Raw genomic sequence first — 115,343 nt, 5'->3', positions numbered from 1 at the left:
ATTTATTCTCTCAGGCTTTCTGCAATGGACGCCAGAGCAGATGACAAACGGATTTCTTTACTACATTCCAGGAGGAATTCTTCTTATCTTTATAGTGTTAAAGGGGTATCCTCTCCTGATCCGGTACAGAAAGATGCTGGCAATCATTATATGCCTTCTGTATCTGGCTCAAATAGTAATATTTATCCTGACATTTTATAGCGGAGTACGATACGGTATGGCCAGCACTACATATTTTGCCACATTGCTGTTCGCCCCTGTGATTACGGTTCTGCTGTATTGTTCCCGCCTGAACAGAAAAAAATTTCTGACAGCCTCTTTGGGAGGTGTCGTGGTATGGATGTTTTTTATGTATTCAGCATGCCTGTTCCTCGGAGATACTGCAGAAGTTATATTTCTTCTGAGTACATTCGGAACTGTTTGCTTCATGATTCACCGAGGAATACTTCCCGGCAGGAAGAAATATCTTTATCCCATTGCGCTGGCTTTTCTGGTCTTTCTCGGAAGTCCTCTTTTTCTCACAGCTTCCGGCCGCGGTAAAATGAAAGATTTTCTGTTTCCACAGTCTTCTGTACACAGTACCTGGGACGATACATACAATGGGATACTGATTCAGGAGCTGCTTTCAAGAACCCCGCTTACACACGGCCTGGAATTGACACCAGAGGAAATGATGGATTACGGCACCGGTGCATGGTATTTTGCCTCCCGTGATCCACAGAAGATTGGCATAGATGCCAGAATTCAGACCCCCAAACAACAGCAGGAATTTGAAGAAAAAGTGGATGCCCTCCGGGATCAGGGATATTTGCCTCGATATATCAATTACCGGGCGGATGATGTGACCATTTGGGACATTCTTCCTCAGCACTATCATAATAATTACCTGATTGCCGTATGTATCTTCTTGTTCGGATGGATTCCGGGGCTGATGCTGATCGGGGCCTTGGGCCTGTTTTACCTGCTTATTATTTCTTATACCACCGGTCGGATCCACGGGCACCTGGCCTCAGCCCTGGCCTTTAGCTGCAGCCAATGCCTGCTCTGGCAGGGTATCCTTTACATATTGGGAAATTTCGGCCATCAATATGCATCCTTTCCCAATCTTCCTTTGATTTCAGAGGGACGGATAAGTATTACCTGTAATATGTTGCTTCTTGGTCTGATTTTCTCGGCCTATCGTTACGACCATGTAATTGAAGAGCCCGTAAACTACAGGCCTGTTATTCCTGGCTGAAGGATTTAATTGAAACATCAGCACATATTTGTTTAAAAACTTAATGCTATAGGAAAGATAACAGTACTGGTAACCCGCTGCGGCTGCAGTGAACAGCCCTGCGATAGTATCACGATCTCCCAATTATCATCCCGCAAGAAGATACAGCGGCATAAATGAGGGCAATCCCCGGCTGATTGCCCTCATCCCAGTCCTTGGCAATGGTTCCCATTTCTGGGCCCGCTTAATCGGAATTGATGGTGCTAATAATCAGAAATTAAAGGGACTTGACAAAAGAGTATAGCAACCATATACTAATGGCATGGATAAAGAAATTAATAACAAACATAAAATTGCATACGATATTCTGCATTTAGCGCTTTCCTTGGTTGATCTGGATAAAAAAACTCGTTACTACGGGACAGATGTGCCGATTTTTTACTCTGAAATACACGTAATAATGGCTATAGCCGAGCATCCTGGTATTCATGTAGGTGGTCTAGCCGATATTCTAGGAGTAACAAAAGGGGCTGTTTCCGAAATTCTAAAAAAACTAGAGCGAAAGGCTCTGGTTATAAAGGAAATTGATGATCTTAATTTATCGAGATATTCATTGGATTTAACGGAAAAAGGTAAAAAAGCTCATAGTCGCCATATGTATTATCATACTATTTTAAACAATATGGTTGCAGCCGAGCTACAAGATGCCTCCGAACATGAATTAGAATTTTTGTCAAATTTTTTATCATCACTGAAGGATAAGGTTAAAACTTCCAATGATATTTTTGATGAATAAAAATTTCACCCAAGCGTATGGTTGCTATACACATTTTTTTACCATGGAGTTAGGGGGTGCTAACATTAAAAAGAAGAACAAATCATCACAGTCATATCTGGCTTCTGAAGATAAAGAGGTGAGTAAACAGAAGTATAAACATAAAATATCTAAAGCTGATGAAAGGAGTTTATGGGCTATTTATAATTATTACGCCTCATGTATTTCCTTTTCTCTTTATCCATATAATTATTCAATATTTCCGCAAATTACTTTTGAAAATAAGTTGGAGAATAATACAATTAATAAACACCTAAAAAAGGAAGACGAATAAATAATTATAGCAAAGAGTATAGCAGCCATACGCATTTTGTCTATATTCGCATGAGGAGGGTCAATAACGGTGAATCAAAATATGTGTTATCATTCGGGAAAAAAACTTAGTACCTCAAAGGAGGAATATTTAAAAGCTATATATAAATTATCTAAAAAAACACAAGCCGTACGCTCAATAGATCTTGCTGTTTATTTAGGAGTTTCAAAGCCAAGTGTTAATAATGCAGTGACTATATTGCAAGAGGAGGGATTCGTTGTTAAACCTTTACGCGGCGAAATCCACCTTACTGATGAAGGGTATAAACAAGGGCAAATCATTACAGCTAAGTTTCAGATTATAAAACAATTACTAATTACCTGTTGCAATGTTAATGAACGGACAGCAAGTAAAGATGCTTGTAAAATGGAGCATCTTATCAGTGATGAAACTGCTATTGCACTAAAAAAATATATGATCAAGTGTAAAGAGATGTTCCTTGAGCAATAAAAAATGGGAAAGATAAGTCTCCATTCCCTTTTCACTGGCGGTGGCGGTCTGGTATTTCTACAAATAGTAAAAATATCAATATTCATAAATAAAATCAAAACAGATAAACGTCAATACCTTACAGTAAATGATGTTTATCTGTTCTTAACGGCTATAAAATTTTCTGCAAATTATCCGTATCCCGCATGAAAGCCAATCTGTAAATACCTTTCAGACTGTCAACAAAGCTACTATCCCCGTCGATTAATTTGGATAAATCCATAGCATATGCTAATTGTTTACTATCTCCGTTCATATCAAAGACCGCATTTGCTATCCTTCGTCCTTTTGCGGCCTGATAAAAATCCTTTCCAAATGACAGCTGTGAATCATATAACTGATTTAAAGCAGCTATGATATTTGTATGCTTATCTACGGACAAAGCAACCCGATAATTCTCTGGCAGCCATTCTAAGCTTCCCCATACTTCACAGCCATAGAATCGATGTGGCCTTGCGGCCTCCGGCAGTCTCCGAACCGCTTCCATAACTCTGACTGACGCTGCGGCATGGGTAAGATGCCGATCTAAAAAGCTATGGCAGTATATCACCTCTGGCTTCACATACGAAATGATTTTCATCAGCTTAGCAACAATATCATCCTGTCCTGGTGCCTTAATTTCCTGACTTTTGCAGTTCATGAAGATGTGGGCCGAATATTCCCCGACCATGGCAGCCATTTCCTGTTCTTTCCGCCTAATGCTGCACATTTTAGCCTCAGAATAAGGTGTATAGATACCACCCCGGCAGCTTCCGGCACCATCGGTTAAGGTGATGCCGCCGAACCAGCTTTGCTCCTGATGAAAGCAAGCAGCAATCCCATCGGCTGCCATCAGCTCAATATCATCCTGATGCGCACCGATTGCCAGATGTGTGATTCTTTTTAAAGCCTTGGAAACCTCCTCACTATCAGGAATATAGACATCTTCTTCATTCAAGCCAAGCTCGGATAACAGTTTACCAGCCATATTTTGATGCTCCCCATTCCCGACGTTCGATTTCCTGCTTCACAATAATTACGGAATTTGATGCCACATCATGGTCTGCTATAAATCCTGGTCCAAGTGCGCAATTGGAACCGATTTTAATACCTGGCAAAAACACATTACATATTCCGGTCCGGGTATAGTCACCAATAAATACACCATTGCTGAAGCGGCTATGGTAACGCTTGTCGCCTGCTTTCTGCCAGCTTTCTGCGTCATTGAACTTCACAATACCGGTCTGGCAGTTGGCGGCGATATCGACATTAGTGCCAATCACACCATAAAGCTCGCAGTTGTGAACTGCTGCGACCCGGTCAAAGGTAACCCCAGTCACCTCTGCCAGATATCCGATTTTATTATTATTGCCGATAACCGTATGATCGGATATTTTACAATAATGCTGCACAAGACAGTTGTTACCTATAACTACATTTTTACCAATAATGGCACCATTTTCGATTACAGTATCATTGCCGATCTGACAATTGCCTTCGATAATTACACGATCACCGATACGGCTATTTTCCCCTAATGAAATTTTTCCCTTAATTACTGCCATACTGCTGATTTCGGAACCTTTGGCAAGCTTGTCTTCACGCATGCTGCCAACTATATGTTGGCAGTAAAGGTGATTGGCTTCCATAATGTCCCAAGGAAGATCGATGTCTGTAAATACCTCGGAAACATAAACTGCGGCAATCTCAATTCCATCTTCAAGTGCTGTCTGCAGACACTGTTCCAGGTAAAAGCCATCCGGCGACATCCCACCCACAGGCATATTTAAAAAGCGGCCTGGCGCATTCCTGATATATTCAGTCATCTGGCCTTCAAGGGCAAATACTCCGCCACTTCTAGCGTTAACATAATGTGGCCGTGGGTGTCCATAATATGCCTGAACCATCTCATTCGCTGCAGCACAAATATAGTTTGTCGCATCAAAGTTTCCCACCTGACGCTCCAGTAAAACACTCGTCCCGCGCTCCTGATAAACCTCGAGTAAATGGTTTAAGTCAGCATCTTCCAAGTAAATATCACCATAGTAGAGAAGTGTCCCATCGTCTTCTGACATCTGTCCTGCGATTACTTCATTCATATTAGCATCTGTTGCAGACAGAAAGTGCAGACCCGGATACTGCCGCAGCAAATATTTAACCTGTTTTTCCTGATATCCTGTTATCAAGGTTATTTCCTCGAATTCGGCCCTCTTTAATTGTCTGACGATTCTCTCAACATTGGGAACACCGCCTACTGGTAAACATGACTTTTGATTCTTGTCATTAAAAGGCCAGATCTTCTTTCCGCTTCCGCCACATAGAATCATTGCTTTCATGATAATACCCCTATTTGAAATATCCATAATACTGATCAAAAAGCTGATCATTATATTCATCAGCACCGTCAAGATTAGAGCTTTTAAAGACTGGCGGAACACAGCCGGACTGAACCAGATTCTCAATTGTCTTAACAATAATCGATTGGGCAATGGCGGTACCGGTAGTATCGGAGGTCGGCCCGGTCGGCACTTCAAAGCCCGGAATGTAATACGCTGCATCGCCCTTATCGGCATGATTGTCGATAACTACGTCAGCTATCTCATGAATCCGCTTGCCGCTTTTATGCCTTGAGGTTTGCTGTTTGGCATGCTGCAAAGAGGTAATCGCAATTACTCTTGCACCGATTTTTTTTGCTTCCAGGCACATCTCCACCGGAACACTATTTCTTCCTGAATTAGAAATCACCATCAAAGTGTCATCTGGTCCGACTTTATAGAGGCGAAGCATAGATTCGGCATATCCCTCCAAACGTTCCAAATATGTACTTTTATTAGGCATTTCATGCAGCATCAATTCTGGCAGAAGGATTGCCTTTACATAAGCCAGTCCGCCGGCTCTGATATAGATATCTTCTGCAACCATATGGCTGTGCCCGCTGCCAAAGACATAAAAACGACCATTCTTCTTGCAAGTTTCCGCAACATATGCGGCGGCTTGCTCAATATTTTCAGCTTCCTGTTGTTTCACATCCTGCAATTTCTGAATTGTAAAATCCAAATAATCCTTAATTATATTCATAATATTTCCTCCAAACTAATTATTCGATTGCTAACCTAAAATACCGAAATAATTGCCGATAATACCAATAAAGAACAGGATAAAGATAATAACTATCGGACTTATTTTCTTATTCAGTAATTTCATACATGCAAATGTCAGCCCTAACGCCAAAATCCCTGGTACTAACTCATCCAAAACATTCTGTACGGTCGTAACCACTTCCTTGCCTTCAACCATGAGCCGGGTTATAACAAGCGGTACATTGATTGAAGTCCATTGATTCACCAATGCTCCCATGATAAACAGGCCCAGAACGGAAGCGCCTTCGGTTAATTTTTTCAAAGCATTGCCAGATATATCCGCCAGTAGTGATAGTCCTTTTTGATATCCAAAATCCAGGCTGTACCACATAAAACCAAGTCGAATCACGTTAAATAGTAAGAAAAATAAAAGCGGTCCTAAGAAATTACCCTGTAAAGCAAAGCTTGCTCCAAGTGCTGCCAGTAATGGGCGTAACGTTCCCAGGAAAACCGGATCACCTACACCAGCCAGCGGTCCCATCAGACCGATTTTGACCGCGTTAACCGCCCCATCATCAATATCTCCTCCTAAGGCGATTTTCTCTTCCAGTGCGATATTTACACCAAGAATAGGATTTGCCATAAACTGATGCGTGTTAAAATATTCCAGATGCCGCTTATAAGCCTCGATTCGATCTCCCTTTTTGTCATAAATCTTATTCAAAACAGGAATCAGATCAAAACAATATCCTAAAGCTTGCATTCTTTCATAATTCCATGATCCCTGATGAAAAAATGTCCTTACATATACTTTTAATAAATCCTTTTTTTGTATTTTATTTGTTTCCATTTTTGCTACCTCCCCTAATCCAAATCATCACCCACTGCTAACGGCACACGGTTACCATATTCCGGATTCAGTTTCAGATAAATAAGAGCGATACAGGTTCCAATCACACCAAAGGCAATCAGGTTGTAGTTGCTAAAGGCAGCGATGATAAATCCAAGAAAGAAGAATGGCATCAGATATCTGGCTTTCATCATATTAATAACCATTGCATAGCCCACAACTACGATAAAACCACTAGCTACTGTAAGACCATCGGTGATAAACGCAGGAATTGCATTTAAAGCAGACTGAACCATTTCGCCATTAATAAAGACACACACCAGCAGTGCCGGAATAATGATTCTCAGAGCATGTAGCAGCATCGGAATGATATGACAAATCTCGATGCCTCTCCAATTACCTTGCTCCGCATATTTATCAGCCTTATGGATGAAATAGACAGCAATTGTCCGAATAAAAGTATTTAAAATCTGACCTGTCATTGCAATCGGAATAGCTACCCCTATTCCGGAAGCAATACTCTGCTTTCCTAAAATTACAAGAATCGTTGATATTACTCCCGCCAATGCAACATCGGGCGGCAGCGCCGCACCAATATTCATCCAGCCTAAACTCATCATCTCCAAGGTACCGCCCAGGATAATACCCGACTTGACATCACCCAGAATCAATCCTAAAAGGGTACAAACAATCAGGGGTCTTTCAAATTGAGAATTTTCCAGCACACTCTCAACACCTGCCAGGCCACCAACGAAAAGAACAAGAATAATCTGTATGCCATTCATCTCCCCATTACCTCCATTAAATCAATCTGGTTATCGGATGACAGCATCCGAATTTCCAGTCTGACACCAGCTTCATGAATCTGAATTAAATTAGCTTTGTCATTTTCATCAATAAAAACCGCTGTTGCCAACTGCTTCTTACCATTTTTAAAGCTCATTCCCCCAACATTAATGGATTTCAGTTGAACACCGTTTTGCAATAAAGCCAAAACATCCATAGGATTAGCAAAAATTAACATCGCCTTCAGATCCTGATGCTTTGGATTATGATATACTTCCGCCGCTTTCTTTATTGTTAGCACATTAAGTTTTATACCCGGAGGAATTGAAGCTGCAAGCAGTCTTTTTCGAATTTCATCTCCGGCCACCTGGTCATTGACTATAATGATACGTTCACATTTGGTATATTTCACCCAATCCGTAACAACTTGTCCATGCACCAGCCTGTCGTCAATTCTTGCCAGAACAATATTCATTCCAATTCCTCCAAAATCTCTTGCTGCTCTCCCAGCCGGCCAGACAGCAATACAATTGTATCTGCCTTAATATTCATGATTCGCTCTGTCAGCGTCTGTAATGACAGCATTTCTCTTATCTGCAGTACTTCCAGTAACAACGGCAGGTTAACCCCAGCCACCACTTCTACATGCGGCTGGCTTAAAGCTATCTGCGCTGCTACATTATATGGACTTCCTCCTAATATATCCGTTAGAATAAGATAACCATCCGGATTACAGGAATCTAACACTTGTTCCATCTGCTGAGTAAACTGACTGATGTTTTCGCCAGGATAAAACCCCAGAGCAAATACCTGTTCTTGCCTTCCAAAGAGCAGCGCCGATGTCTTCAAAAATGCATCTGCCAATTCCCCATGGGATGCAACGATAACAGTTACCATCGTAACATACCTCCCCTAAACTAATTATTAATAATCACATCAATTGAGTACTTGTAGCCATTATACAAAGCAATTTCATACTCGATTGGTTTTGAGTTCTTATCATAGCCAATCGAAAATGACCTTAGTGCAACGCCCTGGTCTTTTTGGAATAATATCTGTGCCTGTTCACCAGTTACTTCGACCGTATTTATCGTCTGTACAGCGCGCTCAATTCTGAGTCCATATTCTCTCTCCATTGTTTCATATAGAGAGCATGTTGAAAATTCATACTTTTCTAAGTCAGGAAGTTCGATAGCTGGAAGATAGACCTGTTCAATGGATAAGGCGACGCCCGAAGCTTTACGAATCCGTGCCAGACTATAAACCATATCCCCTTCAATGATTCGTAGTTTCCTGGCAATTTCATCAGATGCAGGTACCTGCTCAAAGGATAACACTTCACTGCTGGCTTCATATCCCTGTTCTTTCATAATCTGTGTAAATCCCTTTAAGGAATATAACCGGTCATATTCAATCGTAGACACGAAAGCCCCTTTTCCCTGCGCCTTAAATAAAATTCCGGTTGAAACTAATTCATCCAATGCTTTTCTTACCGTCATGCGGCTGCATTGAAACATCTCGCATAATTCCTGTTCGCTTGGTATTGCCCCACCTCTGATATAAACTCCGTTTTTAATACATTTTTCTATGTAGTCAATTATCTTTTTGTAAATAGGCATCTGGCTACTTCCTTCCATCTTCTTTATTTATCACACCTTTCATTATAACATACTTTCTGTTTCTCAGATCTTTAAATCAAGGCCTTGGTCGAACATTGTATATATACAACTTATATATACAAGTTGTATATATACATTAACACGAACGCTCTGCTCTGTCAATAAAAAATTACATAGATTTAAAAAAACAGCTATGAATACGAAGTAATCAAGGAAAACAAAGTCCATCAAAAAGAAGGGAAGCGTTTTATACTATTAACAACGAATGCAAAAATCATTTTAGAAAAAATCAAAGAACTTAATCCTAAGAGTGATTATCTATTCATGCGTAATGGTACGCCATTATCCACCTGCACATTTAACCTCCATATTTGGCGTTGCTGTGAAGATTTGGGGATGAATACCGTTCTTCCCATAAGGTACGTTTTTCAACCGCTTCTATTATGTACAAAAATTGGGTTGTTACACCTGAATTCCAAAAAATGTTAGGACATACCACGCTTGCAATGACAGCTCACTATCTGCGCTCTGTAACGTCGGAAGAGGATACCTTACAAAATTATATGATTTTTAGGTTAAAAGGACCCTGCACCAATTTGAACCAATTATATATAAAATCAAAAATGCTTCAAACCATTGTTAAATGTAAATGGTAAATAACTCGTCTACTTACGGGTTCCTCGCAAAATGATAATGGTGTAAAGTTGAAAAAGTTTCTAACAAACTTTTCACACAGAACTCAAGGAGTTACGTGTAAATCGTTCCGGCGAAAGATTACTGGGAAGGGCTCGTTTGATTTCCGGTTCAAGGGCCTTAACCATATCAACGATTGTCATATTTTTTGTCAGCTTAACCGAATGACTTTTGCCTCCACCGCCTGCTGCCCTCTTCTCTAATTCCTGTTTTACATCTGACAATTTCTCATTCCTTTCATTTTAATTTATTTAATTAATTAAAAAGGACCATCCTGCATCCAGCAAGACGGTCTCTCTCATCAATAATCAAAATATTATATTAGAATAATCACGTCTGGAATCAACGACTGCATATATAAATACCGTTTGATCCCGCTCTCTAACCTTAAAAAAAGCCAGATGATTTTCCACAGGTACAATTCTGAATTTCATTTTCTTTAAGCTATTGTCCGATTCTTTTGTCGAATAGTCATACTTAGAGTATCCGAGCTCTGTATCCAGTTCCGCCTCCAACATACCTTGCAAAGTATCACCAAGCAGGTTTCACCGCACTCGCGAGTTCCATAGAAAACTTGACTGCGTGTTCCTCGTTCCTGCTCAATTAATCACTTCCTTGTAGAAATCTCAGTTTTGTTTACTGTGCTACTTTTTTAATGGAATTACTGAAGCTGTCAAAATAGAACTTTTTACCAATTAGTTTTATGTTAAACTCTCCTTCTCCCGGTACTCAAGGAAATTTCAATTCCGCCTTTAAAATACATCCATCTACCTTGCTTGTATGATACAATTGGAATACCATCTTTAAATTTCCCAAAGGAGACCTTAATGTGAAGAAAAAAGTTAAGAGACAGAAGCGCATAGTTAATATAACAATAATCGTGTCCATATTAATCCTTACCATTTTAGGCTCGGTTTTTAAAAACATTCCATATAAAGCCTTAGTGCTGGCTAATTGGATTATTGTCTCTGTAATATCCCATAAAGTTGATCGTTGCCCATATTGCAAGAAATACTTGGGTTTTAGACACTCTTTTAGTTGCCCTCACTGCAGAAAAACATTTAGTACCACTTACATTAGATAAATCTTAATTCTCTGACCGAAACCAGAAGCCCCGGCTAACCAAAATTTAAAACCATTCTATCGTCCATTACTTGAAAAGCTTCTGGAACGCATGAGCTGAACAGAACTGCGTCAAACTCATGTTTTAGAGAATGAACGAATGCATAATCAAGAATAACCTGATCTGCTCTTTGGCCATCCAAGTACCGTTCTTCTGGACGAACCACAATATACTCCGTTCCGCCTTGTGTTCGTATCATATTTTTTTCCTGGTCACAATAGGTTCCATCTCTTTTCTATGTACCGCATCAAGAACTCTCATACCTCTTTGCATATTCTCAGGAATGATTAGTATTTTCAGCATTTCACGCCTCCTCAAGTTCTAATCTCCTGGCCGGAATACGCAGATCTGGAACTGGACATAATCCTGTATATGTATAGGCCGGCGCCTGAGCAGAAAAGGTCATAACCGGTGGTGCTTTTATCGACTCATCCGCTTCAGCCTGCAATCTGCGATTTACACTGTTCTTCTGTGCCCGGCAGTCTTTTGATGATTTTGTATTATATCTCTATTTTTCTCATTAATTATGTAACACCAATATAAACAACTAATATAATACTAGTAAAACAAGTGCTTAAAAAATAGTTGATTTTATAAGGAGTCAAAATTATGAATATAAAATCTGTAATTGCTTATCGTATTGATGACATTATTAACGTTTTAGTTTTAGCTGACCTGCCGCGTCCGTGTGATTATGCCAGAATTTATGGTACATATCCGGGAAATATATATCATGTTGCGGATCCTGGCAAAGCAGAAGTATATATTGAATTTTATGAGAGCCCTGAAACATGTTCTACAGTTATTCAACCATGGTTATCAAGTGTACATATAAAAGACACTGCTTATAACGAAGTGGATGTCTTTGTTGATGGTGGAAGCGTAGTATCTGTTCCAATATTTAATTATTCTATGCCCCAACCCACAACTTTCTATCTAAGATAAGTTTATTGATCAAAATTCATCCACAACGTTTCCGCCCTCGGAAGACTGTTCTGCGCTCTGGCCGGAATCTGCAGCTTACGCCAGCCTTTCAAATACTTCTCATACAGCTCACAATCATATCCGGAAAGCATTGTCTTAGCTTTGCTGTGAATACTTGTATCTAACAACTCCTCATGATCCTGGTCAGACATTTCATACCGGCATTGCTTCCGGCCTCGTGCAGACCATACATAAGGCGGATCCAAGTAGATCAACACATTCTCATGATCGAAGGCTTTGATCAGCTCCAGCGCCGGCTTATTCTCAATCTGCACACCTTTTAGCCTGATCGCCATCTCCACCAGTGCTTCCGGAAGTAGATTCCAATACCGAACCGCATAAGCTGCTTCCCTGCCGTAAACATCTTTCTTCCAACCACAATCTCCATTCAGTCTAAATCCGTGACTCTGCATGGATTTAACCGCAAAGGACCCGACCTGCTCCACAGGTGACTGAGTCTCTCTTGTAAAAGATTCCTCATAGATCTGCATGGAATACGACGTATATATAAGCCACTCCTGCAACTCCTGACAGCTTTCCGGATTCTGAATCACCCGAAAGAAGTTCACCACATCGTCGTCAAGATCGTTTACCGTCTCAATCCTGGAAGGAGGCTTCTCAAAGAGGACAGCCCCTCCTCCAAAGTATGGATCCAGATAGCTGTGATGCACTGGTATATTTCCGATTATTTAGGAGGCAAATTCAGCCAGCATACAGCACGCCTTAGGTATTCCGGATGCATACATCATGAGCCGTGGCGGTTGGGGGAATGATGGAGTATTAAAAAATGTATATCGTCATGCCATGACAGGAAAAGCACAAGAAATGAACCAGATTGCAAACACTGATATGCAACACGAAAAGAAAAATCCCTAGTATTTACTAGGGATTTAGAGAGGCGACAACCAGATTTGAACGGATTGTATCGCTGAAGACACTTGTAGAAAGGAGCTTTCTGCAATCCCTCTCTTGATTTGCATACATTTTGCATACACTGTATAATCATCATCATTTAAAGGAGACTTTAAAAGAAGTGACAACCAGATTTCCTACAAATACATATTAAGGCTAAACTATTTTTGCGAGATAGGAATTGAAACCGCTCTTCATACAAAGCATAATAAATATAAGAGGTTGAGAGTTGTCTTCTATACTCTAATCCCATATATTTACTTTTAAGAATAGTGTTGATAATTTAGATATTAAAAAGGGAAACCCTTCTCAAATTTTCCCACAACTCACATATGCTGGTATATTCATTAGATGAAAATCACTTTATACATCTTGATTTCCACAAGGTTCATTATGCTGCCACCATATTTACTTTTTTAACTTCCAAAATTTTATATTTAACTTAAAATATTGGATTGAACCATATTTATTCTAGGTCCCTCTTCTCCATAAGAAATAAACCTATATTCAATAAAACTATAATTCCGCAACTTTATTTTTAATAGTTTACTAAAATTATGGTCATGTGTACTAATAATATAATTCTTATTTACATGTTTCGAGCGAATCAATGCACGTAGTAAGTCAATAAAAGATACTACATTAATATCGTCAAGGCTTTGTACTGGGTCATCTAAAAAAATCTGTTGAAACTCATAATTATTTATAGATAGAATCAAACCAAGAAAAATACTTAAGGATAGCACATTCATCTGTGCCTCACTGAAAATATGGTCTAAATAAACATCATTATCCTCTGCCGATAAAATGCTAGTTTCATCTTTGACAATTTTTAAGCTTAACTCTCGGAAATACGGGTGAGGATTGATCTTACCATAAATCCAGTTTATCAATTCATTATTTTCAACCAATGTCTCTATAAGATTGTTTTCCATAACTTTGCTATTATTATTAATAATAGAACGAAAATTGATCGCTTCCTCCAATAATGATACCTTAGATTCTAATTTACTACTACATTGGCACTTTTCCTCATATTGTCTTAATATATTTCGATTCTCTGTTCCTATATCAAAATCAAGAATTTCATCAACATATTTTGTTACCTTTGTTATTAAGTTTCTTCTTTTAAAAAGTGGTAATATTGATGCAACATTCATTTTTTCCGCTTCTTTGGAGAAGTTTTCGAAATCATACATGTGAAATCTTATACGTAAAGATTCCTCTATTATACTTTTATGCTCTTTTTTCTTTCGTATAATATCTTCAATCTCAAAAATATTTAATTGATATTTTTCTTTGAATTCATTGATTTGATTGATTCTAGTCAATACTATTGACAATCTTACTCCTAAATTACTAAATGATAACTCATTGCATTTGATTCTCAAATCACATGCTTCAACAATAGAGTCTTTTATCCTATTTATTTCAACATTTAATTCATTAAGGTTTGTCTGATATTTGATTCTAATAATCTTTTTTATTTTTTCATGGCAATCGCTAAGACGTTCCTCTATTTTAACTAAATTATCATTTCTTTCCTTTAGATTAAGATTCCCCTCTGCTATCCTTGTACTAATTACCTCAAGCAATTCTTGCTTTCCATTCTGATTTTCTTTTATAAATTCCGTTCCTCCGCAAACCGGGCAACTGTTAATTTCATTCTGCCCATTTACATAGCCCTGAACCTGTATCAATAATTCTTTTTGTTCTGTAAGTATTCCTTCCACTTCTATAAAATGCGTTTTTTGTTGTGAGACAATATTCTCAAGGCTTTTTAGAAAACCCACATATTTTTCACTCTTTCGAAACTCCCTTTCAATGTTATAAGCATCAAGCTTGTAATTTCCAGAAATCGAAAAATTCATCCCAACACTTTGTAAATCTTTGTAAACGTTTAAACAGATCTCATAGTATTCCTTTTCAGTTTTTGTTATACCTATGGATGTATCATTTTTAACAGGGGTAGGCATAACAACATCTAATAGAATTTTTTGCTTCATTTGGTTTAATTCATTTAAACTTTCACTATAAATTTCCCTCAATCTGATAAAGCGAGACTTTTCCCCTTCTAACTCTGTTAGATTTGATTCTTTAAACAATAAAGCACTATTTAAGAAATGCTGTATCCGATTCCACTCATACTGTAATCTATGTTTTGTTGCTTCTGCAATCTGCCTATCATCCATAGCTATCTGTTTTTCTAATGTATCCTTAAGTATTCTAATCTTTTCAAAAGAATTTAATAAGTCATTCAAAGTATCATATGATAGCAAAGAATCCTGGCATATTCCAATTTTCATCATCTTGCCTTGATAAGAATTAATATTCTCTAACAGCATTCTTATATTTTTACTATATTCCTCAATTGATCCCCATTTATTACTTTTAAAAATTTCATCAATCCTTTTTACTTCCATAATCACATTACTATATTCTGTTTTTGCCTTTTCATAATTACTATTTAACTTTCTTCTTTTTTTAGGATCAGATTCTGTAACAATATCATCTAGGAGCTTCAGACCCATAAATTCAAGCAACGAACCCGTTCTATCCTTAGCTTTTGTTGATTTCACGAAGTCTGTATTTCTATTTTGACCATTAAAACTTAATTTAAAAATTTGATCCGGCAGCTGTCCAGTCCATTGCTTTATTTTTTCATCAATAAATTGTTGTTTTATATCTTGTTCATTTAAATCTGTGAGATTATCATAATAACCATTCTCTTCTAGAGCATTACATTTTGTTCTCCTTGTAACACCCCAACCATTGTCAAAAATAATACGGACAACTACTTCCCTTTCTCTCTTTTCCTTTCTACTCTGAAATTTTAGATATGAACTTTTTTTCATGGTATTTTTAGCATAAATATCTGTTTCCTGTAATCCTTTTATTTTCCCCGTAATACACCATTCAATAGCCTCAAAAAAACCCGTTTTTCCAAATCCATTATAACCGGAAAAAATTACGAAGTCGGCGTCGTTTAGATGCTCAAACAAGTACATTTCATCAGTCGTATTATTTTCTCCATAGCCTCTAAAATTTTTTATATATACTTTAGCAATTCTCATCTACAATCTCTCCATATTCATCCGCATTTACTTTATTTAAAAAATTTAGGATATCCTGACAAGACTTTACATTAAATTTTTTTACATATTCCTTGCCTGTCTGTTCCGCATCACAAATATTATTACAATTATCTGCATCTGAATATTCGTATCGTATCTTTCTCACAACACTATCAATGTATTGCTCCGGTCTCAATATATTTAGAATTATATTCGATAATTCATCTATGTTATTTCCTTGAATCAAATACTTTTTAGAATACTTTTTATCTCTCTGTAACATAAAAATTTGCTCTTCACTAGCATACTTTTCTTTATTAGTCAGAACAAATAGAATATACACATCCCACAAAATTTGTCGTATAGAAAAATTATCGTATTTTTCTAGTTTTTCCTCTTCAGCTTCGATCTGCAATTGACGAACCTTTTCCATAACTTCATTATTTATTCTATCTGTTTCTGTTATAGAATAATCATTTAGAAATGCAATTACAATGATACGATCACTATCATATATTTTCATCTTTTCCTCATCCCACACCTCTATATCGAATCCGTTTCTTTTCAATTCATTTTTTAAATCCTCTTGCATAAATTTCCTCCCCCATTCTTAAACTTGTTATAATCTACTTCATCATTAATATCCAAACATTTTGTGCATTTATAATTCATACAGCAAAACATTAGAAAATCATTATAATTTTCATCAGATTGAGTTATATCATATACTTCTGGCCTTAGATTTATATTATCACATGGTTTCTCATTATTTTTATAATCGGCATCTATAATAAAGATCTGATTTTCATTTATACTTGATTCTTGTTGATATTTACTGATCAATTCTCCAACTATATCTTCCATTCTACGATACGCGCTGCTGAAAGACTTTTTATATGAACACTCTATAAAATTTTGTAGCTTTATATTATTTATACCTTGTTGAAAAATAATCTCGATATCTGCTATTTTTATATGCTCCTTTGTCATCATAATTGATAAAATATATATTATTTTGATTAATATTTCAGATACACCGGAACTTCCATTTGTCTTTAATTTAAAAGTGTGAGCAAAAGATTCGTATCCGTCTGAGTCTGCAATCTTACTAAGTATCATTTGTTGTACACACTTATAATTTTCTTCAAGTATATCTATTTCTTTTGTTAATGCCCTATTCCTAATATCTTTTAATATATCTTCTTCCTCTTCTTGCATAGATTGTATACAAGAAAAAATTTGATATTTTGAAATATGTTTATCTTCTATTGTTTGATAGTTTTGTATTATTTTTATATACTCTTTGCTTTTAACTCTAAGGTTACTTTTATTTTGGCTATTTAATAATATCACTTCTAAAAAACAATCTATCATTTTGTTAATTATAAGATCATATTCATCTGCTTCTAATGGCTTCATGCTTAGCTTAAGAATTGTTGTTTCTATGTTTTTTTTAATCTTGTTTCGAATTTCTGATATCAAGTCCTGTTTTTTCATACTTTCAAAAGAAAATTTCAGTAACCCGATAAAATCCTTATATTCAATATTAGGATTTATTACTGCGTAATCATCATACTTATATTTACCAGCCATATCTAAAGTTTCTTCTATTAATAAATCAATATTTTTTTTACCATCAATCTTTGCTCTACTTTTAATCAATGGGTCATTGCAAAACTCTTCAAACTCTTTTTTACATTTTCCTTCCACACTTTTTCGTAAAATACATTCCTTAATATATCTTTCCTCGTTTCCATTATTACCCCAATTATTAAAAAAGTCTTTGCATTCTCTTGTTGGTGACGTATTTGTCGTAAAAATGAGTTTTTTAATATCTTTGTTATATGCTGTATAAAAGTTATAAATAGTTTTTACAATATCTTCTGCCTCCTTACCAAAATTACCTTGATGCAATTTTGCTTCAATATTTACAATATCTTTTGATATGGAAACAACATTGACATCTGCTCCCGTTTCCACGCCTACTTCTTCTACCTCACCATATCGTGAAATTTCTTTACAAGCCAAGAGTATTTGATAATAATATCCTGCAATTGATCCAGGAACATCTGTATTACGTTTTTTATCTAATTCTGCCATTATACACCTACTTTTTCAAAATTTAATAATTATAATTTTTTATATTTTTATTAATAAATTTATTTAAACAACCCAACATTTAAAGGATAACTTAGCATAGCATATGTGTGTGGCATTTCGTGTTTATAAAATATTTTAAATATTTGAATTAATCTAATATGTATAAATTCATTTGCAAAATATTAACCAAACATATACCTTTACTATATTCCAAACTCGTTTGATAATTTTCTAAGTATTTACTTTTATTTTTAATTTAAGTAATTTATAAGTATTTTATCACACTAATAAATAAACATCTATATTGTTATAAGAATTTACATGATTATTTATAAAAAAGAAGCCGTAAAAATAAATCCTTAATATTTAAAATAAGGTACTTCTAACTTTATAAGTTAGCAGCACCTTATGAAATCCAAAATTATATTTTTTATTAATTAAGCGATGTATTTTAACACCTCTATAAAATAAATCTAACTTTTATTTTTATATATCTGTTTATTTACTATCATCTCATTTTAATTCCTGTATCTTTAATTATTTTGAGTACATTCAAGTGAGTCTAAAGTTAAGCAACTCTAAAATTTGAGCATAATATTTATTTACTTTCAAAATAAAAATGCCTATCTCTTCCTTTATCATCAGTTTGATTAAAGATACCATAAGTGTAGCCACATATAATAGTAATATCTCCTGGAGAGGAATATCCTCTCCCTGAATAATCCTCACCTGCATCAATAAAAATACTAAGATAATTTTGATTAGAATTAAGTTTCCCCTTATTATTATTTTCTTTAATTGGGTCTTTTAAAACCTGTACGGTATAAATCATTTCTGGAAATGATTCATCAGCTTCCCCATATAAAATTTCAGCTTCCATATATGGAGTATTCTTATTATTCTCAAAGTAATGTAAACCCCAATCTTTACTGATTTCGATACGTGAATTATGTTTGGCATCCCAATAAATACCCGGTGTCAATCCTCGCCACTTAGTATTTCCTTCAACATCTCTTCGTTGACTTATTGTCTGCACTTCATTATCCACTATCCACATGCCATCTCCATTAACCTTCTTACCATCTATTATAGTATTTGTTGCAAGCCAACCTCCATCAAAATAATATCGATTTAAAATCCCATCTTTTATACCATTTTTATCTTCATCAATCCATATCCAACCTTGAGCATATACATATCCCGTACTATTAGCGTTATTTCCTGCATAGTAAAGATACCACCAACTATTATCATACTCTCTATTCATATTATCCGGCTTACTAACCTCTCCAGTCTCATATATTCCTGTTAAATCTGCATCTATCCCTAAGTACCATTTACCCCCTATAGGGGAATCATTCACTAATGTTCCATCTTCACCTACTTGCTTTCCATCAGGAGTAGTAGCATTTCTGTACATCTTACCATCTTCTCCTACATAGTACTTGCCATTAATCCATCCATTAGCAGCCATCTTACCACTTGAATAACAGTAATACCAATCACCGTTATCTTGTAGCCAGCCAGTAGACACATACCCATTATTATCAAAATGATACCACTTGCTATCAATGTTTTTCCATGTATTAATCGGATAGGTTCCATCTTCTTCTTGATACCACACCTGATACCGCCCATTAGTATTGGCGACTTTCCATGTTCCCGCATAAGTTGGCCTTGAAATGAGTACAACTAATACAAGCATTCCAGCTGAAAATAATATTGATTTCGAAAGTTTCATTTTTATTTTCTCCTAATCTAAAATTTATTTTTACACCACCCATTTTTGTCTAATTTATTATATTAATGGCATAAATGAAATGATTGAAAATAATACAGACTCATCAGTTTTGAAATCCCAATGTCGTGAGCCATTCTAATATGAATTTCTTTTAACCTCTAAGGCATTAACGCAATATAATCTATTTACTAATTAAGAGGCTCTCAACATCAAGTTTTTTGTAAGTTTCAGTGGAAGTAAATTTATAACTTTTCCTAATTGTATCATAATATCTTTTCTCTATTTTTATTTCATCTTTTCCCTTATATATGGTATATGTTCCCCAATAGTTTCCATTTAAACCTATTACCCAATAGTCATAGCTATTTTTATCTACCCCACTTTCACTAATTTTATGATTCGTTCTATTCTGGCCGGATTCTATATATAAATTGTTTTCCAAATCTCTATTAAGAGTTTTTTCTGTCACCAAAGAGTTATGAGCTAAATAGTAACTTCCATCTGGCAAAATTTGCTTTTCTTTCACTTCGTACTCTTCTTCTACAAATTCAAATGATATGATTGGATTGTACTCATAGGCCTGATTATAGGGATTATAATTTTCCACATATGTAAACTTTTCATTATCGTATTGCAACTTAGGCACAGTCTTTTCTTCAATAGTTCTATCACTATGATTAATTGTATTTTTTAAATAATAAAGACTATTTGTATCCATTCCTTGATTTTGTAAATAATTTTCAATCTCTTCTCTCGATAGCACTAACCTTTTGTCTTCTAAAACCTCTTGATAGCCATCTAATGTGGTAGAGTTTCTTAACTTTTCATTTTCTACAATTAACTTTATATTTTCTAATTCAACTACATTAAGCATACCGTTACTTTTTGCCTCAAATTCTGCTGCTTCATACTTTGGCTTGTACCAGATTTTCTCCGAAAAGTAACTTTGCAAATCCTCTGATGAAAATTTTCTACCATGCTTTGCATAAATTTCATTTCTAGCTAAACGTAACTCTTTCGAAGATAATGAATTTAATTCCTCTGCCGAATATATCTTGCTATCACTTTCTGGAAGAATATAATCGTCTGGAGATATTCCTACTGACTTTTCTTCAATACTAGTGTCCTCGAATAGACCCGGGAGTTTTTCATTGTTCACTTCATCTCCATTTTTTGCTTCCTCAATGCCTTTTACTGCAATTGTCTTAGAAACAAATGCCTCTGAATTTTTATTTGAAGTATGCAGTAAAATAATTAGAATTATAATTATTGTAAGCATCACCAACAAACAAACTTTTATAAATAAATTTTTTCTTGCTTTATTTGTTTCAATATTAGAATTTTCCTTTACTAAACTCTCTTCTTTATTCGTTAGTGAGCAACCACAATTATAACAAAATCTAGCAGCATTATTATTTTCTTCTCCGCAATTAGGACAAAACAATATTTTCACCTTCTTTATTTTTTTTAATTATAATTCTTATATAATCTCCTGCATAATAATTATCGTAATTAGAATATAAGGTTATCTTATCAATTCCATTGAAAGTTGTCAATATCACCAGGATCTATTAAATCATGCCCTCTCGGTATTATTGTAATTTTATGATTATCATAACTAAAATGTCCCCAGAGCTGAAAACTTCTGTAATCAGTATTAGTCTCAATCTGCATGACATTATTTTCTCCATCTAAATTCTTCTCTACAAAAGTTAATATTACTTCATCATCATCATTATTTTGAAATCTATAGCTTCCATAAATAGAACTTTCTTTTATATATTCTCCGCCACCTCCTACCTTATATCCATCAGGAGTTATTGTATTAACATACATAGCGCCATCATTGCCAACATAATATTTTCCTGTAATCCAACAATTTGTTGCTAATTCTCCATTTAAATAACAATAATACCACTTCTTTTCGTACTGTATCCAGGCAGTCTCCATATATCCATTTTCATTAAAATAGTACCATTTACTATCTATTCTCTTCCAGGTCCCTCTTGGACTATTGCCATCATCACTTTGATATGACCACCCATTAGAATCATGCGACCATGTTCCTGCATAGATCGGAAAGCATATAAACGCCCCCATTGTTGATAAAGATACTGCAACTAATATCTTTTGTAGTTTTTTCATCATACTTCTCCTTAAAAATTTTCCATATGTCCTGTTATAGGACAAACATTCTTGTTTTTTACATTATCATATATTTTGTCTTATTACAAGACATTGTGAAAGGAAATATTATGGCAAGAATAATTGATGGCAATAAAATGAATATGGTGGGAGAAAAAGTAAAACAAATTCGTAAAAACCAAGAAATGAGTCAACAGCAACTATCGGATAAATTAGAAACATTAGCAATCTATATATGCAGAGGTTCAATATCTAGAATAGAAGATGGCTCCCGCACAGTTACTGATATTGAACTTTTTGGATTATCAAAAATCTTAAACGTACCTATTCAATTTCTCTTTGATGAATAGAAAATTAGTAACAATCCCATATATTTATAATAAAGGGACAAAGTATTTTTATTCTTTACTCTGTCCCTTATATAACGTTTTATAAATATTTTATTTTAACGTCAAGTTTTTCTAACTTAGCATTACATTCATCATCAAATCCGAATCTATCTATAAAATCATCAACTTCTTCTGGATAATATTGATTAATAACCAATATTTTTTTTAGCATTTCTTTTTTTATATCTTCGTTCATATATTCACTATACGTTTCCCAATCACATTCAATTCCATTATAACTATATTTTTCATTTGTTGAAAATACTTCATAAATAGTTTTTTCTAAAGAGTTTCCATCTGACAGCTCTAATTCATCATGAATTTTTTCATACCTTTCTCTTCTTTTTTCAATTTCCTTTTTAGAAGTGCGTCCTTTATAAATCTTATCTTTATTTAGATGGTATCGATAAGATGCCACAACTTCTAATAAACTTTCGTTGTCATTATCTATTTCTAAAATATTACATAAATCTTCAACTAACTGTGCATTAGGCTTTTTTGATTCTAATCGCTTTCTTATATCATCAGGCACATATTTTTCATATTTATCGTGATTGAATTTTAACAATTTATCTAATAGATAAACATTACTTAACCCTTTATTTTCTTTTTCCATTATGATCCTAAATGATAAATTATCTTTTGCCCTTTCCATATCATTAAATATCTCAAGTATTTCGCTAAGTTCCATTTTCATCATCTTAAAAGTTGTTTTCATGTCGTCTCCTAATAAAAGTCAAATTTAAAATATTTTTTTACTAAAAAAAGATAAAGCACATGAGGTTACTTTTGACCCTCCCATCTATATAATATAACCATGGTCGACCAAAAAATAAAGCCTGTACATTGAAAATAGAATAACACATTTCATGTGTAAACAAAAGAATTAAATTATAAGTTGCAATAAATAGATATTCTCAAAATAAAGTAACCTTAAAAATTTATGAATTCCATTTTTGCAGTTATAATTTAAAGTTAAAATTATAATAAAAACTATTTGCCAAAGAAAGGACGGTAATTGTAAATTATGAAAATATCTACTCTTATCAATTATATGACAAGCATTCCCAAAAATTCTTTCTCACGTTTTCAAAACGGAGAAATACAAGCTTACTCCGGTGAACCCTTACGTGGTAACCTTTATCTGAATAATAATCCTGCATTGAACTACTACATCTTTAAACCAGATCAAATAGAACTATGCTTTGTTTTAAATGATAATAGCATTATTGGTTACGAAAGATTTGTATTTAATGCAACGGAGAATTTAGATCGAATTTCAGAAGTCGGAAAAGAATATTCTATTTCTCAAGATATTGTATTATATTTCAAAAGTCTATTAGAACACAAAGGACTAAAGGAGGAAGTTAAATGAGACCATCAGACATTATTATTAAGAGGTTTTCTGATTTAGCCAACAGTGAACAGGCTATGTGTGTAGGAGTTCGCCCTAGAAAGGCTTATCACGATGGAATCGCAGGAGAAATAATTGGATTTACTTATGATATCGTCCTCCCATCAAGAAAGTACGAGCGCATTTCTTTAATTATTGAAGGAGATGCCATTATCGACCCCGAATTATTTAAAACGGAAAATATATCTGTGCCGATAGAGAATATCAAAAATTTTGAAGGAAAATGGTACAAAAACCAGCAGATGGCTGATTATGGCTTATCTTGTAAAGCTACAGGTTTTGTTATTTGTAAGGAGGTTAAACTGTAAATGAAAAATTGGTTTTCTAACTTCGATCAATTTTCAGAAAACCTTTTGGAGGGGCTAAAAAATGCCCCTCTGAAAGTCAAAGAAAATAAACGGCTAATTTTTAAATTTTCTATTTTCATCATTGGATTGCTTTTTTGTTTATATTTATTAATTCTGCTATTCATTACATTGATAGCAAATGCTGTTTATTTTGTACTAAAAAACAAAGAAGTGATTATTATAAGCTTCATTGTCATTTGTATGATATTTAGCTCGATAAGTTCCAAAAGAGATAAGGCTAAGCAAGAACAGCTGCGCAATAATTTAGAAGAACAGAACCGACAAGAAAAGCAAGCCATGGCAAGATATACTTATCTTCGTATGTTTTTATTCAAAATATTAGATGATCGCCTATGTAATTTAACAGAGATAGTAAAACCAGTGACCCCTAACTTACTTAACGCCCTAACTCCTATAACGGTAGATGATTCGAGATCAATTATATACTATAACTTTCAGGTTCATAAAATAAAGACCTTACCATTTTCGCAAGGAGCCGATTACGTCCAGAATCTTCTATCATCTCATGTGATGGCTAAAATGCAAATAGAAGGAATTGAAGGAATTACAGCACCAATTAATGATAATCTTTTATATCCCCTCTACGTTGATGAAATTAAGGATCTTGGTTCAATGGCTATTATTGTTTTAGTAATGGACTGCGAAGCTTACAGAGCCTTAAAAGAAAGCCAAGGAGCCCTTCAATCCAGGAAATTAATCGAGCATATCTAAGGAGCCATTTATGAAATTAGGTTACAATTTAACAGATTGGGAAAAGTATGGAATCAAGACCCCTGTTAATACTGATTTAATTAAAAACCCCCACTGTTTGATTACAGGAAAATCAGGATCCGGCAAATCCCAAACTTTTCTTTGGTATATGTATGAAGTCCTGAAAAATAGAGAAAGCCTTATGTATTTAGCGGATTTTAAAGCCGGAAAAGAATATGCTGGTTTAAGAACTTGTTTTCCCTATTCTTATGCAGATAACGCCATTCAAATGATACTGAATTACTATGATTTATACTGCCATATGAGAAAAGAAGATTGCATGAATACACCTCATATAACGCTAGCTATCGAAGAATGGTTCGGCCTTCTATCGTACATAGAGAGCTTTGACAAAAAATTAAAAACAGAAATCATGAATAAGGTAGGTGAAATTCTCGCTTTAGGTCGTGGTATTGGCAACGGTATCGGTATCATACTTTTAATCCAGCGTGCAGATAGCAGTAATTTTACTTCTGGAAGTCGTGAACAATTTCAGAATATTTGTTGTCTTGGCCGCATTTCAAAGGAGCAAAAAACTATGCTATTTTCAGGAGAAGATATTGACCTAAATAAAAATTATTCTGCCGGACAAGGACTTACTTTGATAGATGGTCAAGGCACTATTCAAGAAATCATCATTCCTTGGATACCTGAACAGAGCAAATTATTATCTGAAATTCGTTTTTATTTGGACAAGCAATCCACGCTTCAGGAATTAATTGCTCAATATCTGCCAACGGACTGCGGTGCGTAGCACAAGCAGAAAGTTGGCTGGGGCAGTCATATAATGACTGCCCTACATCGAAGTTGCTTAGTATTACCACAACTTCGGTGTCAGTGTCAAAAATGCATTAAAACCTTTTAAAATCAATGATTCCGGCATATTTCCGAGTGTGTCAGCTCTGTGCTGGAATATAGAAAGGAAATATTATGACAACCAAAAAGAAAGATACTAATAGTAACCGGCGTAGCCGAAAGTATCAATTAACATTTAATAACCCGGAAAAACATAAAAACTGTTCCCATCAAGCAATTAAAGAGCAATTGTTAAACTGGGAGAATATTATTTATTACTGCATGTGTGACGAAATTGCAAAATCAGCACATACACATCTATTTATACAATTCAAGAATCCCGTTTACTTTTCCAGTGTAAAAAAATCCTTTCCTACCGCCCATATCGAGGAGGCCCAAGGGTCAGCGGAGGAAAACCGGGCATATCTCCGTAAAGAGGGAAAATGGGTGAATACAGAGAAAGAAACCACCAATTTGAAAGAAGCCTTTGAAGAGTGGGGAACTATGCCTCAAACAGGGCAAGGACGAAGAAGTGATTTGGCTAACCTTTACCAGATGATTAAAGATGGTTATTCTAACGTGGAGATTCTGGAAATTAACCCCGATAATCTTTTAAACCTACAGCACATTGATAAAGCCAGATTAGAGATACTCTCTAACCGATACAAGGCGGAACGGCGTACCAATTTGGTAGTAACTTATGTAAGTGGTGCAACTGGATATGGAAAATCAAGAAATATTCTTGATAATCATGGCGATTCAAATGTATACCGGATAACAGACTATAAACACCCCTTTGATACATATTCGGGGGAAGATGTGCTTGTATTTGAAGAGTTTAGAAGTGATTTGCCTATTGGCAATATGCTAAACTATCTGGACATATATCCCCTACAACTTCCTGCCCGGTACAATAACCGCCAGGCGTGTTATAACTTCGTCTACATCGTATCGAATTGGATACTGGAAGATCAATATCATAATATCCGCTTGGAACAGCCTGAAACATACAAGGCATTAATGCGAAGAATCCATAAAGTAAGAGTATATGAGAGTCCCGGCAAATGGAAGGAATGCGATACAGAAAGTTATCTGCATGGCTTCCAATACACTGATCAGAAAGATACTCCCTTTAGTCGGACATAAGGACTCTAGAACATATAACATAATACATGGTGTAATGGTTCAACTTTACCAAAAACAAAACCAGATAAACAAACTCATTCTAACTAAATATAAGTAACGCTTACAAAATATAAAATAATTTAAATCTATTCTGAATAGTCATAAAAATTCCAATATAAAATTAGAACCCTTACACCACCTAATAGGTGGCGTAAATGAAAAGTAAGTCTAAAAATGAATTGATTTATCCCCCTACGCATGATACATTATCGCTAGAGGGAATTGCAGAATTATATAAATTCATGCAAAAAGAAAAACAATTAAAAGAAGTCTGTAACTTGGAACTCATTAAGGTACGCCCTAATGATAGCAGAAATTATATTTACATCAACCGGAAACAATTCATTGGAAGTGACAGGGCAGACTTAATCAACAAACTATATGACCATTTCTATGGAACCTCTTTAGAGGGACTATACCCGAACTGGCTCAGATGGAGGAGGGATTGTACTCACGTAAGTAATAAGACCATTAAAGAAAATATTTTCTTATGGAATGCTTATTTTAAAGACAAGTCCATCGTTAAAATACCAATTAAGGACTTGAAAGCTACGGATTTTATAAAATTCTTCCGTGCTATGTTGAAAGCAGAGTCTATGACTAGAAAACGTTTTAATGACGCAAAGAGCGTTCTAAATGGATTGTTTTACTACGCTATTGAAATCGAAACGGTGACTCATAATCCCATCAAAGAAATAAACTTTCGCCAGTTCCAATTTAAGCCTGTTAATGGAAAGAAAGAGATTTTCACCCTGGCTGAAAGGCAATTACTACTGGATTATCTGGAACCTATAAACGATATATTTAGTCTTGCTGTTCAACTAGATTTTTATCTAATATGCCGTAGTGCTGAACTTCGTGCCTTACGTTGGACAGATATAGAGGGCGATATTATTAAAATCCAAACGCAACTTTTAGATGACCAAACAATGAATGATGACCTCACCTTTAACCCCCGCACATACGAAAATGTCACTCATATAAAAGGGAATACTGATTATGGCTATCGTTATATGCCACTGACAGACGGGGCAAAACAAGTGCTGAAACGTATTAAGGATATAAACCCAGACGATGAATTTATTTTAATGAATGAGGGTAAACAGCTAACCACAATTACGTTTAACAGGCATTTAAAGGCTTATTGTGAAGCAGTTGGCATTGAACCTCGAACCAGTCATAAAATCCGCTTTACAGTGGCTTCTCTGCTTTATAAGAATGGCGTTCCGGCAACTACCCTACAACGCTTGTTAGGACATTCCACTTTAGCAATGACACTTCACTATCTTAGAGATATCACCCCAGAGGAAGATACCTTTAATGCCATGAAAGCTGTTTTAGGATAGTAGAAAATACCTTGCATACATCTGCATACTAAAAACCAAAAACAAAAAATGCTTCAAACCCTTGTAAAATAAGGATTTGAAGCACTTCTTAGAAGAGGCGACAACCAGATTTGAACTGGTGATCAGGGTGTTGCAGACCCACGCCTTACCACTTGGCTATGTCGCCATAAAATTAATTTTAACTAACAAACTCCAGTGACCCCAACGAGATTCGAACTCGTGTTACCGCCGTGAAAGGGCGATGTCTTAACCGCTTGACCATGGGGCCGCACTTACATTTCGTTCTCCTCATAGTCTTTGCTTGAGTATCACGAACTCCCCGAGTAGGACTTGAACCTACGACCCAACGGTTAACAGCCGTTTGCTCTACCGACTGAGCTATCGAGGAATATTGAGGCATATACCCTCAAAACCACACATTGTTACATATCTGTTTTCATCCGTTCTTTCCTCTTACCTAAACCAACCTGGTTAAGCCCTCGACCTATTAGTGACAGTCAGCTCCACATGTTGCCATGCTTCCACCTCTGCCCTATCTACCTCGTCGTCTTCAAGGGGTCTTACTCTTGCGATGGGATATCTCATCTTGAGGGGGGCTTCACGCTTAGATGCCTTCAGCGTTTATCCCTTCCCGACTTGGCTACTCTGCCATGGTGTTGATCACCAACAGATACACCAGAGGTCAGTCCATCCCGGTCCTCTCGTACTAAGGACAGCTCCTCTCAAATATCCTACGCCCACGCCGGATAGGGACCGAACTGTCTCACGACGTTCTGAACCCAGCTCGCGTACCGCTTTAATGGGCGAACAGCCCAACCCTTGGGACCTACTACAGCCCCAGGATGCGATGAGCCGACATCGAGGTGCCAAACCACTCCGTCGATGTGAACTCTTGGGAGTGATAAGCCTGTTATCCCCAGGGTAGCTTTTATCCGTTGAGCGATGGCAATCCCACTTTATACCACCGGATCACTAAGTCCTAGTTTCCTACCTGCTCCACCCGTCGGTGTCGCAGTCAAGCTCCCTTATGCCTTTGCACTCTTCGAATGGTTTCCGTCCATTCTGAGGGAACCTTTGAGCGCCTCCGATACCCTTTCGGAGGCGACCGCCCCAGTCAAACTCCCCGCCTGACATTGTCCCCCAGCCAGGTCATGGCTGCAGGTTAGAAACCCAATACCGCAAGGGTGGTATCCCAACATCGGCTCCACAAAGACTGGCGTCCTTGCTTCTATGCCTCCCACCTATCCTGTACATGCAGTACCGAATCCCAGTATCAAGCTGGAGTAAAGCTCCATGGGGTCTTTCCGTCCTGGCGCAGGTAACCAGCATCTTCACTGGTACTTCAATTTCACCGGGTGCATTGTCGAGACAGCGCTCAAATCATTACGCCTTTCGTGCGGGTCGGAACTTACCCGACAAGGAATTTCGCTACCTTAGGACCGTTATAGTTACGGCCGCCGTTTACTGGGGCTTAAATTCAGAGCTTCGCGTTTCCGCTAACCCCTCCTCGTAACCTTCCAGCACCGGGCAGGCGTCAGCCCATATACCTCACCTTTCGGTTTTGCATAGACCTGTGTTTTTGCTAAACAGTTGCTTGAGCCTATTCTCTGCGGCCTGATTTCTCAGGCACCCCTTATCCCGAAGTTACGGGGTCATTTTGCCGAGTTCCTTAACAATGCTTCTCCCGCCGGCCTTAGGATTCTCTCCTCATCCACCTGTGTCGGTTTACGGTACGGGCACATATCACACAATAGCGGCTTTTCTTGACAGCCCCTACGAAGACTTCCCTACTTGTGTTCGGTACGCGTCACACCTTCCTGTTGCCAGATGGATTTGCCATTCTGGCCAGTAAAATGCTTGCCCCGGTCTTTTCATTCCCGGGTTCTTCCTCGGTTCTGTGTCCCCACAGTTCTGATGATATGCGGTACAGGAATTTCAACCTGTTGTCCATCGACTACGTCTTTCGACCTCGCCTTAGGCCCCGACTTACCCAGAGCAGATCAGCTTTACTCTGGAAACCTTAGATATTCGGCCTGGAGGATTCTCACCTCCATCTCGCTACTCATTCCGGCATTCTCTCTTCTTAACACTCCACATCTCCTTACGGTAATGCTTCTGTGCGTTAAGAATGCTCCTCTACCAATGTATTTACATACATTCCACAGCTTCGGTGTCGTGTTTTAGCCCCGGACATTTTCGGCGCAGGACCTCTCGACTAGTGAGCTATTACGCACTCTTTGAATGTGTGGCTGCTTCTAAGCCAACATCCTAGTTGTCTCTGAAATCCCACATCCTTTTCCACTTAACACGCACTTTGGGACCTTAGCTGGTGGTCTGGGCTCTTTCCCTTTTGACTGCCCAACTTATCTCGTGCAGTCTGACTCCCGTACATCATCTGACCGGCATTCGGAGTTTGATATTCTTTGGTAAGCTTTGACGCCCCCTAGGAAATTCAGTGCTCTACCTCCGGCAGACTAATACGAGGCTAGCCCTAAAGCTATTTCGAGGAGAACCAGCTATCTCCGGGTTCGATTGGAATTTCTCCCCTACCCACACCTCATCGCCACCCTTTTCAACGGATGTGCGTTCGGTCCTCCATTTCCTTTTACGGAAACTTCAACCTGGACATGGGTAGATCACCCGGTTTCGGGTCTACCTTTACTGACTCATTCGCCCTATTAAGACTTGGTTTCCCTTCGGCTCCGCACCTTCAGTGCTTAACCTTGCCAGTAACGGTAACTCGCCGGACCGTTCTACAAAAAGTACGCGGTTCCACTTAAAATGTGGTTCCACAGCTTGTAAACACAGGGTTTCAGGTTCTCTTTCACTCCCCTCCCGGGGTCCTTTTCACCTTTCCTTCACAGTACTATGCGCTATCGGTCACTAAGTAGTATTTAGCCTTGGGGGGTGGTCCCCCCGAATTCCCACAAGGTTTCTCGTGTCTCGTGGTACTTTGGATCCTGCTCGCTGACTATTGCTTTCCCATACAAGGCTTTCACTTTCTATGGCCGGTCTTTCCAGGACCGTTCTGGTAACAAATCGTCTCACTTATTGCAGTCCATAACCCCAGTATGCACGCATACTGGTTTAGGCTCCTTCCATTTCGCTCGCCGCTACTTTGGAAATCGAGTTTTCTTTCTTTTCCTCCGGGTACTTAGATGTTTCAGTTCCCCGGGTTCCCGACGTATGGCTATGGATTCACCATACGACAGCTGAGGTTTGCTCAGCTGGGTTTCCCCATTCAGACATCTCCGGATCAAAGGATATTTGCTCCTCCCCGAAGCTTTTCGCAGCTTATCACGTCTTTCATCGGCTCTTAGTGCCAAGGCATCCACCCTGCGCTCTTATTAGCTTAACCAATTCGATGTTCACCTGCGGGTGCGGGTTACTAATCTAAGATACATAGCGTTGTATCTCTGGTCTTAGGTTTGTTATTTCACCGTACGTTACGGTTACTTTAACGAGTTTTGTTTGGTTACATCTTCCGATGTAACACCTCGGATGTCTTGATTTTGTTTTTATACTTTAACATATAAAAACTAATCTAGATATATTTCAATATGTGGTTTTCAAGGTACATGCGCGATGCAATCAGAAGCGTGCACAATCATATGGAAAACTGTGTTGAACACTTGTGTTCCTAAGCAGTTTTTTATGTGATTGTATAGGCGTGGAACGCCGTGACTGAGAAAAGCGTCAGCTTTTCGAAGTACACCTTCGTAACTACATCAAATGGAGATGGAGAGATTCGAACTCTTGACCCCCTGCTTGCAAGGCAGGTGCTCTCCCAACTGAGCTACACCCCCAAAATGCTTGGATGTGGGTCTACCCTGTAAAGGCTATCCCTATATTTATTTATTGGATTCATCATCTGGTTTTACAAACCAATGGGCTTAAGTGGACTCGAACCACCGACCTCACGCTTATCAGGCGTGCGCTCTAACCAGCTGAGCTATAAGCCCATAAATAATCTGGCACCCACCTGCTCTCCCATGCCGTCTCCAGCATAGTACCATCGGCCGCTTAAGTCTTAACCATCGTGTTCGGGATGGGAACGGGTGTCTCCCCTAAGCGCATCGGCACCAGAAATTTCGTGTCTCACTAGTAATGCGTGCACAACGGAATGGAAATGTGTGTGGAAAGCTTGCTTTCCTAAGCACATTTGTATTCTGTTGTATAAGCGGCACAGCCGCGACCCAGCGAATTATTCGCGAGGTTCCACATTACGGTTCTCTTGGTGTTTCTTTATTCTTTTTATTTCCTTTGAAAACCAAAGACTCAACAGTATCTAAAACCCTTACTTCTTCTTCCTTAGAAAGGAGGTGATCCAGCCGCACCTTCCGATACGGCTACCTTGTTACGACTTCACCCCAGTTATCAGTCCCGCCTTCGGCAGCTCCCTCCTTACGGTTGGGTCACTGACTTCGGGCGTTACCAACTCCCATGGTGTGACGGGCGGTGTGTACAAGACCCGGGAACGTATTCACCGCGGCATTCTGATCCGCGATTACTAGCGATTCCAGCTTCATGTAGTCGAGTTGCAGACTACAATCCGAACTGAGACGTTATTTTTGGGGTTTGCTCCAGATCGCTCCTTTGCTTCCCTTTGTTTACGCCATTGTAGCACGTGTGTAGCCCAAATCATAAGGGGCATGATGATTTGACGTCATCCCCACCTTCCTCCAGGTTATCCCTGGCAGTCTCCCCAGAGTGCCCAGCCGAACTGCTGGCTACTAAGGATAAGGGTTGCGCTCGTTGCGGGACTTAACCCAACATCTCACGACACGAGCTGACGACAACCATGCACCACCTGTCTGGAATGCCCCGAAGGGAAGGCCCCGTTACGGACCGGTCATTCCGATGTCAAGACTTGGTAAGGTTCTTCGCGTTGCTTCGAATTAAACCACATGCTCCACCGCTTGTGCGGGTCCCCGTCAATTCCTTTGAGTTTCATTCTTGCGAACGTACTCCCCAGGTGGAATACTTATTGCGTTAGCGGCGGCACCGAAGAGCTTTGCTCCCCAACACCTAGTATTCATCGTTTACGGCGTGGACTACCAGGGTATCTAATCCTGTTTGCTCCCCACGCTTTCGAGCCTCAACGTCAGTTACAGTCCAGTAAGCCGCCTTCGCCACTGGTGTTCCTCCTAATATCTACGCATTTCACCGCTACACTAGGAATTCCACTTACCTCTCCTGCACTCCAGCACCACAGTTTCCAAAGCAGTCCCGGGGTTGAGCCCCGGGCTTTCACTCCAGACTTGCAGTGCCGTCTACGCTCCCTTTACACCCAGTAAATCCGGATAACGCTTGCCCCCTACGTATTACCGCGGCTGCTGGCACGTAGTTAGCCGGGGCTTCTTAGTCAGGTACCGTCATTTTCTTCCCTGCTGATAGAGCTTTACATACCGAAATACTTCTTCACTCACGCGGCGTCGCTGGATCAGGGTTTCCCCCATTGTCCAATATTCCCCACTGCTGCCTCCCGTAGGAGTTTGGGCCGTGTCTCAGTCCCAATGTGGCCGGTCACCCTCTCAGGTCGGCTACTGATCGTCGGCTTGGTGGGCCGTTACCTCACCAACTACCTAATCAGACGCGGGTCCATCTCATACCACCGGAGTTTTTCACACTGTGCCATGCAGCACTGTGCGCTTATGCGGTATTAGCAGTCGTTTCCAACTGTTATCCCCCTGTATGAGGCAGGTTACCCACGCGTTACTCACCCGTCCGCCGCTCAGTCACTTTTAATTCCATCCGAAAACTTCCTTAAAAGTGCTTCGCTCGACTTGCATGTGTTAAGCACGCCGCCAGCGTTCATCCTGAGCCAGGATCGAACTCTCAAATTTAAGCAGATAGTCTTTAAAAGCGGTCAGAGATTGGTAGAAAAGTCTGTTGAAAGCTTGCTTTCATAAGGACTTTTTTGCAAATCTATGAACATTTGCGAAGCAAATGGTAGCGAATGAAGCAAAGCTTCATGAGCCTACCGCCCGGACTAGCCATCCAGTTCAATCCACGGTCAAAATCAACTAACTAGCTAATTTATTTCCCGTTTTACTTGTTGTTTGGTTCGTATACAATTACTTGTATTCGTTCTGAAATTTTCTCATTCAAAGCCATCAAACATGGCTTGTTTTATTAGAATTTTCAGGGTTTTACATACTGTTCAATCTTCTGTTTTCAAAGTGCTTTTTGCGTCGTTGTCTTTTTCATCGGCAACTCATTAAGTATATCATATGGCCGTTTTTTTGTCAACAACTTTTTTTACTTTTTCAATCTGTTTTAATTGATTGCCCATGCGGTCTGTCTCGCACCGGGTCTTTAATATAACATGTCCGTATCATATTGTCAAGGGGATTTGTGCCATTTGTTCAAACAATTTTTCCAAAGTTCTCATGACCACTATATATAAGCATACTTCCTGAATTTTACCATATTTTGTGGTAGCTGGAACGATCTGCAAGCCGGAGCAGTTACTGCTTTGCTTGCAGATTTGTTCAAATTGAATATATGATAGCTACAATTCACTTCTTATAGGAAGCCCCGCAGTACCCCTAAAACCATCAGATTCAGGAAATTATGGCTGTATAAATAGGACAGCCATTTACTCGCTTCTATCTGCCGGGTCAAAATAAGGCCCCACTGGGTTCCGGAGAAAGCGGTGACCAGCAGACCGGCAATCCACAGGAATACAAGTCCTTCTACTCCTCCCAGCACGGCACCTGCTATCTTGTTGATCCCTGATAGAATGGGAAGCCTTGCAATGATATCCAGCCATCTCATGACCAATCTTGAGAATAGGTAGATTGCAGCAAACAGCAGGACAAAGCCTGCAGAATTAAGAATCACATCTGCCAGATAGCTTCCGATATAGTCTGTAAACGCCTGCACTCCCAACATCTGATACACTTCACTGTTATTATTTTCTATGAGAGCATTTTTCATATTTTGAGGGAGCTTAAGGTTCTCAATCACCGTGCGCTGGACAGAAGGCGCTTCCAAAGCTTCTCCGTCAGGCTTCTCTTCCGGCTCCAGGCCAATGGATTTTTTCATATTCTCCGAAATGGTCTGCTGAAGCCCCGTATTTTCTTTTAAGAATCCGGTTACAGAGGGCAATGCGGCGCGGACTACGGTCAGGGATAAGACCACTGCCAGCATTGATACCACCAGCCGGATAAATCCTCTGTGATGGCCATAAAGGACCATTCCTAAAAGATAAACTCCGGCCAACACAGACAACCAGTTTTCCATATACAGCTTTGTCATAATTTTTCTCCTAATAAATCAACTGGATATGCAAGCATATCCAGTTGATCCAAAAACTCAAGGCTGAAAGATCATTTTCCTTCAACCCTCTGTTCCGAATATGATTCGGTTAATAGCGGATGCTACTCCGTCTTCATCATTGGTATCCGTTATATAATCGGCAGCCCCACGGAGTTCCTTACTCCCATTTTTCATGGCTACTCCGATTCCAGCTTTTTGGATCATGGAAAAATCGTTTTCTCCATCCCCGATTGCCATGGTCTGTTTTTCACTGATCCCCAAATGGGAAGCCAGTCTCAGGATCGCCTCCCCCTTTGTGGCACCGAATGCGTTGATTTCCAGATTGTTTGGAATGGAAGAAGTAATCAGAACATCGCCTCTTTTCTCCAATTCGGCCCTTAGTCTGTCCCTCTCTTCCATATCCGGGAAGAACAGGTTGATCTTCTCCACAGGTTTTCGGCTTTTTTCAACGAATTCGATAATATTGGGATGGACATCCCTGGTCTGGTAGACCATCTCCCGCAATTCGGAGGTCAGGCCAAATTCTGATAAATGTTCGTAAAAGCGAGGTTCCGTGATCCCCCGCCTGTCTATGTAAGGATCGTACATAACATGGTAGGAATCCACCAGGCGTAAAAGCTCCAGGGCATGCTCCCAGGATATCGTCCGGGTATCTATGATTCTATGTTCTTCCATATCCTCAACAACCGCTCCATTGGTGGTTATTGCATAACGGATCCCGGAAATATCTTTTATTTCTGCAGGGATCCCATGTACCGTCCTTCCGGTGCACGGAACCACCCATATCCCTTTTTGGATACATTGGTGAAGTGCCTGACGGTTTGCCGGGGAAAGACGCTTTTTGCTGTCTAGCAGAGTTCCATCTAAATCAAGTGCAATGAGTCTGATATTCACGTTTTTACCTCAATTTAATAAATGAAATGTTCCTCTTTTAAAACGAGAAGACCGTCTTTATCATATTTTGTGGAAAATAATCCTTTGATCCGTTTGCCAAGGGAAGGCTTTTCTGCGCGGTCAGCCGCTTCTTCGATCAGGCTTTCTGCATTGGCTCTGTTGAGAGGAAGGCCGTCTTCTTCCAGAATCTCGATTCTTTCATATAATGCAAGCATGCTTTTTCCGGTAATGCTGCAGTCGATCTCATTGGCATAGCGGCAGGCGTACTGGGCGAATTCGTCTATATCCATTTCCTCTCCCTGAAAGCCAGGACCTTCCTCATCCCGGACAGACGGGCGGAATTCCTGATCCTCTTCATAGAAATCGTCGTCTTCATAGACATTCTCTTCCCCGTAGTGATTCTCCTGCCAGGAATCCTGTTCATAATGATAGTCCTGGTTTCTGTAATCTCCATAGGATTCTTCCTTTTTGGCGTCCTCTTTTATGACAGGAGTAAAAGGCTTGTGAACCGGCTCCTTAGGCGTCTTAACCGGTCTTTCCGCCCGTATGGTTTCCCTGACACAGAAGGCCGGCGCTCCATCCCCGCTTCCAATGCATTCAAATTTGCTTGCCAGTACCGGATGCTCCCGGTGCAGTGTCTCCATTTGCTTGGGATTATCAATGAGAACCACGATCATTCCACTGGTATCCCGGTCCATCAGTTCATTTAATTCTTCCAAGGCTTCCCTGGTAAGATCTCCGGCTTCTTCAATGACCAGGTCCTTTCCTGCCAGCTTGTCTGCAGAAGCCAATACTCCCCGTATAGACAGCTTGGCGCCGGAAATCTTTGCCACCGGATTCTTTACACCGCTTTCATTATGAATCTGCTTTAAGGCCTCTACAGCCATCTGAAGCCCTTTCTCCTGAGTCCTTGCTTCGATCATAAGATGGTTCTGAACCGGCGTTTCATCCGGTTCCTCTTCCTCTTCTTCATACAAATCTTCAAACTCCAGGTTATCTTCAACATTGAAATTTGGGAAGCTTTGATTCATAACCGGACTGTCTTCTTCAGCAGTTGGGTTTCGTGATGCATAATTCGGTTCTGCTGCCTCTTCTGACTCATGATACAAATCATCCGGCTGGTCGTATTCATTTTCATCAAAGCCGTAATCATCTTCCGGATGATCCCCGGTTTCCTGAAAGTCCTGGAAAGCGGCGGCAGATTGTTCTCCTGCATCATTAAGTCCTTCGTCCTCCATGGCATAACCGTCATAATCGATTTCATCGCCGTATTGTGACTCAATGGAAGACTCTTCCAACCCAGGTCCTTCCGGCTCTTCTTCCTCAAAGGTAGGCTCCCCATGACAGGAAACCGGCTCCCCATTCTCAGGGATATAAATGCCCCTTAACCTGGCCGCCCCAGGACGGCCCACCCTTTTGATATCCTCCAGCACTCTGGTTTGTTCCAGCCCGGATTCTTCCTGGTTAATGGGTTCCTCATAAGAGATCTTGGACATTTCCCTTGCAAGGGTTTCCTGAACCGCAGCATCCTGAAGTCTGGCTTCCAGATTATCCTCCATCGGGTTCTCTCCAAAGGCCATGACCGGCTCCTCTGAAATCCCGGGCTCTTCTTCATCGTATTCTTCTGCCGGCTCCGGTTCCGGGCTTTGCCTTCTTCCGGCGCTATACTCCCGTTCCACCGCCCGCAGCTTGGCTTCGTATTTATCCCGGTTCTCCACCAGATCCATCTGATAGTTGGTAAGAGGTGCATACTGTATTTTTAAATCCATCGCCTTGTCCACATATTTTCCAAGACCAAACATCAGCATAATTCGGTCGCAGGTATCCACGCAGCGGTCAGGCATGCCTGCAAGACTGTATAGTTCAGCCAGCTCATACAGCCATTTTTCATCCAGTTCCACGCTGGTATAGGATTCCAGGGAATGGATAAGCTGCTGGGCCGGGGCTCCTTTTGCTTTTAAGATCATATAGCGGAGCAATTGCTGTCTGGGATCGTCAGAGGCCAGATCGCCAAATTCTTTATAATAGGCTTCTGCCTCTTCAATATTTCCCTCTTTGATCGCCAGCTCTGCCAGTTTATAAAGCAGACGTTTCCCAATAGGGGCGCGTTCAAACGCCTGGAGAAGAATCTCCTTGGCTTCCTGGTAATCTTCATTTTTCTCGTAAACCATGGCAACCATGGAAAGCAGATTGGTGTTGCGGACTCTCTTCCAGTCTATTGTGTCAGCTATTTTCATAGCCGTATCATAGTCGTTTTTGCCGACCAGTTTTTTAATCTGTTCAACCTTTATATTAAACTCGTACTTATCCATTATTTGTCTCCCAATGAATCAGTTGGATATGCGTGCATATCCAACTGATACAATATTCAAGGCTGAAAGAAGTGTTTCTATCAACCTGTATCTTCTGACAAGGCAAATGAGCTACAATTCGACCCGGCCTTCCAGGGCCCGTAACAATGTCACCTCATCTATGTACTCTAAGTCTCCTCCAACGGGTACTCCGCTGGCTATACGGGTAACCCTGATCCCTGTGGGTTTGATCAGCTTGCTGATATACATAGCCGTTGTCTCTCCCTCAAGGCTGGAATTGGTGGCAATGATCACCTCATCCACATCTCCCTGCAGCCTCTGCATCAGTTCCTTTAGTTTTATGTCACCAGGTCCGATTCCCAGCATGGGAGAAATCGCCCCGTGCAGAACGTGGTAAACTCCGTCGAACTTACCTGTTTTTTCATATGCGGCCAGGTCCCTGGTGTCCTCCACTACCATGATCACCTTATGATTGCGTTTTTCGCTCCGGCAGATGGGACACATCTCCTGATCCGTTAAGGTAAAGCATTCCTTGCAATAGCGCACATTCCGTTTCGCTTCTGTAATGGATGAAGCTAGGCCTGCCACTTGTTCCTCAGGCATGTTGATAATATGAAATGCCAGGCGCTGTGCAGATTTACTGCCTATGCCCGGAAGTCTGGACAGCTCTTCAATTAATCTTGTTATCTGACTGCTGTAGTAATTCATAATCAGAACGGAAAGCCTCCGCCTAATCCGCCGAGGCCGCCTGTGAGCTTCGCCATGGCAGAGCTGCTGTCCTCTTCCATCTGGCGGAACGCTTCATTGGTAGCCGCCATAATAAGATCTTCCAGCATTTCGATGTCATCAGGATCCACAACTTCCTGGGATAATTTAACTGAAGTCACTTCTTTTTTGCCTGAAACCGTAACTGACACAGCTCCGCCGCCTGCTGCAGCCGTATATTCCTTTTCCTCCAGCGACTTTGTTGTTTCTTCCATCTGACGCTGCATTTTCTGAGCCTGCTTCATTAAATTATTCATATTGCCAGGCATAGCGCCTGGAAAACCGCCACGTTTTGCCATGGTGTGTATCCTCCTGCTATTTTTATGATTTTTAATCTTCTATCGATATATCCATTAAAATATTGGCTTGTAATTCTTCATCGCTTACATAAATGGTATCAGACCGTTCTCCTCCACCCCGAAGCCTTGTCTTAAAGGTTATGGATTTCTGGTAATGGTCTTCCACATACCGTTCGATCTCTGCAACAGTGGCTTCTCTGCTCCCAATCATGTAATTGCTCTGTTCGGAAAAGACAACGCAAAGACAGCTCTCTCCCGCAGGCTCTACCACCGTATCCCGGAAGCTGGCCCGGATAGGCCCTCCCAGTTCCCGTATGATTTTCCCCCACTCGCCGCGGATCAGGTTTAAATCCTCTAACTGGCCCTTAGGAAGTGCCACCCGCTCTGCTGGGGTCAATTCCCTGGCAGGGGCATTGCTGCTTCCTTCTCCTTCCCCTGTCTTAAAGCTATTGGGGGAAGCGTTTACCGCAATACCGTTTTCCAGCTGCTTTTCAATATTGCTGATCCGCTGAAGCAAGGAATCTAAATTCTGTTCCATCTGAGGGCGGGTCAGCTTGATCAGTGCCACCTCAATGAGGACACGTTTCTGGAAAGCGTAACGAAGCTGATTGGATAAATCCGAAAACACCCGGATATACCGTAAAAGGGTCTCATTGTCCGTAAGCCTGCTGTCTTCTTTTAAAAGGGTCTGGTTCTCCGTTGACATATCCAGAAGATTTTCCCCGTTGTCTACGGATTTTAATATTAAAAGGTTCCTTAAATACCAGATAAAATCAATGACAAACTGCCCCAGCTCCCGGCCCTGAATCACCAGCTCTTCCAGACAGATGATGCAGTCTTTTGTCCGGTTCTCCACGATCGCCCGGAACATGGTTCCAAATACGGTGATGTCCACAGCTCCCAGCACATCAAGCACATTATCATAAGTAAGAAGCTCCCCGTAATGAAAGGCAATGCACTGGTCCAAAAGGCTTAAGGCATCACGCAAAGCACCGTCAGCGGACTTGGCAATATAAGTAAGAGCCCGGTCTTCCACCTGGATATGTTCTGCGGCAGTCAGCTCTTTTAAATGCTCTACAATGGTCTCCACCGTAATGCGTTTAAAATCATACCGCTGGCACCGGGAAAGGACCGTCACCGGTATCTTCTGGACTTCTGTAGTTGCCAGAATAAATATTACATAGGATGGCGGTTCTTCCAAAGTTTTTAACAGGGCATTAAATGCTCCTGTGGAAAGCATATGAACCTCATCGATAATATAAACCCGGTATTTGCCTTCCGTGGGAGGATACTGGACTTCATCCCTTATCTCCCTGATATTTTCTACGCCATTGTTTGATGCAGCGTCGATTTCCACTACATTCAGGGAAGCTCCTGCTGCAATATTCTTACAGGTCCGGCATTCCCCGCAGGGACTTCCGTCTTCCGGGCATTCGCAATTAACCGCCTTTGCAAATATTTTGGCAATACTGGTCTTACCGGTTCCTCTTGTTCCGCAAAACAGATACGCATGTCCGATTCGCCCGGCTACTATCTGGTTTTTCAGTGTTTGTACAATATGGTCCTGGCCCTTTACATCCGAAAAGGAAGGAGGGCGCCATTTCCTATACAATGCCGTATATGACATGCCTGTAGACTCCTTATTCGTCGCCGAAGCTGATGCCTATCATCTTGGCTTCCTTAACGATAGAGCTTTTCGGATCGACAGTTTTTAATTTTCCGGCTACGTCGGCTAAGGGGATCTTAACGATTTCATCGTTGTTCACCGCTACCATATAACCGTATTCTTTGTTATTTATGAGCTTTGCTGCTTCTGCTCCAAGACGGGTGGAAAGCACTCTGTCGTAGGGGCATGGATCGCCGCCCCTCTGCATATGGCCTGGTACGGTGACCCGTACTTCCTGCCCGGTGCGCTCAGTGATCTGAGCTCCGATCTCATATGCTACAGAAGGATAAACCACGGCCTTCTTCTTTTTTTCCTTTAATTCTTTTTTCGTCAGGCAGGCATCTTCCTTGGAAATTGCTCCTTCCGCCACAGCAAGAATAGAAAACTTTTTGCCGTTTTTTGTCCTGGTTTTTAATGCTTCCACTATAATACCCAGATCATAGGGAATCTCCGGAAGAAGGATGATGTCCGCCCCGCCTGCAATTCCTGCATACAGGGTAAGCCAGCCTACCTTATGTCCCATAACTTCCACAATGAAGACCCGTCCATGAGAAGCCGCTGTTGTATGGATGCAGTCTATGGCATTGGTGGCCACATTGACGGCGCTCTGGAAACCAAAGGTAGTATCAGTTCCCCACAAATCGTTGTCAATGGTCTTAGGAAGGGATACCACATTCAGCCCCTCCTCATGAAGGAGATTGGCCGTTTTCTGACTCCCGTTGCCGCCTAACACCACCAGACATTCCAGTTTCAGCTTTCGATAAGTATGCTTCATGGCTTCCACCTTGTCGAGACCATTCTCATCAGGTGTCCGCATAAGTTTAAACGGCTGTCTGGAGGTGCCGAGAATGGTTCCGCCCTTTGTCAGGATTCCGGAAAAATCTTCCTGCTTCATTATACGGTAATCCCCGTAAATCAGCCCTTTGTACCCATCCTCAAATCCAACAATTTCCACTTCGCCGCATATCCGGTACAGTGCCTTAGCCACACCGCGCATGGTGGCATTCAAACTCTGACAGTCGCCCCCGCTTGTAAGCATTCCAATTCTTATCATGAAAGCACACCTCTTTTTGATTAGATTTGTCATTGGGAAATAGGTAGTATTATACCCATTTTATAATTATAATACAAAGGGGAATGCGGGGCAAGGGGAAACTTTATTTCATAAGAAATGTAAGAAAATATTAAAAATGAATATACAAATTGCAAAAGACACCGCAAAAACAGTTTCCTGATTTCCGGCGTCTGAAAATTCTTTATATTAAATCCGTGCGTCTCACTTTGAACCGCTATCACAGGCGTTACCCTGACAGTTAACTCGGTCCAGGCACCCTCACGGCACACAGAAGGTTCCACTTAGTGCTGCTGCATTCCTGCCCTGACACGGTTCATGAAGATCTGTTGCGTGAGACCCAAACGTCATCGCCACTTATCAGGGGCAGCCCTGCAATAGACAGCCCTGGGTGAGACATCACCCCTGCTAGAGCGGATTGCAGGTACAGGGCACCGCTATCTCCCCGGCTGCACGGAAACTTTATGACATGTGTTGGTTTAATCGCACTTTAGTATACATGGAAACGGGCAGGTTGTCAAGGAGTTATGAAGGATATTCCTTCTGGTTTCTTTTTACTTTTTTCTCTCAGTGCCTTAAAAAAATCCTTCATCAGCCGGGAGCACTCATCTCCCAAAACCCCGGATTCCGTTTCCACCTGATGGTTCAAGCCGTCCTGGTGAAACAGATCAAGGACTGATCCCGCGCAGCCAGCCTTTGCATTCATACAGCCCATAATAACTTTTGGAATCCTGGCCTGGACAATGGCTCCTGCGCACATGGGACACGGTTCCAGGGTCACGTACATAGTACAGCCCTCAAGCCTCCAGTCCCCTACTTTTCTGCATGCTTTGCGGATGGCATTGATTTCCGCGTGGGATAAGACATTTTTATCAATGGTACGCCGGTTATATCCTCGGGCAATGATCTTATCTTCATAAACAATGACGCAGCCGATGGGAACCTCACCCATGGCGCCTGCCTTTTCTGCTTGTCTGATTGCTGCCCGCATATATTTTTCATCGATGGTCATAGTCGTTCCTCATTGTTTTTCATATGATTATTAACGCTTTTTGTGCAAAGTTCATCACGTTATAACGGGGGAAGAAATACCTGGAAACTTAATATCACAGCCTCATATTTCAGCACAAAGGGATACCCTTTGGACGTTTTCATATGGTATACTGGTATAGTATATCATGAAAAAAAGGAATGGTGAAGGTATGAAAGTATGTGGGCTTCAAAAAACAACGCTTCTGGACTTTCCCGGCCATGTGGCAGCCACGGTCTTTCTTGGGGGCTGTAATTTCCGCTGCCCCTTCTGCCATAACAGCGGACTGATCGGAAGTGAAGCAAAGTCAGAATACAGCAAAGAGGAACTATTAAATTTTTTAAGCAGGCGAAAAGGGATCTTAGAAGGGGTCTGCATAACAGGCGGGGAACCCACCTTATCTGAGGATTTGGAATCCTTTATCCGGAATATCCGGGAGCTTGGCTATCTTATCAAGCTGGATACCAACGGCTACCGGCCGGATGTCTTAAAAAGGCTGGCAGCCAACGGCCTTTTGGATTATGTGGCAATGGATATAAAAGCCGGCAGGGATAATTATTCCGCGGCCGCGGGTGTAAAGGACATAAAGATATCAGAGATTGAGGAGAGCGCTGAGTTTTTGCTGGAAGGATCCGTTCCTTATGAATTCCGTACCACCGCGGTAAAAGGAATTCACAGCATACGGGATTTTATGGATATCGGGGAATGGCTGGCCGGCTGCTCCCATTACTATCTGCAGAACTATGCAGATTCCGGACAGGTCCTATGTTCCGGCTTTCAGCCGTTTTCCAAGGGAGAACTGGATCAATTTTTCAATGTCCTGAAACCATTAATTCCCAATGCCTTGCTCCGTGGCATTGATAATTAGGGTATATGCTGATAGGGGGCCGGATCAGCCCCCTAATTTTACATCGGTATACCAGAATCCAAACCTGCCGTCTTCCATGGGCTGATCTTTAGACAGCACGAAATTTGGAAAACCAAACATGGAAGCCATATAACGCTCATTGCTGTAATAATGTCCTGGGATCCCCAGAAGGTAACGGGGCATTCCACTTGGGTTCAATAATTTTGCCAGGATTAAGTAACGGTAATTGTAGTAACCGTGGAGAAGAAAGCTGTTATTACCATAAACCCAGGCATCTCTTGGAAGCAGACCGATATCCTGCGGTTTAATGGTGAGAATTTCACAGCCATCCTCATAATCAAAAGCCAGAATTCTTGTATGTTCACGTTTCAGTTTCTCCCAGATCATTTCATGGGAGCTTAATTCCATATCTTCGTTTTGACGCAGGCGCTCTAATTCATCCGGATTTCCCAGCTCTGGCCGGACCTCCGGATCGCTCCTGTCTTCTTTTATCACAGCATCTGCCCGGTAGCAGAGGGTATGATCTTCCGTCATATCCTGGCCGCTGCAGGGATATGGTTCGCTGAACACCGCTTCCCTCTCCTGGACATCCACCGCTTCCCGGTTTTCCAGTTCCTCCCCCTGTAATTCATCCGGTATGTCTTCCTGTCCTGCACTTTGCCGCTCTTCTGATACCGGTTCTTCTGCAGACTGCAATTCTTCCTGCAAAGCTTCCGGCATTGGTTCTTCTGCAGACTGCAGTTCTTCCTGTAAAGCTTCCGGTATTGGCTCTTCTGCAGACTGCAGTTCTTCCTGTAAAGCTTCCGGTATTGGCTCTTCTGCCTGATCCCAATATTCCTGCTGCCGGGCATTCATTGCGGCGGAGGCATCAGGCTCTGTATCAGACTCTGCGGCTTCTTCCAGCCGGATCTCCTCTGTTCCATCATACTGCACTTCTTCCTCTGTCTCAATCTCTGTCTCTGTCTCATCAGACATGATCTGTTCCACGTTCTCTGATTCCGCATTCACCAATTCTTTGTCATCCGGTGCTGCCATTGCTCCGGTTTCCTCATCCGGTTCCTCCGCCTCTGCATCCAGGTTTTCTGCCTGCAAATCGTTCTCTTCCGGCTGTTCCTGTATTTCGGACGCCGGAGCAGCCATCTCATCCTCCTGATCTTTGGAAGATGCCCCCAAGGCTTCGTCTGCATGAGAAACATCTGTCTGGAGTGCCTCCTGGGACTCATCAGACTTCAGTGGGAATTCTTCTTCGATTTCACGTACCGCCCGTTTAATCTGCTCTTCTGAAATAACGGCCTGTTCCTTACCGGAAATTGCAGCGGCCATGCTTCCCAGATCGACTTCTGCCGCATGGGCTACGGCATCTTCCCAAATGGTCGTGTAAGAACGCCATGTATTTTTTACATCATGGATGGTCAATCCATAGCACTGATCCACGTTAATTCCGGAGTGTTCGATATCACTTGCAGATACCACAGTCCTGAATTCACCGGAACCGCCGCGTATGAAAATATTGCCCAGGAATATTTCCTGATCTGCGGCTGCTAATAAGAATACTCCAATATCATTGCCGCCCACATATATCCTTTTGACACTGACCGTAATCTTGCACTGGACCCCTCTCGTCTCTATCTTGGCAAATCCGATGTTTTTTCCTTTGACTGCGCCTTCATAGGCATAAATATATGAGATTAGTCTTCGATAATTAGGCATGCCATCACTCCTTTATAGTTATTTTATGCAAAATGCCATTGCATCTATGACACAAAAATGATATCCTAGGGAAAAGAATATAATAAAATATTTTTCAAACGTATGGAGGGATAAAGAAATGAAGCTTTATCGCGCGAAAGACTACAATGATATGAGCCGTAAGGCAGCTAATATTATATCTGCCCAGATCATTATGAAACCAAACTGTGTTTTGGGACTGGCTACCGGATCCACGCCTGTAGGCACTTATAAGCAGTTGGTTGAGTGGTACAACAAGGGAGATCTGGATTTCTCCCAGGTAAAAACCGCAAATCTGGATGAGTACAAGGGACTTACCAGGAATAACGATCAGAGCTATTATTATTTTATGCGTGAAAATCTGTTCCGCCATGTGAACATTGACGAAGCAAATACAAACATTCCCGACGGAACGGAAACAGACGCCAGCAAAGAGGCCGCCCGTTATGAGGACATCATAAGAAGTCTGGGGGGCGTAGATTTACAGCTCTTAGGGCTTGGGCACAACGGCCACATTGGTTTCAACGAACCTTCCGACATCTTTCCAAAGGATACCCACATTGTGGATCTGCAGGAAAGCACCATCGAGGCCAACAAGCGTTTCTTCTCATCCATTGATGAAGTTCCCCGCCAGGCCTATACCATGGGAATCGGCACCATAATGAGAGCCAAGAAAATCCTGCTGATTATCAGCGGAGCTGATAAGGCGGACATCCTTCATGATGTGATCTGCGGACCGGTCACTTCCCGGGTTCCTGCTTCCATTTTACAGCTTCATCCAGATGTTATCATTGTTGCAGACGAAGCGGCTCTATCCAAGGTGAAAAACATATAATGGAGTGCTTCACTCCTCTGATGTCAAATAATAGGTTTGTTTTAGCCCGGCTCCTGCGCCGGGCTTTTTCAGACACTTTTTTAAAAATGGAATCTACCAGGGGAATCAGGACGGCAAACACCAGAATTCAAGCAGAAATCAAGAAGGCGTGGAATGTACCCTGGCTCATAACAGCGGAAAAATTACCGGTTGGATTTTTATTGGAAATGGTGTAGAATGAGTGTAAAACGTAAGATAAGGAGAGATAAATATGGCATATACATTTACAAAAGAATTGGAAACCGGCAATCAGTTGATAGATTCTGAGCATCGCCAGTTGATCGATGCGATCAATAACCTGCTTGCCGCCTGCTCTACCGGAAAGGGACGTGCAGAGCTGGCCAATACGGCAAAGTTTCTTCAGGATTATACGGCCAGGCATTTCGGCAATGAAGAAAAGCTTCAGGTTCAATATCAATATCCAGATTATGTAAATCACAAGCGTTATCATGAGGAATTCAAAAAGGTAGTTGCAGGCATCTGCTCAAAGCTTGACAAGGAAGGCCCCACCATCGCCCTTGTAGGGGAGGTAAACAGCGCCATCGCCGGCTGGCTGATCAACCATATTAAAAGAGAAGATGCAAAGGTAGCTGCTCATATTAAAGGCAGGTCCTAGTCTTCCGAAAAGCAAAGGAAGGTATATGATTATGAAAGATCCAAATTGCGCATACTGTATGAAGGGAGAACTTGTGGCAAAGTTCGGCTATCCCATCTGTGAAATGGAAACAGGATTTCTGTATTTATTTAAAGAACAGAGCAAGAGAGGCAGAGTCATCCTGGCTTACAAAGACCACGTCAGCGAGCTGGTGGATATTGAGGATGTGGAGAGAAATGCTTTCTTTTCCGATGTAGCCAGAGTATCCAGGGCCGTTCATAAAGTATTTCAACCGGATAAGGTTAATTACGGAGCTTACGGCGATACAGGCTGCCATCTTCATATGCACATTGTTCCCAAATACAACGGTGAGGATGAATGGGGCAGTACCTTTGCCATGAATCCGGACAAGGTATATCTGTCAGATAAGGAATACGAGGAAATGGCTGCCGCGATCCGTGCAGCATTATAAAAAGAAACCATACTTACTCATGAAAGGAGGCCGGATCATGCTGGATGAAATCAGAACACAGGCCGCAACGGCCGCAAAAGAACTTTTGGAAGCTGCACATTTAAATGAGAAAGACTTAGTCGTTATCGGCTGCTCCTCCAGTGAGATCTCCGATCACAGAATCGGTTCCCATTCCAGTGCAGAGATCGGTCAGGCGGTATTTTCCGCAATCTACGAGGTTTTCCAGGCTCAGGGAATTTATGTTGCCGCACAATGCTGTGAGCATCTAAACCGGGCTTTAATTATGGAAAAAGAAGCGGCAAGGCTCTATGGCTATGAGCCTGTCAATGTAGTTCCCCAGTTAAAAGCCGGCGGCTCCCTTGCCACTGCTGCCTGCCAGACCTTTCAGTGCCCCGTGGCAGTGGAATCCATTAAGGCTCATGCGGGCATTGATATCGGGGATACTTTAATCGGAATGCACTTAAAGACTGTGGCTGTCCCGGTACGCATTAAGACCCGGTACATCGGTTCTGCCCATGTAGTCACCGCCCGGACAAGGCCTAAATTTATTGGCGGTGCCCGCGCTTGTTATGACGATACCCTGGGATGATCAGAGGCATCTGCTTCGAAAACAGGAGTAAGTCTGTATAAAACCAAAAGCACAAAAATAACCGCGTCTTGAAACAGCTTTTACAGCTTCGTCAAGGCGCGGTTATTTTTACTTTTATAGGATTTTATAATATTTATCTATTTGGACCAAAGAACTATTCCATGGTGGCCTGTGTAAAGAACCAGAAACCATATGGAGAGTGCCATGTTCCCTTTAACTCAGGCCTCTGTAAATAGTAATCGCTGGAGTATACAAGCGGGGAAATCGGTGCATCTTCCAGGATCATCGTTTCTGCTTTGTGAAGCTTCTCATAATGCTCTGTCTTATCTGCTGTATCACGAGCCTGTTTTAATAAGCTGTCCACCTCAGGATTAGAATATTTTCCATCGTTGTTTCCGCTTTCCGTGGTGAATAAATTCAGCATATTGGAAGGATCATCATAGTCGTATACCCAGCCTCCCCGGGCGGTCTGGAAATCACCGGCCCGGCGGGTTGGCGCAAAGGTAGACCATTCAACAATCTTAATATCCATTCTGACTCCCAGTTCGCTCCAGGCACTCTGTAAATACTCGGCAATCGGCTTATTGTAACCTGCTTCATTGGTCATATATTCGATCATCGGGAAGCCTTCCCCGTTTGGATAACCGGCTTCTGCCAGGAGTTCCTTGGCTTTGGTTAAGTCTTCCTCATAATTGCTTACATGAAAGAAATCCCCGCCGTTGAGCTTTCTGGTTATTTCCTCAAAGGAAGAACCGGATTCCTCATCCGATATACCAGGGCCCACAAAGTTAGTAGCCGGCACAACGGTTCCAGCCATTACCGTATTGGCAACGTAATCACGGTCAATGGCAAGGCTCAATGCACGGCGTACCAGCGCATTATCAAAGGGCGCCTTGGTAACGTTGAAAATTGTATAGGAAGTGGCCATACGGGGATCTAAGTGATAATCCGGTGTACCCTGAAGGCTTGGGATCTCATCCGTAGGAATATCCTTGATCATCTGGACCTCACCGGTCTGGTATGCGCTGTACGCTGCATTGGCATCTTCCATAAGAACAAATTTTAAGGTGTTTAAGGTTACCTTTTGTGCATCCCAGTAATTTTCATTCTTTGCAAAGGTTATATGGGATCCTGGTACCCATTCGATCATCTTTAAGGGTCCGTTGGATACATAGGTATCCGGAGTTAAGGACCATTGGTCCCCCTTTGCCTCAACAACATCCTTTTTTACAGGTACCATGGTGGCATGGGTAATAATTTTATCAAAATAAACGCAGGGAGACGCCAGCTCCACCACAAATGTTTTCGCATCAGGTGCGGTTACGGCCAGAGCATCTAAATTTCCATCCGCTGCTTCTTCATAGCCTTTAACCATGGAAAGCATATCTGCTCCGTAGGGAGCTGCCGTAGCAGGATCTGCCAGACGCTTCCAGGAATATACAAAGTCTTCCGCCGTAAGGTCGGAGCCATCGCTCCATTTTAAACCTTCCCGTAAATGGAAGGTATATGTAAGTCCGTCATCACTTACATCATAGGATTCCGCCTGTCCGGGAATAACTTGATTGTCCTTGTCAAAGGTCATAAGAGTCTCGAATGCATGCAGGATCATATTCGCAGCATCAGCCGTGGAATTTAAGGCCGGGTCAATGGTTTCCGGATCTGGACCTATCTGAACCGCCAGATCAAGACCTCCGGCTGTAGTATTTCCTGCTGCTTCTGTTTTCTGTGTTTCGCCGCCTGCTGTACCGGACTTGCCGGAACCGCCGCATGCCGTCAGGATCATTCCTGAAGCAAGGACTGCCGCTAATACAAGCGCCATCTTCTTCATATCTATTCCTCCATATCTTTTTTTCGCGTCCGTCCATCACAGACAACGCAAGCTCTAGCATACCACAGAAAGAAGGTTCTTGCAACGAGGAATAATTCTACACTTTCTTTATTCAACGCAGTGTTATCATGATAAAGCAGTAAAGGGCCAGACATTTCCTGGCAGGAAAATGTCTGGCCCAAAAAGACATTTATATCAATTATCAGCGGTATGAGGTCTGAACTGCTTTCATTAAAACCTTAGGGTCCTTCACATATGGAGTGACCGGACATATCTTTTTATTCACTCCCATAAGAGTGTAAACAGCCATCCTTGCAGCCCGCACCGAATATTCCTCGGTAAATACCATATCTTCCGGTATTTCTACAAACTGGCTTACCATGGCAAAGTTGGTGGATCCGGCTGGCACTACCTTCGGGCGGTCTGTCATCTTACGGGGCTGGAACTGGGCGTCAACGTACGGCATCATGCAGGGTATGACATTGACCACATCGGCCAGGATCTCATCCTTACGGTTCTCCATATGAAGGTGATGGAGAAGCTCAATCAGCATCTCCTCTCCGGTGCAGTCCTTCATAGGCTTCTTTATATAATCCCCTACCCGGTCCGTATAAAGTCCATATCCCCAGAAGATTGTCTGGTCCATAGGCTGATTGATGAAATGAGGCTGTGCAGCCACAACAATACTCATCAGCCAGCTGGAATCCTTAAAGGTCATAAGCGCTCCGCTTCCTGGAACATTGCCGGAGTAATTCTCAATCAGTTTAAGCAGTTTATTTCCCCGGCTGGTTACGGTAAAACTCTCCCAGTTGGTTTCATGAACATCCCCAAAGAAGGGGTAGGGATTTCCCAGGCCTGCCTTCTTTGCAGATACCTTGCTCCATAATTCTCCGGATATTGGCCTTAAAACAGGCTCCGGAGCCGGAGTATGGAGATCTCCCAGGGTTGCACTGTCGGTCATACAGGCATTGGTCATAATGCAGATATCCCCATCCTCAAGCTGGATCTGACGTTCAATCCCGTTATCTTTTAAGTGAAGCACCTTTGCCGTAATTCCGTCTCCCTCTGCAAAATCAATATCAGTAACGGTACAGTTTTCCGCAAAGACAACTCCCTGCTTTCTTAAATAGGTTTCCAGGGGACGGATCACGCTGTCATACTGGTTTAAAGGAGTCCTTGTTACTCCTGCCAGAGTTTCGATCCTTGAGAATTCCAGGATCATCCGGCGCATGTATCGGCGGAATTCAAAAAGACTGCTCCATTTCTGGAACGCAAAAGTGGTCTGCCACATATACCAGAAATTCGTGGTAAAGAAATGAGGCATATCTGCGAACCATTCTTCTATGGTCATATCATCCAGTTTTTCTTCCGGTGTGTTCATAAGCCTTAACAAGGCCATGCGCTCGTTCTGGGTAAACCCCATGCTCTTTACATCAAGGATAGTTCCATCCTTGTCCACAAGTCTTGCCTTTGCATGAGTGGGATGGGCATGGTCAAAGCTTAAGATTTCCTCGGTCACGCTTCTGGCCGGATTATTTAAGGACGGGATGGAACCAAACAGCTCCCAGAAGTTCTCATAGGTCTCTTCATTTAACATACGTCCGCCCCGGCATACAAAGCCTTTTTCCGGAGTTCCGATGCCGTCGTTGCTTCCTCCTAAAATATGCATTCCTTCAAAAATGGTGATCTGCTCTCCAGGCATGCTGCAGTCACGAATAAGATACGCTGCACCTGCCATGCTTCCCAGACCGCCGCCTACAAAATATGCTTTTCCTGAAGTCCGGCCCATGTTTGGTGACATCATGGTTCCTTCATCTTTTAAATCCTTCTGCTTTTTGGAATAATCATAGGCCTTTTTAGCTGCCATTCCTGCTGCGGTGGCAGCAGCTCCCCATGCAAGCATTTTTCCGAAATTATTTTTTCCTTTCATATGCAACGCTCCATTCTATGAATTATGATAACTGATTTGCTTGATACGCTTATATTATCATACTTCAATTTATCCGTCACCATACATGGTTTTTCAGATGTATAAAAAAACGACATCTGGTCAATGATGTCGGAAAACCAGACATTTTTCCGGTTTTGTCTATGGGTTTTTTTCTTGTCTTCTCTTAAAATAAATTTAGTTTAAAAGGAGGGCTTTTTATGTCAGCCATCATTCACAAACACATCCGGGAGTCCGTCCTGAAAACAGCGCTTGTCCATCAATTAAAAAACGGGCAGAAATCACCGGAGCGGACCGCCAGAAACTTGGAAGAGCTGCTGCAAAGGTTCAGTCCAAAATCCGGAGAGCTTTTTTCCTATTCTGATCTGGTTGCTCTTATTAAAAGCTGTTCCTTGGAAGAGTGCCTGGATATCATCATGCATAAGCTTTCTTAAAGCTCCGCCTGGCCCCGTAGGTAAGCGATCCGTTCCGCAGCCCTGGCCAGGCTTTTTAAACGCTCCGCCACCAGCCGCGGCTCCATTTTCATTCCCTTTTCCGCCCAGTCAACGATGATCCCGCAGATGCCGTATGCAAAAAATTCTGCGTCAAAATCCCTTTCCTCTTTGGTGAGCTTCTTCTTTTCATCCAGCGATACAATCGCTTCAGTAAACAGAGCCTTTGCCATCTCAAACAAATAGCTTTCAAAGGTATGCTCCTGTTCTTTTATGGTATTCATATAAAAGGCTTTTTCTTTCTTCATATTTAAAAGCAGTTCATAAATCTTCTGATCCCAGTTTCGCAGGGTGATGTCTTCTGCAATTTTAGCAAAATTCTCATGATAATAGATCCAGCTTAAAAGTTCATATTTATCCTGAAAATGGTAATAGAAGGTCTGCCGGTTCAGCCCCCATACGGACGTAATATTGGATATGGATATTTTATCAAAGGGTTTTTCCCTGCATACCTGCTTTAAGGCTTCCGCAATTGCGCGTTTAGTAATCAGCGAATCCGACATAGGACCTCCTCTCTTTTAATCTTTCATTTTTGTGAAATAGTTGCTTAGGGAAGCAAACTGCTCCAATGTCAATGCCTCTCCCCGTATAGATGGGCCAAGGCCCAGGCTTTCCACTGCTTCGGCGATCTGCTCTCTGGAATAGGGGATTTCCGGTGAATTGTTTAAACCGTTTTGTAAGGTCTTTCTTCTCTGGTTAAAGGATGCCCGGATCAGCCGGAACATCAGTCCTGCATCCTCTGCCTTTACGGCTGGCTCCTTGTGGCGGGTTAAGCGGATCACCGCCGACCCGACGTTAGGACGGGGCATAAAGCAGTTGGGGGGAACATTGGCCACAATATAGGGCTGTGCATAATACTGGACAGCCAGGGAAAGAGCCCCGTAATCCTTGGAACCAGGCCCTACCTGCATGCGGTCAGCCACTTCCTTCTGGACCATGACCGTAATATTATCAATAGGAACATTATTTTCAAAAAGGCCCATAATGATGGGTGTGGTAATATAATAGGGAAGGTTTGCCACCACCTTAATGGGGCGCCCCCCGTTATACTGCTCTGCGATCTGATTGATGTCCACCTTAAGGATATCATCATGAATGACCGTCACATTCTCATAATCTGTCAGGGTTTCTTTGAGAATGGGAATTAAATTGGAATCAATCTCCACTGCCACCACATGCCTGGCATTCTCAGCCAGGTACTGGGTCATGGTACCGATCCCCGGTCCGATTTCCAGGACGCAGTCGTCCTTTGTTACGCCTGCTGCGGTTATGATCTTATCCAATACATGGGTGTCAATTAAAAAGTTCTGACCAAACTTCTTTTGGAATGCAAATTCATATTTCTGAATGATCTCAATGGTTTTTTGGGGATTTCCCAGTGTTGCCATGCCTGTCCTCCGTTTTCTTTAATGGCTGTCCCTAAAGGTTGTATAACCTTTTGGCATTCTGATTGGTGATTTCAATGACCGCATCTTCCGGTATCCCCTTGATCGTGCTGATTTCCTGTACCACATAAGGCAGATACAAGGAGGAATTGCGCTTTCCCCTGTTGGGTGCCGGAGCCAGGTAAGGACAGTCTGTTTCCAGAACCAGTTGTTCCATGGGCATGTACTCTACCACCTCTTTCAGCTTTCTGGCATTCTTAAAGGTGAGAACGCCTCCGATCCCCAGATAATACCCCATATTCAAGTATTCCCTGGCGATCTCCTTTCCATAAGAAAAGCAGTGGATCACTCCGCCAATGTCCTTTCCTCCCTCGGCCTTCATCATATCCAAAGTGTCCTTTGCCGCATCCCGGCTGTGGATGACAACAGGAAGCTTTACCTCCTTTGCCAGACCAAGCTGACGGATAAACCATGTTTTCTGGGTCTCATGGTCCGGCTCATCCCAGTAATAGTCAAGGCCGATTTCGCCGATTGCCACGATTTTTTTATGAGAAGACTGTTCCTTCAGCCATTGCATGTCTTCTTCCGTCATCTCTCCGGTTTCGTTGGGGTGAACACCGATGGCCCCATATATATATGGATAATTCTCAGCCAGCTCCAGGGTGCTTCTGGAGGTTTTCATGCTGGCGCCTACATTGGTGACAGCCTCAATGCCATGGGCAAAAAGGCTTGCAAACAGTTCCTCTCTGTCTTCATCAAATGCCTCATCATCATAATGGGCGTGTGTATCAAAAATCATAGGAATCTCCTTTAAAAAGCAGGCTACCTTCCAGTCATGAAGATGCCTTTCTTACTGTATGATAAATAACCGCAGGATATAGAGCAAAATCAGGTGCGCGGGATAAAACCAATAAAAAAAGTATTTAAAATTTCCTTTTCCCCTTGTTCCGTTATACATGCGGATGGGGATGAAAGCCAGAATAGCGGCCCCAAAGCACCCAAGACTTTCATAGGCGGCCAGGATTCCTGCAAAAATGGTCTGCATTTTTTTATTCCCGTAATAAATATAAAACAGCAGGATCATAGCAATCCCAATGATATTATAATCACATTTCAATAAAACAGCCGCGACGCAACCGGCGAAAAATATCAAAGTCCTCCTGACCAGATCCCCTGAGAACTTTTCATACCAGTAAAGGACACAAAGGCCGATAAACAGGGTAACATATACATTCTGATAATCAGGGTAATACCATTTGCCAAAGAGCGCCAGATCAAAGGGGATCTCGGAAATAAGTGCGAACAAAAAAAGTCTGGTTCCATACTTTTTTATATCCCTGGTATGGAAAAACCCTTCAACCAGAAGAAAACAAAAGATGGGAAATGCAATCCTCCCCATGGTCCGAAGTGCCAGGTCCATGACGGTCCACATGCTTCCTCCCGGCATGCCGAAAGCTTCGTAAGCCGGTCTGACGGTTTGGTATCTTAATACGCCGTTTTCAATGACAGCCACGCCGATGTGGTCTATGAGCATGGTTACAATGGCGATCATCTTTAAGGTATTTCCTGATAATCCTCTAGTACGGGCACTGATCGGCTCCTTCATAGAACCCTCCTTCTTAATAAAAGGTACATTGAAGTCAAATACCCCGTAGCTTCCTACGGGGTATTTGACTCTTGCAGCGTTTATCACATGCAGGAACGAAACCACTCCTGCCCCTGGATCTTTGCCTGCAGAAATTAACCCGGCCGTTCACTGTTTTCATTCAGGTGTCTCCTGATGGTTCCTTTTGTCAGCAGATTTCGGCTCCTGACGGCATGGATTTCTCGGGTACCATAAGGGACAGATTGCCTTCTGCATCCTCTGCGCAGAGAAGCATACCTTCAGACATGACTCCAGCCAGTTTTGCTGGTTTTAAGTTTACCACAACCATCACCTTTTTGCCAACCATTTCTTCGGGAGAGTAGTGGGCTTTAATTCCGCTGACGATTTGTTTTACCTGGCTTCCGATCCTTACCTGGGAGCACAGAAGCTTCTTTGACTTTGGAACTGCCTCACAGGCAATGATTTCGCCTACCTGAAACTGCAGCTTGGCAAAATCCCCGTATTCGATCTCAGCCTTTGCTTCAATATCGATCCCATCAGTGGCAGCTTCCCTGGCAGACCCGGCGGACTCTTCCTTTTTATTCCCAAACATGGCTTCTACTTTCTCCATAACTTCCTTCATATCCATACGGGCAAACAGGATTTCGGGCTTGTCGGTCACCTTGTTTCCAGAGGGATACAGACCGAATTCATTCATCTGGGACAGCTCTCTCTTAGAAGTATTAAGCTGGCTGAGAATCTTTTTGGAGGTATCCGGCATAAAGGAATCAAGAAGGCTGGCTCCTATGGCAATGGCCTCTGTCAGATTGTAGAGGACGGTTTCCAGACGCTCTTTGGAAGCTTCATCCTTGGCGAGAGTCCATGGAGTTGTTTCATCAATATATTTGTTGCTTCTTCGGAATATATTGAAAATGGATGTCATGGCATCTGCTACACGGAGCTTCTCCATCTTTTCCTGGACTTTTTTTACTTCCTCCAGAACCACTGCCTTTAAATCCTCATCAACGGCTTCCGCTGCTTTCCCGTCCTTTACAATGCCCTCAAAGTACTTGTTTGACATGGAAATGGTGCGGTTCACCAGATTGCCGAGGATGTTGGCAAGGTCAGAGTTCATGCGTTCTACCATAAGCTCCCAGGAGATGATTCCGTCATTATCAAACGGCATCTCATGAAGGACAAAATAACGGACAGCATCCACACCAAAGAAATCCACCAGAGTATCTGCATAAAGGACATTTCCTTTGGATTTGCTCATCTTGCCGTCTCCCTGTAAAAGCCAGGGATGGCCGAATACCTGCTTTGGCAGGGGAATATCAAGAGCCATAAGAAAAATCGGCCAGTAAATGGTATGGAAGCGGATAATATCCTTCCCGATCAGGTGAAGGTCTGCCGGCCAGAGCTTAGAAAACTGTTCCCTGCTTTGTCCGTCACAATCGTACCCGATCCCGGTGATATAGTTGGTCAGTGCGTCAAGCCAGACATAGGTGACATGCCTGGGATCAAAGGACACGGGAATCCCCCATTGAAACGTAGTCCTGGATACACAAAGGTCCTGAAGACCCGGAAGCAGGAAATTGTTCATCATCTCATTTTTTCTGGATACTGGCTGGATAAAATCCGGATTCTCATTGATATGCTTGATTAAACGGTCTGCATATTTGCTCATGCGGAAGAAATAAGCCTCTTCTTTTGCAGGCTTTACTTCACGCCCGCAGTCCGGACACTTGCCGTCTACAAGCTGGGATTCGGTGAAAAAGGATTCACAGGGAGTGCAGTATAAGCCTTCGTAATAGCCTTTATAAATATCATCCTGCTCATAAAGCTTTTTAAAGATCTTCTGGACCTGTTCTTCATGATCCTTGTCTGTGGTGCGGATGAATTTATCATAAGAAGTGTTCATCAGATCCCAGATCTTCCTGATTTCTCCGGCCGCCCTGTCTACAAACTCCTTCGGGGTGATTCCTGCTGCCTCTGCCTTTTCTTCAATCTTCTGTCCGTGCTCGTCGGTTCCTGTCTGAAAAAACACGTCATAGCCTTCCGCCCTTTTATAACGGGCAATGGCATCCGCCAAAACAGCCTCATAGGTGTTGCCGATATGGGGTTTTCCTGATGCATAGGCAATAGCTGTGGTGATATAGTATGGTTTTTTGTTAGAATCTTTACACATTCTGGTTTCCTCCTGTTTATTTACTGGGAGCAGCAAAAGGGCTTTCTTCCCTATCTGCAAAGAAAAACCCGCCTAAAAATATCCTTTCGGAAATTTAAAGACGGGGAACTGTCCCGTGTTACCACTTTAATTTATCCGCACCTTGCAGTACGGACCTTACCGGCTGCGTTGATTTCCGGAACCTTCCTGGGTTTCGGATTCCTCCTAGCAGTCTGACACGATAACGGGTGTGACCGTCGGAATTTAAAGGCACCGCTTTGCCATTCAATCCCGCTGCTCCAAGGCCATGTTGGGAAATACGCTCATGCTTCCTTTTCAGCTTCCGGAAGTCTCTGGACATGAGGTGGATTTCTTACTCTTCTTTTCTCAGCATTCTCATATATCAATTATCGGTATTCCTAGTGTAATGGTTTCCATAGGGTTTGTCAAGCAGGTAAGTTTGCACATCAGGGCTTTTGTCATGACTTTTTTAATATCATCATATAAATAATACTAGCGAATCACGGAGGAATTAAATATGAAAAACAAAGTTTTCAAACAGGGCCGCCGTTTTCTATCCCTCATCCTTTCAGTTACCCTGCTTTGCGCCTGTGCTCCAATGAAACAACCGCCTGCCTCCCCGTCATGGGCCGAGTATGAACAGTATCATGCCAAGAATCTGTCCGCTCAAAACAAGTTTGATCAGCTGACGAACGACCTGTTTCGGAAAGAGATCAGCGAATCCGGGATCAGTTTTCATTTCAGCATTGCTGACCCGGCTTCCCGGGGACTTGACACGGTTCCCCTGACCCTGGGGGATTATTCCATGGAGAAGATGAAAGAGGGAACAAAAGAACTTCTTGAGTTAAAAAAGAATTTAGATGGCTTCAACCAGCGTCAGTTGACCGACGAGCAGCGGTTCACATGGCAGATCCTCCGTTCCTACATAGACACGGAATTAAGCTCCGATGGTCTGGAGCTTTACGCCCAGCCTTTAACAAATACCATCGGGATCCAGGCACAGCTTCCCATCCTGTTTTCAGAGTATGCCTTTTACACCCGCAATGATGTGGATCACTATCTTGCACTCCTTTCTACCATTGATGATTATTATGGGCAGATCATGGAGTTTGAAAAGAAGAAATCGGAAGCCGGACTTTTTATGTCCGACACCTCCGCCGACAATGTATTAAAATCCTGTGAAGCGTACCTGATCCAGCCTGACCATAGTTTTCTTGCAGAGACCTTCAATACCAGAATCGATGCCCTTACGGACCTAACCCCGGAAGAAAAAGCTGCTTATAAGGAAAAGAATTTAAAAGTCCTGGAAGAGCATTTTATTCCTGCCTATAAAAATCTTGCAACCGGCATTACTTCCCTGATGGGAACCGGAACCAATGACAAAGGCTTAAGCTGGTATCCGAAAGGAAAAGAATATTTTGAATATCTGGTTAAATCCAACACAGGAACCTCTTATGGCTCCATAAGAAGTCTGACAAAGGCAATCGAAAAACAGCTTAATTCCGATATACAGGCCATTGGGCAGATCACAAAGGAGCATCCTGAGGTACTTAATGCCCTTGACAATTATTCCTTCCATTATACCAAGCCGGCGGAGATACTGGAATCTTTAAAATCCCTTATATCTAACGATTTCCCGGAGCTTCCAGACTGCAGCTATACGGTAAAATACGTTCCCAGCTCCCTGGAATCTTCTTTAAGCCCTGCCTTTTATTTGGTTCCTCCTCTGGATCGTTATGAGGATAATGTCATCTACATCAACGGAAATCCGCGATTTCAGAACGAGGATCTTTTCACCACCCTGGCTCACGAGGGCTATCCTGGGCATTTGTATCAGAACGTCTATTTCTTAAGCAGAAAGCCTAACGATATAAGAAGCCTCCTCTCCTTCCCCAGCTATTCGGAAGGTTGGGCCACCTATGTGGAGTTTTATTCCTACACCCTAGATAACGGCCTGAATCCGGAGCTGGGAAAGCTTCTGGCCCATAATACTGCCGTTACCCTGGGTCTTTATGCATATTTGGATATCTGCATCAATTATGAGGGATGGGATAAAGACCAGACAGCCAAATACCTGGGCACTTTTTACAATATAGAAAAAACAGATATCGTGGATTCCATTTATACCAGCCTGATTGATAATCCAACCAATTACATGGAATACTATGTAGGATATATGGAAATTATGGAAATGCTGAATACATCCAAAAAGATTTTAAAGGATGATTTTAACTTAAAGGACTTCCATACCTTTTTACTTGATGTGGGGCCTGCTCCATTTACCGTGATCCAGCCTGCGTTTCGAAACTGGCTGGCCAAACAATTAAGAAGCCATTAGATCCAAAAGGCAGAAGCGGTCATTTGCCGCTTCTGCCTTTTCCTTTAGATTCTATTTCAATTTCTTATAATTTTTATCGTATTCCAGGTAATCATTATCACCCTGCTTGATCTGCCCGCCGGAAAAATTCTTTCCATTTACAAGCAGTTTTAACTTGTTAAGCTCAAAATTTTCAGTAAAGGTATTTCCAATGGCTGTCAGCATGATGATATCTCCGTCTGAACTCTTTTCCGGTACCTTGGATAAATCTAGGGTGGCGGTTCCATCCCCTTTATCAAATTTCAGAACCTTTGTACCCTCTTCTAATACCCCATATTCGATCAGCTTGTCCACCATGGCTTCTGCTGTCAGCTCAGATACCGCATCCATCGCCTGATTCAGGCCGGTTGCATCATCATTTTTGCTGTATATGGAGATGATCTCCATAGGCTCTGCATTGGGATCTGGAACTTTATCACTGGCGCCTCCCGTAGAAGCCATGACCTGAGGATCAGGTGCAGTAGTCTCCATCTTAGGCTGTGTTGGTGTACATGCCGCCAGGGACATCATCATCATTGCGCTCATTAAAAACACGATGAATTTTTTCATAATTGCATATTGCCTCCTTAAATTCTGTTAAAGGCTCCGGAACCACTGATTCAGCTTGGTCAGAGCTTTGATCAAAACTTCTATCTCATTCTCACTTAAGCCTGCAACAACGCCGGCTATCATCTCCTGATGAAATCTGGCATGGTGCTCGTAGGCTTCTTTCCCTTTTTCTGAAAGAGAGATATATACAACGCGCCGGTCCTCTTTTCCTCTCTGGCGGGTCACATACCCCTTTTTCACAAGACTGTTCATGGCTATGGTCAGGGTTCCCACCGTTACGGACAGTTCCCTGGCTATTGCCGACATATTCTTTGGCTCTCCAATGCCAATGGCCTCGATGACATGCATATCATTATTCGTTAAATTACTAAATTCCTGGGTAATGATAGCCTGTTGTTCTATATCCATAATATCCCGAAACAGTCTTACCAAAACTTCGTTAAGAGTCCCGTAAGTATCCACGTTTATCCCCTTCATATATGACAATAAAAGCTTCTTCGTAATTATACATGATTATGTATCCCAAGACAACCACCTGAATTCTTATGAAATTCTTAAAATCAGAACAAAAAAATACCTTTTATACCAGAAAACGGGATAATATAACGCTGGCAGCTACTCCTGCCGCCGTAGCAGCCAAAGCACCGCCCAGGGTATACCGGGTTTTCTTGATCTTTACGGTTCCAAAATAAATGCTCAGACAGTAAAAAACGGTTTCCGTACAGCTCATCAGCACAGAAGTCAGCATGCCGATATAGGAATCAGTTCCATATCTTTTAAAAATATCAAGGACAAGTCCTGTTGCCGCTGAGTTTGATACCAGACGTATTAAAATTACCGGTACCACCGGTGCGGGAAGAAAAAGAAGAGCAGCCGGCTTTGTCAGACATTTTGCCAGAAAATCCAGGAAACCGGAAGCCCGAAGCACCCCAACTGCAGTCATAAGCCCTATCAGAGTTGGCATGATTCCTGCCACTGTTTTCATCCCTTCCTTCGCCCCGTCCATGAAATCATCAAAGACCGGCCTCTTGGACAATATTCCGAAACCTACCATATAAAAAATTATAAGCGGCACCGCTGCCTCTGACAGAAATAATAAGAATTTCATATGATACCTCCTGATGAAAGAAGTGGATATGCGCCTAAAAAACTTGATTGTTATAGTTTATTCCAATTCTTTCCTTTTCATTCAAAGCGTTTCAAGGTAAAATAGAAGGGGAAAAGAAAAACCGAAAGGAGATTCGAAACTATGAGCATTTTATTTTTACAATATCCTCCCTGCAGTACCTGCAAAAATGCAAAGAAGTGGCTGGATGCCCATGAAATATCTTATGATTCCAGAAATATAAAGGAGGAAAACCCAACCGCAGAAGAGCTTGCCGCCTGGATCAAAAAAAGCAGCCTTCCAATAAAACGTTTTTTTAACACCAGCGGAATCCTTTACAAAGAAAAAAATATAAAGAACCTTTTGCCTGACATGAGTGAAGATGAGCAGATCACCCTTCTGGCCTCCGATGGAATGCTGGTCAGGCGCCCCCTGATCATTGGTGATCATTTTGTACTGGCAGGATTTAAGAAAAAGGAATGGGAGACGGCATTGCTCCCGTAAATGATTTTTCATGATCAGCCCTTCTCCTGGTTAAATACCCAAAGAACCCGGCGAAATTCAAGATTCCAGATCTTTCTTTTCCGCCGGGCACAGTGCATTACAGATTCATAAATGCAATTCATGGGATACACCGTTAATCATCTGAATGCTGATCCCAGGTTGTTGTTTTATTTTTTCATATGCATTTGACAGCTTGTTAGCCCTGAGAACCTCGCTTTTGCTCTTCCCTGCATTCTGCTCTCTCATTCGGTAATCATTTGCCTTTTTTGCAGATGCTCCTATCGCGGAGGCCGCCAGTATGATCAGAACCACCATCACCACGAGCAGGGGTTTTTGCAGAGAATTCACAAATCTATGGCCATAACGCAATACCTTTAACTGTTTTCTAACCACCGTCTTTGCTCCCCTCCGGTTAAGTTCCGCCATGATCTTCTGGAATTCGCCGGGAGGAGGGGATGGGGGCTCCGGTGTTAATTCCGGGTGTTTTTGCATATAATCAAGCAGATGGGCTTCTAATTTTTCCTGTGACGAATCATAAACATTCATCCGTTTTAAAATGGAATTTTTTTTTCCATGGTTTCTCTCCTTCACCACGTATACACCTCTTAAATACAAGTTATCCTTAAGTTCCCACAAGCTTTGGGGTTGACTTTTTATCGCTAACGTTTACTATAATAGTATATCGATTTTGGGAGGCAACGCTTTTATGAAAAAAATCATTTTAACCGGCGGCGGTACTGCCGGTCATGTTACCCCGAACCTTGCATTAATTCCCTCTTTAAAAGAGCGAAACTACGATATTCACTATATAGGATCTCACCAGGGAATCGAGCGGAAGCTCATTGAGGGAGCTGGCATCCCATATGACGGTATCTCTTCCGGTAAATTCCGCCGGTATTTTGACTTAAAGAACTTCTCTGATCCCTTCCGGGTTTTAAAGGGATATTGGGAAGCTATGAAGCTGATAAAAAATCACAAGCCGGATGTGGTTTTTTCAAAAGGGGGTTTTGTAGCCGTTCCCGTGGTGATGGCCGCAAAGCACTGCAAAGTACCTGTCATCATTCACGAGTCAGACATGACTCCGGGACTTGCCAATAAGCTGTGCATTCCGGCTGCAGTAAAAGTATGCTGCAATTTTCCGGAAACCCTCCCTTATCTTCCCAAAGATAAGGCCGTGCTCACAGGCTCTCCTATACGGAAAGAACTTTTAAAAGGAGATCGGACCACAGGATTAAATTATGCCCGGTTATCTTCAAGCCGGCCGGTGATCCTGATCATCGGCGGGAGTTTAGGTTCCGTAACGGTCAATACCGCCTTAAGGGGCATTCTTCCGAAACTCCTTAAAAATTACCAGGTGATACATATCTGCGGAAAAGGCAATCTGGATGAAAGCCTGACCGGAATGGAAGGATATGTACAATATGAATATGTAGATGCCCCTTTAAAACATCTTTTTGCAGCTGCTGACCTTATGATATCAAGAGCCGGGGCCAACTCTATCTGCGAAATTCTTGCACTTAGAAAACCCAATATCCTGATTCCTCTTTCCGCTGCCGCCAGCAGGGGCGATCAGATTTTAAATGCCAGATCCTTTGCCAAGCAGGGGTTCAGCTACCTTCTGGAAGAAGAAAACTTAACCGGTGATTCCCTGTTAAAGGCCATTACTGAAACCTTTGCCAACCGGCAGACCTTTATTTCAAAAATGGAACAAAGTGAATTATACAATGCAATAGATACCATCATTGATATGATCGAGTCCCAGATCAAAAAATAATCATTAGATATCAAAATTGGGACCAAGAATCTTTTTTAAGCAAACTCTTGTACGATATATCCGGGAACGGCAAACCGTTCCCGGAATTTTTAAGATTTCACAAATCTCAGGAATTGTAAGCTGTTCTAAGAAATATAGAACAGCCATTTCCTTCCATTCATCCCTCATATTGGATATCTCTCTGGTAATCTTTAACAGTGCTTCTTCTCCAAGGATCACATCAAGGGGATCCGTGACCACATATCTCGTAAGCATTGCCACCTCATTGACTGCATCATCCTCATCCAGGCTCACCTTTTCATAATGACCGTTTTTACGAAGACAATCAATGGATTTACGCTTTAATATCTTAATCAGCATGCCTTTCTTTCGCGTATCGGACCATGATAATGAATAATTCTCAAAATATGCAATAAAAGTTTCCTGTACCACATCATCCAGTTCCATGTCCGGTACATGGAGTGTTTTCGCTATCCTGCGCAGCAGTCCCTGGTACTCGCCATAGATGGACTGAAGCAGCAAATTTTCATCTTCATGTATGCTCATCGATTATGTCCCTCTGATTGCAGGGCGCTCCTTATAGCGGCTCCTGTCTCTGTTAATTCTTTTGGACCTGCTTCGCCAGGCACCCATGAAACCATAACAGGACCATCCTCATAACGAGGAATCAAATGCACATGAAAATGAAAAACTGTCTGACCTGCTTCTTCCCCATTATTCTGCACAACGTTGAATCCGGCACAGCCTAATGATTTCTTCATGGCGTTTCCTATTTTAGCCGCTAATGGAAGAACCTTTTTTGCTGTTTCTTCATCCAGCTCACAGAGATCTCTGTAATGCTGTTTTGGAAGGATCAGGGCATGTCCCCTGGAAGCCGGCCCTAAATCCAGAATCACGCGGAAGCTATTATCCTCATATATGGTTTCAGAAGGTATCCCGCCATTTGCAATTTTGCAGAAAATGCAATTATCTTCCCTCACTCTTTCACCTCCTTCCATATGGATTAACCCCATTTTTTCATATCACAGCGTTTTCTCGGCTTACGATACAGGAGAATCCCCAGTACAATGCCAAAAAACAACCCCCCAATATGGGCAGCATTATCAACCCCTGTACTGGTAAAACCAAAATACAGGGAACAAGCGATCATAATAATCAGCTGTCTGGCACTTAAGTCCTCCAGCCGGCCGCGATTAATAAACACCGCATATAAAAGGCCTCCAATCACGCCAAAAATAGCGCCTGAAGCCCCTGCCGAGACCACGCTCCGATAATCACCCAGGTTCAAAATTATGGATATCACATTGGCGCCCACCCCGCAAAGCAGATAAAAAAGTAAGTATTTTATATGGCCCAATGCCCTTTCCAGATTATCTCCCAATATAAACAGAATGAGCATGTTATTCATAATATGATTGATACCAAAATGCATAAAAACAGAGGTGAGCAGCCGGAAGTACTCTCCTTCCTCCAAAACAAGCGGAGCGTACATCGCTCCATGGTTCACCATAAACTGCGTATTCACCGTGGAACCTGCCATCTCCAGATAAAGGAAATAGATGACATTCATAGCAATTAAACCAATATTTATAAATGCCCTCTTTCGCCTGTACACGTCTTTCATTACCGCTCTCCTTGATAAATATTATGCTTATTTTAACACAGTCTGCCGTATTATGTAAATATAAACACGAAATTTGCGGAAAAAACTTCACCTTTCCTCTTAGTGAAAGTCTTTTCTCAATTTGCGAAATATTCGCAAATTATATTGACAATCTTCCAATTCAGAAGTACACTTATTTGCAAATAAACCGCAAATTTAGGAAGTGAATCCCTTTGGCAAACTATAAGACAGAACAAAGAAAACAGCTTGTTGCCTTTTTACAGGAGAATCCTGACAAGCAGTTTTCTGCTAAACAGATTGCTGACTGCCTTTCCGATTCATCCGTGAGTTTAAGTGCAGTGTACCGTAATCTCACTTATCTCCAGGACAAAGGACGGATCAACCGTTTTACGAAGGAAGGGAGCAGAGAATTTTTCTACCAGTACATCCATTTGGATGATTGCCGTAATTGTATTCATATGAACTGCATAAAATGCGGAGAGACCGTTCATATGAATGCCGGCATCGCCGACAGAATGCTGGATGACATTTTAAGGATTGACGGGTTCCAGATCAAAAAAGAAAAGTCTGTGATTTACGGCATCTGCAAAAATTGCATCTGATAATCCTGTGATTTAAAAGGAGGAAGAGACATGGTAAAAAATCGAAAGCTTCTTGCCAGGCTTATGACTCTGGCAGTTATTTTTATGCTGCTCTTTTCCGTACTTTTTATAACTGCCGAATCCCGCCATAACTGCATAGGCGAAAACTGCCCCATATGTCTTGAGGTCCAGGCTTGTATCCAGGTGCTTAACAACCTGGGAACAGGTCTTTTCACTGTTGCTGCCGTATTTGCTGCAACTCAATTCTTTATTATCTGCACGAACCCGGTAATTCACCGGAACCCTTCACACACCCTAGTTTCTCTTAAGGTAAAGCTGACAAATTAAATATTGTATGATACAGGGGAGAAGTCTGCCCAATTTTCAGGCAGATATTGATTTTATTTTTACTCCTCTGTATATCCATGCCCATTTTTAATCATCAATATTTATCTGGAGGTACTGAATAATGAAAAAATTATTTATGGCCTGTCTTTTGACAGGACTTCTTTTAATTGGAGCACTTACTGCCTGCTCCAGCACCAATGCAAAGACCAGCGAGAATGACAAACTGCGCGTGGTTTGCACAATTTTCCCGGAATACGATTGGGTCAGGGAGATCCTGGGCAGCCACGCCGGTGATGTAGAAATTACCATGCTTCTTGATAACGGCGTAGACCTGCACAGCTACCAGCCCACAGCGGAAGATATCATCAAAATTTCAAACTGCGACATGTTTATCTATGTTGGCGGTGAATCCGACCAATGGGTAGAAGATGCCTTAAAGGAGGCAGCAAATAAAAACATGACTGTAATCAATCTTCTGGAGGTTCTGGGCGACACCGTCAAGGAGGAAGAAATGATGGAGGGAATGGAACCAGAGGAAGAAGAACATGACCAGGAAGGTGTCGGGGAAGGCCCGGAATATGACGAGCACGTCTGGCTGTCCTTAAAAAATGCCAAAACCTTCTGCAATTACATTGCATCAAAGCTGGGGGAGATCGACAGTGCAAATGCCGGAGATTATTCTGTAAATGCAGATACCTATGAAAAAAAGCTGGATGAATTAGATAAAGGCTACCAGCAGACTGTGGACTCCGCCCAGCTGAACACCGTTTTATTCGGAGACCGCTTCCCCTTCCGCTACCTGGCAGATGATTATGGACTTTCTTATTATGCCGCCTTTGCCGGCTGTTCGGCTGAAACGGAAGCCAGCTTTGAAACCATTGCCTTTCTATCAAAAAAGGTCGATGAATTAGGACTAAAGAGCGTGCTGACAATCGAAGGGACCAAACATAAGATCGCAGAAACCATTATTCAAAATACAAAGGACAAAAATCAGACCGTGCGATCCATGGATTCCATGCAATCCACCACTTCAAAGGATATGGAACATGGCGCTACCTATCTTTCCATCATGCAGACCAATCTGGACGTACTGAAAGAAGCGTTGAAATAAAAAGGAGGAATCAAAGTGGCACAGCTAACATGTAACAGCCTCACCCTGGGTTACGATGGCAAAACAGTTCTTGAAGGACTTGATTTTTCCGTAAACAGTGGCGATTATCTTTGTATTATAGGTGAAAACGGCTCCGGTAAAACTACTTTGATGAAGGCCATTCTGCGCCTTCATTCCCCGATGGAAGGAAGCATTGTTATGGAAAACGGATTTCAGTCTGCCGGAATCGGATATCTGCCGCAGCAGACAGTGGTCCAGAAAGACTTCCCTGCTTCCGTCTGGGAAATCGTCTTGTCCGGCTGTTTGAACCGATGCGGGCTGCGCCCTTATTATAATCATAAAGAAAAGCAGCTTGCCCGCAGCAATATGGAAAAAATGGGGATCTCCCACTTATCAGGACGGTGTTACAGGGAATTGTCCGGAGGCCAGCAGCAAAGGGTTCTGCTGGCACGGGCGCTGTGTGCCGCAGGAAAAATGCTTCTCCTTGACGAGCCTGTTTCAGGACTTGACCCAAAGGTCACCGCTGAAATGTACGGTCTGATCCGTAAGCTCAATGAAGAAGGCATCACCATCCTTATGATTTCTCATGATATCAGCGCTGCCGTAAAATATGCAAGCCATATCCTGCACATTGGAAATCCTCACTTCTTCGGAACAAGGGATGAATACCTGGACAATGATACAGGCAAAGCATTCTTATCTCGGGACGGGAGTTCAAACGCATGAATGGATTGATGGAAAAACTAATTTTATATTTTGAATACCCCTTTGTGCGCTATGCACTGATCGTGGGAATACTGATTGCTCTCTGCTCCTCTCTTCTGGGTGTTACCCTGGTATTAAAACGCTTTTCCTTTATCGGTGACGGGCTTTCCCATGTGGCCTTTGGGGGGATGGCAATCGCTACGGTGATTAAGATGACCAACCACATGTTACTTATTCTGCCGGTCACAATCGTCTGCGCGATCCTTCTGCTGCGTACCGGACAAAATGCCAAAATCAGGGGAGACGCTGCTGTTGCAATGATTTCTGTGGGCGCATTGGCCCTGGGCTACCTGCTGATAAATATTTTTTCCGCCTCCGCCAATCTGGCAGGAGACGTATGCAGTACGCTGTTTGGATCAACCTCCATTCTGACGCTGACAAAGACAGAGGTTTGGCTTTGCGCTGCACTTTCATTGGTAGTGATCGCCGTATTTCTTCTCTTTTACCATAAGATCTTCGCAGTCACCTTTGACGAAGAGTTTGCCAAAGCTGCCGGAATAAATGCCGGCCAATACAACCTGCTGATTGCGGTTATCATAGCCATCATCATTGTACTTGCCATGAATCTTGTAGGTTCTCTGCTGATCTCAGCTTTGGTCATCTTTCCTGCCCTTTCGGCTATGCGGCTGTTTAAAAATTTTAAGACCGTGATTATATGTTCTGCAATCTTGTCTGTTTTCTGCGCCGTACTGGGAATTCTCACCTCCATACTGGCCGGAACGCCGGTAGGCTCCACCATTGTTGCCGTAGATATCGCGGCATTTGCCTTATGTTCACTCATCGGAAGGATTTCAGGAGGAGTAAGGAGATGAAGCATATCAGGAAAATAATGTTGTTACTCATGGCATGCATAATATTGACTGGATGCAAGAAAGTTACGGGTGCATCCTCCGGACTGTCTTTCCCTCAAGGCAATGCGGCAGAATCCGGGCAATCAGAGGGAAACAGCCCCCCAAAATATGATATGGCAGATTCCGGACCTAATGATCCGGAAAACCCGGAAGTTGCCGGCAGTAATCCCTATCCCCCGGATTTCGCTGGTCCAGCCCCTAAGCAGCCGCCGGAGAATGACGGCAATTCCCCCCAGGAAGGTCCGGCGGACTCCTCTGGTAATTCTGCTGTTGATATTGACTTATCAAAATTAAGCAGTACTATGGTTTTCTCTGAAGTATACTACATGATGACATCTCCGGAGCAATACATGGGAAAATCAGTGAAAGCTGAGGGCACATTCCAGGTTTATCAGGATCCCGGCACAAAGAAAAATTATTATGCTGTGGTAATCGCAGATGCCACTGCCTGCTGCCAGCAGGGACTTGAATTTATCTGGAACGGGGAACACACATATCCGGATGATTACCCGGAGCAGGAAAGTGAAATAGAAATAACAGGTGTATTTCAAAGCTACCAGGAAGAAGGCAGTACGTATTATTACCTGCTGGTGGACGAGGTAAAACCGGTATAGAATACCTATCGAAACAAAACCGGCCAAAAAATGGCCGGTTTGCTGTTTCATAGACAAAAAGTTTTCATTATGTAAATATATAAGCAAAGTTTGCGATTAGAACCTCATCTCCCTTCTTCAATCCGACCGTCTCATTAGTCTCTAATACCCGCCCGTTTACAGTGGTTCCATTTGTGGAATTCAAGTCACTGATCCGGTATTCCTCTCCATCCCGGTCGATCCTGGCATGAATCCTGCTGACGGCATCTCCGGAAAGGACGCAGTCAACCATGCCTTCCTGCTTTCCGATCAGAAAGGGGACATAAGTTATTAATATATCTTCCGTATCTGGACCCAACGCCCGTAAGTACCGGATATTCTTATCCGCTCCAGGATCCGTCAGCAGGGTCGTCTGGATTATTTCTTCATCTCCCGCTTCAAATTTGGGAGCCTTTTCCTTTATTTCTTCCACAAAGGCCATTTTCCAGTCATCCCTTTCCACCGGTTGACGGCCCCCTTCCTCTCCTTTAACCATAGCCTCATTTTGCTGCCCGGAATATCTTCTCCACGCTGTCAACGCCGTGAAAGCCGTAAAAATTCCTGCAAAAGGCACCGCATACCAGAATTTCAGGATTCCTTCCAGCCCAGATAACAGCCATAACACTAAGGTGATACCGATCATGGCTGAAAACGGAATAACAAACAGAAGCCCTTTTTTTCTCACATCAGAAAGGCTTATCCGTTCTTCCATTTCCTCGTTTAAATCCCTGAGTCCATATGGAAGTGGAGACATCTGGCTTTCTTCCGGTGCTTTGGTATCATCTGGCTGTGGGATATTTTCATCACTGCCTTTTGTCCCGGAGCAATTTTTTCCTGCTATTTCAAGAAGATCCTTCATCCCGTAATTCTCCTTAAGGCTTTCCTGGTACAGTCCATAGGCCATTACCACACATTCCTTATCCTGATGATTGACCTTTCCCAGAAGATATCTCAGCAAACCTGTCATCTCTCCTGGAAAATCCACGTGCCTTCCGGGCACCAGGCAAAGGAAAACCTTAAACTGCTCCGGCTCCACATAAATATATTCCGGTTCTAAAAGGATCTGCTTTTCCTTAAGGAGGTAAAGCTCCAGCCGCCCCAGGGTCTGCCCAATATCACCAATTAACCTTTTAAGCTCCTCACCGCCCAGGCTATGGTATTCCAGAACCCTACTTAAGGGCTGCTTTGAGGTGATTTCATAATAGTAAAGCACTCTGTCATCCATCTGCTTCGCACGAAATTTCAACAGGCCCTCAATTCCATTTGAAGCCAGCATAAGTATTTCGTAGCCGTCATATCCAGTCTCTTCCAGCTCTATAATCAAATAATTGTGCCTCATTTCCCGCCTGTATGCAGCCTTCATTTCATTCCTCCTGATTGACGAAACTCAACACCCTTAAAAAATTCTCCGGATCAAACACCCCCTGTTCCAGTTCCAGCTTCCAGGTACCCCCTGCCCCCCTCGCTTTTACCTTTCTGCCTGTAACCGGATTCCCCGTCATCTTAATCTGAAAATCGTATTGTTTCCAGGAAAAGGGACTTCCAGCCCTTCTGGCCGCCCACCTCTCTGCTTCTTCCGGCAGCTCCGTTTCATTGTGGCGCAGCCTTTGCGCAGACTCTTCCAGCGCCATGGATCCTACCACCTCATCCCGAAGACGGTAAGCTGCCTGAATGGATACCACCAGCGCCCATAAAACAATTGCCATAACAAAAGCAGCTTCAACCGTATAACTTCCCCTCAGCTTTCCCCTCATAATATCTCCAGTCCGATCCAGACCGGGACCAGAAAGGGCAGGAAGGGTACGGTTTTCTTTTTCACATCCTTCCCCCTGAGAAGGCCAAAGACATACATTCCTCCGCAGAAGATGCCATTTAATAATGATCCGAAAATCAAAAGCTTCAGGTTCATAACCGCGCTTAAATAAAGGCCGCTGACTGCAAAAAAGCATCCATCCCCTATTCCGATTGCCTCACTTGTTAACCTGCTTAAAAGAAGAAGTCCCGCTCCGACCATACAGCTTAACAAACGCTCTGCCCCCATTTCTCCCTGCAATAGAGCCATGATCGCCCCAGCTATGGCTGCCCCTTCAAAAACCCATACGCTGACGGCCTTTTCCCTAACATCCTCCCAGGCAGCCGCCAGTAAAAATATTCCGAATAAAGACTTATATACGCCTTCCATTATAAGACACCTCCCTATTGCGAGCAGTAAGAACATGCTCCCATGTGACGGACCTCAGATAAAGGAACTGCCTCCACATATGCCAAGATGGAAGAGCAATTCCTGTCACTGTGATATCTCTCTCCTGACGGCATGATAAATACACTGCCGTTTTCCTCTGCAAATCTTCCGCATCTGCTGCAGGGCTTGTATTTTCCGCCGGATGAATTACGAGCATTCTCCAACTGGATAAAAGGAATCTGTTCCAGGTCATTATACAAATAGTGGCAGGTCCGCTGCCGGTGATATTTTGTGCCCGTCCTTCCCACATATACCAGCGCGTCCTCCTGGCCCGCCTTTTTTCCCTTACCTCCCTCCTGTCCGATCCAGGCCCTTCGGCTGGATCTGGCTGTCATTGGTATGCTGCTTAATCCAAAGACGGAAAATGGAACTCTGACTCTGTAATCCATGATCAGGTCGATGGTCTCCCCATCCCTTAAAACAGAAGAGCGAGCAAAGGATATCGCTTCAATCCTTTTACTCCCCGCCCGTCCTTCCATCCGTTTTCTCACAAATAGAAGCATCCCTTCCTCTGTGAGTCTGTCTGATAATTCCTCTGAAAGGCCGCCCGGCCCAGTTGACTCCAGCCCCTCTCCCAGTTCAAGCCGATGCAGCACATAAGCATACTGGCTCACCTCTTCACCTGCTGCCTCCAGGGCGGTCTGAATACGCCTTCCTTCCTTCATAGCCGTCATGGGTAGCATGAGAATTGCCATAAAGAACAGGAAAAGCGGCAGGACAAAGGCTGCCTCTACAGTCAGGCTTCCCTTTATTCGGGAGAAGGAGGCAGATGACAATGCCCTTTTTGCAAGGAATCCTTGTATTATGAAGGGGATTTGTACCTGGAGAGTAACCTTTTTTTTAATATTTTTTCCTTGAAACTCCTTGAAAAAGAGCATGATCATCTGCCTCCTTCCCTTAATACGCCTTTTCAGTCCGGACTTCTACCGGAAAAAAGGGATCAATTCCTCCGAAAAACATATGCCTTGATTTTACCCTCCCACGTATTTCTGCCTGATAGACACAGTGTATCATGCGAAAATCCTCCTGTTCCCTGCATAGATTCATCTGTATCACGTCCATAACACGGTAATACTGACGCCTGATCTCCCCTAAGAATAGAAGCAGCTTTAAATAAGCAGTATAATCAATCCCCGTTTCATCTCCTGAACCGCCTGTACAGGTTCCCGTTTTTCCCAGCTCCATAAGACCGGTAAGAGACAGCCTCCAGGTATCCCGCGTTTTCAAAAGGACCACCTTTTTCCCTTCCAAAAGCATTTTTACATCTGTAATTGCCTCTCCTAAGGCCCATACGCTCATTACAAAAAATGCCACGATTCCCGTAAGAGGAGCCATTCCCACAGCCCCGGTAATAAGGCCGGCAAGAGCCCTTGCCTCCTCCCGTTTCTGGCCGTCGGATAAAATATGGATCAGGTTCAAGCCCTCCCTCACCATGAGAACGTCTGCAACCGTCTGTTTTAAGTTTTCTTCATCTGTATGCTTTCCTGAAATCAGATACTCCATTTCGTACCTTACCTCCTTATCCTCCTCGGAAAGAAAGTTGGTAAGAAAACGACTGCAATATTCTCCAAACAGGATCCGGTCCATAATTCCCGCATCTACTCCCGGTCCCTGCTCTTTCATACAGGTGACGGATGGAAAAGAATTGTCAGATATAATGCCTTTGGATATTTCCTTCCCCTCAGGCAACACCAGAGCCAGCAGCCCAGTTTGCAGAAAACCTTCCACCTGTTCCAGGAGTTTTTGTTTTTCCGGATCCTTTACACCATTGGAATAGGAAAGAACGGGAATATCCGCTTCGTGCCATATTTCCCCGACGGAACCCCACAAGGAAGTTAAATCCGGTCCATCATCTTCTTCATCGTCACTGTCCCACTGATCAATGATGCTCTCCACCTCATAGGAACGCTCCTTCGCCCGTTCGGCCACTTGCCTCACCAGCTCCATCTTTTCAGGAAGTACCTGGATTTCCTTTCTTCGGTCTCCATCCTGATTAACATAAGATTCATAGCAGGAGGTATCACTCATGAAAGCTTCATTGACCTTCTGGCTTAATTCTTCTTTAGCTTCAGACAGGGCTTTGTTTGTCTCGGTTATACTACTTTTTAAATCATCCGCCCTTTTCTCATAAGCCTTTACAAGGGAAGGAATCCGGTCCGTCTCCCGTTTAAGCCTGTCCGCTTCTCTTCGAAACTCTGGACCGTCAAAATCTGCGATCCCTTCTTTCGCCGCCTGCCAGAAAGCCTTCTGCTGTTTTAGGGAGATGTTAATATCCTCTAAGGCCCGTTCCAGACGGACCGCTTCCCGCTCATGACTACGAAATGAACTGGACAGCTGTTTCACGGCCCTGGCTTCTTTTAAATTTTCAAGCAGCACTTCCCCGCCTTTTTCATCGGTTATATTTTCAAAGATTCCATACTTCATATAATCAAGGATCTCCTGATTCAAATAATGGCCGCCCCCGTCGGTAATAGAAATAAGCTGCATGGTATCCGCCTGCTCCATATTCATGGAGTACCAGCCGGAGGTGTCCATATAAGGCTCCATATATCCCTTCCACACCTTTGCCAATTCATCACCATTTTCACATTCCAGAAGGAAGAGCCGGTATTTTTCCCAGGCCTCCTTATGATACCTGCTGAATACCGAGTCCATGGAGGAATCAGCCGCCAGCTTTAAGTAGCACCTGGCCCCGGCGGTCCGTGCGGACTCTAAGAGTCCGCACATCAGACTGAATACACATAAAAGGGCCAAACTGAAAAATACCGTGATCTGTCCTTTTTTGCGCATTAATACACCTCTTTTGACTGGTTATTGATTTCCTTGAATATGTTATCCAGCAGGGTTGTTATCTGTTTTTTAAAGATGATAACAAGTCCGATTAAAACCACCAGGATCAACACCACCTCAATCACACCGACTCCATCTTCTTCTCTTAAAAAGTCCCCGATCTGATCTTTAATCCAATCCAGCATTCTTTCACCTCCCTTCTAATAAAATGACAGGAACGCAGGAACCACGATCATGACCATGACTACTCCCAGCATCATGAGAAGGGGCAGCAATAGCTTGGTTCCGGCTTCTTCCCCCAGCTTTTTAGCCAGGTTCTTCCTCTGTTCAAAGGCAGACACCATTTCAAGCTCCAACGCCGGCCGAAGCTGGCGGCTCCCGTTTTTCTGGCTCTGTTCCAGAAGAGCGGAAAGCTTAATGTAGACCTGAACCCCGCAGCGCCTTCCAAATTCACTGTAGGCCTTCCCTTCTGACAGCCCGCTGCCAAGCTGTGCTGCCGTTTTCACCATCTCCTCATAAGCCGGCCTTACGCTTCTTTTTCCCTGTTTTACCCCGTCCTTATAGCCCGCCGTGATCCGTTCCCAGGCGCCTCTGACCGTAAGTCCTGCGCCCATGTAAACCACCAGCTTGGAAACTACCTCTGAATAATCAAAAAGTAATTGCCGCTCCCGCACCCTTGCCTGATTTTTCCTGTCAAACTCCCCTTTTAAAGGAAGAAGTGCAGCCAGCAAAATTCCCAGCACCGGCAGGATCCGATAATCCGTCTCTTCAGGCTGGAAATATGTCAGCCGCTCCCCCATATAAACCGGTGGCAGAGACAGGCGGTCCTCCGTTTGCTGTTTAAGATCGATTTGCCCGATCCACCGGACAAAGTCATCGGCAGCCCTTTGTTCCCGGGTAAGAGAAGCAGGGTAAACGGTAACCTTAAACTCAAATTGCCGCTCATAGCTTCCGTCAGTCACCCTTGCCCTTAACCAAACCGACTTACCCTCTTCCGGTATATCCTCATTGTGTACGATCCCGAAGGCATCAATGACCTGAGGATTCTCGGATTCCCAAATAATTCTAAGCCCGTACTCGCCAAGGCTTCCCTTTAGATTTAGATTTCCTCTCACATCCTCCAGGGATTCATTTTCTCCCAACATCTGTTCTGTCAGCTCAGGCTGGATCTTTTGGAACAGCTCTCTTGCCTCCTCCTCACTGTATTTCCTCTCTCTGACAGGAATTTTCACCGGCACTCTCTTATCTTCATTGTCCTTATCAAGCCCGGATACCAGGACATCATAGGTAGACTCCCCCTGGCCCGGTCCTGCTCTTTTAAGCCCTGCCCCCTCCGATAGCTCCCTGCCCCCTGACCCAAATACCAGCTTCATGGCAATATAAAAAACAAACCCCGACACTGCACAGACCGCCTGTACTCTGGTAAAAGGGAAAATCCACTTTTTTTCGCTTTTCCTTACCATTCTCTTTCCTCCATTCATATCTCGATCTTCATGATATGCCTTGCTATGGCGATAGCCCCGATGTAGACGGCCAAGCAAAGAGTCATAAGAATTCTTCCAATTCCCGTATTGTACATGATGTTAAAGAAGCCTGGAGAGGTCATGTCAATATAGAGAACGATAAAAAAGGGAATCATGGTCATAATCTTTTGTTCAAATTGCTTTGAGGCTGTCATGGTCAAAATCTCCTGCCTTACCTGCATCTTATCCCTTATTACCGCCGCTGTATGGCTGATGATGGAAACCAACTCACCTCCACTTCGTTTTGCAGCGGCAAATACTTCCGCAAAGTTTTTAACATCATCCAGGCCGCTGCGTCCCGCAAATTCAGAAAGTGCCTGCTCCACGGAGCGGTTTATCCGGATCTGGCTTACAATATGGCCAAATTCCATGGAAACCATCCCTTCTTCTCCATAAAGAATAACCAGTTCCTTTACAGAGGCTGAAAAAGCATTTTCCACAGAGTATCCGGCACTAAGAAAAGAGGCTAAGAGAAGGATTCCTTCCTTAAATTCCAGATTCAGCTGTTGAAGCCTTTTCTTCTTTAATTCACTTTTTTTAATATGGGGAAAAATAAAAATCATTGGAAGAAATAACAGAAATGACGCAACACTGCGGTAAAAAACGTAAGAGAAAATTCCTGCCGCTGCCAGACCCTGGAACCCGTACAGGAACCATTGAGCCGGCGTCAGAACATAATTATCATATCTCAATGCCTGCTGCTTTGAGTTTTTCGGTATTTTGAATGCATCCCACCTTTTTAAGACTCCCCCGGACGGTCTGGCTCCCTTCCCGGTCTTCATAATCTTCCTCAAACCGGTATAACGGATTGAGCCTGATTTCTCCATTTTCATAGCCAACCACCTCCACAATGGACAGGACCCTTCTGCTTTTATCCCTCAGCCGTCCTAAGTGAATTAATATATCAATTGCCGCCGCCACCTGGCTTCTGACTGCCGCCAATGGAATATCTGCCCCCATGAGCACCATAGTCTCAAGTCTGGAAAGCATGTCTCTGGGACTGTTTCCATGTCCGGTACTAAGACTTCCGTCATGTCCGGTGTTCATAGCCGATATCATATCCAGAGCTTCCTTTCCCCTTACCTCCCCTACGATGATTCTGGAAGGATTCATCCGCAAAGCCGCCCGGATCAGGTCCCCAATCGTCACTTCCCCGTCTCCTTCCCCATTGGCTTGCCTGGTCTCAAGCCGTACCAGGTTTGGGAGGTGGGTGATTTTTAACTCCGCCGAATCCTCAATGGTCACGATCCGCTCATCCTTTGGAATGCAGGCAGACAAAGCATTGAGAAACGTGCTCTTTCCGGAATTGGTCCCGCCGCTGATAAAAATATTGTATCCGGCTTCTACAATGCATTTTAAAAAATCCGAAGCCTCCTCCGTAATTGAACCAAGCTTTAACAGTCTTGCCATGGTAATGGGCTTGGGGAACTTCCGGATGGTCACTGCAGGGCCATCCAGGGCAATGGGCGGGAGTACCACATGGACCCTGGAGCCGTCAGACAGACGGGCATCAGCGATGGGTCTTGATACGTTTACCGTGCGGTTTACCCTGCTGACAATCTGTTGGATGGTATCCTCTAACTGCTCCGGGCTGTCAAAAGCTCTGACCCACGGTTCCATTCTCCCGTTTCGTTCTACAAAAACACGGTCCGCCCCGTTTACCATGATCTCTGTCACATCCTGGTCGTCCACCAGTTCCTGAAGTGCCCCCAGCCTTCGGAATGAGTCAAACAGCCGGCTCCGAAGCTCCATCTTATCCTTTAGGGGTAAAAAATTGTTTTTTCCATATTCCAGAATTCTACTGTCAATGATATCACACAGCTCTTCATCGGCCACCTGCTGCCGTTCATCCAGTTCTCTTAAGATTTCTTCCCGCAGCTTCCTTCTCTGTTCTTCCATGACGGTTCCTCCTTGTGCTGTCATTTCCTTACGGCTAATGACAGTTTCCTCCTTGCCCGATCTGTTTCCCTTAATCGCCTCCCCTAAGGGAATTTTCTCAAAAGCTGTCTTGTGTAATCCCCCAGCTCTCCCCACAAAAGCTGTTCCAGATAGTTATCTCTCCGTCCAAAGCTGCTGTGGTAGGGCGGCTTTATCTTCTGAATCCGGCTTATTAGTGCTTCATGACCGGATGAGGTTAAGTATTCTTCAAATTCTTCCACCTTTGCTGCAGACACGCAGTCATCCTTTACCGGCATGTATACCACATCGCATACTTCCAGCAGCTCTGCTCCTTTCTTACCAAACTGGCCAAGATCCAGGATAATGGACCCATAAGTGCTTTCCCTTGCAATATGGCCCACCAGCTCTGCCATCATCTGCCCGGTCACCTGGCAAAGATCCTCGGGATACTGTACCGGAGGCACATAATCCAAGTCCCCCCAGGTATGAACTACTGCCCCAAGCCTGCCCCAGTGAAATCCCTCCTGCCCATAATAATACAACAGATCTGACAGTCCTCCCTTATACTCCTCTCCCATGAGACGCCCAAAACCGGAACAATCCTCAAAGTTCATATAAAGAACCTTTAAATCCCTGGCCAGCAGTTGTCCCATGGTAAGGGCAAAAGAAGTTTTTAAGCACCTGTTTATGGGCGAGTAGACCCCCATGACCCTTCCTGACCTTGAAACCATGGCATATCCAGGTTCCCCGGAATTATTACAATAGAATCCCATCACCTCACGCATGATTCTGTCTGCGGCCTGGTACTTATAAACTCTTGGATATGGCTCTTCCAAGGGGGCCACCTCCCCGTCAGCCAGCAGGATCACAAAGGCTGCTCCTATTTTCTCTATATCCTCCCGGGATACGGAGGAATCAACCAGCAGAAGCTCTATCCTGTGATCTGCTCCATAATCCGTCAGCCGCTCCAGGGCAGTAAAACCCAGTACTGAGAACGGGACCTGTTCCTTCTGGTTTACATATTCCGCCAATCTCTCAGCATACAACGGATCCTCATCATAAACCGCCATCACTCTTTTTGCCAATACATGACCTCCTTTTGATTACTCAATGAACCTGGCAGAAATACTGCCATATTCCACTACCCGCAGATTTAGGCTGAAATTTCATTGTTATCAACTCATTTCACGAAAATCATAGAGCCTATGGTCCCTAAAAACAGGCAAAGGCCCAAAGGAATTACCACATCATATCCATCCTGGACCGGATCGTAGTAGGTTGTAAGTTTCCCAGTTTGAAATACACGCCTGATATAGGCAAAAAGACAGGAAAAGCGGATGAATAGACTGCCTCTTACTGTCATTTTAATAAATGACCAGATAGCCCCTATAAGAAAACCAAATCCAACTGCCAGAGCACCAGCTCTAAGCCCCAGAAAACCGCATATCAAAGCGGCCAGCTTAATATCCCCTGCGCCGATCATCCGGCACAGAAACAATAAAAAAAATACCATGGTTACAATCAAAAGCCTCAGAAGGAACAGAAGGCCTGCCAAAGGCTTTCCTGACCCAGCAATCTCAAGCAAGAAGCCGATGATAACTCCCCAAAGCACCAAACCGTTAGGAATGCGGTGCTCTTGGGCATCAAAGAATGCCCCTGTCCCTAAAATCAACAGTAAAACAACATATGAAACGATAGAATCCCCCCTCTTTTCTTAAAAAATCAATTCTGGAATGTTCGCTGGATAATCAGCTTTGCATTATGGAATAGAGCATCCATAACTCTTAGAAAATGTTTGAACTGCTGTATGCGGAACGCATAAAAGAATGTGCCTTTATTATGCACAAGAGGGGTTGAAATGTCAACCGTTTTTTTTTAAATGTTATATATCTTTTCAAAGTGTCTATTGATAGCCATCTGGCCCCTCATCACTTTTATTGTTATTTTCAACAATTTTTCCTATATTTTTTCATTTTTTGCAGCATAAATCACAAATATTTACCGATAACACATTGACGTTATCCTGCCAGGATGATAAACTATCATTAGTTTACTTTTTTAAACCAAAGGAGGGATCCGTTCATGCAAGCCCAGGAATTTAACGAACTTTTCCAGAGTTGCATGCCTATTTTTATCGCTCTGGGAGATGAGGTCCGCTTCTCCATCATAGAGGGTCTTGCACGCACTGGCTTTTATGGCAAACCGGAAAACGATGTGACAAACAAGGACGGCTTATATATAAGGCCCGGACAGGGAATGAATGTTAAAGAAATCACGGAAATGACCAGATTATCACGCCCTGCCGTTTCCCACCATCTAAAGATATTAAAAGAAGCCGGTCTTGTAAGTGTCCGCCAGGAGGGGACAGCCAATTATTATTATCTGACCATCGGTGACAGCACGAAAAAACTTTGTTCCCTTGGGCAGTATTTGCAGCAGCTTTTGAGCCAGGTTTCATAGGTTTTAAAAAGATATACAGGTAATTTATGAATAAAGTTCCAATTTCCAGGCATACTGAATTTATTGGATTTGGTAAAATGATAGATCTGGAGATGATGAAATGAAACATGTACAATTAAAAAAACATCTGGCCCCGTCAGAGGAAGAACGGAACTTAAGACGTGAGATTGAACGTTCCAAAACCGCCATAGATGCAGCCAGAAACCACTTTGAACAGGTGGTTGACCCAACACTTATTGATTGTTATATTTACGAACTTAACGCGGCACAACTGCGTTATCAGTTCCTTCTGCGCCGTTTCAAAAGCCGGGAGGTATAAACTAATTTAATCTGGAGGATAAGTATATGAGCAAGTGGTATGAAAGGGGAGTTTTTTATCATCTATATCCCCTGGGGCTTGTGGGCGCTCCGAAAGAAAACAGGGAATCCTCTGTTACAGATCGTTTTGGGGAGCTTTGCCAGTGGATTCCCCATATCCGGTCTCTTGGGTGCAATGCGATCTACATCGGGCCACTGTTTGAATCCTCCACCCATGGGTACGATACACGTGATTACCGGATGGTGGACCGCCGTCTCGGCGGTTTTGAAAACTTTCGGGAGTTTGTTTCCCGCTGTCACGAAACCGGTATCAAGGTAGTGGTCGACGGCGTCTTTAACCATACCGGACGGGAATTCTTTGCATTCCAGGATATCTTGGAGCACAGGGAGAATTCTCCCTACAGGGACTGGTACCGGGGGATCAATTTTGCCGCTGGCAGCCCATTGGGAGATTCTTTCGGATACGAAGGCTGGCAGGGACATTTCCAGCTTCCTTGCCTGAATCTTTTAAATCCCGAAGTAAAGCAGTATTTGTTTGATACCGTACGGTTCTGGATCCATACCTTTGGCATTGACGGGATACGTCTTGACTGCGCCAATGTATTGGACTTCGGATTTATGAAAGAACTGCGGGAACACACCAGGGACATGAAAGAGGACTTCTGGCTTATGGGGGAAGTGATCCATGGAGAATACGGCAGATGGGTCAATCAAGAGATGCTTCATTCCGTCACCAACTATGAACTACATAAGAGCATTTATTCCGGTCACAATGACCACAATTATTTTGAAATTGCACACAATGTAAAGAGGCTGGAATCCATAGGCTCCCAGCTCTATACCTTTGTGGACAATCATGACGAAAACCGGATCGCAAGTAAACTTCACGATCTCCGGCATCTTCCCCTTACTTACCTCCTGCTGTATACCCTTCCGGGAATCCCCTCTATCTACTATGGCAGCGAGCTTGGGCTGGAAGGAAAACGCACCAATACGGACGACTCCATGCTGCGTCCTGCAATATCCATAACTGAAATAAGGGAATTTTCCTCCCCACTTAAGGACTTAATCAGCAAGCTGGGGCATATCCATGAAGAAAATCCGGAATTCCACGGAGGGCGTTACCAGGAACTGCTTCTCACCAACCGGCAGTACGCCTTTGCCCGGTTCCATGATGGACATACAATCATCATTGGAGCCAACAACGATGAGTCCGGTGCATTTGTTTCGATTCCCTGTCCTTGTGAGGGAAATACTGCCGTAAATCTTCTGAATGGAGAAGTGTTCCCAGTGACTGACCGCAGAATCGGATTGACCCTACCTGCAAACCAGGGTGTTATCTTAAAGATCATGGAGGGATGAGCAAATGGAAATAGACAGAGCTGAAATCGGAACCGGATTTATCACAGAAGTTGACCGGTACCTTTATAACAATGGAAGGCATTACGAAATCTATGAAAAGCTGGGCGCCCATCCGGAAAAATATGAAGGAAACGACGGAATGTATTTTGCCGTCTGGGCACCTCATGGCAGTCAGGTCAGTGTGGTTGGAGATTTTAACGGCTGGGATCCTGAGGCAAACCTGATGTCATCCCTTTCCGACTCCGGGATATGGGAAACCTTTGTTCCGGGCCTGGGCATCGGGGAACTGTATAAATATGCAATCACCACCAGAAGCGGCAAGATCCTTTTCAAGTCGGATCCCTACGCCTTTCAGGCGGAGTACCGTCCCCAGACCGCTTCGGTTACTGCAGACCTGTCTGTTTTTCAGTGGAAGGACCGGTCATGGATGGAAAAGCGGATGACCAAAGACCCGCTTCATGAGCCTCTTAGTATCTATGAGGTGCATTTGGGCTCCTGGCGGAAGAAAAACAGAGCGGAAAAGGATGGTTTCTATACATACACAGAAGCCGCCCATGAACTGGCGGACTATATACTGGAAATGGGCTACACCCATGTGGAACTGATGGGCATTGCAGAGCATCCCTATGATGGCTCCTGGGGTTACCAGGTTACAGGATATTTTGCCCCGACATCCCGGTATGGGACTCCAGAAGAATTCATGTATTTTGTTGATTACCTGCACAGAAAGGGAATCGGGGTCATCCTTGACTGGGTTCCTGCCCATTTTCCTAAGGATGCCCACGGACTGGCAGATTTTGACGGAGAACCCTGTTATGAATATGGGGATCCCCGGAAAGGCGAACATCCGGATTGGGGTACAAAGGTTTTTGATTACAGCAAATATGAGGTAGATAATTTCCTTATAGCCAACGCCCTTTACTGGGTGGATAAATTCCATGTAGACGGCCTGCGGGTGGATGCAGTAGCTTCCATGCTTTATCTGGATTACGGCAGAAACAACGGGGAATGGGTCCCAAACCAATACGGGGGAAATGAGAATCTGGAGGCCATTGAGTTTTTTAAGCATTTAAACAGTGTCATTAAAAACCGGGGAAACGGGGCCATGGTCATTGCAGAGGAATCCACCGCCTGGCCCAGGGTCACCGGAAATCAGGAGCAGGCAGGCCTTGGCTTTACCTTTAAATGGAACATGGGCTGGATGCACGATTTTTTGGAATACATGAAGCTGGATCCCTATTTCCGTAAATACAACCACCATAAGATGACCTTTGGTCTTTCATATTTTACCAGCGAAAACTATATACTGGTATTGTCACACGATGAGGTAGTGCATTTAAAATGCTCCATGATCCACAAAATGCCGGGACTTCTGGAGGATAAGTTTTCCAATCTAAAATTGGGATATACCTTTATGCTGGGCCATCCCGGGAAAAAGCTGCTGTTTATGGGGCAGGATTTCGGGCAATTCCATGAATGGGATGAAAAGTCAGCCTTAGATTGGTATCTGTCAGAGGAGCCTTTAGGAAAAGATCTGAAGGATTATGTAAGGGACCTTCTTCACCTGTATAAAAAATATCCGGCCCTTTATGAGAAGGATTTTGACTGGGAGGGATTTTCCTGGGTCAATGCCAATGACAAGGAACGCAGCATCTTCAGTTTTATCCGGTACAGCAAGGATCACAAGCGCAGTCTCCTGTTTGTTTTAAACTTTACTCCGGTGGAACGCCCGGATTACCGGGTGGGAGTTCCAAAACGCGGAGCCTATACCCTGGTATTAGATGAAAAACACGGATTGTACAAGAGGGGAGAGAAAGCGCCGTCTTTCCGTTCCGTAAAGACGGAATGGGATGGGCAGGAACACTCCTTCTCTTATCCTCTTCCGGCTTATGGCGCTGCCGTTTTCCGTTTCTAGTTTTCAGGTATATTCAGTAGATTTTTCCTGATATATGCCAAAAACAAGCTATACTTTTTATGGAATTTGTAGTAAAATATAAGTACAAAATCATTACATAATGGTTCATACAAATGGTTGGATGGAAGGAGAGGTTCTTATGGCAGCAGAATTAATTGCTACAACTGCAACAAAAAGTGTCTTTCGTGATGGAGAGAAAGCGATCAAGGTTTTCAACGCTGATTTTCCAAAAGCAGATGTATTGAATGAAGCATTGATTACCGCACGCGTGGAAGAAGTCGGCGGCATTAATGTTCCCAAGGTTTTAGAAGTTGGCGTTTTCGAAGGAAAATGGTCCATTACCTTTGATTTCATTGAAGGCAAGACTCTCCAGCAGCTCATGGAGGAAAATCCGGATAAACTGCCGGATTACATGGAACATATGGTGGACCTCCATTTAAACATCCTGTCAAAGCAGTGCCCGCTTCTTAACAAGCTGAAAGATAAGATGTCAAGGCAGATATTGGATACGGAGGAGTTAGGCGATATAACCAGATATGACATGAGAACACAGCTGGACAGCATGCCGAAACATACCAAATTATGCCATGGAGATTTTAACCCCAGTAATATTATTGTCAAGGAAGACGGAACCATGTATGTTCTGGACTGGGTCCATGCCACCCAGGGAAATGCCAGTGCAGATGTGGCCAGAACTTATCTCCTGTTCTGCTTAGAGGACCAGAATAAGGCAGATATGTATATGAACCTGTTTTGTAAAAAGACCGGCACGGCGAAGAAATACGTACAAAGCTGGCTTCCCATCGTTGCTGCTGCACAGCTTTCAAAGAAACGGCCGGAGGAGGCGGATTTGCTGCAGCAGTGGGCCAATGTATGTGATTACCAGTAAAGATATCTGACATAAAAACGCGTTTTGACCAGGCAGTAAAAGCCGGATCAAAGCGCGTTTTTTAACTTTTCTCATGAGCGGTATCCAGCATGCCTCATGATCCCTCGAAGGTTTATGACCCGCCTGTTCCGGACATGGTATCATGTTCCTTCTTAAGCTCCAGATACAGGTCATAAAATTTCCACTTACAGTTGGTATCGGTAATTACCGCCTTTAATAGGATCTTGGGAACTCCTGCCCGCCTTAAGTTTAAAAGCAGTTCATCGATCCTTTGGTTTGAAAAATTTTTCATCACCAGGATCTCCTCTTCCACAGAAGGGCAATCCTCCTGCTCCGACTCTTCAAAGCCGTTAAAACCTGCCAAGTATCCTACGGTCTGATTTACCTGATCCGGGGTAATATTTTTGATGCGTATTCCCATACGGACCAGGACCGCCTTCAGCTTCGCGGTCTTTGTATCATTCCCGCTCTGCCGTTCCTTCTCAGGCTGGTAATACAGGACCATTTCCTTTCTTACTGCCATTGTCTGTTCCTCCTGCCTCTTGATTTACAACAGATGACCTCTGAGCTGGTCACCGCTTAAAGCACTTAAATATGCCGGTGCAATATCAAACACGGTTTTGCAACCACTCTGGCCTTCCTGATTCAGGCGGTAAGCGGCTCTTGCATAAGCGGTCAGCACGGAGGCTGTAAATTCCGGATTGGAGTCCAGCTTCAGGCTGTATTCGATCACATGACTGTGTTCATCCTCCCAGCCTGTCTTTCCGGACCGGATGACAAAGCCGCCATGAGGAATCCCCTTGTGATCCCGGTTAAGCTCCTCCTCACTGATAAAATGGACCGTGGTATTATAATCCGCAAAATAATAGGGCATGGATACGATCTCTTCCCTGATCCGATTTAAGTCTGCATTCTCTTCCGCTACTACAAAGCATTCACGGGTATGCTTTTCCCTGGCGGAAAGCTCTGTATACTTCCCGCTGCGAACTGCCTCAAGGGCAGCCTCCACCGGAATGGTATACTGTCTGGCATCCTTTACCCCCTGGATCCTGCGGATGGCATCAGAATGTCCCTGGCTCACTCCCCTGCCCCAGAACGTATCATCATGACCGCCTGGCAAGACAGCATCTGCATACAGGCGGTTCAAGGAAAACATGCCCGGATCCCAGCCAACGGAAATGATCCCTACCTTGTTTCCTTTCTTTGCCGCCTCATCCACCGCCTCGTAATGCCTGGGGATCCTGGCATGGGTGTCAAAGCTGTCCACCACGTTGAAATACCTTGCAAGAAGGGGAGTTTGTTCAGGAAGATCCACGGCACTTCCGCCGCAGAGGATCATAACATCAATGGAATCCTTTTTCGAAACGGCTTCATTCATGGAATACACCTTTACACCCGGAGTAAGAAGGGTCACCGATGCCGGTTCTCTTCTGGTAAATACGGCGGAAAGCTCCAGATCCGGATTGTGGCGAATTGCACATTCCACCCCTTTTCCCAGATTTCCATAACCTGCTATCCCTATTTTCATCGTCATATGTTCATCAACCTTTCAAAAAATTATTTGATTTATTATAACTCTAAAATGAGTCTCATGTAAATCCCGTCTTTTTCGGATAACCGGCCTGTTTTCTCAGAAAAAAACACAGGCAGAGTCACTCCCCTGCCTGCGGATTTTAAATCGTATTAAGCAAATGCCTCCACCTCCGGCATTTCTAACGCCGTGGTCTCATATTTGTCCAGAATGACCTTTTGGATCATATCCCGCGTGTCGGAATTAATGGGATGTGCAATATCCCGGTATTCCCCATCTGCTGCCTTTCGGCTGGGCATAGCAATAAATAAACCTTTTTCTCCTTCGATCACCTTAATGTCATGAATCACAAATTCATTGTCCAGTGTAATGGATACAATGGCTTTCATCTTTCCTTCTTTTTCAATGCGTCTAACCCTCACGTCTGTAATCTGCATGTCAAGCCCCTTCCCCCACATTTCCTTATAATGTGTATCTTTCGTTTTTCTCTAAGACAACCTTTATGTTGTCTGGTGTCCCGATATGGGTAGTATTGGCCCGGATCGTATCCCGGCTCTCCACAATACAATTTTCAATAACCGTATTATCACCTATGTATACGTCATTTAAAATAATTGAATTTTTAATGACACAGTTATTGCCTACATATGCCTTTTTAAACAAAACGGAATGTTCAACCACTCCATTGACAATGCTGCCGCTGGAAATCAGGCTGTTTTTCACCGCGGCTCCCGGATTATATTTTGCCGGAGGCAAATCATCTATCTTCGAATAAACATCCGGATACTGGCGGAAGAAATAATCCCGGACCTCTGACTTTAGAAAATCCATGTTGGTCTTGAAGTAAGACTCAACAGAAGCAATATTCCTCCAGTAGGTGTTCATCTTATAAGCATAAATTCTCTTTAGATTCCTGTAACGTATTAATATATCGTTTACGAAGTCATAACGGTCTTCCATGGCGCAGCGCTCAATGAGTTCGATCAGCTGCCTTCTGCGGATCACATAAATGCCGCAGGATACGATATTAGAGGAGGCCACCATGGGCTTTTCTTCAAAATCCGTGATCCTTCCATCTTCATTGGTCCTTACCAATCCGAACCGGGTGATATCCTCTCCCCCCGGAAGCTCCGTGCAAACTACGGTAATATCCGCCTTTTTCTCAATATGATATTCCAGAACTTTCCCATAATCCAGCTTGTAGATGCCGTCGCCGGCTGCAATAACCACATAAGGTTCATGACTGTTTTTTAAGAATGTAAGATTCTGGTAAAGCGCATCTGCGGTCCCCCTGTACCAGTCACTGCTTTCCGCAGTTATGGTTGGAGTGAATACGAACAGTCCCCCCTGCTTTCTTCCAAAATCCCACCATTTGGAAGAGCTTAAATGAAGATGAAGCGATCTGGAATTATACTGGGTCAAAACCGCTACGTTCTGAATATGGGAATTCGTCATATTGCTGAGGGCAAAATCAATGCTGCGGTAATTCCCTGCAATGGGCATTGCCGAAATTGCCCTTTTATTGGATAATTCCCGCATTCTTTTACTGTTTCCGCCTGCTAATACAATTCCTATCGCTCTCATCGTATACCACCTGCCTTTATGATGTAGTCTCCGCCAGCCAGTTCTCCGTCAGCATAATCCTCTGCTGTTGTCTCACCGGCAATTGCCGTATTCTTGCCTACCTTCACATTTTCCGGTATGATTGAATTCTCACCGACGGTTACCAGATCGGACTGATAAACTTTAGGGTCGTATTTGCTTGTAACAAATTCCCCAAAACCCAGCTCAGAGTTTGCACCTATTTTCACATTCTCAGCGATAATGGCCTTCTGGATCTTAACATTTTCTCCTATCACACATTCTCTCATGATGATGGAATCCTTAATAACGGCTCCATGTTTAATGGTAACGCCGGCACCGATAACGGAATTGCGGATCTCTCCGTAGATTTCCGATCCTTCCCCAATGATGCTTCTGTCTATGACAGCTTCCTCCGCCACGTATTGAGGGGGTATGATGTCACTTTTGGTATATATTTTCCAGTATTCTTCGTAAAGATTAAATTCCGGAATGATATCAATCAGTTCCATATTGGCTTCCCAGTAGGAGCTTAAGGTACCCACATCCTTCCAGTAACCATTGTACTCGTAGGCAAATACCCGGTCCCCTGATTCGAAGCAGTAGGGAATGATATGCTTTCCAAAATCACAGCCCGGAACCTCGGACATCCGGATCAGTGCCTCTTTTAATACCTTCCAGCTAAATATGTAGATTCCCATAGACGCCAGGTTGCTTCTTGGATTCACCGGTTTCTCCTCAAATTCCGTAATCCGGTTGTTTTCATCGGTTATGAGGATTCCAAAACGGCTGGCATCCTCAATGGGCACCGGCATAGCAGCAATGGTGATATCAGCATTATTCGCCTTATGATATTCCAGCATCACCTCGTAATCCATCTTATAGATATGGTCACCTGACAATATAAGGACATAATCCGGATTGTAGGTTTCCATATATTCAAGATTCTGATAGATGGCATTGGCCGTACCGGTATACCAGTCACTGCCCTTGCTCTTTTCATAAGGAGGAAGGATTGTAACGCCGCCAACGTTTCGGTCCAAATCCCATGGGATTCCGATACCGATATGGGTGTTCAAACGCAATGGCTGATATTGGGTCAGAACCCCCACCGTATCCACTCCTGAATTGATGCAGTTGCTCAGTGGGAAATCAATAATACGGTACTTGCCGCCAAATGATACTGCTGGTTTGGCCACTTTTTGCGTTAACACGCCTAAGCGGCTTCCCTGGCCGCCTGCCAAAAGCATGGCAATCATCTCTTTCTTGATCACGTTATCACCTCTCGCTGTTGTAATTTTATTGTACTAGCATTATAGCACACATTTATAAAATAGTGAACAAAATTTTGAACTATATCCATAATTTTTTGTGCATTTTCCGACATTTTTCTACTTTTTTTTAATTCTTTTACATTTTAAGCCATATCTTGCGTTTTTACACCCATCCCCCTTGAATCAAGGCTCGAAATACAGTATAATCTTACTAAGTATGCGAACATATAAAAGGAGAAGCCAATATGGATTTAATCACTGTCAGACAAATATATAAAAACAAAGAATCACTTCTTAACTCCCAGGTTACGGTCGGAGGCTGGGTGAGAAGTTTAAGAGATTCCAAGGCATTTGGATTCATCGTATTAAACGACGGAACTTATTTTGAAACACTACAGATTGTCTACCATAACACCATGGATAATTTTTCTGAAATCTCCAAATTAAATGTGGGGGCCGCAATCATCGTCACTGGTACCCTGGTGGCTACTCCGGATGCGAAGCAGCCCTTTGAGATTCAAGCGGAAAAAATCACGGTTGAAGGAGCCTCTGCACCAGATTATCCCCTTCAGAAAAAACGCCATTCCTTTGAATATTTAAGGACCATCTCCCATCTGCGTCCAAGAACCAATACCTTCCAGGCTGTTTTCCGAGTCCGTTCTCTGATTGCTTATGCCATTCACCAGTTTTTCCAGGAAAGGGATTTTGTCTATGTGCACACCCCCATAATCACGGGAAGCGACTGTGAGGGAGCCGGCGAGATGTTTCAGGTCACTACCCTTGATTTAACAAATATTCCAAAGACAGAAGAAGGTGCCGTGGATTTCACCCAGGATTTCTTCGGAAAGCCTACCAACCTAACGGTAAGCGGCCAGCTTAATGGTGAAACCTATGCCATGGCATTCCGCAATATTTATACCTTTGGGCCTACCTTCCGTGCAGAAAATTCCAATACCACACGCCATGCGGCAGAGTTCTGGATGATCGAGCCTGAAATGGCTTTTGCCGATTTAAGCGACAATATGGAGCTGGCGGAATCCATGCTGAAATATGTGATCCGCTACGTCCTGGAGCATGCTCCGGAGGAGATGAATTTCTTCAACCAGTTTGTGGACAAGGAGCTGCTTAACCGCTTAAATCATGTTCTGAACTCTGAATTCGCCCATGTGACCTATACGGAGGCGATAGCGCTTCTGGAAAAGCACAACGATGAATTTGATTATAAAGTATTCTGGGGCTGTGACCTGCAAACCGAGCATGAGCGCTATTTAACGGAGCAGCTCTATAAAAAGCCTGTATTCGTAACGGACTATCCAAAGGAAATCAAAGCCTTTTACATGAAGATGAATCCGGATAACAAGACCGTAGCTGCCGTGGACTGCCTGGTTCCGGGAATCGGGGAGATCATCGGCGGAAGTCAGAGGGAGGACGATTATGACAAGCTGGTGGCACGCATGGATGAGCTTGGCCTAAGGAAAGAGGATTATGACTTCTACCTTGACTTAAGAAAATTCGGATCCACCCGCCATGCAGGCTTTGGCCTTGGATTTGAGCGCTGTGTAATGTATTTAACCGGTATGTCCAATATCCGCGACGTGGTTCCATTCCCAAGAACTGTCAACAACTGCGAACTGTAAGCCTGTAACGCAAATTCCCTTCCTCACCGGCAGGGAATTTGTGGTTTTCGTTCAGCCATGGAGAGTACTGTAACTATTTGTGCAGAAGACCAGCGAGGTAATGACAATGAAATTCATACATATTGCAGATGTTCATTGGGGTATGAGCCCGGACAGCGACAAACCGTGGAGCAAGGAACGGTATCAGGACATCAGGGACACCTTCGCAAAGGCGGTCAGCCAGGCAAAGTCCCTGGAGGCCAACTGCCTCTTTATTTCCGGAGACTTATTTCACCGGCAGCCCCTTGCCAGGGATCTTAAAGAAGTAAATTATCTTTTTTCCACCATACCGGAGGTCCACGTGGTCATCATTGCCGGCAACCATGACCGCATCCGGAGCAACTCCGCCCTGCTAAGCTTTTCCTGGGCACCCAATGTATCGTACCTCATGGGTAAGGAGCTGGAAAGCGTTTACTTTAAGGAAATCAATACGGAGGTTTACGGCTTCAGTTACCATACGCCTGAGATTCCGGAAAACCGCCTGGATCATTTAAAGGTACCAAACAACGGACGCATCCATGTTCTTCTTGGCCATGGCGGGGATGCCAACCACATCCCCTTTGACAAGGGCGCCATGGCCAATCTGGACTTTTCCTATATAGCCATGGGGCATATCCACCGTCCGGAGATCCTTTTGGAAAACCGCATGGCATTTGCCGGCTCCCTGGAGCCTCTGGACAAAACGGAATCCGGCCAGCACGGTATGATGGTGGGAGAGATCAATGAAGTGACCCGTATGGTGACTTCCTTAAAGTTTATACCCATGGCAAAGCTTCAATACATCTCCCTGGCCGTCAATGTGACAACAGCAACTACCAATACAGAACTTGCCATGAAAATTACCCAGGAAATCCAGAACCGGGGGCCTGAAAACATATTCCGGTTCCGGATCCGGGGCATGAGGGATCCGGATATTTCCTTTGACTTGGAGATGCTTTCCACCCGGTTTAAGATTATGGAAATCATTGACGAATCCGAGCCTCAGTATGACTTTTCCGCCTTGTTTGCCGAACACCCAAGCGATATGATCGGATTTTATATCCAGGCCCTTCAAAAGCCTGAGATGAGCCCGGTGGAAAAAAAGGCCCTTCATTACGGCATCAATGCATTGCTTCGTACAACGGACGAAAGGAGCTGACCCATGAAAATAATTGATCTCTATATCAATGGCTTTGGGAAATTCCATGGCAGAAACCTTACCTTCCGGGATGGGCTGAATATTGTATACGGCAAGAATGAGGCCGGAAAATCCACCATTCATACGTTTATACGGGGAATGCTTTTCGGTATTGAGCGTCAGAGAGGCCGTGCCTCACGGAATGACCTTTATACAAAATATGAACCCTGGGAAAACAGCGGTACCTATGAAGGACAGATACGGCTTGAGCACAAGGATCACATCTACCGGATCGAACGCACGTTCCAGAAAAACAAAAAGGAATTTAAGATCGTAGACGAAACCGCCGGACGGGAAATAGAACCTACGAAGGCATTTTTAGACGATTTATTATGCGGTCTCAGCGAAGCCGCCTACATTAATACGGTCAGCATCGGCCAGCTTAAAAGTGCTACCGATGAGGGAATGGTTTCTGAACTTAAGAATTACATTGCCAACTTAAACACAACAGGAAACCTGTCCCTTAACATCACGAAAGCCGCCGCCTTTTTGAAATCCCAGAGAAAAGATTTAGAATCCCAGATGGTTCCTGAGGCGGCCCGTACCTATACCTCATTGTTAAGCGAGATACGCAATACGGAAAAAGAAATCTCATCTCCGGAATATGAAAATCAGATCCAGGAATACCAAAAGCTCCGTTCTCATATCAAATCCTCCATTGAAGAACAGCAGAAGGAGAAGGAGGAGCTTCTGCAAAAGGCGGCAAGGGGCAGGCAGGTGCTGTCCAGCAACCAGTTTTCTGACCAGTCCTCCATAAACGCCTGTCTGGCAAAGGCTCAGGAAAGCTATGAAGAGTATAGGGAAGCCAAAGAATCCTGCAACAGAAAACCAAGAAAAATACTCTCCGTCCTTTCCCTGTTTATTGCAACCCTGCTTTTATGCGGCACTGGCGTCCTTTACTATCTGGGAGAAGCAAATTATTTTACCGCCTATTATGGACTGGACCTCATTCTTTTGCTGGGCATTTTCATTGGAACAGCCACTATTTTCTACCTGATCGGCCTGATCCTGTTTTTACGCCTGAGACACAGCCAAAAGGACATGGAAATGAGTGCCAAGATCCTTCAGGAGATCCTTTCCAGACATTTGGGAACTACCGATATCTCCCCGGAAGCCCTTCGGGCCTTCCAGACCAGGATGGCGGAATTTACCCGCTTATGCTCTGCTGTCTCCAAATCCGAGGCGGTCATCGCACAGAAGGCGGCCGAGCTGGAGGATCTTTCGAAAAAGCAGGAAAACTGCGGAGAATCCATTGAAAAACAACAGAAAAGCCAGTGGGAGCTGGAAAAGAAGCTGGAGCATTTGTCTAGCTGCAAAACTCAGGCAGAAGGGCTTAAGCACATCCTGACGGAAAACGACCGGATACGGGAGGAAATTTCTGCCATTGACCTGGCTCTGGAAACCATGACTAGCCTCTCAACCTCAATCAGAGACTCCTTTGGCTTGTATTTGAATAAAACAGCCTCCGACCTCATTGCAGGGATCACTGGAGGAATTTATACCAGCATGAGCGTGGATGAGAACCTGAATGTATTTTTGAATACGAAAACAAAACTGGTTCCACTAGAACAGGTCAGCAGCGGTACCATGGACCAGGTATATCTGGCACTTCGTCTGGCGGCCGCTACACTGATACAGGAAGGTACAGAGCGTATGCCGTTCATATTTGACGACAGCTTTGTGCTGTATGACGATGACAGACTTAAGACTGCCTTAAAGTGGCTGGTAAATGCTTATTCCGACCAGGTCATCATCTTTACCTGCCATCAGCGGGAGGCCCAGATGCTGACAGCGAACTTAATCCCTTACCATCTTGTTGAGATATGACCCAGTAAAAAATTGAGATATAAAGTGTCTGCATCGCCTGCTTGACTGCCGGTATTCACTGGCTTCAACTGCTGCTATCATACTTTTGCCTGCTCCGGTATTCATGGAAGAATCTATCCGGCTTCCCGGAACTCAATGTTCCGGGAAGCAAAAAAAGACTGTCCAGAAGGATCCTCCGCCTTCCGGACAGTCTTTTTTCATCGTTACTATTTTTCCATCAGTACTGCATTCCTACCAGTTCTGCCTTCCAATCAGTTCTGCTTTCCTACCAGTTCTGCCTTCCAATCAGTTTTGCTTTCCTACCAGTTCTGCCTTCCACCAGTTGTGCCTTCCTACCAGTTCTGCTTTCCACCAGTGTGCCCTCCTATCAGCGACTTCCTTCCTGTCCATATCTCTTTCCTCCAATACCGGCCAGGGCACCGGCAGCGATCCCTGCAAACGCAGGCCCCATCCATCCAAGTCCCACATTATAAAGAGGAAGTCTGGAAAGTCCGGCATTTAAAAAGACAAAGCCTGCCTGCTCCAGAGCCAAAAGCACGCTGGCGGTTCCGGTAAAGCCTATGGAACAAACATAAACTGCCTTCCACCGCCTTCCATCCCGGAAGGCAAAGGACAGCAGAATAAGAACAATGGCTACCGGATAAATGGCATTTAGCACCGGAACAGAGACTTCCAGTATTTTGTTAAGGCCGATATTGGAGACCACCAAACTCACCATGGCAAAAAGAAACGCCCAGGCACTATACCCCACCCTGGGTATAATGGTACTGAAATACCTGCTGCAGCAGCTGATAAGTCCGATACATGTATTTAAGCAGGCAATAAAGAAGACAGCGGCCAGCATCACAAGCCCTACGTTCCCATATAAAAAACGTACCGCCTGGTTTAAGGTCTGGGCACCGTTTTCTCCCAGTCCCAAGGTACCGCCTGTAACGGCTCCTACGTGAGCCAGAGCGCTGTATACCAGGAGAAGGACTCCTCCAGCGATAAAACCTGCTTTAATCGTCTCTCTGACCACAGAGGCCTCTTGTTTGACTCCCATTGCCTGTACATTCAAAGAAATAATAATTCCAAAATTCAGGGCGGCAATGGTATCCATGGTCAAATACCCTTCAAGAAATCCTTTTACAAAGGGATTGGATCCATAAGCCTTTTCCGGAGTCCCGTAGGAGCCTGCCGGATGGACCATGCAGCCTGCAAAAATTACCACGATCAAAGCCAGAAGACAGGGAGTCAGTATTTTCCCCAGCCTGTCCGTCAACCTGTCCGGCTTTAAAGATACAGCAAACGCTGCGGCAAAGAAAAAAGCCGAATAAAGGAACTGGATAAATGCTCCTGAGCTTCCTTCTTTTAAAAAAGGGACCACTGCCATCTCAAAAGATGTGCTGGCAGTTCTGGGAATGGCAAGACACGGCCCTATGGACAGATAGATAAGCAGTGTGAAGATAAATGCAAATTTCGGATGAACGCGGCCGGCCAGTCTGGCCAGACCGCCGGACCTGGCCACTGCTACCACGCCAAGGACTGGAAACCCGATCGCTGTTACCGCAAAGCCGGTCATGGCCGTCCATGTACTGGTTCCTGCCAAAGCACCCAAATAGGGCGGAAAAATGAGATTTCCCGCCCCAAAAAACATGGAGAAAAGTGTAAGACCCACTAAGATCAGTTTCTGCTTCGATAATTTTTCCATGGCCCTGCTTTACCTGTAACCTGCACGGTAGCGTTCTAAAAGCCGGTTAATTCTGGTTGTGGGATTCAGAAGCTCACTTAAGGAGGCGTCATGGTTTAAATTGTCTATGATCAACGCAATGTATTTGCTCATATCAACATTGATATAGTATGGTCTGGATAAGAGATCAGGAGTCTGGTATACCAGATTGGTAGTAAGAATCCTGTCAATGAATCCGTTCTCATAGTATTCATCAAACTTTGCAAGACCGTTGGTAAACAGGCCAAAAGTGGAGCAGACAAATACTTTTCTGGCCTTTCTTCTTTTAAGCTCCTTAGCCACATCAAGCATGCTTTCGCCGGAAGAGATCATGTCGTCAACAATGATCACATCCTTGCCTTCTACGCTGCTTCCCAGAAACTCATGGGCAACGATTGGATTGCGGCCGTTGACGATCTGAGTATAATCCCTGCGCTTATAGAACATACCCATATCCAGGCCGAGAACATTGGCAAAGAATACGGCTCGTCCCATACCGCCCTCATCCGGGCTGATGACCATCATATGCTCGCTGTCAATATCCAGCTCCTTCTCTTCCCTCAGCAGGTATTTAATAAACTGGTAAATTGGCTGAACAGTCTCAAAACCCTTTAATGGAATGGCATTCTGAACTCTTGGATCGTGGGCATCAAAGGTAATGATGTTCTCCACTCCCATGTTCACCAGCTCCCGAAGGGCAAGAGCACAGTCCAAGGATTCTCTGCTGGATCTCTTATGCTGTCTGCTTTCGTATAAGAAAGGCATGATCACATTAATTCGGCGGGCTTTTCCTGCCGATGCAGCAATCAGACGCTTCAAATCCTGAAAGTGGTCATCCGGAGACATATGGTTGGTCATCCCGCAAAGGGAATAGGTAAGGCTGTAGTTACACACATCTACCATGAAATAAAGGTCATCGCCGCGTACAGATTCCTGCAGGGTACCCTTTGCCTCTCCGGTTCCAAATCTTGGCGTGCTGGCTCCGATTATATAGGAATCCCTCTGATAGCCTGAGAAAGCGATGGTAGATTTATGCTCGCTCTCCCGCTCCTGTCTCCATGACACCAGGTAATCATTGACCTTATCTCCCAATTCCTTGCAGCTTTTTAACGGTATCAAACCCAGCGGACCTACCGGAATGGTTTCTATCGTTTTTTCTTCGTAAAGCATTCTTCTCTCCTCCAACGTTTCTAATACAATGCAACGGTTCTTTTATAACATTATGTGCGAAAATAGTCAAGTTAAACGATGGGTTTCATACTCTTTCCTCTCATTGTAACCTTTGTGACCACTTGATGCAACTTCTAATTTCTTACACTTAAACCGGAAGCTCAGCTTTAAATCCCTCCGGGCAAAAACCCCCAAGTCCAAACGGGAATCTATGGCATGCTCCAGGAGATTCTCATAATAGATATTTATCCGCATAAAATGTATTATGTACCCAATAAAAGCAGGGAGGATTACTCGTGTCAAAAATTTTGGATAATAATTATTATGACTTAATTATCAGCAATACTCTGGCTCCTTCCTATGATACTGGAGATAATATTACCTATTTGGATATAAGGGATTCCCTTCTGCACGTTCCAGTCAGCACCGTGAACCCCTGTGATTTAGGCCGGCACCCCTATAACAATTTTCCCTTTCTCTATACCCTCACTTCCACCACCAGTCTGGAAAAATCCGGCATCTCAACGGTTCAGAGAAACCCCTTTCTTGCCCTGTTTGGAAGCGGGGTCCTGGTGGCCGTTATCGATACAGGTATTGATTACCAGCATCCGGCATTTAAATATAATGACGGAACCACCCGTATTCTCACCATGTGGGACCAGACAGACCAAAGCGGCACACCTCCCGAAACCTTTACATACGGCACCCAATACACCAGGGATCAAATCAATACCGCTTTAAGCGCAGAGAATCCTTTGTCCGTTGTTCCAACCACAGATTCCATTGGACACGGAACTGCCATTGCCAGTGTTCTGGCTGGCAGCCCCAACACAGCAGAATCCTTCAGCGGCGTGGTTCCTCAGGCGGAACTTGTAATCATAAAATTAAAAGAAGCAAAACAAAATTTAAAACAATTATTTTTTGTTCCGGAAAACGCTCTCTGTTATCAGGAATCCGATATCATACTTGGCATTCGCTATGCATTTCAGGCCTCCCAACAGTTCAACCGTCCTCTTGTGGTATGCATTGCCTTGGGAAGCAGCCAGGGCGGCCACGACGGCAGAGGTGCTATGGACAGTTATATTGATTATCTCTCATTGCTTCCGGGTATCGGAATCTGCGTTTCAGCAGGAAATGAAGGAAACAATCAAAGGCATTATTTTAACTCCACCACCGGGGCCCCTTACTACAATGATTTCGAGCTAAGGGTCGGGAGCAATGACAAGATGTTTTCCATGGAAATCTGGTCTTACGCTCCGGCAAGGCTTTCCGTGGATATTTCCTCTCCCAACCGGGAATCCACCCAGCCGGTATTTCCTTCCTTTAATCAATGCAGGAGGTTCAGTTTCATATTTAACCAGACCACCATCTACGTCAACAATACCATATTTGAGGAGGAGAGCGGTGACCAGCTCATTCTGCTCCGGTTTAACAATCTCCTTCCCGGCATCTGGTACCTGCGGGTGCAAAGCATAGAAAACGAACCCTTTGCCTTCCATTCCTGGCTGCCTTCCGGAGACTTAATCACAAGAGAGACGTATTTCCTTAACTCTAATCCTGATACCACCCTGACCTCACCTGGAAACGGGAGACACCAATTAACAGTGGCCGGCTACAATGATGCCAATAACAGCATTCTGCCGGAATCCAGCAGAGGCTTTACAAGGATCGGAGAGATCAAACCAGACCTGGCTGCACCAGGCTATCAGCTTACCTGCGCGGTCCCGGGAAACATGTATGGAACTGTGACTGGTACAGGAGCGTCGGCGGCCCAAGCGACCGGGATCGTTGCTATGGTTCTTGAATGGGCCATTGTCAGAGGAAATTATCCAAGAATGACCGGTAACAATGTTAACCGCCTCTTAATAAACGGGGCGGCCCGCAGCAGCTCAAACATTTATCCCAATAACATATGGGGCCATGGGCAGATTGATGTGAATAACCTTTTTGAACGGCTTGCCAGTATATAATAAATATCATAACCGCCTGCACCTGCCAAACAAAAACAGAAGATCCAGGAGCCTGCTTCCAAAGGCTTCCTGGATTTTTACTAGTTCACACGCTTTTCTTTTTTTCTGATGCGGATGTCATCTCCGTAAAGGGGAATCACCGTATAACGGCTGATGAGCCTGGAGGTGACACGCTCCGTATACCGGTCTCTCAGCTCATTGATGGGATGATTGGTGGAAATGATGGTTGATTTGGAAGAATTAAGCCGTTCATTGATGCAGTAAAACAATTCTGAGGATGTAAAGCTGTTATTCAGTTCCGTTCCCAAATCATCAATGATTAAAAGGTCACAATCCAGTATATACTGATACATCCCTTTCATATCTTCTTCATCCTGGTAATCAAACCGGTTCTTGGAAAAGACCTCAAACAGGTCATTGGCTGATAAGTAAATGACGGAGTAATACCGGTCAATCAATTCCTTTGCAATGCAGTTGGTTAAGAATGTCTTACCAACTCCCGTAGGGCCTGTAAACAGCAGATTCCCATGCTCTGCAGAAAATCCCCTTACAAAGCACTGGCAGGTCTCCACCACCTGCTCCATATACTGTCTGACGGTTCGGTTAAGAACCGGAACAACTCTGGTATGATCAAAATATTCATAAGAAAAATTATTAAAATTTTCCACCGCAATGATTTGTTCAATGTTTGACTGGGCATATAGATATTTCATTTCAAACTGGCGGAAACAATGGCACTTTGTCCCATCTGAGTATCCGGTATCCTTACAATCCTGGCATCGGTACCGCATCTCCATATAATCCGCGGAAAAGCCGGCAGCCTTTAAAAGCACGCCCTTCTGTTCTCTCAAGTCTGCGATTTCATTCCGAAGGTCCTTAAGAGCACCCCTGTCCCCTTCAAGAAGCCTTCGTGCACTGGCTACTGCACTGGTGCTGATGAAATCATCCAGCTCTTTTATAACCGGTATCTTCCGGTATACTTCCTCAATCCTCTTTTCCTGTTCATGGCGGTTCTTAAACTGTTGCTGTCCATATGCCCGCATAATGGCATCGTACTGCGAATTGCTCAGCGCCATAATTACCTCCATTCCTCTTACCGACGTTTGCTGACTTCGCTAACCTTTGTATAAACTACTTCTGTTCTGTCAGCTGCCTTAAAACAAGGGCATCATAATCAATCTCCCTTTGAGGGAAATTCTGAAACTGGTTCTGTCCCCTTCTCCCCTTAGGGGCCTGGGTCTGTTTGTATTCTCCGCTTTTTCCCGCCTTATTATCTCCACTCTTCATACGGCCGGCATACTGTTCATCCAGCTTTCTGACCTCCTCCATGGAACGCACTCCGGATTTTTTCCAGCCCTCCAGGATTTTGTCCGCATATTGGAAGCTGGGGGTGTGGGTAGCAGCTAGGGTCCGGTTGCAGGCTTCAACCACAAGATCCCTGGTAAATCCATAGTTTCGGAACCATCGTTCTATAAGATCCCTCTCCATATCTCCTGGTTTCCTGTCATTTAATCCAAAAGCCTTCATGACGGCAAAGGAATCCTTTGTAAAGGTAAGGGCATAGCTCTTGGCATCCTCTACGGTGCGAAATCCTTTTTCATGCCAACTGATAGCCACTGTTTCAATATAACGGATGCTGCTGTGGCCGCCCTGTACGCAGTATTCCACCACAAACTCCAACAGCTCGGCCGACATGTGAAGGCCGTCATAAAGATAAGCGAAAACCTCACACTCCCGCTGGGTGAATACCTTATTCATATATTTCTGAGCAATATAAAGGAGCTGGGAAAAATCTTCATCTCCCGCAAGTCCGCTTATTTTCTCAGGCGGATAGACCATCCGGCGGCCTCCTGCCTCCGGCTTCTTTTGCTCCTCCCTGCCAATTCCGGAACAGGCCGTCTCGGATACCGCAGGGGACTCCGTCTGTTTTAGCGGGACGCTCTCTTTAAGGACCCCGGCATTCTTCCAGTAAGATAAGGCCCGTGTTACATCCGCTTCCGTATGGTTTAACGCATCCGCAATCATAGAAACGGTGATTTCTTCCCCTTCATGGCGCATCAAATATATATATTCCTTTATGTACTCCCCATTGGCCGCAGCCATATATTCATCAATGAACTCATTGGAAATCACTGTAGCGCTGATCTTGAAACTGCTCTTTATTTTCAATGCCTTAACCTCACCTTTTTTATATCGCCAGCCCGCCGTACAGCGGGTAAAGCCTGTGGCTTCTCTCACTCACGGGCATTCCATTTGTGAAACAGGGCATGGCCGGATTTTCTTAAGTGCAAGCACAACGAAAAATTTAGCCGTGTCCTGTTTTGCACTGCTCTTTGTCTTCATGAATATCATACCACAGGTCTCATCAAAAGAAAATAGCCCCAGTTATCCACTAAATGAATTGTGGATAATGTGGATAATGTGGAAACCAGGTATACATAAATAGAATTTCTTCTTCGAATCATGTCGATTTGCTGATAAAACCTAGATTTTTTAAATTGTAAGACTATAAATTATGTAAATTAAAAAATCCACATAGTTTCTTAACATAAAATGTTGAAAACTATGTGGATAATGTGGATAACTATAAGCCTAAAAGCTTCTCTCCCACTTTTACAATGTCTCCGGCCCCCATAGTTATCAACAAATCACCGTGTATACAATTTTCTAAAATAAAAGTTTCAATCTCATCAAAGGATGAAAAATAGTGGGCTTTTACCCCTCTTTTCCCGATTCTTTCCGCAATATCCCCGGAGCTGATGCCTAAATCATCTGTCTCACGGGCTGCATAAATATCTGCCAGGATCACCTCATCTGCCAGTGACAGGGCATCTGCAAATTCCTCCAGAAACGCCTTAGTCCTTGTATAGGTATGGGGCTGGAATGCCACCCAAAGCTTATTGTGGGGATAATGCTTCGCCGTCTCCAGGGTCGCCCGGATTTCCTGTGGATGGTGGGCATAATCATCAATGATGGTAACCCCCGACAGCTCTCCCTTCTTTTCAAAACGACGATTGGTGCCGGTGAAACGCTTCAGCCCCTTCTTAATCAAATCAAATTCAATACCCAGTTCTGTACATACGGCCGCTGCTGCCAGGGAATTATACACATTATGCTCTCCCGGAACGCCAAGTGTTACGGTATCCACAACATTTCCGTCCAACTTTAAATCATAGGTAGCCCTTGCGTATTCATCAAAGCGTATGGCTTCGGCCTGATACCGGCTCCCCGGCTTCTTCCCATAGGTGATCACCTGGCATGGCAGTCCCTCAGTGATTTCCTCTCTGCTTTCAATGTCATTGTTGATTACCAGTGATCCGTTTGGGGGAAGTTTTTCGGCAAAAAGACGGAAGGAATGTCGGATATCCTTAATATCTTTAAAGAAATCAAGATGATCCGCCTCTATGTTCAGGATCACCTCCATGGTGGGAAAAAAGGAAAGAAAGCTGTTGGTATATTCACAGGCTTCCGTTACAAAAAGTCCGGGACCTCCCACACGGATATTTCCGCCTATGGAATTTAAAATCCCGCCCACTGATATGGTAGGGTCCGCTTCGGCTGCCAGAAGAATCTCCGTTATCATAGAGGTAGTCGTGGTCTTACCGTGGGTTCCTGATACCGCTATGGAGTTCTCATAATTTTTCATCATCTGTCCAAGGAGCTCCGCACGGCTTAATATGGGAAGTCCCTTTTCCTTTGCTTCTGCATATTCCGGGTTATCCGGATGGACTGCGGCCGTATAAACAACCACATCAATTCCTTCTTTAATATTCTCCGCTCTCTGGCCATATGCAATGGCCGCACCCTTTGCCTCCAAATGGCGAGTCAGCTCTGATTCATGGGAATCTGACCCTGTCACGGTAAATCCCTCGTCAATGAGAATTTCCGCCAGTCCGCTCATGCTAATTCCGCCTATTCCAATAAAATGAATTGCCTCTGGTTTATGAAAATGAATTTGATACATGCTTTTTCCATCCTTAATTATGTTTTCTGTAATATCTGATGCCTTCCTTCACTTTTACCGCTTTTCTTATGTAAAGGCAGCTGCTTCCTCTTTATTATATAAGAAAGCACTGAGAAAATCTACAAAATAATTATAATCAAAAAATGCACCTTACAGATTTTATGTCCTGTAAAGTGCATTTTATGACACAGTCCTTATAACCCTAAGGCAATGGTCGAAACCTCATCCTCATAGCTTTCGGCTCCTGCCGTTGTTGCTCCAACTACAGATACAATCAGATAAAGCATCTCCTTAAAGCTGCGGAAAGTCTGTTCCGCCCTGCCTTCCCTCCAGTGAATAATGCCTTGCCATGTAGAATGGTCACAAAACATGATTTTTATTGTAAAGGTTGCCTTTTGTCCACTTTTTCTGCATATGGAACAGATTTCATTGGAAACCAGCCTGCCATAATTCAGTCCATAAGCTGAATATTTTTCTTTTAAGGCTTTGGCTTCCATAAAATTTCCCAGCGTTCCAGCCAGGTCGGCAGGAACATCATACTGTTCCGTCAGGACAGCAGGAATACTCTGGTAATTTCCCACAATCCGTCCGTAATCATACGAATCAATGGCTACATGAAAGAAACTCAGCGCTTCCCCTTCCTGTCCTGCCTGAAAATCCCCTTTCAGCATCCGGCTCATAATGAGAATCAGTTGGAGCGTGCTTTCAAACAGCTCCTGCCGTTCTCCCTCCTCCCATTGGATCAACCCCTGCCAGCTGGCGTGGTAACGGTACTGTACATATATACGGAAGGTGCTTAATTTTCCTTTTCGCACCTCTTCATCACTGGTCCGTGTCTCAAAATCAACGGGATTCGTTCCTGGAAAATGCCGCATTTGAAATGTCTGTTTAGGGCCGCTCATGGAATCAAAGATACGGTCCATATTTAAAATCATCTCCAGCGTACTGCCGTATTGGATTCCCTGAGGATCATCGCAGTGGAACATAATTCCCTTTATACCACAGGCATCGCATTCATCCACTGCCAGCGTAATGTACCGGTCGGTGCCTCGAACTACACTCATTCTTCCTTTTGCCATAATTTCACCATTATCCTTTTGTTGTTTTATAATTATAAACCGGGGCGGTTACATTTTGGTTACATCTGCTGTTTTTGTCAAAATTTCATATTCCGGTTGTAACCTTTCAAGCCTTTATGCTATGGTACAATTTGCCATGCTCTTCCAGACATTATCCTGCAGCCGGAGTTGAAATAAAAGGAAATCCGGCCGCCTTTTCAATCATGCAGCCGCCTTTTCCAAAATTTACCGGGAGGAATATTCTTCTGCTTCGTTATTATGGGGTTTTTTTGAAGTTCTTGGGCAGGGGATACGGAATAATGAAAAAAGCTTGTCCAGGCAGTTTATGATGCAACACCTGAACAAGCTAAAATACGGCTTACAAATATGTTTTATTCTTTATCTGACAGGAAACGCCCGAATATTATGTGCCTGTAGTTATTTAAAACACCAATCAGGATATTGCCAAGGATCCCTATCACAAGAATTTCACCGATACCGACTGTTATCATGGCATACCAGATCATGTCCTCTGAGCCATAAGCATAACGAAGAACCCATGGGATGATGATAGTATTCGCTAAAATCGGGGGGACGCATACCAGCCATCTGCTTTTCCTAAGCTTGTAGGAACCAATGGCTCCTAAAAGGGTGGCAAGGCTGCCGAAAACCACATCCAGGGTCGCTGCTCCGCATAATAAATTAGACAGGAAACAGCCAATAAACAATCCGGGAATCGCTGCCGGCGTAAAAAATGGGAGAATACAGAGGATCTCTGAGATTCGAAACTGGATAGGTCCGAAGCTGACAGGGGCAAAAATCACGGTCAGCACAGTGTAGACTGCAGCAATCGCAGCCGAAAAGACCATAAAATAGGTCCTTTCTGATGTTTTGTAATGCATATTCATTTCTCCTTTAGTTTTGTTTTAGGTGTGGAAGGTCTCGAACACACCGGTCATTGTTGTGAGAATCCCTTTAAAATCAAGGGTTCCTCGGCCTTATTACGGGGGATACTATAGCACAAATCCAGAGAAAATGCAAGCTGTACCCATAAATTACCGGAAATGGCTTACAGACCGTTTTCCGTTCTATCCTCTTATAAACCATGCACCAGATATTCCATTTATTCTTTCCGCCACCACTCCTTAGGAATCGTTTCCAATTCTATCAGACAATTTATCTGGTGGGACAGCACATCCTTCGTCACCTCGTAGACTCCATTGGCATCGCACAAAATGCAGGCAGCATCGCCGAAAGTGGCCTTAACCGCAGCTTTTCTGTCATAGAAGGCCTGTTCCAGCTTCGTGTAATTCTCTGAAATATGATCCGTAACAGGATTTTCATGACAGTGCATGAAGGAGGGCTTTATCTGATTGCCTGGCATAACTATCTTAAAATAAGTAGGTTCCTTGGTCAGCCGCTCCGGCACCTCTAGATGTTCTTCTACGCAGTGGATAAACGTATTTCGCTCGTGACCAACTCCAAGAAGCAGGATTTTCCCATTTCTGTCTTTTAAACGGTCATAGCAGCCGCCTGGCGGGCAGGGCGTTGTCCGATGTTCCTCTCCCTCAATAAATGCTTTTCCATCCTTTCCGTATACAGCCACACTATGGGTTGGATGTAAGGAACGAAGCACACCTTTCCGTTTCATAAAAAGATTAGGTAAAATTCCCACACAAGCCGGCTCTATTCTTGGATCATATACATTGTGGTATTCAGACATGGCAGCCCAAGTATGAGTGGGCAGTATCAGCAGACCGTCAGACATATATTCCATAAAAGCATCAAGTACGGTATCCGCCCCGCCTTCCACCTCTCCGATTGCCTTCATGGATGAGTGCAGGAGCAAAGTGTCATGGGGCATAATTCCCATTTCCTTTAAATTCTGCTTCAGATTTTGTTTTGTAAACATCATAACACCTTTCTTTTTCCAGATAAATTTATCACATCCTGCTTACCATCATAAGGAATCTAACGGAATTTTTCAAGTAAGTCCCATCTAAATTATAATAAAAATATTGGCTTTTCAGAAAAAATAATCAGAATTTAAACCCAAACCATGGTTTTTGACCAACAGGAATGATAGAGGGTATGATGGATAGTATATACCAGCACAACAATAACAGGCTGCCAATTTAGCATTTAAGCAGCCTGTCCTTCCTGTTTCATATTTTATTACTGGATTTTTCCTTATGACACCTGCAAAACGCCCTTCCCCTTTTTATTTCTCTCCAATAAAGTCCTCTCGCTGGGGTGTAAAAATATCCAGGATCACAGAATCTTCCAATGCCGTTGCGCCATGCAGGGATTCCGGTTCTACGTAGTAGCTGTCTCCGGCCTTCAGAATATATTTCACACCATCTGCTTCATACTGGAAGGAACCGGATACGATATAGCTGACCTGCTCATGAGGATGCTTATGGATACTTCCCACTGCTCCCTTTATAAAGGAGGCCTCTACCCCCATCAGGCTTCCGCCCCTTGCAAGAATACGCCTGGTGATTCCCGGCTCCGGGTTCCCGGGAATTATATCTTCATATTTTAAAACCATTATGCCACTCCCTTTCTATATTATCAGATAAACACCTGGCCGCCATTGATCTGTATAATCTCTCCTGTAATAAAGGAGGCTTTTTCAGAAACCAGGAATCCGATCACTGCTGCTACCTCTGATGGTTCTCCAAGCCGTTTCATAAGAATCCCTTCCTTCCAGGATTCCAGGATCTCACGCTTTGTTGCAGAATGGAATGCCGTATCAATGGTACCGGGGGAAACGGCATTTACACGGATTCCATAATCCGCAAGGTCTTTTGCCAGTGCCCGTGTCAGTCCTTCAATTGCTGCCTTACTTGCAGCATAGATTCCCGCGCCCGGGCCTCCGCCGGAGGTAACTGCAATGGTACTATAGTTAATGATGGATGGATGATTGCCCTTTTTCAGCAAAGGAATGGCTGCACGGCTTGCATAAAATGCACTGTCAAAGTTAAGTGCCATTACCTTTCTCATAAAGGAAGTCTCCATCTCTTCAAAACGCTGCCTTCCGCCAAGACCTCCCACATTGTTCACCAACACATCCAGGGAATCATAGGTCTGGGATATTTTTTCAAAGCATCGATTGACGTCTTCCTCATTCATCGAATCTGCATAAATAAACTCACTGTTTATCCCATGGCTTTTCAGAGTTTCCAGTGCCGATTTCCCATCCTCCTGGCTAATTCCGGTGATAATAATGTCATAACCAGCCTTCCCTAACTCTATGGCAGCGCTTAAGCCAATTCCACTAGTTCCTCCTGTAATGACTGCTCTCATTTTTGTTCTCCTTTTCTCTGCTTTCTTTATTGTTTATCCTCCGCCATTATTTTTAAATGATAATGGGGAGATGTTCCTGTATTCCTAAGTAAAATGGTATTTCTCCTTTGATTCACCGGATTATCCAATGTTTTTAAGAGGTATAACTGGTGTCCCCCAGTCAGATCGATCCAGATACTCCACATTACGTCTTCTGCCCCGGCCCGCAACACAACATGGTTTTCTTTTGTTTTTACCCGTTTGGTTTCAAGGATATGCTGATAGCCATTTTTTTCAAATCCCAGGTTCCCATCTTCCAGATCCAGATCATATTCCAGATGAAGAGCGGATTCCAAATGAAACACGTAGTCAAAGGTCCCATTCCTTCCGCTTTCCACAAGGAAATCATCCGTAAACGTATTCCCTGAGATCTGTATCGTCCTGGTATAGTGAATACCGTCATAGACATCTCTTGCCGCTGCAGTCACTTTATTTTTATCAAAAAACAGGCATTCCCCCGGACTTACAGAGGTAATATCCATGCCATTCCAGCAGACCGTATTGTGAGACAGGGTTTTCCGGTGCCATTCATTGCACAGGCGGGACCGGTACCCTGCATTTGACAAGTCCCTGGATATTCTGTGATTCCCATACATCAGTTCCACATTCATGATGTCCGGATGGGCGTGTGATTTCCCATTTAGCCCATATTTCATAAACCCGTTCCATTTGTCATATCTCAATATTACAAAATTGGATTCAGGAAAGTTGTTTGACTGCTGCTTAACCGGTGTGAATTGCTCATAATCAAAGTCAATGTTAAACAGAAGCTGTTCCAGACAAACGCTGTTTTTGCAATAATATGGCTCTGACAAAGGCAAAGGCGTACGAACGGAACCGGACGCTTCAATGTTCTTCACAAGATTGCCGATCGGGCTGTCCTCTCCCATCGCCCTGGCAGCCGTATGGTAAATATAACTGAATGTGCGTAAATTCAGATTGGGCCAGCCATCGTTGGGATTGGGCAGAAATTGATTGTCAAATGCATAATTGTATGCCTGTACAAACATATTCTGCAAAATTTCAGTCCCGGTTTCACCAAAATCATAACCGTAAACCTTACTGAACAAAAGCAGATACGTAATGCCTTCCAGCAAAAAGAAATTATAATGAATGGATCCTTCGTACCAGAAAAAGTCTTTCGTCACTCCTGTTTCAAGCTGTTTTCTTATATTGTACTCACTGGTAAACGCAAAATCGATCATCTCCTGATCCTGGAATGCCAGCCCCATAACACCGATAGCGGACAGATTCCAACAGCTGATATTATGAATTCTGGTGGCCTGAGGGGCCAGCAGAAAATACATTTCCCGGAACATATTGTGATACACCAGATCAAGAAATTCCGGACTTAATTCATCTCTTAAGATCTCAATGGTCTGGATAAAACGTATGGCGACAATGGATTCATTCAGCCCTTGGGGCATCATTCTTCCGCAGCCCCAGGGCATTTCGTCATAAGAATCTGCGGTCAGATTTTCTTTGTTATGCAGCAGAAACTCCTTATAATGATGGGCGTAATATTCCATAACTGATACAGAATAGTCAAAATATTTCTTTTCCTTTGTGGCTTTATAAACAAATGCAGATACCAGCGCCATGATCACCGCTTTGTTCCGGTAAAAATAAACCCAAACGCCATCTAAAATCTCACTTTCATACACCTTTTTGCACACTTCACACCGATGCCTGTCAGGGGAGTTTATATCAAAAATCAGCCTTCCTCCGTCATCGTCACAAAAGTAGCAGTGCCCCCAACGGCTTAACCGGTCCGGAGAGTCAGAAAAATCAGGCAGAAACTCATCTACCTCTCTTTTCATTTCCTGTATCAACTCCCGGTTCCTGGCCTCTCCATTCATCCGTTCATAAAATCTTTCATTAACATACTTCATTCCCAACCCTCACTTTTTCCCTGTTTTACGGAACCCGGTAACTTTTTCTTTCTCCGCTGTTGCTGCAGACCTCAATGATAGTTACATTCATTTCATTCCCAAAAATCAACTGATAATCTTTGTCTCCGTGTCTGATGTGGAGATTCTCACCTTTAAAGGTAATCTCCGTATTCATTCCATCAAAGGTAAAGCATTGAATCAACGTTTGTTTTTTTGTGGGAGCTGCTGATTGAAATGACAAAGTATTGATGAAAGTTCTGCAAAGCTTATCCGGCTCCTGGGATGTCATCACACTGACAATTTCCTGGGTGTACTGATCCGAAGAGATTTCCTGATCTGAAAAAACAGTATATGTAATACCTCCGGTCTCCATTGGATAATAGTAGGTATGATCGTTCTGCTTTTGTGCCGGCATATCCGTATTGGAAATTATGCGGTAAATATGATCCCTGTCAGACACACACACATCAACAAACAGGAAAAAGAATAGCTGATCGGTAAATAACAGCCGGCTTACCTCCTTCATGCCAAGGGCTTCCGGATAGATCCCGGAGGTTTCGCCTTTGTAAATAACCATGGTATCATCAAGCTCTAAGAAAACCACATCTCCCCGGTACTTCTCTTCCATGGGATAGAAGGGATCTTTTTCCAGCCTTTTTTGGGCACTGCTCATATATATATCATTTACATTTTCCGCATCTGTGTATTGGTTATCCACCAGTATGACATTATGGTTATCCGGCATAAGATTCCGGTTATATCCGTCTTCGCAGGTCAGATATTCACTTCCTCTTGCAAAGATATAAGAAAGATTATCGGAATGATGGTGGGAAAGGGAAAGACAATCCAAACCTTCCCTGCGGTATAAGTTCCAGCCATTCATCCACTGCTTCCTGCCTCCGGGACAGCCGCATTTTATTGTCAGAACCTTGCTTCTTCTGCTCCAGTCTTCTCTTATGGACAGCAAACCCAAATCTTCAAAGTACCTGACTTTTGGAAGAAGAGAAAGGGGCTTCTCTGTTACCTGGGGATCATACCAGAGAAATTCAAATGCAGCCTCCGGCAGGATGCCCGGTTTGATCTTACTTTTTTCCGCTTCCGCCATAAGGAATTCATCAAGAACAAGATTGGCAAAGGTCTGAGCAAAGCCATCCCCATACTCGGCAGCCGCCTTATAATAGACGCAGGGGGCATGTCCGCTGTGGCGGTCATGGCTGTCTCCAAAATTCATCTGCTGCTCAAGATCGCCGCAGGATTGGTATAACCGGTAATAAAAAGTATTCTTCAGGTAATTGCTTGTCTGAAAATAATCCAGCCCTTCCTGTACTTTAAGCAGATGGGCATATACAAACAGCCACATTCCCCCGTATCTCCAATAAGGGACACCTTCATAATTGGAGCCGTCATCTGCAAGGAGAGAAAACACTCTTCCAAAATTCTTTTTTGCCTCCTCGGTATATTGGACGGCTTTGTCATAAGACTCTGAAAGCGCATATCCTGCCGCAGCAAGACCAGTCATATTGATCCAGTTGTGGTTCTGATAATAGCTGGTTGACCATCCATGACCGTAAGTGTCTAATTTGTACTGGTACATAAGATCTGCGTGATGTCTGATCTTAGCCAGAATTTTCTCTTTTTCTTCTTCCCCTAAAAACGGCTTCAGCCAGTCATATCCCAGGGATAGTCCAAATAAGATCCAGGAAGCGGATAAATCCACATTCACCAAATGGGCATTCCCCCATTGCTCATAGGACAAAACCGCCCCCATAAACCGCTTTGCCTGGAAAAGATACTTATCCTCTCCGCTCAGGCTATAGGCTAGAGCAAGATTCATGATCGCAACGCCTAAATAGGTAGTGCTCTCTTTTGGATGGTGCTCCGGCAGTTGATACGCCTCATACCGGTCCGCCTGCTGAAGCAGTCTTTGATACTGTTTTTTTCTCACGCCTCTGATCTGTTCTTTGTAAGGCCCCAGATCACCAATAAAAACCAGATTGCTCATGTCTCTACTTCTCCTCCTTGTTCCTCATTTCGGCCACGGTATCCATCAACCCGGTCAGCAGGTAATAATAGATGGTGTAAATCACAGCAAAGCCAATGGGTTCTCCCGGGATGGTGACCGTTCCTTCCGGAAGGTGAAGCAGTCTCTCCAGCAGCAGATTTACGCTTTGGTACGTCATATAAATCAGAAACGCAAGAACCATATTTTTTAAGATTTCAGCCAGCTTTAATACTGCATTTTGCCACCCGCTCCGTTCAAAATAGGATTGGTTGTAAATTCTCCCTTTTCTTACTATATCAAACATCCGGTAAGCAACCGGATTATAAAGAAACAAGGTTGCAAGCCCTAATCCCAGCCCAAGGAAAAAAATCATATCCAGAGGATCGGCAAAGACTCCGGACTGGGTGCCAAATCCAACAAAAAAGTAGCACATGCCTGCGATCCACCACCGGAATATTCCTGCTTTCACATTGTCTGAAATCTTCTTTCTACCATATTTTCTTTCTCTGTCAGTCATGATCCCTTCACCTGTTCTTAATTAAATCAGCTATCAGTAAGAGGCCGGAAATTACATAAGCCAAAAGAATAGCCATACTGAAAACTACCGCACGATTTACCACACCCACATTAAGGGAGCGCTGCACGGAAATCGCATCCCGGTAAATCATGACCAGATACGATCCTAATCCTGCTGTTACAAAACAAACCAATGCAGTAAAAATCCGTTCTGCAGTTTCTTTATTCTTAATGCGGGTTGTCTCAAAGAAAGCCACCAGTCCCATCAGAACAAACAGGAACATCACAAAACCGCACATCTCATGTTCCAGGAGCAAAAGGGCTTTTACATGAATATTGGTAAAAATCAGGTGCACCACAGAAGAAATCATAATCATCGCTTTCGCTATACCAGTTAACTGTTTACTCATCATTCTCCCCCGCCCTTGCATGCATCAGCAATTCTGTTGTCTCCTTATCATAAAAATAGATATGTTCCATACCAAAGCGGATATTAACCTGCCCGCCAAAGCTGTCCTCCTTGCTTTCGATCTGGCAGGCCAGGACCGATTCTCCGATTCTTACATATAAAATATAACAATTCCCTAAAAACTCTTTGTTTTCCAGTTCCCCAGCAATCACATTGATATCCTCCCCATTGGAGATGGAAAACTGCTCCGGCCTGATCCCCAATATGAGTTCCCTTCCAGAATATTGTTTTAAGGGATCCGCGATTTTCTGGGGCAGGAAAAGTGCATGAGAGCCAAACACAAACCGGCTGCCCTCCACCCTTCCTTCAATGAAATTCATCTGAGGCGCTCCAATAAAACCTGCTACAAATAAATTGCAGGGTTCATAATAAATTTCATTGGGAGTTCCTGCCTGCTGGATTATTCCGTCCTTTAATACCACCATACGGTCTGCCATTGTCATGGCCTCTGTCTGGTCATGAGTTACATAAACAGTCGTAACCTTTAATTCTCTCTGAAGCCTTACGATTTCTGCCCTTGTACTGGTTCTCAGCTTTGCATCCAGGTTTGACAACGGTTCATCCATAAGAAATACCTTTGGCTTTCTTACGACGGATCTGGCCAGAGCCACTCTCTGTTTCTGCCCTCCGGAAAGTTGTCCCGGCAAACGTTTTAACAGGCTGCCGATTCCTAAAATTCCGGAGGCTTCCTTCACCTTGTCATAAATAACCGTATCTTTTTCATGTCTGACACGCAGGCTCATTCCAACGTTGTCATAAACCGACATATTGCCATACAGCGCATAGTCCTGGAATACCACTGCAATATCCCGTTCTACCGGCGGGCATTTATTGATTACCTTATCATCCAGAACCAGATCACCGTCAGATATCTTTTCCAGCCCGGCAATCATACGCAGGAGGGTTGACTTTCCACAGCCTGACGGTCCCACAAGAACAATAAATTCTCCATCCTGAATCTCTAAATTGAAGTTATTGACCGCACAAAATCCATTTGGATATGCTTTGCTTATATTTTTAAACAGGAGTTTTCCCATATTTTTCACCTCATCCTAGCTGGCTTCTGACTGCTGTAACTGTTCCTGAAGCCTTTGTCTTCTGTTGGCATGCTTCAAACTGATGAAGCCGGCCGCAAGAAGCATGACCCCTCCCAAAAGATTTGCAGCCATGATCTCCGTGTGCCTGGCATAAGGCTTTAACACAAGGGGAACCAGCACAGACATTCTGACCAGCATGTAAATACCAAGAAAAACAGCAATGACCGCCCAAATTTTATGATAGATATTGACCTTTACGGCACAGGTAAAAAGTACAAACAATATCACAATATTAATCATTACCGTGGCTCCCATGAGGTAACTTACAGGCATTACATCCAAAACCATGATATTATAGATGAGTTCCGCCAATATGGCACATAGGATCAGTGAATATGGCAGCACATCCTTTTTATATAATGACACGTATGCCTTTTTTTCTTTTTCAAGCAACCGATTATCCATTCCTTGTGCTCCTCTTTTTCTGATTCTTCTGGAATTTAAAATGGCTTCTGCCAATGGCAACGATATAAAAAGCACAGCAGAGAATATAGGTCATGTAGATTCCCAATCCAATTCGGAACGTGGCAAAATGAGGCTTATAATCACCAGCACTTTCCAACCGCAAATACTGGAAATCCAGGCCGGCATAATAGCTTTCTATGGCCTGAAGATTAAACAGGGCATAGGCGGAACATGCGCAGCATATAAGAAGTGACAGCCCCATTATGATTAAAGCAAATTTATCCGGTATTTTACCGAAGATCTCCAGCAGAAAGGAAAGTAAAATCACCAGAACTCCAAATACCGCAAAGGCAAAAATCTGTTTATTAAATATCTGCAGGATGTAATCATGGAAAAAAGAAATCTGGTCATTTTGTGTTAATTTCAACCCGAACAAATCTTTATACTCCGTCATGAAGCAAAGAGTATAGATGAATACAAGGATAACGGTCCCGGTATAAATTCCTGCTGCTAATTTTTGAGTTTTAAAATACTTCTGCATCATCAGCTCCCACCTTTTTATAAGGGAGGAGAAAGCCTCCTCCCCCGGTTTAACTACTGTTTCCCCAATGTCATAACATCATAAGCGGCCTGATAAGTTTCTTCATATATATCAAGTCCCCGTTTCTTAAATTCTGCCGCATACTCTTCATAGCTTTTTGCCACTACCGCCCCCTGAGGCGCATTGCCTTTTGCCTGATAGCGGATGATATTAAACATGAATTCTACAATATCTTCGGTATCAAGGGATGTGGTATCTGAAATCATTTCCTTCTGTCTGGAAGTCAGGGAGAAGAACGGCGGAACCATTTTATAATAATTGGGATTATCCCCGCTTATTCCTTTTCCCGCATAAGTTGCAAAGTTGGTTGTGGAATTTTGAAGCAGGGCCCAGCCTTCAAACCCCCGCTCCGAAGTATACTGATACTCAAAACCGATTTCTTTCTGATATCCAATAGGA

General features: G+C 43.3%; 111 protein-coding genes, 5 tRNA genes, 3 rRNA genes, 1 other RNA gene and 1 pseudogene (2 of these 121 running past the window's edge). 37 read left to right on the top strand and 84 right to left on the bottom strand.

The window, feature by feature from the left end:
- The 3 genes from CLOSA_RS01145 to CLOSA_RS01130 all read left to right on the top strand — a co-directional run.
- On the top strand, positions 1-1,237 hold the 3' portion of the coding sequence (locus CLOSA_RS01145) for a permease prefix domain 1-containing protein (RefSeq protein ID WP_013270952.1). It extends 287 nt beyond the left edge of the window; the window shows 1,237 of its 1,524 coding nt (coding positions 288-1,524); the start codon falls outside the window, past its left edge; the stop codon is at positions 1,235-1,237.
- Between the two features lie 301 nt (positions 1,238-1,538).
- On the top strand, positions 1,539-2,012 hold the full coding sequence (locus CLOSA_RS01140; RefSeq protein WP_013270951.1) for a MarR family winged helix-turn-helix transcriptional regulator: 474 nt from the start codon (positions 1,539-1,541) through the stop codon (positions 2,010-2,012).
- Positions 2,013-2,394: 382 nt separating this feature from the next.
- Positions 2,395-2,814 carry a metal-dependent transcriptional regulator gene (locus tag CLOSA_RS01130; RefSeq protein WP_013270949.1) on the top strand — a complete coding sequence of 140 codons (420 nt, stop codon included), beginning with the start codon at positions 2,395-2,397 and terminating at the stop codon, positions 2,812-2,814.
- A gap of 151 nt (positions 2,815-2,965) precedes the next feature.
- On the opposite strand, the gene CLOSA_RS01125 is transcribed toward CLOSA_RS01130, so the two are convergent.
- The 8 genes from CLOSA_RS01125 to CLOSA_RS01090 are packed head-to-tail and all read right to left on the bottom strand — an operon-like array spanning position 2,966 to position 9,167.
- Positions 2,966-3,820: a PIG-L deacetylase family protein gene (locus tag CLOSA_RS01125; RefSeq protein WP_013270948.1), complete on the bottom strand. Its 855-nt coding sequence runs from the start codon at positions 3,818-3,820 to the stop codon at positions 2,966-2,968.
- The gene (locus CLOSA_RS21595) at positions 3,810-5,168 is read right to left on the bottom strand and encodes an NTP transferase domain-containing protein (protein ID WP_013270947.1); all 1,359 of its coding nucleotides are present in this window, start codon (positions 5,166-5,168) and stop codon (positions 3,810-3,812) included. The genes CLOSA_RS01125 and CLOSA_RS21595 overlap by 11 nt, the downstream gene beginning before the upstream one ends.
- A 10-nt stretch (positions 5,169-5,178) precedes the next feature.
- Entirely contained in the window at positions 5,179-5,910 is a 732-nt protein-coding gene (locus CLOSA_RS01115) for an SIS domain-containing protein (RefSeq protein ID WP_013270946.1), read from the bottom strand.
- Positions 5,911-5,940: 30 nt separating this feature from the next.
- Positions 5,941-6,762 carry a PTS system mannose/fructose/sorbose family transporter subunit IID gene (locus tag CLOSA_RS01110; protein WP_013270945.1) on the bottom strand — a complete coding sequence of 274 codons (822 nt, stop codon included), beginning with the start codon at positions 6,760-6,762 and terminating at the stop codon, positions 5,941-5,943.
- Positions 6,763-6,776: 14 nt separating this feature from the next.
- The gene (locus tag CLOSA_RS01105; RefSeq protein WP_013270944.1) at positions 6,777-7,547 is read right to left on the bottom strand and encodes a PTS mannose/fructose/sorbose transporter subunit IIC; all 771 of its coding nucleotides are present in this window, start codon (positions 7,545-7,547) and stop codon (positions 6,777-6,779) included.
- Complete coding sequence (locus CLOSA_RS01100; protein ID WP_013270943.1) at positions 7,544-8,023, bottom strand: PTS system mannose/fructose/N-acetylgalactosamine-transporter subunit IIB; 480 nt, start codon at positions 8,021-8,023, stop codon at positions 7,544-7,546. Before CLOSA_RS01100 ends, CLOSA_RS01105 begins: the two co-directional genes overlap by 4 nt.
- Positions 8,020-8,445, bottom strand: a complete 426-nt coding sequence (locus CLOSA_RS01095) for a PTS sugar transporter subunit IIA (protein WP_013270942.1) — start codon at positions 8,443-8,445, stop codon at positions 8,020-8,022. Before CLOSA_RS01095 ends, CLOSA_RS01100 begins: the two co-directional genes overlap by 4 nt.
- 20 nt (positions 8,446-8,465) lie before the next feature.
- The gene (locus CLOSA_RS01090) at positions 8,466-9,167 is read right to left on the bottom strand and encodes a GntR family transcriptional regulator (protein ID WP_049791629.1); all 702 of its coding nucleotides are present in this window, start codon (positions 9,165-9,167) and stop codon (positions 8,466-8,468) included.
- A 413-nt stretch (positions 9,168-9,580) separates the two neighbouring features.
- On the opposite strand from CLOSA_RS01090, the pseudogene CLOSA_RS23645 reads away from it, so the two are divergent.
- Positions 9,581-9,823: pseudogene (locus CLOSA_RS23645) on the top strand (hypothetical protein); the annotation flags it as partial.
- A 72-nt stretch (positions 9,824-9,895) separates the two neighbouring features.
- On the opposite strand, the gene CLOSA_RS01085 reads toward CLOSA_RS23645, so the two are convergent.
- Together CLOSA_RS01085 and CLOSA_RS01075 are read right to left on the bottom strand one after the other, a co-directional pair.
- Positions 9,896-10,084, bottom strand: a complete 189-nt coding sequence (locus CLOSA_RS01085; RefSeq protein WP_013270940.1) for a DNA recombination protein RecT — start codon at positions 10,082-10,084, stop codon at positions 9,896-9,898.
- An 894-nt stretch (positions 10,085-10,978) separates the two neighbouring features.
- Positions 10,979-11,182, bottom strand: coding sequence for a hypothetical protein (locus CLOSA_RS01075; RefSeq protein WP_013270939.1), 204 nt, complete (start codon positions 11,180-11,182; stop codon positions 10,979-10,981).
- 410 nt (positions 11,183-11,592) lie between these two features.
- On the opposite strand from CLOSA_RS01075, the gene CLOSA_RS01070 reads away from it, so the two are divergent.
- The gene (locus CLOSA_RS01070; RefSeq protein WP_013270937.1) at positions 11,593-11,928 is read left to right on the top strand and encodes a hypothetical protein; all 336 of its coding nucleotides are present in this window, start codon (positions 11,593-11,595) and stop codon (positions 11,926-11,928) included.
- Positions 11,929-11,930: 2 nt separating this feature from the next.
- Here CLOSA_RS01070 and CLOSA_RS01065 read toward each other — a convergent pair whose 3' ends face one another.
- Positions 11,931-12,638 (bottom strand): DNA adenine methylase, encoded by a 708-nt coding sequence (locus CLOSA_RS01065; RefSeq protein WP_242647774.1) that lies wholly within the window; start codon positions 12,636-12,638, stop codon positions 11,931-11,933.
- Between the two features lie 76 nt (positions 12,639-12,714).
- Between CLOSA_RS01065 and CLOSA_RS23365 the strand changes: the two genes are divergently transcribed.
- Positions 12,715-12,843, top strand: a complete 129-nt coding sequence (locus tag CLOSA_RS23365) for a hypothetical protein (protein WP_278145207.1) — start codon at positions 12,715-12,717, stop codon at positions 12,841-12,843.
- 473 nt (positions 12,844-13,316) lie between these two features.
- On the opposite strand, the gene CLOSA_RS01060 is transcribed toward CLOSA_RS23365, so the two are convergent.
- The 6 genes from CLOSA_RS01060 to CLOSA_RS23360 all read right to left on the bottom strand — a co-directional run bounded on the left by CLOSA_RS01060 (position 13,317) and on the right by CLOSA_RS23360 (position 21,942).
- Positions 13,317-15,953, bottom strand: a complete 2,637-nt coding sequence (locus tag CLOSA_RS01060) for an AAA family ATPase (RefSeq protein ID WP_013270936.1) — start codon at positions 15,951-15,953, stop codon at positions 13,317-13,319.
- Positions 15,940-16,545, bottom strand: a complete 606-nt coding sequence (locus CLOSA_RS01055) for a hypothetical protein (protein ID WP_013270935.1) — start codon at positions 16,543-16,545, stop codon at positions 15,940-15,942. The genes CLOSA_RS01060 and CLOSA_RS01055 overlap by 14 nt, the downstream gene beginning before the upstream one ends.
- Positions 16,530-18,053, bottom strand: coding sequence for a hypothetical protein (locus CLOSA_RS01050; protein ID WP_013270934.1), 1,524 nt, complete (start codon positions 18,051-18,053; stop codon positions 16,530-16,532). Before CLOSA_RS01050 ends, CLOSA_RS01055 begins: the two co-directional genes overlap by 16 nt.
- A 598-nt stretch (positions 18,054-18,651) precedes the next feature.
- Positions 18,652-19,794 (bottom strand): cell wall-binding repeat-containing protein, encoded by a 1,143-nt coding sequence (locus CLOSA_RS01045; RefSeq protein ID WP_013270933.1) that lies wholly within the window; start codon positions 19,792-19,794, stop codon positions 18,652-18,654.
- Between the two features lie 181 nt (positions 19,795-19,975).
- Positions 19,976-21,238, bottom strand: coding sequence for a YARHG domain-containing protein (locus tag CLOSA_RS01040; protein WP_013270932.1), 1,263 nt, complete (start codon positions 21,236-21,238; stop codon positions 19,976-19,978).
- Positions 21,239-21,327: 89 nt separating this feature from the next.
- Entirely contained in the window at positions 21,328-21,942 is a 615-nt protein-coding gene (locus CLOSA_RS23360; RefSeq protein ID WP_081442987.1) for a hypothetical protein, read from the bottom strand.
- Between the two features lie 107 nt (positions 21,943-22,049).
- Between CLOSA_RS23360 and CLOSA_RS01030 the strand changes: the two genes are divergently transcribed.
- Positions 22,050-22,289 (top strand): helix-turn-helix domain-containing protein, encoded by a 240-nt coding sequence (locus CLOSA_RS01030; protein ID WP_013270930.1) that lies wholly within the window; start codon positions 22,050-22,052, stop codon positions 22,287-22,289.
- A 79-nt stretch (positions 22,290-22,368) separates the two neighbouring features.
- On the opposite strand, the gene CLOSA_RS01025 is transcribed toward CLOSA_RS01030, so the two are convergent.
- On the bottom strand, positions 22,369-23,046 hold the full coding sequence (locus tag CLOSA_RS01025; protein WP_013270929.1) for a hypothetical protein: 678 nt from the start codon (positions 23,044-23,046) through the stop codon (positions 22,369-22,371).
- Between the two features lie 309 nt (positions 23,047-23,355).
- Here CLOSA_RS01025 and CLOSA_RS01020 point away from each other — a divergent pair, with 309 nt between their 5' ends.
- The 6 genes from CLOSA_RS01020 (at position 23,356) to CLOSA_RS00995 (ending at position 28,186) form a co-directional block, all read left to right on the top strand.
- Complete coding sequence (locus CLOSA_RS01020) at positions 23,356-23,703, top strand: hypothetical protein (RefSeq protein WP_013270928.1); 348 nt, start codon at positions 23,356-23,358, stop codon at positions 23,701-23,703.
- Positions 23,700-24,050 carry a hypothetical protein gene (locus CLOSA_RS01015; protein WP_013270927.1) on the top strand — a complete coding sequence of 117 codons (351 nt, stop codon included), beginning with the start codon at positions 23,700-23,702 and terminating at the stop codon, positions 24,048-24,050. The genes CLOSA_RS01020 and CLOSA_RS01015 overlap by 4 nt, the downstream gene beginning before the upstream one ends.
- On the top strand, positions 24,051-24,821 hold the full coding sequence (locus tag CLOSA_RS01010) for a hypothetical protein (RefSeq protein ID WP_013270926.1): 771 nt from the start codon (positions 24,051-24,053) through the stop codon (positions 24,819-24,821).
- Positions 24,822-24,831: 10 nt separating this feature from the next.
- Positions 24,832-25,614 (top strand): hypothetical protein, encoded by a 783-nt coding sequence (locus CLOSA_RS01005; RefSeq protein ID WP_013270925.1) that lies wholly within the window; start codon positions 24,832-24,834, stop codon positions 25,612-25,614.
- Between the two features lie 176 nt (positions 25,615-25,790).
- The gene (locus tag CLOSA_RS01000) at positions 25,791-26,801 is read left to right on the top strand and encodes a Viral replication-associated protein (protein ID WP_013270924.1); all 1,011 of its coding nucleotides are present in this window, start codon (positions 25,791-25,793) and stop codon (positions 26,799-26,801) included.
- A 194-nt stretch (positions 26,802-26,995) separates the two neighbouring features.
- Positions 26,996-28,186 carry a tyrosine-type recombinase/integrase gene (locus CLOSA_RS00995; RefSeq protein ID WP_013270923.1) on the top strand — a complete coding sequence of 397 codons (1,191 nt, stop codon included), beginning with the start codon at positions 26,996-26,998 and terminating at the stop codon, positions 28,184-28,186.
- Between the two features lie 95 nt (positions 28,187-28,281).
- Here CLOSA_RS00995 and CLOSA_RS00990 read toward each other — a convergent pair.
- The 17 genes from CLOSA_RS00990 to tadA form a co-directional block, all read right to left on the bottom strand.
- Positions 28,282-28,352 (bottom strand) — tRNA-Cys (locus CLOSA_RS00990).
- A 30-nt stretch (positions 28,353-28,382) separates the two neighbouring features.
- A tRNA-Glu gene (locus tag CLOSA_RS00985) sits at positions 28,383-28,454 on the bottom strand.
- Between the two features lie 47 nt (positions 28,455-28,501).
- Positions 28,502-28,574 (bottom strand) — tRNA-Asn (locus tag CLOSA_RS00980).
- A gap of 79 nt (positions 28,575-28,653) precedes the next feature.
- Positions 28,654-31,544 (bottom strand): 23S ribosomal RNA (locus tag CLOSA_RS00975).
- Between the two features lie 375 nt (positions 31,545-31,919).
- Positions 31,920-31,992 (bottom strand) — tRNA-Ala (locus tag CLOSA_RS00970).
- A gap of 82 nt (positions 31,993-32,074) precedes the next feature.
- Positions 32,075-32,148: transfer RNA gene (locus CLOSA_RS00965), tRNA-Ile, on the bottom strand.
- Positions 32,149-32,155: 7 nt separating this feature from the next.
- Positions 32,156-32,273: ribosomal RNA gene (gene rrf, locus CLOSA_RS00960) — 5S ribosomal RNA — on the bottom strand.
- 228 nt (positions 32,274-32,501) lie between these two features.
- Positions 32,502-34,032, bottom strand: a 16S ribosomal RNA gene (locus CLOSA_RS00955).
- Together the 16S, 23S and 5S rRNA genes with 5 tRNA genes alongside form the textbook arrangement of a ribosomal RNA operon.
- A 682-nt stretch (positions 34,033-34,714) precedes the next feature.
- On the bottom strand, positions 34,715-35,449 hold the full coding sequence (locus CLOSA_RS00950; protein ID WP_013270922.1) for a CvpA family protein: 735 nt from the start codon (positions 35,447-35,449) through the stop codon (positions 34,715-34,717).
- An 81-nt stretch (positions 35,450-35,530) separates the two neighbouring features.
- Positions 35,531-36,364 (bottom strand): Cof-type HAD-IIB family hydrolase, encoded by an 834-nt coding sequence (locus CLOSA_RS00945; protein ID WP_013270921.1) that lies wholly within the window; start codon positions 36,362-36,364, stop codon positions 35,531-35,533.
- A 14-nt stretch (positions 36,365-36,378) separates the two neighbouring features.
- Positions 36,379-38,676, bottom strand: a complete 2,298-nt coding sequence (locus CLOSA_RS00940; RefSeq protein WP_013270920.1) for a tetratricopeptide repeat protein — start codon at positions 38,674-38,676, stop codon at positions 36,379-36,381.
- A gap of 111 nt (positions 38,677-38,787) precedes the next feature.
- Complete coding sequence (gene recR, locus CLOSA_RS00935; RefSeq protein WP_013270919.1) at positions 38,788-39,384, bottom strand: recombination mediator RecR; 597 nt, start codon at positions 39,382-39,384, stop codon at positions 38,788-38,790.
- Positions 39,385-39,386: 2 nt separating this feature from the next.
- Positions 39,387-39,740, bottom strand: coding sequence for a YbaB/EbfC family nucleoid-associated protein (locus tag CLOSA_RS00930; protein ID WP_013270918.1), 354 nt, complete (start codon positions 39,738-39,740; stop codon positions 39,387-39,389).
- A 31-nt stretch (positions 39,741-39,771) separates the two neighbouring features.
- The gene (gene dnaX / locus CLOSA_RS00925) at positions 39,772-41,367 is read right to left on the bottom strand and encodes a DNA polymerase III subunit gamma/tau (protein WP_013270917.1); all 1,596 of its coding nucleotides are present in this window, start codon (positions 41,365-41,367) and stop codon (positions 39,772-39,774) included.
- Between the two features lie 13 nt (positions 41,368-41,380).
- Positions 41,381-42,460, bottom strand: coding sequence for a 6-phosphofructokinase (locus CLOSA_RS00920; protein WP_013270916.1), 1,080 nt, complete (start codon positions 42,458-42,460; stop codon positions 41,381-41,383).
- Between the two features lie 213 nt (positions 42,461-42,673).
- An RNA gene (ffs, locus tag CLOSA_RS22015) (signal recognition particle sRNA large type) lies at positions 42,674-42,935 on the bottom strand.
- Between the two features lie 60 nt (positions 42,936-42,995).
- Positions 42,996-43,490 carry a tRNA adenosine(34) deaminase TadA gene (tadA, locus tag CLOSA_RS00915; protein WP_013270915.1) on the bottom strand — a complete coding sequence of 165 codons (495 nt, stop codon included), beginning with the start codon at positions 43,488-43,490 and terminating at the stop codon, positions 42,996-42,998.
- 190 nt (positions 43,491-43,680) lie between these two features.
- On the opposite strand from tadA, the gene CLOSA_RS00910 reads away from it, so the two are divergent.
- Complete coding sequence (locus tag CLOSA_RS00910; RefSeq protein WP_013270914.1) at positions 43,681-44,376, top strand: anaerobic ribonucleoside-triphosphate reductase activating protein; 696 nt, start codon at positions 43,681-43,683, stop codon at positions 44,374-44,376.
- Between the two features lie 24 nt (positions 44,377-44,400).
- Here CLOSA_RS00910 and CLOSA_RS00905 read toward each other — a convergent pair whose 3' ends face one another.
- Positions 44,401-46,086, bottom strand: coding sequence for a hypothetical protein (locus tag CLOSA_RS00905; RefSeq protein WP_013270913.1), 1,686 nt, complete (start codon positions 46,084-46,086; stop codon positions 44,401-44,403).
- 118 nt (positions 46,087-46,204) lie between these two features.
- Here CLOSA_RS00905 and nagB point away from each other — a divergent pair, with 118 nt between their 5' ends.
- The 4 genes from nagB to CLOSA_RS00880 all read left to right on the top strand — a co-directional run bounded on the left by nagB (position 46,205) and on the right by CLOSA_RS00880 (position 48,634).
- Complete coding sequence (nagB, locus tag CLOSA_RS00900) at positions 46,205-46,939, top strand: glucosamine-6-phosphate deaminase (protein WP_013270912.1); 735 nt, start codon at positions 46,205-46,207, stop codon at positions 46,937-46,939.
- Positions 46,940-47,189: 250 nt separating this feature from the next.
- Positions 47,190-47,594 carry a bacteriohemerythrin gene (locus CLOSA_RS00890; protein WP_013270910.1) on the top strand — a complete coding sequence of 135 codons (405 nt, stop codon included), beginning with the start codon at positions 47,190-47,192 and terminating at the stop codon, positions 47,592-47,594.
- Positions 47,595-47,625: 31 nt separating this feature from the next.
- Positions 47,626-48,045, top strand: coding sequence for an HIT family protein (locus tag CLOSA_RS00885; protein WP_041708760.1), 420 nt, complete (start codon positions 47,626-47,628; stop codon positions 48,043-48,045).
- A gap of 37 nt (positions 48,046-48,082) precedes the next feature.
- Positions 48,083-48,634, top strand: coding sequence for a TIGR01440 family protein (locus tag CLOSA_RS00880; RefSeq protein ID WP_013270908.1), 552 nt, complete (start codon positions 48,083-48,085; stop codon positions 48,632-48,634).
- 154 nt (positions 48,635-48,788) lie between these two features.
- Here CLOSA_RS00880 and CLOSA_RS00875 read toward each other — a convergent pair whose 3' ends face one another.
- Together CLOSA_RS00875 and CLOSA_RS00870 are read right to left on the bottom strand one after the other, a co-directional pair.
- Positions 48,789-50,462, bottom strand: coding sequence for a peptide ABC transporter substrate-binding protein (locus CLOSA_RS00875; protein WP_013270907.1), 1,674 nt, complete (start codon positions 50,460-50,462; stop codon positions 48,789-48,791).
- Between the two features lie 202 nt (positions 50,463-50,664).
- Entirely contained in the window at positions 50,665-52,392 is a 1,728-nt protein-coding gene (locus CLOSA_RS00870; RefSeq protein ID WP_013270906.1) for an oleate hydratase, read from the bottom strand.
- 218 nt (positions 52,393-52,610) lie between these two features.
- Between CLOSA_RS00870 and CLOSA_RS00865 the strand changes: the two genes are divergently transcribed.
- Positions 52,611-52,844 carry a hypothetical protein gene (locus CLOSA_RS00865; protein WP_013270905.1) on the top strand — a complete coding sequence of 78 codons (234 nt, stop codon included), beginning with the start codon at positions 52,611-52,613 and terminating at the stop codon, positions 52,842-52,844.
- Here CLOSA_RS00865 and CLOSA_RS00860 read toward each other — a convergent pair.
- The 5 genes from CLOSA_RS00860 to metG form a co-directional block, all read right to left on the bottom strand.
- Positions 52,841-53,404, bottom strand: coding sequence for a TetR/AcrR family transcriptional regulator C-terminal domain-containing protein (locus CLOSA_RS00860; protein ID WP_013270904.1), 564 nt, complete (start codon positions 53,402-53,404; stop codon positions 52,841-52,843). The two genes, CLOSA_RS00865 and CLOSA_RS00860, sit on opposite strands and share 4 nt — an antisense overlap.
- 15 nt (positions 53,405-53,419) lie before the next feature.
- On the bottom strand, positions 53,420-54,289 hold the full coding sequence (gene rsmA / locus CLOSA_RS00855) for a 16S rRNA (adenine(1518)-N(6)/adenine(1519)-N(6))-dimethyltransferase RsmA (protein WP_013270903.1): 870 nt from the start codon (positions 54,287-54,289) through the stop codon (positions 53,420-53,422).
- A gap of 31 nt (positions 54,290-54,320) precedes the next feature.
- Entirely contained in the window at positions 54,321-55,085 is a 765-nt protein-coding gene (locus CLOSA_RS00850; RefSeq protein WP_013270902.1) for a TatD family hydrolase, read from the bottom strand.
- A gap of 51 nt (positions 55,086-55,136) precedes the next feature.
- Positions 55,137-55,892 (bottom strand): TraX family protein, encoded by a 756-nt coding sequence (locus CLOSA_RS00845; RefSeq protein ID WP_013270901.1) that lies wholly within the window; start codon positions 55,890-55,892, stop codon positions 55,137-55,139.
- A 187-nt stretch (positions 55,893-56,079) separates the two neighbouring features.
- Positions 56,080-58,059 (bottom strand): methionine--tRNA ligase, encoded by a 1,980-nt coding sequence (metG, locus tag CLOSA_RS00840; RefSeq protein ID WP_013270900.1) that lies wholly within the window; start codon positions 58,057-58,059, stop codon positions 56,080-56,082.
- A 517-nt stretch (positions 58,060-58,576) separates the two neighbouring features.
- Here metG and CLOSA_RS00830 point away from each other — a divergent pair.
- On the top strand, positions 58,577-60,397 hold the full coding sequence (locus tag CLOSA_RS00830) for a DUF885 domain-containing protein (RefSeq protein WP_013270899.1): 1,821 nt from the start codon (positions 58,577-58,579) through the stop codon (positions 60,395-60,397).
- Between the two features lie 51 nt (positions 60,398-60,448).
- On the opposite strand, the gene CLOSA_RS00825 is transcribed toward CLOSA_RS00830, so the two are convergent.
- From CLOSA_RS00825 to CLOSA_RS00815, 3 genes are all read right to left on the bottom strand, one after another.
- Entirely contained in the window at positions 60,449-60,985 is a 537-nt protein-coding gene (locus tag CLOSA_RS00825; protein WP_013270898.1) for a GerMN domain-containing protein, read from the bottom strand.
- 27 nt (positions 60,986-61,012) lie between these two features.
- Positions 61,013-61,462, bottom strand: a complete 450-nt coding sequence (locus CLOSA_RS00820; RefSeq protein WP_013270897.1) for a MarR family winged helix-turn-helix transcriptional regulator — start codon at positions 61,460-61,462, stop codon at positions 61,013-61,015.
- Positions 61,463-61,565: 103 nt separating this feature from the next.
- Complete coding sequence (locus CLOSA_RS00815; RefSeq protein WP_013270896.1) at positions 61,566-62,093, bottom strand: spore maturation protein; 528 nt, start codon at positions 62,091-62,093, stop codon at positions 61,566-61,568.
- A gap of 141 nt (positions 62,094-62,234) precedes the next feature.
- Here CLOSA_RS00815 and CLOSA_RS00810 point away from each other — a divergent pair, with 141 nt between their 5' ends.
- Positions 62,235-62,594, top strand: a complete 360-nt coding sequence (locus CLOSA_RS00810; RefSeq protein ID WP_013270895.1) for an arsenate reductase family protein — start codon at positions 62,235-62,237, stop codon at positions 62,592-62,594.
- 105 nt (positions 62,595-62,699) lie between these two features.
- Here CLOSA_RS00810 and CLOSA_RS00805 read toward each other — a convergent pair whose 3' ends face one another.
- Positions 62,700-63,188, bottom strand: a complete 489-nt coding sequence (locus CLOSA_RS00805; RefSeq protein ID WP_013270894.1) for a hypothetical protein — start codon at positions 63,186-63,188, stop codon at positions 62,700-62,702.
- A 112-nt stretch (positions 63,189-63,300) separates the two neighbouring features.
- On the opposite strand from CLOSA_RS00805, the gene CLOSA_RS00800 reads away from it, so the two are divergent.
- Entirely contained in the window at positions 63,301-64,368 is a 1,068-nt protein-coding gene (locus CLOSA_RS00800) for an undecaprenyldiphospho-muramoylpentapeptide beta-N-acetylglucosaminyltransferase (RefSeq protein ID WP_013270893.1), read from the top strand.
- A 3-nt stretch (positions 64,369-64,371) separates the two neighbouring features.
- Here CLOSA_RS00800 and CLOSA_RS00795 read toward each other — a convergent pair whose 3' ends face one another.
- Genes CLOSA_RS00795 through CLOSA_RS00785 form a run of 3 tightly spaced genes read right to left on the bottom strand, consistent with a single transcriptional unit; the run spans position 64,372 to position 65,992 of the window.
- On the bottom strand, positions 64,372-64,914 hold the full coding sequence (locus tag CLOSA_RS00795) for an RNA polymerase sigma factor (RefSeq protein ID WP_013270892.1): 543 nt from the start codon (positions 64,912-64,914) through the stop codon (positions 64,372-64,374).
- On the bottom strand, positions 64,911-65,348 hold the full coding sequence (locus tag CLOSA_RS00790) for an HIT family protein (protein WP_013270891.1): 438 nt from the start codon (positions 65,346-65,348) through the stop codon (positions 64,911-64,913). Before CLOSA_RS00790 ends, CLOSA_RS00795 begins: the two co-directional genes overlap by 4 nt.
- Positions 65,349-65,371: 23 nt before the next feature.
- Positions 65,372-65,992 (bottom strand): rhomboid family intramembrane serine protease, encoded by a 621-nt coding sequence (locus CLOSA_RS00785; protein ID WP_013270890.1) that lies wholly within the window; start codon positions 65,990-65,992, stop codon positions 65,372-65,374.
- A 212-nt stretch (positions 65,993-66,204) separates the two neighbouring features.
- On the opposite strand from CLOSA_RS00785, the gene CLOSA_RS00780 reads away from it, so the two are divergent.
- The 6 genes from CLOSA_RS00780 (at position 66,205) to CLOSA_RS21585 (ending at position 70,262) form a co-directional block, all read left to right on the top strand.
- The gene (locus CLOSA_RS00780; protein WP_013270889.1) at positions 66,205-66,594 is read left to right on the top strand and encodes a Fur family transcriptional regulator; all 390 of its coding nucleotides are present in this window, start codon (positions 66,205-66,207) and stop codon (positions 66,592-66,594) included.
- 30 nt (positions 66,595-66,624) lie between these two features.
- A complete protein-coding gene (locus CLOSA_RS00775; protein WP_013270888.1) occupies positions 66,625-66,921 on the top strand; it encodes a hypothetical protein in 297 nt (98 codons plus the stop codon).
- Between the two features lie 121 nt (positions 66,922-67,042).
- On the top strand, positions 67,043-68,032 hold the full coding sequence (locus CLOSA_RS00770) for a metal ABC transporter substrate-binding protein (RefSeq protein WP_013270887.1): 990 nt from the start codon (positions 67,043-67,045) through the stop codon (positions 68,030-68,032).
- A 15-nt stretch (positions 68,033-68,047) separates the two neighbouring features.
- Positions 68,048-68,758 (top strand): metal ABC transporter ATP-binding protein, encoded by a 711-nt coding sequence (locus CLOSA_RS00765; protein WP_013270886.1) that lies wholly within the window; start codon positions 68,048-68,050, stop codon positions 68,756-68,758.
- Positions 68,755-69,609: a metal ABC transporter permease gene (locus CLOSA_RS00760; RefSeq protein WP_013270885.1), complete on the top strand. Its 855-nt coding sequence runs from the start codon at positions 68,755-68,757 to the stop codon at positions 69,607-69,609. The genes CLOSA_RS00765 and CLOSA_RS00760 overlap by 4 nt, the downstream gene beginning before the upstream one ends.
- A complete protein-coding gene (locus tag CLOSA_RS21585; RefSeq protein WP_013270884.1) occupies positions 69,606-70,262 on the top strand; it encodes a hypothetical protein in 657 nt (218 codons plus the stop codon). Before CLOSA_RS00760 ends, CLOSA_RS21585 begins: the two co-directional genes overlap by 4 nt.
- A 67-nt stretch (positions 70,263-70,329) precedes the next feature.
- Here CLOSA_RS21585 and CLOSA_RS00750 read toward each other — a convergent pair whose 3' ends face one another.
- The 11 genes from CLOSA_RS00750 to CLOSA_RS00700 all read right to left on the bottom strand — a co-directional run bounded on the left by CLOSA_RS00750 (position 70,330) and on the right by CLOSA_RS00700 (position 80,406).
- On the bottom strand, positions 70,330-71,643 hold the full coding sequence (locus tag CLOSA_RS00750; RefSeq protein ID WP_013270883.1) for a DUF6382 domain-containing protein: 1,314 nt from the start codon (positions 71,641-71,643) through the stop codon (positions 70,330-70,332).
- Between the two features lies 1 nt (position 71,644).
- Positions 71,645-72,034 (bottom strand): hypothetical protein, encoded by a 390-nt coding sequence (locus CLOSA_RS00745; RefSeq protein ID WP_013270882.1) that lies wholly within the window; start codon positions 72,032-72,034, stop codon positions 71,645-71,647.
- Complete coding sequence (locus tag CLOSA_RS00740) at positions 72,031-72,462, bottom strand: prepilin peptidase (RefSeq protein WP_013270881.1); 432 nt, start codon at positions 72,460-72,462, stop codon at positions 72,031-72,033. Before CLOSA_RS00740 ends, CLOSA_RS00745 begins: the two co-directional genes overlap by 4 nt.
- A 14-nt stretch (positions 72,463-72,476) precedes the next feature.
- Positions 72,477-73,400: a hypothetical protein gene (locus tag CLOSA_RS00735; protein ID WP_013270880.1), complete on the bottom strand. Its 924-nt coding sequence runs from the start codon at positions 73,398-73,400 to the stop codon at positions 72,477-72,479.
- Positions 73,401-73,419: 19 nt separating this feature from the next.
- Complete coding sequence (locus CLOSA_RS00730; RefSeq protein ID WP_013270879.1) at positions 73,420-75,312, bottom strand: DUF5702 domain-containing protein; 1,893 nt, start codon at positions 75,310-75,312, stop codon at positions 73,420-73,422.
- Positions 75,312-75,497, bottom strand: coding sequence for a Flp1 family type IVb pilin (locus CLOSA_RS00725; protein ID WP_013270878.1), 186 nt, complete (start codon positions 75,495-75,497; stop codon positions 75,312-75,314). Before CLOSA_RS00725 ends, CLOSA_RS00730 begins: the two co-directional genes overlap by 1 nt.
- Before the next feature lie 15 nt (positions 75,498-75,512).
- Positions 75,513-76,775: an immunoglobulin-like domain-containing protein gene (locus CLOSA_RS00720; RefSeq protein WP_013270877.1), complete on the bottom strand. Its 1,263-nt coding sequence runs from the start codon at positions 76,773-76,775 to the stop codon at positions 75,513-75,515.
- Between the two features lie 14 nt (positions 76,776-76,789).
- Complete coding sequence (locus tag CLOSA_RS00715; RefSeq protein WP_013270876.1) at positions 76,790-77,527, bottom strand: type II secretion system F family protein; 738 nt, start codon at positions 77,525-77,527, stop codon at positions 76,790-76,792.
- Positions 77,517-78,734: a CpaF family protein gene (locus CLOSA_RS00710; protein ID WP_013270875.1), complete on the bottom strand. Its 1,218-nt coding sequence runs from the start codon at positions 78,732-78,734 to the stop codon at positions 77,517-77,519. The genes CLOSA_RS00715 and CLOSA_RS00710 overlap by 11 nt, the downstream gene beginning before the upstream one ends.
- A gap of 83 nt (positions 78,735-78,817) precedes the next feature.
- Entirely contained in the window at positions 78,818-79,819 is a 1,002-nt protein-coding gene (locus CLOSA_RS00705; protein ID WP_013270874.1) for a P-loop NTPase family protein, read from the bottom strand.
- Between the two features lie 95 nt (positions 79,820-79,914).
- Positions 79,915-80,406, bottom strand: a complete 492-nt coding sequence (locus CLOSA_RS00700) for a prepilin peptidase (protein ID WP_242647773.1) — start codon at positions 80,404-80,406, stop codon at positions 79,915-79,917.
- A gap of 410 nt (positions 80,407-80,816) precedes the next feature.
- Here CLOSA_RS00700 and CLOSA_RS00695 point away from each other — a divergent pair, with 410 nt between their 5' ends.
- The 5 genes from CLOSA_RS00695 to CLOSA_RS00675 all read left to right on the top strand — a co-directional run bounded on the left by CLOSA_RS00695 (position 80,817) and on the right by CLOSA_RS00675 (position 85,678).
- Complete coding sequence (locus CLOSA_RS00695; RefSeq protein WP_013270872.1) at positions 80,817-81,194, top strand: ArsR/SmtB family transcription factor; 378 nt, start codon at positions 80,817-80,819, stop codon at positions 81,192-81,194.
- Between the two features lie 100 nt (positions 81,195-81,294).
- On the top strand, positions 81,295-81,513 hold the full coding sequence (locus tag CLOSA_RS00690) for a YaaL family protein (RefSeq protein ID WP_013270871.1): 219 nt from the start codon (positions 81,295-81,297) through the stop codon (positions 81,511-81,513).
- Between the two features lie 26 nt (positions 81,514-81,539).
- Positions 81,540-82,874: an alpha-amylase family glycosyl hydrolase gene (locus tag CLOSA_RS00685; protein WP_013270870.1), complete on the top strand. Its 1,335-nt coding sequence runs from the start codon at positions 81,540-81,542 to the stop codon at positions 82,872-82,874.
- 4 nt (positions 82,875-82,878) lie between these two features.
- A complete protein-coding gene (gene glgB, locus CLOSA_RS00680; protein WP_013270869.1) occupies positions 82,879-84,789 on the top strand; it encodes a 1,4-alpha-glucan branching protein GlgB in 1,911 nt (636 codons plus the stop codon).
- Positions 84,790-84,928: 139 nt separating this feature from the next.
- On the top strand, positions 84,929-85,678 hold the full coding sequence (locus tag CLOSA_RS00675) for a phosphotransferase family protein (protein WP_013270868.1): 750 nt from the start codon (positions 84,929-84,931) through the stop codon (positions 85,676-85,678).
- A gap of 112 nt (positions 85,679-85,790) precedes the next feature.
- Here CLOSA_RS00675 and CLOSA_RS00670 read toward each other — a convergent pair whose 3' ends face one another.
- From CLOSA_RS00670 to CLOSA_RS00650, 5 genes are all read right to left on the bottom strand, one after another.
- Complete coding sequence (locus CLOSA_RS00670) at positions 85,791-86,201, bottom strand: DUF3783 domain-containing protein (protein WP_013270867.1); 411 nt, start codon at positions 86,199-86,201, stop codon at positions 85,791-85,793.
- 24 nt (positions 86,202-86,225) lie between these two features.
- On the bottom strand, positions 86,226-87,212 hold the full coding sequence (locus CLOSA_RS00665) for a diaminopimelate dehydrogenase (RefSeq protein WP_013270866.1): 987 nt from the start codon (positions 87,210-87,212) through the stop codon (positions 86,226-86,228).
- 149 nt (positions 87,213-87,361) lie between these two features.
- Positions 87,362-87,646: a septation regulator SpoVG gene (spoVG, locus tag CLOSA_RS00660; RefSeq protein WP_013270865.1), complete on the bottom strand. Its 285-nt coding sequence runs from the start codon at positions 87,644-87,646 to the stop codon at positions 87,362-87,364.
- A gap of 25 nt (positions 87,647-87,671) precedes the next feature.
- A complete protein-coding gene (glgD, locus tag CLOSA_RS00655; RefSeq protein ID WP_013270864.1) occupies positions 87,672-88,793 on the bottom strand; it encodes a glucose-1-phosphate adenylyltransferase subunit GlgD in 1,122 nt (373 codons plus the stop codon).
- Positions 88,790-90,064 (bottom strand): glucose-1-phosphate adenylyltransferase, encoded by a 1,275-nt coding sequence (locus CLOSA_RS00650; protein WP_013270863.1) that lies wholly within the window; start codon positions 90,062-90,064, stop codon positions 88,790-88,792. Before CLOSA_RS00650 ends, glgD begins: the two co-directional genes overlap by 4 nt.
- A gap of 245 nt (positions 90,065-90,309) precedes the next feature.
- Between CLOSA_RS00650 and asnS the strand changes: the two genes are divergently transcribed.
- The 3 genes from asnS (at position 90,310) to CLOSA_RS00635 (ending at position 94,744) form a co-directional block, all read left to right on the top strand.
- Entirely contained in the window at positions 90,310-91,701 is a 1,392-nt protein-coding gene (asnS, locus tag CLOSA_RS00645) for an asparagine--tRNA ligase (RefSeq protein WP_013270862.1), read from the top strand.
- A 106-nt stretch (positions 91,702-91,807) separates the two neighbouring features.
- A complete protein-coding gene (locus tag CLOSA_RS00640) occupies positions 91,808-92,878 on the top strand; it encodes a metallophosphoesterase family protein (RefSeq protein WP_013270861.1) in 1,071 nt (356 codons plus the stop codon).
- A gap of 3 nt (positions 92,879-92,881) precedes the next feature.
- On the top strand, positions 92,882-94,744 hold the full coding sequence (locus CLOSA_RS00635) for an ATP-binding protein (RefSeq protein ID WP_013270860.1): 1,863 nt from the start codon (positions 92,882-92,884) through the stop codon (positions 94,742-94,744).
- Positions 94,745-95,111: 367 nt separating this feature from the next.
- Here the strand turns inward: CLOSA_RS00635 and brnQ are convergent, their stop codons facing one another.
- A complete protein-coding gene (brnQ, locus tag CLOSA_RS00630; protein ID WP_013270859.1) occupies positions 95,112-96,434 on the bottom strand; it encodes a branched-chain amino acid transport system II carrier protein in 1,323 nt (440 codons plus the stop codon).
- Between the two features lie 9 nt (positions 96,435-96,443).
- Positions 96,444-97,622 carry a ribose-phosphate pyrophosphokinase gene (locus CLOSA_RS00625; RefSeq protein WP_013270858.1) on the bottom strand — a complete coding sequence of 393 codons (1,179 nt, stop codon included), beginning with the start codon at positions 97,620-97,622 and terminating at the stop codon, positions 96,444-96,446.
- 296 nt (positions 97,623-97,918) lie between these two features.
- Between CLOSA_RS00625 and CLOSA_RS00620 the strand changes: the two genes are divergently transcribed.
- Positions 97,919-99,592: a S8 family peptidase gene (locus tag CLOSA_RS00620; protein ID WP_013270857.1), complete on the top strand. Its 1,674-nt coding sequence runs from the start codon at positions 97,919-97,921 to the stop codon at positions 99,590-99,592.
- An 80-nt stretch (positions 99,593-99,672) separates the two neighbouring features.
- Here CLOSA_RS00620 and CLOSA_RS00615 read toward each other — a convergent pair whose 3' ends face one another.
- The 16 genes from CLOSA_RS00615 to CLOSA_RS00535 all read right to left on the bottom strand — a co-directional run.
- The gene (locus CLOSA_RS00615) at positions 99,673-100,668 is read right to left on the bottom strand and encodes an ATP-binding protein (RefSeq protein WP_013270856.1); all 996 of its coding nucleotides are present in this window, start codon (positions 100,666-100,668) and stop codon (positions 99,673-99,675) included.
- A 55-nt stretch (positions 100,669-100,723) separates the two neighbouring features.
- Positions 100,724-101,695, bottom strand: coding sequence for a DnaD domain protein (locus tag CLOSA_RS00610; protein ID WP_081443076.1), 972 nt, complete (start codon positions 101,693-101,695; stop codon positions 100,724-100,726).
- A gap of 481 nt (positions 101,696-102,176) precedes the next feature.
- Positions 102,177-103,556 carry a UDP-N-acetylmuramate--L-alanine ligase gene (murC, locus tag CLOSA_RS00605; protein ID WP_013270854.1) on the bottom strand — a complete coding sequence of 460 codons (1,380 nt, stop codon included), beginning with the start codon at positions 103,554-103,556 and terminating at the stop codon, positions 102,177-102,179.
- A 194-nt stretch (positions 103,557-103,750) separates the two neighbouring features.
- Positions 103,751-104,620 carry a hypothetical protein gene (locus CLOSA_RS00600; RefSeq protein ID WP_157668977.1) on the bottom strand — a complete coding sequence of 290 codons (870 nt, stop codon included), beginning with the start codon at positions 104,618-104,620 and terminating at the stop codon, positions 103,751-103,753.
- Between the two features lie 386 nt (positions 104,621-105,006).
- On the bottom strand, positions 105,007-105,516 hold the full coding sequence (locus tag CLOSA_RS00590) for a QueT transporter family protein (protein ID WP_013270852.1): 510 nt from the start codon (positions 105,514-105,516) through the stop codon (positions 105,007-105,009).
- A 221-nt stretch (positions 105,517-105,737) separates the two neighbouring features.
- Positions 105,738-106,529 carry an AAC(3) family N-acetyltransferase gene (locus CLOSA_RS00585; protein WP_242647772.1) on the bottom strand — a complete coding sequence of 264 codons (792 nt, stop codon included), beginning with the start codon at positions 106,527-106,529 and terminating at the stop codon, positions 105,738-105,740.
- A gap of 306 nt (positions 106,530-106,835) precedes the next feature.
- The gene (locus CLOSA_RS00580) at positions 106,836-107,165 is read right to left on the bottom strand and encodes a cupin domain-containing protein (RefSeq protein WP_013270850.1); all 330 of its coding nucleotides are present in this window, start codon (positions 107,163-107,165) and stop codon (positions 106,836-106,838) included.
- Between the two features lie 23 nt (positions 107,166-107,188).
- On the bottom strand, positions 107,189-107,923 hold the full coding sequence (locus CLOSA_RS00575; protein WP_013270849.1) for an SDR family NAD(P)-dependent oxidoreductase: 735 nt from the start codon (positions 107,921-107,923) through the stop codon (positions 107,189-107,191).
- A 26-nt stretch (positions 107,924-107,949) separates the two neighbouring features.
- Entirely contained in the window at positions 107,950-109,854 is a 1,905-nt protein-coding gene (locus tag CLOSA_RS00570; RefSeq protein WP_013270848.1) for a heparinase II/III domain-containing protein, read from the bottom strand.
- 25 nt (positions 109,855-109,879) lie between these two features.
- Positions 109,880-111,856, bottom strand: coding sequence for a DUF4962 domain-containing protein (locus tag CLOSA_RS00565; RefSeq protein ID WP_013270847.1), 1,977 nt, complete (start codon positions 111,854-111,856; stop codon positions 109,880-109,882).
- A 4-nt stretch (positions 111,857-111,860) separates the two neighbouring features.
- On the bottom strand, positions 111,861-112,373 hold the full coding sequence (locus CLOSA_RS00560) for a hypothetical protein (protein WP_013270846.1): 513 nt from the start codon (positions 112,371-112,373) through the stop codon (positions 111,861-111,863).
- Between the two features lie 7 nt (positions 112,374-112,380).
- Positions 112,381-112,785: a hypothetical protein gene (locus tag CLOSA_RS00555; protein ID WP_157668976.1), complete on the bottom strand. Its 405-nt coding sequence runs from the start codon at positions 112,783-112,785 to the stop codon at positions 112,381-112,383.
- Positions 112,775-113,878: an ABC transporter ATP-binding protein gene (locus tag CLOSA_RS00550; RefSeq protein WP_013270844.1), complete on the bottom strand. Its 1,104-nt coding sequence runs from the start codon at positions 113,876-113,878 to the stop codon at positions 112,775-112,777. Before CLOSA_RS00550 ends, CLOSA_RS00555 begins: the two co-directional genes overlap by 11 nt.
- A gap of 15 nt (positions 113,879-113,893) precedes the next feature.
- A complete protein-coding gene (locus tag CLOSA_RS00545) occupies positions 113,894-114,343 on the bottom strand; it encodes a hypothetical protein (RefSeq protein WP_013270843.1) in 450 nt (149 codons plus the stop codon).
- On the bottom strand, positions 114,336-114,887 hold the full coding sequence (locus CLOSA_RS00540; protein WP_041708369.1) for a hypothetical protein: 552 nt from the start codon (positions 114,885-114,887) through the stop codon (positions 114,336-114,338). The genes CLOSA_RS00545 and CLOSA_RS00540 overlap by 8 nt, the downstream gene beginning before the upstream one ends.
- A gap of 50 nt (positions 114,888-114,937) precedes the next feature.
- Positions 114,938-115,343, bottom strand: partial view of a type 2 periplasmic-binding domain-containing protein gene (locus tag CLOSA_RS00535; RefSeq protein WP_013270841.1) — the end only. It continues 1,697 nt past the right edge of the window; only the last 406 of its 2,103 coding nucleotides appear in the window; its start codon lies beyond the right edge, outside the window — the gene reads right to left on this strand; it ends in the stop codon at positions 114,938-114,940.

Origin of the sequence: [Clostridium] saccharolyticum WM1 (assembly GCF_000144625.1) — a bacterium.
GTDB lineage: Bacteria > Bacillota > Clostridia > Lachnospirales > Lachnospiraceae > Lacrimispora > Lacrimispora saccharolytica.
The sequence above is the reverse complement of the archived record's forward strand: the minus strand, read 5'-3'. Positions and strand labels throughout refer to the sequence as shown.

Excerpts from the sequence above, each read along its gene's own strand:
- CLOSA_RS01060 (WP_013270936.1), bottom strand. The coding sequence starts at position 15,953 with ATGAGAATTGCTAAAGTATATATAAAAAATTTTAGAGGCTATGGAGAA.
- CLOSA_RS00870 (WP_013270906.1), bottom strand. The coding sequence starts at position 52,392 with ATGAAAGGAAAAAATAATTTCGGAAAAATGCTTGCATGGGGAGCTGCT.
- CLOSA_RS01025 (WP_013270929.1), bottom strand. The coding sequence starts at position 23,046 with ATGAAAACAACTTTTAAGATGATGAAAATGGAACTTAGCGAAATACTT.
- CLOSA_RS00580 (WP_013270850.1), bottom strand. The coding sequence starts at position 107,165 with ATGGTTTTAAAATATGAAGATATAATTCCCGGGAACCCGGAGCCGGGA.
- CLOSA_RS00685 (WP_013270870.1), top strand. The coding sequence starts at position 81,540 with ATGAGCAAGTGGTATGAAAGGGGAGTTTTTTATCATCTATATCCCCTG.
- CLOSA_RS00830 (WP_013270899.1), top strand. The coding sequence starts at position 58,577 with ATGAAAAACAAAGTTTTCAAACAGGGCCGCCGTTTTCTATCCCTCATC.
- CLOSA_RS01015 (WP_013270927.1), top strand. The coding sequence starts at position 23,700 with ATGAGACCATCAGACATTATTATTAAGAGGTTTTCTGATTTAGCCAAC.
- CLOSA_RS00860 (WP_013270904.1), bottom strand. The coding sequence starts at position 53,404 with ATGTCGGATTCGCTGATTACTAAACGCGCAATTGCGGAAGCCTTAAAG.
- CLOSA_RS00555 (WP_157668976.1), bottom strand. The coding sequence starts at position 112,785 with ATGATGAGTAAACAGTTAACTGGTATAGCGAAAGCGATGATTATGATT.
- CLOSA_RS00890 (WP_013270910.1), top strand. The coding sequence starts at position 47,190 with ATGGCATATACATTTACAAAAGAATTGGAAACCGGCAATCAGTTGATA.
- CLOSA_RS00550 (WP_013270844.1), bottom strand. The coding sequence starts at position 113,878 with ATGGGAAAACTCCTGTTTAAAAATATAAGCAAAGCATATCCAAATGGA.
- CLOSA_RS01125 (WP_013270948.1), bottom strand. The coding sequence starts at position 3,820 with ATGGCTGGTAAACTGTTATCCGAGCTTGGCTTGAATGAAGAAGATGTC.
- CLOSA_RS01115 (WP_013270946.1), bottom strand. The coding sequence starts at position 5,910 with ATGAATATAATTAAGGATTATTTGGATTTTACAATTCAGAAATTGCAG.
- asnS (WP_013270862.1), top strand. The coding sequence starts at position 90,310 with ATGGATTTAATCACTGTCAGACAAATATATAAAAACAAAGAATCACTT.
- CLOSA_RS00815 (WP_013270896.1), bottom strand. The coding sequence starts at position 62,093 with ATGAAATTCTTATTATTTCTGTCAGAGGCAGCGGTGCCGCTTATAATT.
- CLOSA_RS01140 (WP_013270951.1), top strand. The coding sequence starts at position 1,539 with ATGGATAAAGAAATTAATAACAAACATAAAATTGCATACGATATTCTG.
- CLOSA_RS00570 (WP_013270848.1), bottom strand. The coding sequence starts at position 109,854 with ATGAAGTATGTTAATGAAAGATTTTATGAACGGATGAATGGAGAGGCC.
- CLOSA_RS00995 (WP_013270923.1), top strand. The coding sequence starts at position 26,996 with ATGAAAAGTAAGTCTAAAAATGAATTGATTTATCCCCCTACGCATGAT.
- CLOSA_RS00590 (WP_013270852.1), bottom strand. The coding sequence starts at position 105,516 with ATGCATTACAAAACATCAGAAAGGACCTATTTTATGGTCTTTTCGGCT.
- CLOSA_RS00785 (WP_013270890.1), bottom strand. The coding sequence starts at position 65,992 with ATGAAAGACGTGTACAGGCGAAAGAGGGCATTTATAAATATTGGTTTA.
- recR (WP_013270919.1), bottom strand. The coding sequence starts at position 39,384 with ATGAATTACTACAGCAGTCAGATAACAAGATTAATTGAAGAGCTGTCC.
- CLOSA_RS01030 (WP_013270930.1), top strand. The coding sequence starts at position 22,050 with ATGGCAAGAATAATTGATGGCAATAAAATGAATATGGTGGGAGAAAAA.
- nagB (WP_013270912.1), top strand. The coding sequence starts at position 46,205 with ATGAAGCTTTATCGCGCGAAAGACTACAATGATATGAGCCGTAAGGCA.
- CLOSA_RS01010 (WP_013270926.1), top strand. The coding sequence starts at position 24,051 with ATGAAAAATTGGTTTTCTAACTTCGATCAATTTTCAGAAAACCTTTTG.
- CLOSA_RS00845 (WP_013270901.1), bottom strand. The coding sequence starts at position 55,892 with ATGAAGGAGCCGATCAGTGCCCGTACTAGAGGATTATCAGGAAATACC.
- CLOSA_RS00775 (WP_013270888.1), top strand. The coding sequence starts at position 66,625 with ATGGTAAAAAATCGAAAGCTTCTTGCCAGGCTTATGACTCTGGCAGTT.
- CLOSA_RS00750 (WP_013270883.1), bottom strand. The coding sequence starts at position 71,643 with ATGAAGGCTGCATACAGGCGGGAAATGAGGCACAATTATTTGATTATA.
- CLOSA_RS00760 (WP_013270885.1), top strand. The coding sequence starts at position 68,755 with ATGAATGGATTGATGGAAAAACTAATTTTATATTTTGAATACCCCTTT.
- CLOSA_RS00850 (WP_013270902.1), bottom strand. The coding sequence starts at position 55,085 with ATGATTTTTGATACACACGCCCATTATGATGATGAGGCATTTGATGAA.
- CLOSA_RS00600 (WP_157668977.1), bottom strand. The coding sequence starts at position 104,620 with ATGAGTGTAGTTCGAGGCACCGACCGGTACATTACGCTGGCAGTGGAT.
- CLOSA_RS00950 (WP_013270922.1), bottom strand. The coding sequence starts at position 35,449 with ATGACAAAGCTGTATATGGAAAACTGGTTGTCTGTGTTGGCCGGAGTT.
- rsmA (WP_013270903.1), bottom strand. The coding sequence starts at position 54,289 with ATGGCAACACTGGGAAATCCCCAAAAAACCATTGAGATCATTCAGAAA.
- CLOSA_RS00880 (WP_013270908.1), top strand. The coding sequence starts at position 48,083 with ATGCTGGATGAAATCAGAACACAGGCCGCAACGGCCGCAAAAGAACTT.
- CLOSA_RS00875 (WP_013270907.1), bottom strand. The coding sequence starts at position 50,462 with ATGAAGAAGATGGCGCTTGTATTAGCGGCAGTCCTTGCTTCAGGAATG.
- CLOSA_RS01020 (WP_013270928.1), top strand. The coding sequence starts at position 23,356 with ATGAAAATATCTACTCTTATCAATTATATGACAAGCATTCCCAAAAAT.
- CLOSA_RS23360 (WP_081442987.1), bottom strand. The coding sequence starts at position 21,942 with ATGATGAAAAAACTACAAAAGATATTAGTTGCAGTATCTTTATCAACA.
- CLOSA_RS00905 (WP_013270913.1), bottom strand. The coding sequence starts at position 46,086 with ATGCCTAATTATCGAAGACTAATCTCATATATTTATGCCTATGAAGGC.
- CLOSA_RS01075 (WP_013270939.1), bottom strand. The coding sequence starts at position 11,182 with ATGATACGAACACAAGGCGGAACGGAGTATATTGTGGTTCGTCCAGAA.
- CLOSA_RS00885 (WP_041708760.1), top strand. The coding sequence starts at position 47,626 with ATGAAAGATCCAAATTGCGCATACTGTATGAAGGGAGAACTTGTGGCA.
- CLOSA_RS01095 (WP_013270942.1), bottom strand. The coding sequence starts at position 8,445 with ATGGTAACTGTTATCGTTGCATCCCATGGGGAATTGGCAGATGCATTT.
- CLOSA_RS00740 (WP_013270881.1), bottom strand. The coding sequence starts at position 72,462 with ATGGAAGGCGTATATAAGTCTTTATTCGGAATATTTTTACTGGCGGCT.
- CLOSA_RS00745 (WP_013270882.1), bottom strand. The coding sequence starts at position 72,034 with ATGAGGGGAAAGCTGAGGGGAAGTTATACGGTTGAAGCTGCTTTTGTT.
- CLOSA_RS00610 (WP_081443076.1), bottom strand. The coding sequence starts at position 101,695 with ATGGCTGCGGCCAATGGGGAGTACATAAAGGAATATATATATTTGATG.
- CLOSA_RS00820 (WP_013270897.1), bottom strand. The coding sequence starts at position 61,462 with ATGAAGGGGATAAACGTGGATACTTACGGGACTCTTAACGAAGTTTTG.
- CLOSA_RS00725 (WP_013270878.1), bottom strand. The coding sequence starts at position 75,497 with ATGCTGGATTGGATTAAAGATCAGATCGGGGACTTTTTAAGAGAAGAA.
- CLOSA_RS01110 (WP_013270945.1), bottom strand. The coding sequence starts at position 6,762 with ATGGAAACAAATAAAATACAAAAAAAGGATTTATTAAAAGTATATGTA.
- CLOSA_RS01005 (WP_013270925.1), top strand. The coding sequence starts at position 24,832 with ATGAAATTAGGTTACAATTTAACAGATTGGGAAAAGTATGGAATCAAG.
- CLOSA_RS00920 (WP_013270916.1), bottom strand. The coding sequence starts at position 42,460 with ATGATAAGAATTGGAATGCTTACAAGCGGGGGCGACTGTCAGAGTTTG.
- metG (WP_013270900.1), bottom strand. The coding sequence starts at position 58,059 with ATGTGTAAAGATTCTAACAAAAAACCATACTATATCACCACAGCTATT.
- CLOSA_RS00910 (WP_013270914.1), top strand. The coding sequence starts at position 43,681 with ATGAAAGTATGTGGGCTTCAAAAAACAACGCTTCTGGACTTTCCCGGC.
- CLOSA_RS00675 (WP_013270868.1), top strand. The coding sequence starts at position 84,929 with ATGGCAGCAGAATTAATTGCTACAACTGCAACAAAAAGTGTCTTTCGT.
- CLOSA_RS00730 (WP_013270879.1), bottom strand. The coding sequence starts at position 75,312 with ATGCGCAAAAAAGGACAGATCACGGTATTTTTCAGTTTGGCCCTTTTA.
- glgB (WP_013270869.1), top strand. The coding sequence starts at position 82,879 with ATGGAAATAGACAGAGCTGAAATCGGAACCGGATTTATCACAGAAGTT.
- brnQ (WP_013270859.1), bottom strand. The coding sequence starts at position 96,434 with ATGGAAAAATTATCGAAGCAGAAACTGATCTTAGTGGGTCTTACACTT.
- CLOSA_RS00690 (WP_013270871.1), top strand. The coding sequence starts at position 81,295 with ATGAAACATGTACAATTAAAAAAACATCTGGCCCCGTCAGAGGAAGAA.
- CLOSA_RS01105 (WP_013270944.1), bottom strand. The coding sequence starts at position 7,547 with ATGAATGGCATACAGATTATTCTTGTTCTTTTCGTTGGTGGCCTGGCA.
- CLOSA_RS21595 (WP_013270947.1), bottom strand. The coding sequence starts at position 5,168 with ATGAAAGCAATGATTCTATGTGGCGGAAGCGGAAAGAAGATCTGGCCT.
- CLOSA_RS00710 (WP_013270875.1), bottom strand. The coding sequence starts at position 78,734 with ATGGAAGAACAGAGAAGGAAGCTGCGGGAAGAAATCTTAAGAGAACTG.
- CLOSA_RS00560 (WP_013270846.1), bottom strand. The coding sequence starts at position 112,373 with ATGACTGACAGAGAAAGAAAATATGGTAGAAAGAAGATTTCAGACAAT.
- CLOSA_RS00585 (WP_242647772.1), bottom strand. The coding sequence starts at position 106,529 with ATGATGTTTACAAAACAAAATCTGAAGCAGAATTTAAAGGAAATGGGA.
- tadA (WP_013270915.1), bottom strand. The coding sequence starts at position 43,490 with ATGACCATCGATGAAAAATATATGCGGGCAGCAATCAGACAAGCAGAA.
- CLOSA_RS23365 (WP_278145207.1), top strand. The coding sequence starts at position 12,715 with ATGAGCCGTGGCGGTTGGGGGAATGATGGAGTATTAAAAAATGTATAT.
- CLOSA_RS00800 (WP_013270893.1), top strand. The coding sequence starts at position 63,301 with ATGAAAAAAATCATTTTAACCGGCGGCGGTACTGCCGGTCATGTTACC.
- CLOSA_RS00795 (WP_013270892.1), bottom strand. The coding sequence starts at position 64,914 with ATGAGCATACATGAAGATGAAAATTTGCTGCTTCAGTCCATCTATGGC.
- CLOSA_RS00625 (WP_013270858.1), bottom strand. The coding sequence starts at position 97,622 with ATGCTTTACGAAGAAAAAACGATAGAAACCATTCCGGTAGGTCCGCTG.
- CLOSA_RS21585 (WP_013270884.1), top strand. The coding sequence starts at position 69,606 with ATGAAGCATATCAGGAAAATAATGTTGTTACTCATGGCATGCATAATA.
- CLOSA_RS00770 (WP_013270887.1), top strand. The coding sequence starts at position 67,043 with ATGAAAAAATTATTTATGGCCTGTCTTTTGACAGGACTTCTTTTAATT.
- CLOSA_RS01055 (WP_013270935.1), bottom strand. The coding sequence starts at position 16,545 with ATGCAAGAGGATTTAAAAAATGAATTGAAAAGAAACGGATTCGATATA.
- CLOSA_RS01045 (WP_013270933.1), bottom strand. The coding sequence starts at position 19,794 with ATGAAACTTTCGAAATCAATATTATTTTCAGCTGGAATGCTTGTATTA.
- CLOSA_RS00865 (WP_013270905.1), top strand. The coding sequence starts at position 52,611 with ATGTCAGCCATCATTCACAAACACATCCGGGAGTCCGTCCTGAAAACA.
- CLOSA_RS00670 (WP_013270867.1), bottom strand. The coding sequence starts at position 86,201 with ATGGCAGTAAGAAAGGAAATGGTCCTGTATTACCAGCCTGAGAAGGAA.
- CLOSA_RS00640 (WP_013270861.1), top strand. The coding sequence starts at position 91,808 with ATGAAATTCATACATATTGCAGATGTTCATTGGGGTATGAGCCCGGAC.
- CLOSA_RS00635 (WP_013270860.1), top strand. The coding sequence starts at position 92,882 with ATGAAAATAATTGATCTCTATATCAATGGCTTTGGGAAATTCCATGGC.
- glgD (WP_013270864.1), bottom strand. The coding sequence starts at position 88,793 with ATGAGAGCGATAGGAATTGTATTAGCAGGCGGAAACAGTAAAAGAATG.
- CLOSA_RS00615 (WP_013270856.1), bottom strand. The coding sequence starts at position 100,668 with ATGGCGCTGAGCAATTCGCAGTACGATGCCATTATGCGGGCATATGGA.
- murC (WP_013270854.1), bottom strand. The coding sequence starts at position 103,556 with ATGTATCAAATTCATTTTCATAAACCAGAGGCAATTCATTTTATTGGA.
- CLOSA_RS00540 (WP_041708369.1), bottom strand. The coding sequence starts at position 114,887 with ATGATGCAGAAGTATTTTAAAACTCAAAAATTAGCAGCAGGAATTTAT.
- CLOSA_RS00665 (WP_013270866.1), bottom strand. The coding sequence starts at position 87,212 with ATGACGATGAAAATAGGGATAGCAGGTTATGGAAATCTGGGAAAAGGG.
- CLOSA_RS01100 (WP_013270943.1), bottom strand. The coding sequence starts at position 8,023 with ATGAATATTGTTCTGGCAAGAATTGACGACAGGCTGGTGCATGGACAA.
- CLOSA_RS01000 (WP_013270924.1), top strand. The coding sequence starts at position 25,791 with ATGACAACCAAAAAGAAAGATACTAATAGTAACCGGCGTAGCCGAAAG.
- CLOSA_RS00720 (WP_013270877.1), bottom strand. The coding sequence starts at position 76,775 with ATGGTAAGGAAAAGCGAAAAAAAGTGGATTTTCCCTTTTACCAGAGTA.
- CLOSA_RS00575 (WP_013270849.1), bottom strand. The coding sequence starts at position 107,923 with ATGAGAGCAGTCATTACAGGAGGAACTAGTGGAATTGGCTTAAGCGCT.
- dnaX (WP_013270917.1), bottom strand. The coding sequence starts at position 41,367 with ATGTCATATACGGCATTGTATAGGAAATGGCGCCCTCCTTCCTTTTCG.
- CLOSA_RS00545 (WP_013270843.1), bottom strand. The coding sequence starts at position 114,343 with ATGGATAATCGGTTGCTTGAAAAAGAAAAAAAGGCATACGTGTCATTA.
- CLOSA_RS01070 (WP_013270937.1), top strand. The coding sequence starts at position 11,593 with ATGAATATAAAATCTGTAATTGCTTATCGTATTGATGACATTATTAAC.
- spoVG (WP_013270865.1), bottom strand. The coding sequence starts at position 87,646 with ATGCAGATTACAGACGTGAGGGTTAGACGCATTGAAAAAGAAGGAAAG.
- CLOSA_RS00735 (WP_013270880.1), bottom strand. The coding sequence starts at position 73,400 with ATGCTCTTTTTCAAGGAGTTTCAAGGAAAAAATATTAAAAAAAAGGTT.
- CLOSA_RS01050 (WP_013270934.1), bottom strand. The coding sequence starts at position 18,053 with ATGGCAGAATTAGATAAAAAACGTAATACAGATGTTCCTGGATCAATT.
- CLOSA_RS00930 (WP_013270918.1), bottom strand. The coding sequence starts at position 39,740 with ATGGCAAAACGTGGCGGTTTTCCAGGCGCTATGCCTGGCAATATGAAT.
- CLOSA_RS00565 (WP_013270847.1), bottom strand. The coding sequence starts at position 111,856 with ATGAGCAATCTGGTTTTTATTGGTGATCTGGGGCCTTACAAAGAACAG.
- CLOSA_RS00695 (WP_013270872.1), top strand. The coding sequence starts at position 80,817 with ATGCAAGCCCAGGAATTTAACGAACTTTTCCAGAGTTGCATGCCTATT.
- CLOSA_RS00940 (WP_013270920.1), bottom strand. The coding sequence starts at position 38,676 with ATGGATAAGTACGAGTTTAATATAAAGGTTGAACAGATTAAAAAACTG.
- CLOSA_RS00825 (WP_013270898.1), bottom strand. The coding sequence starts at position 60,985 with ATGAAAAAATTCATCGTGTTTTTAATGAGCGCAATGATGATGATGTCC.
- CLOSA_RS00810 (WP_013270895.1), top strand. The coding sequence starts at position 62,235 with ATGAGCATTTTATTTTTACAATATCCTCCCTGCAGTACCTGCAAAAAT.
- CLOSA_RS01090 (WP_049791629.1), bottom strand. The coding sequence starts at position 9,167 with ATGCCTATTTACAAAAAGATAATTGACTACATAGAAAAATGTATTAAA.